Raw genomic sequence first — 104,578 nt, forward strand, 5'->3', positions numbered from 1 at the left:
TATACTGACTTCCGACTACCTCATGAGATTTGTTCTCTATGCCGAATATTAACCAAGCGCAATCCTTTTCTTTCAGGTTGGCTTCATTGCTTAAGGCCGAAAAGTATTGTCCGAGGTCTCGATCATCGAAATTCCGTTCTGCTCTTTTGAATTCAACGACCTCGGTCTCTGCCGGAAGACTTAATAAAGAGTCGAGTATGGATGTCAGTTTTTCGGCTGTCATAGACTTAAGTTTTTGTAAAATTACAAATAATTCTCGATAATCAGCAGTTGCGGTCGTTTGTGTGAAAATTCATGTGGGCTTTTGTTACCGTCGTAAATTTTACGGCGGTAACATTTCGTTTTATTTCCCGCTGAAATAGGGGTGGCTCATCAACTCCAGGGCGGTCTGCTCCTCGGTGATCTTGATGTACTTCATGAACTCCCGTTCGGTCTTGTGGCCCGTGATCTTCATGATGGCGATGGTCGGGATCCCCGCCAGGTACATGTTCGTTGCGCCGCTGCGGCGTGCCGTGTGGGTCTTCACCAGGTCGCACTTCTCGACCAGCCGGCTCTTCTTTTCGCCATTCTCGATGTAGGAGACCTCGACCTTCTCCGTGATGCCCGCCTCGCGCGCAATCTCCTTGATGAGGTGGTTCACCTTCTGCTCGTAGGTTCTCGGCAGCCGGTTGTCGTACTTCTCCAGGATGGCCTGCAGCTCGGGTCGGACCGGAATGACGACGTGGTTGCCGGTCTTCTGCTGCTTGAGGTCGATGACCTGCTGTCCGTTCTCCAGCGTGCGGATGTTACCTTCGTTGATGGTCGAGTAGTCGCTGAAGCGCTGCGCCGTGTAGCACCCCACCAGGAAGATGTCGCGGGCAACATCCTTGTGTCGGTTTTTCGAGAGGTCGAGCGTGGCGATGGCCCGGATCTCCGACTCCGTCAGATAGATGTTCTCTACATCGGCCGTCAGCACGCGGAACTTGCGGCTCTCGATCGCCCCGTTGTCGTGCAGACCCTCTTCGCGGGCCGCACGCATGATGATCTTCAGCTCCTTGACGTGGCGGCCGATCGTATTGACGGAGTAGTTCTTGGCGGTGAACCAGGCGACGAAGTCGTCGTAAAACTTCAGGTCGATGTCGGCAAAGTCGAACTGCTTGCGCCGGGCTTTGCAGTACTCGTCGAACTGTACGACGAATCCCTTGTAGTTCTTGATGGTCGAGGGGCCGTATCGGAGTTTGTGGATGTTCAGCCGGGTGCCCTCCTCCATTTCGCGCGTGAAGCGGGCAATGTAGTCGCTGAGCGATTCGCGGCTGCGGGCATGGCGGCCGGTGGTGAGGCTGCGCGGGTGGTGGAAGCTGTAGATGATCTTCTCCAGCCGTGTCTTCGTCATTGCGTGCTCGGGATCCTTGGCAATCTCTCCGAGGATGTGGCTGCGCAGTTCGGAAAGGTTTTTGGTCAGCTCGCGCCCCTGCTGCTCGGTGAAGTCGTCGGTAAAGGTGAAGCGGCTCTTGACCGTCTGCCGCTTGTTGTCCCAGGCGTCCGTCAGCACCATATATTGGCTGTCGACGTAGAACTGGTTGCCGCGGCCAACCGTGAAGAGAATTTGGATTTTGACCAGTTTGTTTTTCTGGGTCGAGCGGATGCGATAGCAGAATGAAGCCATAGGTCAGGAGGTTTTGTCTGCTGCAAATGTAATCATTTTTGTCATACATTTGTCATACGTCGGCCGAATTTTCGAAAACTTCCAGACCTCGCAGTTGATGAAAAACAGCTGTAAAATATTGATATATAGATAAAATAAAATTCAAATCGGTAAAATTTGATTCAAATTTATGGCGTCCGCTTCAGACCTCAACTGAAGCAGCGAATGCTGCCGGAAAGTCGCCGGACGGCGTGCGCGGAAATGGCGCGAGAGCAATGCCGGACGGCAATTTTCCACCAAGAAAGTCCTTGGAAGCTAATAACTTCCGAGGACTTTTTCTTTGTCAGGACCCTTATCAGCCTCGGTTGTTTCGTTATCGCTTGTAATTCAGCAATAACAAGGCGTCAGCCTGCTCGTCAGTATCTTCGAGCATGTCCCGCGCCAGCTCGTTGCCGCCAATTGAAAACCTCCGCATTCGATTCCGGAATACGGAGGTCTTTTGATCGGAGCCGGACGGCGGTTCCGGCATCCTTCGACGCAGTTTCGCCCTTACCTGTTCCCGGCGTACAGGCCGCTCATTATGTCGGTGATCTGTTTCCAGGAATTGCCGCCGTCGTTGGCCGCTTTGGCTCCGGGCGTCGATCGGCCGTCCTCGATGTACTTCTTCACCCGGGCGGCCATCTCCCTGATCCGGCCCGCGTATTCCGGATTGTTTATCTGGTTGACCTTCTCTTCGGGATCGTTGACCATGTCGTAGAATTGCAGCGGGGGCTGTCCGTCGATCCTGTACTCTTCGCCGGAACCGTTTCCCGCGTTGAATATCAGCTTGTACTGCGGCGTTCGGTAGGTGAAATAGCCGGCTCCCGACGTGGCGATCAGGTCGGTCCGGGCGGCGTTGCCCGAGCCGTCGAGTATCGGCCAGAAGCTGAAACTGTCTTCGGCCTCGTCGTCGGCTATCCGGTAGCCGAGCATGTCGGCGAACGTGGCGTACAGATCGGTCAGCGAGACGAGCGAATTATCGGTCACGTGTCCGTACCGGTCGCCCCACGACAGGATGAAGGGAATGCGGTGGCCGCCTTCCCAGCCGTGCGACTTGTAGCCCCGGTAAATATAGGACGGATAGTGCCCTTTCCGGTTTATCCTGTCCATGTTGATGTAACCGGCGCAGCCGTTGTCGGCGGCGAACATGACGATCGTGTTGTCGTATTTGCCGATCTCCTTCAGCTTTCGATTGACCCTGCCGACGATGTCGTCTATCATCATCACCAGGTCGCCGTAGTCGCCGATCTTGGATTTGCCCTTGAACTCCTTGCTCGGGAAAAGCGGGATGTGGGGAGCCGTCAGCGCCATGTAGAGGAAGAACGGCTTGTCGGAATCCTTGTTTTCGTCGAGGTATTCGAGCATCTTGTCCGCCAGGTGGGGCTGCATGCCGTCGGCGCTCCAGTCGCTGTGGCCGATGCCGCCCTTGATTTTATACAGTCCGCCGCCTGATTCTTCGAATCTCGTGTTCGGCTGTTTCTCCGCCATGTCGTTGACCATGTAGAGGTGCGGAGGTCCGGACGGCGAGGTCAGCCCGTAGAAATAGTCGAATCCCCGATCGGTGGGACCGTTGGCCACGCGCTTCGTGAAGTCGATGTTGTCGACGGTTTTCGCCTTGCCTTCCTTGTATGTCAAATCCCACCCCAGATGCCATTTGCCGATGGTCGCGGGTTCTTTCCGAAGGCCCCGTAGCACGAGGCCAGTGCCCCCAGCAGGCACGACGAGGTAATGAGCAGGTTGTTTTTTCTCATCGGACAAATGGGTTAATGGTTTGAATACCCAAAGGTAGCGATGTTTTACGGACCGGGCGGACAATATTCGACCTTAAAAGGCCATTTTTCGACCAGGATGGCCGTTGCAGGGCCTCGCTTGATCCGGTCTTTTATGCTTCGCGGCGCATCGAGAGCGCAATGCGGCCGCGAACGGTGTCCACGCCCGTCACCCGCACTTCGACGTGCTGTCCCAGATGCACCACGTCGGCCGGCGAAGCCACGTAGCGGTCGGCCAGCTGCGAGATGTGCACCAGCCCGTCCTGTTTGACGCCGATGTCGACGAAAGCCCCGAAGGCCGTGATGTTGGTGACGATGCCCGGCAGAAGCATTCCCTCGCGCAGGTCGCCGATCGTGTGCACGTTGGGGTCGAATGCGAAGACCTGCAACTGCTCGCGTGGGTCGAGCCCCCGTTTGTCGAGCGCCTCGAGGATGTCCGTCACGGTCGGCAGCCCCGCTTCTTCGCTCACGTATCGTTCGGCCTTGAGACCGCTGCGCAGCTGTTTGTCGGTTAGCAGGCGTTCGACCGTCACGCCCGCGTCGGCGGCCATCCGCTCGACGACGGCGTACGATTCCGGGTGCACGGCGCTGTTGTCCAGCGGATTCGCGCCTCCGACGACCCGCAGGAACCCGGCCGCCTGCTCGAAAGCCTTGGCTCCCAGCCGCGGCACTTTGAGCAGCGCCCTGCGGCTTTTGAACTCCCCGTTCGCCGCACGGTAGGCCACGATGTTCTGCGCCAGCACGGGTCCCAGCCCCGATATGTAGGTCAGGATGTGTTTCGAGGCGGTGTTGATATTGACGCCGACGCGGTTGACGCAGCTTTCGACGACCGTCCGGAGCCGCGCCTTGAGCTTCGCCGGGTCGACGCTGTGCTGGTACTGCCCCACGCCGATCGACTTGGGGTCGATCTTGACCAGCTCCGAGAGCGGGTCGATCAGGCGGCGTCCGATGCTCACGGCCCCGCGCACCGTCACGTCGTAGTCCGGGAACTCCTCGCGCGCCGCGGCCGACGCTGAGTAGACCGACGCGCCGTCCTCGCTCACCATGAATACCTCCACGCCTTCCAGCCCCAGTCCGCGGACCAGCTGTTCGGTCTCGCGGCCCGCCGTGCCGTCCCCGATGGCGAACGCCTCGGCCTTGTACCTGGCGGCCAGCGATTTCAGCGTCTCGGCCGCTTCGGCCGCCCGGCCCTGCGGCGGATGGGGGTAGACGGTCGTGTTGTGCAGCAGGTTGCCCTGCGCGTCGAGCGCCACGACCTTGCATCCCGTGCGGAATCCCGGGTCGATGGCCACGACGCGCTTCTGCCCCAGCGGCGAGGAGAGCAGCAGTTGGCGCAGGTTCTCGGCGAAAACCCGGATCGCCTCGTCGTCGGCCTTCTCCTTGGCCGCCGCGAGCTGTTCGGTCTCGATCGAGGGGCGTATCAGGCGTTTGAACGAGTCGGCCACGGCCGCTTCCATCCATTCGCGCGTCGCCGAGCCGGGCCGTACGAACAGCCGGCGGAGACTTTCGATGCAATGTTCGGCATCCACGTCGACCGCGATTTTCAGAATGCCCTCCTCCTCGCCGCGGCGCATGGCCAGGAAGCGGTGTGACGAGATGCTGCGCAGGGGCGTCGCGGCGTCGAAATAGTCGGCGTATTTCGCCCCTTCCGTCTCTTTGCCTTTGACGAGTTTCGAATGGACGATGCCTTCGCGGGCGAACGTGCGGCGCAGCGTGTTGCGGGCGCGCTCATCTTCCGAGATACGTTCGGCGACGATGTCGCACGCCCCGGCGAGGGCCTCCTCCGGGGTCGGCACTTCGGCCGAAACGAACCGCCGGGCCTGCTGCACGACGTTGCGGGACTGCTGCGCCAGGATGATTTCGGCCAGCGGCTCCAGGCCCCGTTCGCGCGCCACGGTGGCCCGCGTGCGGCGTTTGGGTTTGTAGGGCAGGTAAATGTCCTCCAGCTCCACCGCATCCCAGCACTCCGCGATGCGCCGGCGGAGTTCCGGGGTCAGCCTGCCCTGCCCCTCGATGGTCGTGAGCACCGTCTGCTTGCGGGTTTCGAGTTCGGTGAGCCGGTCGAGCCACTCCTTGACGGAGGCGACCTGCACCTCGTCGAGCGAGCCGGTCGCTTCCTTGCGGTAGCGGCTGATAAAGGGTATCGTCGCCCCTTCGCGGAGCAGACGCACGGTCCCCTGCACCTGGTGCAGCGGAATTTGCAGTCGTCGGGATATGATTTGTTCGATCATGTTCGGAAAAATGTTCTTCGGCAAAGATAGGAAAAAGCCACCCCGGCGGCAAATCCCGGGGTGGCTTTCGCGACGGAGCAGCTTCTATTCCGCCGTGAGCAGGAATACGCCGCTGTCGTAAATCTTCGGCATCGAGGGGTTGATGCCGGCGTTCGAGAGCATCTCGCCGCTGAAGGTTTTGCCGTCGAACCAGTTGCGCGATTTGTCGACGTTCAGTTCGCGGATGGTGTAGCCCGTCTTCGGGTCAAGGCCCTGCAGGCGGAATTTCGGGATCAGCGAGCGGCCCTGGTACCGGAGGCTGTACGTGAACAGCACGGCCTGCTTCCGGTCCTTCGAAACGTACATCAGGCCGTAGCAGCCGCTCTTGTCATAGGGCGTGCCGATGCGGTAGAGGTCGCCCTGCATCACGATGTCGCGGTACTCCTTGTAGCTGGCGATGGCCCGGCGGGCGAACTGCCGCTCCTCGTCGGTCATCTGCCTGGGCTGAAGCTCCATGCCGAGGCGTCCGGCGCAGGCCATGTCGAAGCGGAACTTGATGGGCGTGATGTTGCCCGTCTGGTGGTTGGGCGTGGCCGAGACGTGCGAACCCATCACGACGGCGGGGTAGAAAAGGCTCGTGCCGTACTGGATGCGGGCGCGCGAAAGCGCCTCGGTGTTGTCGCTCGTCCACACTTCGTCGAAATACTTCAGGGCGCCGTACTCCACGCGGCCGCCGCCCGAGGCGCAGGCCTGGATCAGCACGTCGGGGTATTTGGCGCGGATGCGTTCCATCACCTTGTAGAAGCCCTGCGCGTAGTCGATCCAGAAGCGCGACTGCTCGTCGGCCGGGAGGTAGGCCGAACCCACGTTGTTGGCGTTGCGGTTGGCGTCCCACTTGATGTAGTCGATCTTGTCCGAGAGTTTCATCGTGTTGTCGAAGACTCCGAACACGAAGTCCTGCACCTTGGGGTTCGTGAGGTCGAGCAGCCACTGGTTGCGGGTCGTGGGCGCTTCGCGCTTCGGCGGACGGACGATCCAGTCGGGGTGCTTCTCGGCCAGCTCGCTCTTGGGGTTGACCATCTCCGGTTCGATCCAGATGCCGAACTTCAGTCCCTTCGAGTGGGCGTAGGAGGCGATGTGGTCGATGCCTTCGGGGAGTTTCGCGGCGTTCACCTGCCAGTCGCCCAGTCCGGCGTTGGAGTTGTTGCGCGGGTATTTGTTGCCGAACCAGCCGTCGTCGAGGACGAACATTTCCAATCCCATCGAGGCCGCGTCGTCGATCATCTGTTTCAGGACCTTGGCGTCGAACTTGAAGTAGGCGCCTTCCCAGCTGTTGAGCAGCGTGGGGACGACCTCGTGGCCGTGGTAGATGCCGTAGTTGCGCGCCCAGTCGTGGAGGTTGCGCGAGGCGCCGCCCGCGCCGCAGAACGAGTGGGTGTAGATCATTTCGGGCGTGGTGAACGTCTCGCCCGGGCGGAGCCTGTACTCCGAGGCGTTGGGGTTGGCGCCGGCCAGGACGGTCAGCACGTCGAATTCGTCGACCTCGAAGTTGAGGCGGAAGTTGCCGCTCCAGGCCAGCGCTCCGGCGATGACTTCGCCGCAGGTCTCGCTGAACGAATCGCTGTTCAGCGTGAGCAGGAACGCCGGGTTTTCGGTGTGGGTCGTGCGCACCTCGCGCGTCGACTCGATGCTTTTCGATCCGTGGGTCAGCAGCGTGTGGTCGACCTGCGCTTCACGCGCCCAGGCCCCGTAGAGGTGCGTCAGGAGGTATTTGTCGGCCTTCAGCGGGAGCGACGAGGAGTAGAAGCTGTGCAGCGTGACGGGACCCTTCTCGCGGTTGCGGATCACGGCGTGCGTGGTGATGACGTTCTCGCGGGCGTAGGCCGTGAAGACCAGTTCCACGTCGAGCGCCTGGCAGCAGTCGGTCATCTTCACGACGGTCTCCGTCACGTTCTTGTCGGAGAGCTGTTTCGAGGCGTGCGACACGTAGCGCAGTTCGGTGTTCATGTCGCCGTCGGCATGGGTGACGCGCAGGGCGGGTTCGCGGAAGTTGCGGCCTCCCGTCGCGGGATAGGCCAGGTCCTCGGTTCCGTGGTCACTGCGGCGGTTGCTCTTGTAGTCGGCCAGCGGCGCCGGGTCGTCGATGCGTCCGCCGAAGTGGCGGAAATAAACTTCGCCTCCGGGGGCGGCGGTGAGCACCATCGAGACCTTGTCGGTGCTGATGTCGATGACCTGCTGCGGCGCGGCGGCCGATACGGTGTTCGCGGCAAAGGCGGCAATCAGGGGGATCAGTAGTTTTTTCATACGCTTTAAACGGTTTCTGCGTCCAAAGATACGAAAATATGCGAAACTATACGAAATAAACCGAAATAACACCGTAATTCCGGCGGCTTCCGATCAGAACGTATAGGCGACGCGCAGGTAGCCGTAACGGCCCAGGTAGGAGGTTGAGGAGGTGACGATGTAATCCGTGTCGAAACTCGTGGTGGTGTAGTCGGGGCGGTTGAGGATGTCGATGACGCCCGCCGAAAGCCCCAGCCGGTTCTCCTTGCCGAACTTGCGCCCCGCCGAGGCGTTGAGGATCACGTTGTGGCGCGTGAGCGCGTGCGAGCGGCTGTTGCAGTAGAATTCGTAGAGCGTGCCGACCGACCCGAAATACTTGCCGAAGCGCAGGTCGACGCGCGCCGTGAGTTGTTCGCGCAGCTCCTGCGCGGTCTCTTTCTGCGTGGTGTAGGAACTCATCGAGGTGTTGGAGCGGATGTTGAGCTTGACCTTGCTCGAAAAGCCCGAGTCGAAGCCGAAGCCGAAGCCGAGCGAATGGCGGACCGAGGGGAAGAGGTCTTCGCCGGTGAAATAGGGCGTCTGGCTGAAGCCGTAGTTCACCGAGACGTTCAGGGTCGAGCGCAGCGGGTTGATCTGCTGTGAGTAGGAGACCCTGCCCCCGAGGTTGTAATTGCCCCCGACGTTGGCCTGCGTGGTGAGCTGCGCACCCTTCCGTGCCGTGTAGTCGTACTGGGGCAGGTAGGTGTCTTCGAGGAAGAGCGTGCGTCGCTGGGTGATGTAGTTGAAGGTGTAGCTGCCGTTGAGCCGCACGCTGAAGGAGAGGGCCTTTTTGACGTCGGTGAACTGGAATCCCGCCGATCCCGAGAGGTCGTTCTGCAACTTGAGACCGGGGTTTCCGGCCTGCAACGAAAGGGGGTTGGTGGCGTTGAGCGTCGAGCGCAGCGCGTCGAGCGGGATCATCTGCGGGAAGGAGGCCAGGTTGAACGAAAAACGCTTCCGCGACTTGCCGACCGAGAGGTAGACCGTCGGGTTGAGCTGGAAGAACAGCCGCGGGAAGCGCTCCTCCTTGGGGAAGCGCTCGCTGCGGGCGATGTCGTAGAGCACTCCGCCCAGTCCGGCCATTATCCAGACGTCGCCGCTCCGGTATTGCAGGCTGGTTTGCAGGCTGTGCGTGTAGGTGTCGGTCGTGTAATGGTAGGAGTTGACCGTGTCGACGACGCCCTGCGGGTCGGAGAGGAAATCGACCGCCAGCTGTTTCGAGCGGGCGTAATCGCGGCTGAAGTTGTATGAGGCGTTGACCGAACCCTTTTTTCCCAGTTTGTAGCGGTAGCCCAGATTGGCGCCGAACGAATAGTTGCGGCTGTCGCCGTCGTTGCGCAGTTTGACCTGCAGGCCGGGTGTCGAGGCCGTCGTGTCGACCCGCCAGCCGTCCCGGTCGCCGGGTGCGTATTTGCCCGAGACGTTGAACGACAGGGTCGACCGTTCGGAAATTTTCGAGTGGAAGAAAATGCTGACATTCAATCGGATGTTGCGTCTGTCGGAGTTGCTGTTGAGGTTCGTCCGGGTCTTTTCGTCGTCGATTCGCTGCTGCGTGCGGCTGTGCCCGAGTGTGGAGCCGTCGTCGATCGAAAAGGTGGTCATGGCCCCGAAAACCTTCTTCTTCCGCTGGATGTTGACGTAGTTCGAGATCTCCGCCGAAAGCGATTTCGAGAGCGATTCGTTCCGGCTCTCCTCGTTGCGCAGGGCATAGGCTTCGGTCGGGAAATATTCGGTCTGCGAGGACCCCGTGCTGCTCTGGCGGCTGCGACCGAACCGGACGGCGGTCGATACGTTGGTCGAGTCGCCCCGGCGCAGGGTATAGTCCGCCTGGGCGTCGGTCTGTTTCGTGGGGGTCGTCTTCGAGTCGAACGAGACGCCTTCTCCCTGCCGGATGTTGTCCTTCGAGTTGGAGGCTTCGAGACGCCAGTTGCCCCTTTCGGTGTTGCGGTAAAAGCTTCCGGCCTCGGAATGGCGGATTTCATGCCGACCCGAGTAGTCCCTTTCGAGGCTCGCGCCGAGCGTGCCCTCCAGATTCCCGCCCAGGATGTAACCGCGCTTCGACTTGGTTTCGACGTCCATCACCTTCTCCTTTTCGGCCGTGTTGTCCCCCAGGCGCTTTGCCTCGGGGCTGAAATCCTCGTAGACCCGCACGCTCCGGACGTCCGAGGCTTCGAGGTCGGTGAGTGCGTAGGAGGTTTTCGAGCCGAAGAGGTTTTTCCCGTCGATCAGCACCCGTTTGACCTCCTGCCCTTCGGCGTAAATCTTGTTGTCCTTGATCTCGACACCCGGCAGCTGTTTCAGCAGCTCCGCGAAACGGTCGTCGGCCATGGTTTTGAACGCCCCCGCGTTGTAGACCGTCGTGTCGCCCCGGAAGACCATGGCGACCTGCTGCCCGACGACCACGACCTGCGCGATCGACTGTTCGTCGACCTCCATTTTGACCTCGATCCGTCCCCGGAATCCGGTGTTTCCGTAGCGTTTTTTGAACGGCTTGTAACCCACGTAGGTGACCTCCAGGTCGACCGAGTCGCGGAAAATCCGGTCGCAGCGGTAGACGGCCATGATACGGTAGAAATCCTCCTTGACGGTCGTGTCCCGCAGCGTGTCGGCCCGGCTGACGATCGAGACCGTGGCGCCCAGCAGCGGGTCGTGCGTCTCCTTGTCCTCGACCGTGACGACCGTGCGCGCCGGCCGGCCGAAGTTCATGGGTTGGTAAGAGAGGGCGAAGGATTGGAGCGCATGATTCCCCGCCGGATGTGCGGAGGGCATGCCGACAAACCCGAGAAGGGCGAGAATCAGTAGTATGTAACGCGTCAAACCGGGGGGGGAAGGTTTATTGGCCGCAAGATAGTAATTTCCGTCCATAGTACAGCCGGTCCGCAAAAAAAGAAATTTCGGCCCGAATGGGGTGTTTCGGATCGAAACCGCAGGCGGAAATCCGGTTAAACATTGTCGCGATATGCCGCAGGATGCGTTCGGATTGTAAGTTCGGTTAAATTCATGGTTCGAAAAGATATTCGGAATGGTGTTTTTTTCTTATCTTGCGAAACAAGATTTGTCTTGAATCAAATGAAACTGGCATGAGGAAGAGTGGATTGAACCGCCGCCCGGCGACCGCCCGGATCAGCGTTCCGGACCATGCCGACGAATTCCCGGCCCGGGTTCCCCCCCCCGCGGGAATTGCCCTACCATCTGTTGACAGTCGCGTGTTTCCCGATGCCCGACAGTTGCGCCATGCAGCTGCCGGAAGCCGTTATTGTGTCCCCTGACCGGTAAAATCCCCATTTCTCGGGGTTGCCGCCTGTTGTGCGGCACTCTATCTTTGTCCCCCGAAAACGAATGACATTCTTACTATTCACATAACCCTGTTTGCCGTGAAGAAATTTTTACTAATGCTTTTATTGGCGGGCGTCTGCATTCCGCTGGGAGTGCAGGCCCAGGCTCCGAAGAAGGTCTCCATCGAAGGGACCGTGACGGAGTACAACACGAAGGAGCCGATTGCGGGCTGCGTGGTTTCCATTCCGACGCTTGAGCTGTGGGTGGTGACCGATGCCAAAGGCCGGTTCCGGATGCCGTCGGTGACCACCGGCAGCTACACCATCGAGGCAACCTGCCTGGGTTACGAGCCGCTTTCGTACAAGGTGACGGTCAGCGCTTCGATCGGGGCGCTCTCGCTGCGCCTCAAGGAGTCGAGCCTGCAACTCAACACCGTGACCGTAACGGCCCAGCGGGGCCGCAGCATCAACTCCTCGTCGACGATCGACCGTCAGGCGATGGACCACCTGCAAGCCACCTCCGTCAAGGACGTGATGCAGCTGCTGCCGGGCGTGCTGACCGCGAATCCGGAATTGACGAACTCCACTTCGAATTTCGTCGGCATCCGTGATCTGCCTAATTCGATGACGGACGGTAAGGATGCGAACAGCATCAACTCCAGTTCGGTGGGCGTCTATGTCGATGGAGCCGTTGTGAATAATAGCGCGATGCTGATGGGTGGAAAAGCGGCCGCTTTCGGGCAGCAAACCAGCCGGGGTATCGACATGCGCACCATTTCGACCGACAATATCGAGTCGATCGAGGTCATCCGCGGCGTTGCGTCGGCCGAATACGGCAATATGAGCGCCGGAGCGGTCGTCGTCAAGACCAAGCAGGGCCGCACTCCCTATGAAATCCGGGTGAAGACCGTGCCGGACACCAAGGCCGTGTCGCTGACTAAAGGTTATGCGTTGGGGTCCGACAAGGGTTTCCTCAATGCGTCGATCGACTACGCCAATGCGATGAAGGACATCCGTACGGTGGAGGAATCTTATGACCGCGGAACGTTTTCGGTGGGTTATACCAATACCTTCAACCGTGACCGCACGCCGTTTCAGTTCAATGCGAAGGTGAGCGGTTACCTTTCGCGCGGCACTACAAAGGCTGATCCGGACAATATCTCGCAGGCTGAACGCAAGGAGTTGGACGACCGGAACCTGTCGATCAACCTTAATGGTTCGTGGCTGCTCAACAAGTCGTGGATTACGTCGTTGAAATACGTTTTCAACACATCAATGACCCGTCAGTACGCCCGTCAGCAGATGGCGCCCAGCGCCCTCGGTGTCGCCAATCCCGGAGCTTTGGAAAACGGGGAGTATCTGACTGAATTCACCCCTGACAATTACTTGAGCGATATTCGGAATTTGAGTATGGCCTATTACACCACGGCTAAAATGGTGGCTGAACTTTCGGGGCGTTACGGCAAGGTCTACAACAAGGCGATGCTCGGTGTCGAGTGGAACAATTCTGGCAACACCGGCAAAGGACAGTATTACGAAGGCGTGCGTCCCATGTCGTTCCGTCCGGAGCCGTTCAGCGATATTCCTTTCCTGAATCAGGTGGCTGTCTTCGCCGAAGAAAAAGCGACGCTGCCGATCGGAAAAACATCGCTCACGTTGCAGGCCGGCGGACGTTTTACCTATATGGCGACGGATCGGCTGAACGATAAGTGGGCCGTCGATCCGCGTTTTAACGCCAAATATACGATCATCAGCAATCGCGCGCCGAAAAAGGTCCGCGAACTGTCGCTGCGCGCCGGCTGGGGCATCCAGACCACGTTGCCGGCCCTGCGGCTGCTTTATCCTTTTCCGGTGTATATTGACCGGGTTTCGTTCAGCTGGGGCGGAACTGCCGAGACGGGGCCTGTGGCGGCATGGACTACGTTCGTGACCCCGCAGTCCGATATGATTAACCGCGATCTGAAGATGCAGTACAGCAAGAACTTCGAAGTGGGTCTCGATTTCGATATGTTCGGTGTCAAGGGAGGCATTACCTATTATAATGAAAAGATGCGTAACGGTTATACCCTTCGTATGGTTCCGCAGGTATTGTCATTCCGGGAATACGAAACCTATAAAGGGACGGAAGTTCCGGTTTATATGGATGATCCGAACAATCCGGGACAACCGGTTCTGGGCGTGGGAGGCGAGCCGCTCGACTATCGGGATGAGAAAATATTCCATACGGCATCCGTCAAGAAACCGGCCAATGACGGTAAATACGACAAGTGGGGTGTCGAGTATACGTTCGATTTCGGGCAGATTCGTCCGGTCCGGACTTCGGTCGTTGTCAACGGAGCATACATGACCATGACCCGGAAGGATAGCGAGGGCGTGTTGTTGTACGATACTTATTCCTCGGTGAAAGTGCCTATTGACGGTAAGAATATCTACAACCCGTTTCTGGGAGCCTATTATGGAGGCAAATCCGTCTCTTCCGGTTCGGTGTACACCCGGTTCAATTCCAATATTAACCTGATCACGCACATTCCGAAGTTGCGTCTGATTACAACACTGACGGTCCAGTGTGTATGGCTCAACCGGACCCGGAATCTCCAGGCAGACGGTGTTTACATCCTCGATGACGACAATCATCCCGTTTATGGCGATTTTTCGAATGGGACGAATGGCAAGATGATCTACCGGGATCCCGATTTCTATATGAACATGGATGGTCAGCTATTGCCGTTCAATCGGGACTTGTACAACGATCCTACCTATGGAGCGGCTTACCGGGAATACCTTCAGACGGGCAGTGCGACTACGACCTTTGTCGAAAATTCGTTCAAGCCTTATTTCATGGCCAACCTCCGTGTTACGAAAGAGATCGGCAGGATTGCCCAGATTTCATTCTACGCCAACAACTTTACGAACTCGCATCCTAAAATGTTGCTGAAGAGTACGGGAACTTATAAGCGCGTAAATACGGATATTTATTTCGGCGCGGAACTAAAACTTAAATTCTAAAGAGTTGCAGATGATGAAAAAGATTTTATATTATCTGGTGCCTTTGGCGACGGCCTTTCTGCTGTGCGGCTGCCTCAAGGATATGAAAGACGGCGAATTGCTCCATGGCAACAGGGAGGTGCTGATCTCCATTGATTTGCCCGGAGAGTTGGCATCGCTCGACAAGTCGGGGTTCAAGGTGACTATGCGCAATACGAAGATCGGAAATACGTATACTTCCGAAACGGATGCGAAGGGTGAAACCCGGATCGACGCCGAATACGGAAATTACAGCGTGATTATCAGCAAAGTGGCCGATGTGGGCGGAATCAGCAAGTTCCTGCATGCCACCAGGGATTTCGTGCTGAATAAAGACGGTCAGTCGGCCGGGACGAACAATCTCGAGATTAAGGCTACGGCGCGTGGCACGATCATTCTGAAAGAGGTTTATTTTCACAAAACGAAGACTGCCGACGGGAAAGCGAATTATAACTATGACCAGTATTTCACGCTCTGCAACAATTCCGACGATGTGCAGTATCTCGACGGGGTGGGAGTCGGATTCCACACGTCGTTCAATTCGGGAAAATCGGCCGTGTACAATAAATTCTGGTTGGGAAGCACCAGCACCGAACTCCGCGATTCCATTCCGGTCAACGCTTTCGGTTTTGTTTTCCCGGGCGAAGGCCGGGAGCACCCGATACAGCCGGGCGAAGAGGTCGTGATTGCCTTGAGCGCCGTCGAACATACGGCAGACCAGACCAGCAGACCGATGAACCTTGCCGCGGATAATGTATGGGCGATGTATATCGACCGTTTTGCTGGCTCCGCGGTAAAAGCTCCGGCCGCGGGCGTTGAACGGCTGGAATGCTTCTGTGAGCTGGCATCCGGAAATTCGATCGTTCTCTCCATCAGCTCGCCGGCGATCGTTGTATATCGGCTGCCTGAAGATCCTTATGAGTACGTTAAGGACGGAGCCATCAAAGGCCGGCCCTACGGCAAGGTGATGTATCAGCCGACGAAGTATCAGAGTATGCCCTCGATAATGGTTCCCAAGGAGTGTATTCTCGATGGTGTGGAGTTCCGCAGTAACGATACGCACGTCCCGCGTCTTTGCTCCGACATCAGTCTCCAGCCTTTGTTTATCACGACGGCCTCGTACAGCGGTCAGTCCTATATCCGCAAGGTGGACGAAAGCGCTTCGGAGATCGTAGGTCGTACGGTTTATCAGGATACGAACAATTCGGCCGACGACTGGATTCCGCTCGATGAACCGACCCTTTGCACGGAGTACAAAAACCGATAAAACGAAACAGCCATGAAGAAAAAGATCTATGCGGTGCTCCTGTTGACTGCGGTATGTGCGGGGTCGGGCGTTTTCGCCCAGTCCTCCGCTCCGAAGGAGAACCTTGAAAAATATTATACCCTGGAACGGATTCGTTCGAAAAGCGGATGGCTCGTTTCGGACAATGCGGCGGGCCTGATGCTCAATCAGGCATCGCTCTCCATTGCGGAAGTGAATTATGATTTCGAGCAAGGCGGACTGCGCAACGTTACCGATGGAGCGGAAGTGAATGCGTTCGGGGTCCGGTCCGAGTCGTACCGCCGTTGGAATCGTCTTTCGTTCTACGGTAAGTTGAGTTATGATTATGCGGCTTCGAAGGACCGCAGTTGGGCGGGAAATGCCAACATCGGAGATTCTCCGATGCTGCTCGGCGATTCGATTCCCGGAAATACGCGTGATGAAACCTATGCCATCGAGGCCGGGGTTGCCTACCGTATGGGGCGCTGGGTGGTTGGAGCGATGGGGAAATACGAGGATCGCAGCCTGGCAAAGCGTCGGGATTCGCGCAATAAAACCACCTCGATGTATTTGAGCGTTCAGCCGGGTGTGATGTTTACCTCGAAGGTGGTGGACGCAGGTCTTAATTTTACGTATGAACGCACGACGGAGCAGGTCGGCTATGCGGCTTTCGGTACGAATACGACCAGCGGAATGATCTACTTCTTCGAAGGCATGTGGTTTTATACCAGCCAGCAGCTCGGGGGAAGCGAAAAATTCTATGACGTCTATTACAAAGGCTCCGAATACGGAGGCGCCGCCCAGTTGGAATTGAAATTGGGAAAGAGGGTGAAGTTCTTCAATCAGTTCTCGGCCGAATACGACAAAATGGAGCGTTTCCGCTTCGATTTGGACCAGCATCTGGGCGACAACGATCAGTTGACCTACCGCTATCTGGGGGTGCTCAACGTTGCGGGCCGCAGGGTCGATCAGCGGCTTTCGGTCGACGCCTCGTGGGGCGACCTGCTGAAATACAACAATATTCAGGAGCTGGAACTTGATCCGGAGACCAATCAGAAACTGTACAAACAGTACGGCCGCTTCCTGAAATTCTCGCAGAAGCAGCGCAGCGTCGATGCCGATTACAAACTCTACGTCAAGCGCAACGAGTGGAGCAGTTCGTGGATCGTCGATGCGGCTTATACCTATTACAAGGCCGAATCGGAATATACGATCTCCCCGGCATGCTACGATCAGGACCTGCACTATTCGAAACTGATGCTGGGCGTGACGAAGAACTTCCGGTTCAGCGGCCGCAGCTGGCTCGACGCGACGGTGCGCGGCGGCTATACGTTCGGCGGCGGAACCGAACTGGAGAAGAGCTGCCCCGAGGGGGTGCAGATCGACAACGAGAACTATCGCGCCGACCTGCTGGCCCAGGAGTATGCCTTCCTGACCAACGACCGTCTGAACGGCGAGGCCGGCCTGCGCTATACGCACTGTTTCCCGGCGAAGAAAATGAGCCTGTACGTCGATCTGAAAGGGCGTGCGGCATGGGGGTGCAGCGGCCTGATGGACGGCAGCCGGCGCGGCGGCCTGTTCGCGGCCGTGGGTCTGAACTTCTGAACCGCGGTTCGTCATTAAAAACCCCGCAGGACGCGAAAGTCCTGCGGGGTTTTTGTCGTCGGGGATTCATAAAAAAGGAACGGACCCTTTTCGAAAGGGTCCGTTCCTTGGCGAGCGCAGGGCGGGTTATTTCACCAGCCGCATTTCATCGATCAGCTTTCCGGCGCCGGCGTATTTGTCCATGATCCACAGCACGAAGCGGATGTCGACGCAGACTGTCTTGAAGTTGGTCGGGTGGAAATAGATGTCGCCCGACATCGACTCGCGGTTGCCGTCGAACGCCAGTCCGATCACGTCGCCCCGGGCGTTGAGCACCGGGCTTCCCGAATTGCCGCCCGTGATGTCGTTGTTGGTGAGGAAATTGACGTACAGCCGGCCGTTTTCGCCCCAGCGGCCCCAGTCCTTGCTGCGGATGAGCGAAGACATCCGGTCGTCGACACGGAATTCGTAGTCGTCGGGATTGTATTTTTCGAGGTAGCCGTCGATCGTCGAACGGGAGTCGTAGTGCACGGCGTCCTTGGGCGAGACCGGGCCTACGGTTCCGTAGGTGAGGCGCATTGTCGAGTTGGCGTCGGGATATTGGGGCGTGCCTTCCGATTCGCGCATCTCGTAGATGGCGTGGGTGTAGCGGAGTTCCTCCTTGTCGGCGTCGATGCCCGACGTCTCCTCGGCCTGTTTGAGTTTCTCGGCGAAACGCCGCGAGCTGACCGAATTGGCCATCGCCGCCATCGGGTCGGAGAGGATCTCCTCGGCCGTGCGGGGCTGTGCGAACCAGGCGCAGAGCTTTTCGTAGCTGGTGCAGCAGGTGTTTTCGAACGCGTAGTCGACCAGCGCCGGAACGTTGCCCTTGAAACGGTCGTAAAGCTGCGGCAGCTGCTCGCCCCACATTTCGCGGGGCACGTTGTCGATGAAACTCTCCATCATCCGTGTCAGCACCTCCTTGTCGGTGGCCAGGTCGAAGTCCTTCATCATCCGGCGGGTGTTGGACTTCACGCCCGCGAAGTTCTTGTCGCCGTCCTGCACCGAGGCGATGCCGTCGCGCTGCATGCGGTCGACGAGCGTGCCGAGACGGTTGGCCGTCATCATCACGTCGCTCGGGCGAATCCACGTCTCCTGGTAGTAGCACTTTTCGCGCACGGCTTCGGCGCGGGCCTCGTAGCCTTTTTTGAGGTTGGCGAGCAGGTCGCCGTATTCGGCCCTGCGGGCCGGATCGGCGTCGATCCAGGCGGCGAGGCGCGCCTCCTCGGCGGCGCGGATGCCGATAACGTCGTAACGGCGCAGGCAGATGTTCTCCCACTTGGCGTAGTCGGCGTAGTTGCTGATGTTGAAATACTTGTCGCTGTACATCAGCCGCACGTCCGGGTCGGCCTCCATGTGGCGCAGCATGATGTCGAGGCGGTCGCGGCGCGCCTTGATCACCACGGGGTTGGTCACGTGCTCCTTTTCGCGCACGGCCTGCGACGACATGTAGCGGTTGGTGCGGCCCGGAAAGCCGATCACCATGGCGTAGTCCCCGTCGTGGATGCCACTCGTCGAGACATTCAGCACCTTGCGGGGCGTGATGGGCACGTTGTTCTCCGAGTAGGCCGCCGGGCGGCCCTTCGCGTCGCCGTAGACGCGGTAGAGGGCGAAATCGCCCTTGTGCTGGGGCCAGCCCCAGTTGTCCTGCTCGCCGCCGAAGGCCCCGATTTTCACGGGAGGCGCACCCACGAGGCGCACATCCTTATAGGTCTCGTAGTAGAAAAGCAGGTATTTCTTGCCCTTCCACATCGAGGCGCACTCCACTTCGAAGGGGGTGTCCCTGCCGTACTTCCGTTCGAGGATGCCGTAGACCTTGCGCGTCCCGAAGATGCCCAGGCTGTTGGCCTTTTCGAGCGAGTCGCGGATGGCCTGGGCCTCGTCCGTCACGTCGCGGACCTGCCGCAGGAAGGTCACGGTCTTGCCCTTGAGCGGCAGTTCGTCCTTTTGTTCGAGCGCCCAGAAGCCCTCTTCGAGGTAGTTCTTCGCGGGGGTGCTCAACGAGTGGATGTCGCCGTAGGCCACATGGTGGTTGGTGATGACGAGTCCCTTGTCCGAAATCACGCTGCCCGTGCCCATGCCGCCGTCGACGGCCACGATGGCGTTGCACAGCGCCGGGGACTCCTCGTTGTAAATCTCTCCGGGTTTGAGTTTCAGCCCCTCCTTCTTCATCTGGGGGTAGATCACGTCCCGGAACGTGCTGACCAGCCACATGCCTTCGTCGGCCGACGCCGCAACCGGGAGCAGGACGCAGGCCAGCAGGTAAAAAATCGCTTTTTTCATCGTCTTCTTGGTTTATCTCGAAAAAAGGGGCTTGCGTATCACAAGCCCCGGTGGTGTCAGAGGGTGTGTCCCTCGGTTTTGAAGGTGAACTTCGGCTCCTCGTCCTTGAGCGTGCCGTCCTTGTATTTCACGGGCCACACCTTGGCGTTGAGCAGTTCGTTCCAGATCTTCGCGTCGTCCCACATCGACTTGACGTAGACGATCCGCAGTACGGGAACCTCCTCGTCGTTCAATGCCACGTCGAGCCGCGTGATGCCCTCCTTGAGCGAGAGGAACCCGCGGAAGTAGGGGAAGCTGCGCTTGATGAGCGGCTTCTCGATGCCGCGGCACTCGACTTCGTAGACGCCTTTGGGGTACTTCGCGTCATCGCCGTAAGTCTCGGTGTTATGCTTGAACGGCGCCGAGAGGTCGCGGGTCTGCTCGAACATCAGGTCGAGGAACTCGCGGCGGCCGATCCTGCCGGCGGCGGGGTCGTAGCTTTTGAGCTCGTAGTGGACCGGAATCGCGCGGACCTTGCCGCCGTGGGCCAGCATGTGGGCCTCCTTGACCTCGATCGAGTCGCGGAGCATCTTTTCGGGGATCGCGGCCGACGGGTCGACGTAGAGCGTAACGGCTACCGGGCAGTCGTACTGTGCGTCGAAGCCGCAGATGCCGTCGATGTTGCGCAGGATGGCCCCGAAGTAGACCATGTCCATCTTATCGTGGAGTCCCTCGACGCCGATGCGGACCACCGACAGCGAGTCGACGCCGGCTTTCGGCGTTGCGAACTTCATGGTCGTCGGCGAGAAGATCGCCTTGTCGATGCTCGTCTCGTCGATCGCCTTGGGATCGTAGCTGATCACCACGGCGTGGCGTTTCACGAACGTTTTCACGCCGTAGACGCCCGGCACTTTCTGCATCTTCGCGGAGAAGGCCTTCGAGCTGCCGAAGCACTTTACCGAGGTGAGTCCCTCGATTTCGTAGGTCTGCATGCCTTCGACCTGCTCGTATTCGCCCCACTTCTCGTCGATGGTCGGAAGTTCCCAGTGGCTGCCGAACCACAGCGCCGCGCCGAAGAGCGCGACGGCCAGGATGCCGGGCAGCCAGCGCAGCGAGCGTTTGCCGCCGACCTGCAACGAATCTTCGGGGCAGGCCGAGACGCACGTTCCGCAGAGCGTGCAGTCGATATGCTTCACCTTGTCGAGGTTCTTGATGTCGATCGAATAGGGGCATTTGCGTCGGCAGACGTCGCACTTGGTGCACGTGGCTTCGTCGCGGACGATGCGCAGCAGCGGGAAGACCTTGCTCTTGAGATAGATCATCTCCCAGAGGTAGCCGATGACGCAGGCGGCGCCCAGTGCCCATACCCAGGCCGAAGCCACGCCCAGCAGCCCGAGCGCCCACAGCAGGATGACGATGCCCGCGAAGGTGAGGGTGAATTTGAAGATGTTGCTCAGCGCACCCAGCGGGCAGATGTATTTGCACCAGAACATTTTGACGAAAAAGCTGCCGAGGAAGAGCAGCGCAACCGAAATGACGGTCATCCAGACGGTGATCTCACCCTTGAAGCCCGTGGCGACGGCGTAATAGGGGTCGAAATTCTTGCAGAAAAGTTCGCTGCTCGACGCCGACATGTAGAACACGTAGAACAGCAGCGCGTATTTGACGGCGCGGAGCAGGCGGTCGGCGATGCTTCCCGGGCGGATTTCGACGCTGACCTTCAGTTTTTTGCCGCCCCGGCCCATCCATTCGCTGACGGTTCCCAGCGGGCATAGGTAGCCGCAGAAGAGTTTGCTGAAAAGGATCACTCCCACGGCGAGCATGACGCCCACCATGATCTGCGTCATGGACATCGTGCATGCCAGCGAGTTGTTGACCAGGTAGCTTCCCAGTGCCTGCAGTCCGCCGAACGGGCAGTAGGCCTCCACGTCCGCGGGTTTCTCCCCGAGCGTAAGCCCGTAGACCACGAATCCCACGATTGCCGCAAGCGTGCCCCATTGCAGCAAATTCTTTAACCAATTGCTTTTTCTTTTCATTGTTCGGGTTGTAAATGATGTGTATAACGCAAAGATAGTTATTTTGAAGTTTGATTGATCCGCGACGTCCGTTTTTTAGCGTCTCCTGTGCGACTTTTTTGTATATTTGCGAAACTGCACTGCATAATTAAGCGAATCCACGATGAAAAAATCTGTTCTGATCCGTGCGGCCCTGCTCTGTCTGCTGGCCGTTCCGGCGGCGGGGCAAGTCCCCGCAGGCCCGCAAGAGAAGATGCCGCTCGACGGCGAGGTCCGGGTCGGCCGGCTCGACAACGGGATGACCTACTACATCCGGCATTACGACAATCCCCGGCAGCGGGCGGATTTCTTCATCGCCCACGACGTAGGCGCCCTGCAGGAGGAGGACGATCAGAACGGCCTGGCCCATTTCCTCGAACACATGGCCTTCAACGGAACGAAGCACTTTCCCGGAAAGGGCATTCTCAACTACCTTGCGGCCAATGGAGTGCGCTTCGGATACAACGTCAATGCCTACACCTCGCGCGACCGCACGGTCTACAATGTTTCCAACGTGCCGCTGGTGCGCGAGGGACTGGTGGACTCGCTGCTGCTGATCCTGCACGACTGGTCCTATTACATCGCCTGCGAACCCGGGGAGATCGAGTCGGAGCGGGGCGTGATCCGCGAGGAGTGGCGGCGCGGCAACGACGCCCGCTCGCGCATGGCCCGCAAGTCGGCCGAGGTCGAGTACGACGGGTCGAAATACGCCCGGCGCGATGTGATCGGCGACATGGAGATCGTCAACAGCTTCGGGCGGCAGACGCTCATCGACTTCTACCATAAATGGTATCGTCCCGATTTGCAGGCGGTGATCGTCGTCGGCGACGTGGATGTGGACGCGATGGAGCGGAAGATCCGCGACGTGATGTCGTCGATCCCGAAGGCCGAAAATCCCGCCCGGAAGGAGGTCTACGACATTCCGCAGCGCGACAAGCCCCGCTACGGACTGGTGACCGATCCCGAAACCAAGGCTGTGGCCGTGAAGCTGATCTTCTACCAGCCCTATCCGTCGGAGGAGGAGCGTGCGACGGTGGGCGCCGTGCGCGACGAACTGGCGCGCAAGGTCTTTCTCGAAATGGCGCGCGCCCGGCTGGCCGAGGCGGAGAAACGCCCCGACGCCCGTTACAAACGCGTGGTGGCCGTTCTCGGGAGCCTCGCCACATGCCGGAACACCTTCATGCTGACGGCCCTGCCCAAGGAGCACGATATGCGCGAGGCGTTGGCCGGGGTGCTGACCGACGTGGAGCAGATCCGACGCTACGGTTTCAGCCGCGAGGAGTTCGAGGCCGCACGTGCCAAGGTGGCGCGGAGCGAGAAAGCCGCGCTCGAAAAGTACCGGCTCGCCACGAACACCGACCTGGCCGGGCGGTATGTGGAGCATTTCACGCGCAATGTGCCCTACGTGACGCCCGACGACCGGACGCGGATCGTCGGCGAGCAGCTCGATGCCCTGACCTGCGAGGAGGTGAACGGCCTGCGTGCCGGCATGACCTCGCCGGAGGGGATGCTCGTGCTCGTGTCGTCGTCCGAGGAGCATCTGGACAAGGTCCCTTCGGAGGCGGAGGCCTTCGACCTGATCGACTCGGTGAAGCGTGCGAAGATCGCCCGTCCCGAGCGCCGCGGGAAGTCCGCCGGACCGCTCTTTACGGAGAAGGTGACGCCCGGAAAGGTCGTCAGGACCCGCAAGGCGCCTCTCGGGGCCGAGGAGTGGACGCTCTCGAACGGTGTGAAGGTCTTCTGGCGCACCGTTCCCGAGGTGATCGGCGTCCGCAAGGTCGGGGTGACGGCGGTCAGCGAGGGCGGCTTCGCCCGCGACAGCGATGTGGAGGGCATGCACCTGCTTCAGAACTACATTCGCACGATGGGCGTGAAGGACCTCGACCGCGCCGGGATGCGCGACCTGCTTTTCGCCCACGACGCCAGTCTGATGGTGACGCTGGGGCGGACTGAAAGCGTCTTCTCGGGAGCGTCCGGCGTGGCCGACTTCGAACTGCTGCTGCAACTGCTGCATCTCTATATCACCCGTCCCAACTTCTCGGAGCAGGCCTACGGCGACTATCTCGACCTGGCCCGCGCGTCGCTCGGAAAGGAGAAGTCGCCCAAGGCGCTTTTCGCCGAGCGCGCCGACAGCGTAAAATACGGCGGCCATCCGTGGCTGCGGCGGGCGACGCCCGCGACGCTCGACCGTTTCGACCGCGAGGCGGCCCGCAGGCTCTATGACAAGCTCTTCGGCAACGTCGCCGACTTTGTCTTTTTCTTTGCGGGCGAGATGCCGGCCGCCGAGGCGCGGCCGCTCGTCGAGAAATACATCGGCTCGCTGCCCGCGGCCCCGAAGCGGAAATTCGCGAAGACGGATTTCAGGATCGTTCCCGGAGCGGCGGAATACGACGCGGTCGTCCCGGGCGCCGTGACGCCCAAATCGTCGATCGAACGCATCTACCACGGCCGGTTCGACTATACTCCGGAGAACTACGCCGCGCTGCGTTACGTCACCTACATCCTTGGCGCACGCTATTTGACGACGGTGCGCGAGGAGAAGGGCGGAACCTATTATGTCGGCGTGCATGACGAGGTCAGCGCCCGTCCCCGCGGCTACTGCCAGCTGGTGGTGAGCTTCGACACCGACCCCAAACTGTGTGAAATGCTGTTGGGCGAGGTGCAGAAGGGCATCGAACGTCTGGCCGCCGAGGCTCCCTCGGAGCAGGAGGTGAACGAGGCGATGCTCTATTTCCGGAAAGTCAACGCCGAAAGCCGGTCGAAGAACCTGAAATCCACCTCCTACTGGCTCAACAAGATGCGTGCGGAGTATTTCGACGGCGTGGATCTGGACAAGGACAACGAGGCGTTGTTCACGGCCGTGACGCCCGCCGAGGTGCGCCGCCTGGCGCGTGAAATCCTCGCCCAGGGCAACCGCTATACGGCGGTCTTCACGCAGGAGTGACGCGGGGCAACCCGCTTTCCGAAACGAAACCCGGGCGGCCCATCGAGGCCGCCCGGGTTCTTCGTGTGTGTCGCCGCGCGCTATTTGCGCGTGATCTTCAGGGCGAAGCCTCCTCCGGGAGCCATCTTCACCGTCAGCTTCCGGTCGGCGGGAATTTCGACCGACTCGCGTTTGTAGTCGCGGGCCGCCTTGTCGGCGTTGACGCCGTCGCGGAACAGTTCGGCGGTGTAGGCGCCCTCGCCCAGGAAGCCGAGGTCTATGGTCAGGGTACGGGCGTTCCAGTCGGTCATGCCGCCGACGTACCAGGTGTCGCCCTTGCGGCGTGCGATGGAGACGTACTCCCCGACGCGGCCGTCGAGACCCACGGTCTCATCCCAAGTCGTCGGGACGGAGGCGATGAACTCCGTGCATTCCGGCTCGCGCATGTAGTTCGACGGCGAGTCGCACAGCATGTTGAACGGCGATTCGAAGATCACGTATTCGGCCAGCTGGCGGCAGCGCGTGCCCTGGCTCATGGCCTCGGAGCCTACGGCGCGGAAGTTCCGGCGCGTGGCGTTGCGCATGGCGCCCTGCGTGTAGTCCATCGGTCCGGCGAGCATGCGGATGAAGGGGATCGTCACGTCGTAGGTCACCATGTCGGTCTTCTCGCTGGTCCACTTCATCTGCTCCAGCCCGAAGACGCCCTCGAAGTTGAGCACGTTGGGATAGGTGCGCTGGATTCCCGCGGGCTTGTGGTAGCCGTGCATGTCGAGGAACAGGCGGTATTTGGCGGCCGTTTCCGCGAGGCGGTAGGTGAAATCGGCGATCTTTTGGTCGTCGCGGTCGAGGAAATCGACCTTGAAGCCCTTAATCCCCATCTCCGAGTAATGCTTGCAGACGCGTTCGAGGTCGCGTTCCGTGGCATAGAAACCGGCCCAGAGGACGATGCCCACGCCGCGCTCCTTGCCGTAGGCGACCAGTTCGGGCAGGTCGATTTCGGGGACGACCTGGAAAAGGTCGGCCTTTTTGTTCACGGCCCAGCCTTCGTCGAGGATGACGTATTCGATGCCGTGGTCGGCGGCGAAGTCGATGTAGTATTTATAGGTTTCGTTGTTGATTCCCGACTTGAAGTCCACGCCGTAGAGGTTCCAGGTGTTCCACCAGTCCCAGGCCACCTTGCCGGGTTTGATCCACGAGACGTCCTCCACGCGCGAGGGTGCGGCGAGACGGTAGACCATGTCGTTGTCGGCCAGCTGGATGTCGCGTCCGGCGATGGCGAAGACGCGCCACGGGAAGGTGCGGGTCCCCGAGGTGCGGGCGATGAAGTCTTCGCGCTCGGTCACCAGCAGTTGCAGTTCGTTGTGGCCTCCCTGCACCTCCTTGGCCGGATAGGGCGCGAAGTTGCCCCGGAGGGCCTTGCCGCTCGTGGGGTTGTAGAGGTACATGCCCGGATAGTCCTCCAGATCGGCCTCGGTGATGACGATTTTCGCCGTTCCGGCGTCTGCCAGGATCGGCAGGAAAGCCAGACGGTTGTCGGCGACCTTCGAGACGGGCTGGGTTGAGTAGGTGCTCTCGAAACTGTTGAAGTAGTAGCGGGCCAGCCCCGGTTCCTTCTTGCCGTCGCGGGCGTAGGGAACCAGCGTCGTGAAGTCCTCCGGGAAACGGATGTCCACCAGCTCGTCCGTAACGGTGATTTCGTCCTTCATCGAGGTGCGGAACCGGTAGGCCGCGCCGTCGTCATAGGCCCGGAAGTCGATGCCGTAATCCCCTTTGAACGTAAGCGTCAGCGAGTTGTATCGGTTCTCGACGGCGCTGCGCTTGTAAAAGGGCGCTTCGATGATTTCGTCGACGCTTTTTGCCGACGCCTTGCGCACCGAGGCTTTGCGGCCGAGCACGCGCCCGTCGGCGAGCGTGAGCGAAAGGGGCGAGGGGGCGATCAACTCTTTGCCGTCGCGCGAAATGGAGTAGGTGACGGCGTCGGCGCCGACATCCACGCGTACGGCGATTTTCCCGTCGGGGGATTTCAGATCGTAGGTCTTGGCTGCGGAAATTCCGGTCCCGGCACTGAATAGCAGAAGTGTCAGAAGTAGTTTTTTCATAATGGATTATTGGGTTTAAGCTACGAAAATAGTGAAAAAAACGCGAAAACCGGCGTTTCGGGCGGAAAATCGGTTACTTTCCCTGCAATGCGTCCATCACGGCGTTGCTCTGGCGGCGGAAAAGACGCAGGTTGTAGGTGAACTGGAACGACACGTAGCGGCCGACGGCCAAGTTCGTCACGTTGCGCAGCGTCGTTCCCGACACCGTGCGGCGGAAGGTCGTGCCGTTCTGGTCGAGAATGTCGTTCACTCCGACGCTGGCTTCGCCCAGGCAGTTGCGGAAGAGCTTGACACCGAGCATCGCGTTGCAGATCAGCCGCTCTTCGAGGAACGTGTCCGTGATCCCCCGGTAGTAGTTGTAGTCGGCGTTGGCGCGCAGGACGAGGCGTTTCCAGAGGACGAACGTCGTCTCGGCTTTCGCCGTCTGACTGAAATAGGTGTTGTCGAGCGTGCGCACCTCGGAGGAACTCCGGCTCACGTTGTAGCGGCCCGTGTAGCTCAGGCGGAAGTCCACCGCTTCCGAGATGTTGCTGCCGAGCGTCAGTCCGGCATTGTAGGCGTTGTTGTTCAGAAAGTTGCGTTCGCCGTTGATGATGCTCGGGATGCGGCCCGTCGAGATGCCCGCCCGGAAATTGAGGTTCGAGCGCAGCCACCGGACCGGCATGCCGTAGTTGACGCTGGCGCGCAGGCTCCAAAGTCCCGCGAGGTTGACCGGCTTGGTGTACTGGTTGCCTTCGCCCAGTTTGGTCCCTTCGTCGTCGATCACGAAATCCGGCGAGTCGATCACCAGCGAGTCGGTGATGGTGTTGGGGCTGGCCGTCGCTTCCGCCGAGACGGTGAAGGTGCGCCCTTTGGCGGGATTCGCCCGGATGTACTGGCCCGAAAGGCGGTGGGTGTAGACCGGGTCGAGACCGGGGTTTCCGGCGAAGACGTTTTGGCGGTTGGTGGTGTTGACGATGTCCTGCAAGTCGGTGGCGCGGGGATTCGACGTGCGTCCCGAAGCGTTGAACTTCAGGGTGTTGTTGCGGTTTACGTTGATGTTGGCCACCACGCTGTATGTCAGGTTGTCGAACGACGTCTCGGTCTTCCGCGCATAGGGAAAGGCGTAGTCGCTGCTGAAGGCGGCGTGCTGGTAGTGGAGCGTTCCGGCGATCTTCGTCTTTTTGAAATAATACTGGTACGTACTGCCGATGCGGTGGGTCAGGTAGGCGTAGTCGTATTCGGTGGACTGCCTGGGGTTGCGCTCGTCCGGAAAGACGTTCTCTTTGGTGAGCACGAACGTATTGCGTTCGACGCTGTTGTCGGTGTAGTTGATGCGGTATTCGAAGCTCAGGCGCGAGCGTTTCGAGAGCGAACGGGTGTAGCTCACGTTGCCGTTCACGTCGTAGCCCGGCTGGTCGCGGTCGGTGCGCGTGATGTTGCGCGAAGAGTAGTCCGACGTGTCGCACTCGATGTTGTCCGGGTCGCGGAAGGTGTACTGCCGCGGGCGGCTCAGCTGTTCGTAGCTGCGGTAGGTTCCCCCGGCTCCGACGGTCAGGTTGTGCGACTTGGCGCCCGGCAGGCGGTAGCGGTAGAGCAGGTAGTTCGAGACGTTGTAACCGTCGCTGTTGTTGTGGCCGAAGTTGCGGCGGCGGTAGACGAAGCGGATGTCGTCGTCGGAGAACTTGTTGTCGGTGCGGCTCCGAAGTTCGTTGCGGGAGTTGTTGTCCTGCAGGCTGAACGAGGTGCGCATCATCACCGAATGGCGGTCCGAGAACTTGTAGTCGATGCGCGAGTTGAAGCGGTGGTTGAGGTTGAGCGTCTTCGAGCGGTTCTCGTCGTTGTAGAGCACCAGTTTGTCCGTCGAAGTGAAGGTCTGTCGGTCGCTTTGGCTGGTGTTGCGGTTGTCGGTGCGGTTGAAGAAGTAGCTGGCCGTGACCTTTCCCTTCGCGCCCCAGTCGTCGCTGTAATTGACGCCGATGGCCTGCACCGTCGAGATGCCGTCCAGCGGGCGGACCATGAAGCTGTTGTTCGGGCTTTTCCGGCCCGACCGGTCCGTCGTGCCGAGAATGTCCTCGAACGAGAAGTTCTGGCGGCTGATGTTGTTCGCCAGGCCGACCACCGAGATGCGGCGGTCGTTGTCGAAAATGTTGACATTGCCGCCCCCGATGTACTTGTCCGCAATGCCGTAGGCGCCGTAGAGGCGGCCGAAGGCGCCCCGCCGCTTGTCGGGAAGCGTCACGATGTTGAGCGACGTGTGCCCTTCGCCGGTGTCGACGCCCGTGAACTCCGACTGGTCGCTCTGCGAGTTGTAGATGTCGATGCTCTCGATCATGTCGGCCGGAATGTTGCGGATGGCCGACATCACGTCGTTGCCGAAGAACTCGCGTCCGTCGACGTAGACCCGCTGCACGGTGCGCCCCTGGGCTTCGATGCCGCCGTCGGCGACCTCCAGTCCGGGCATCTTCGAGATCAGCGATTCGGCGTCGGCGCCGAACGAGACCTTGTAGGCCGAGGCGCGGTAGGAGAGCGTGTCGCCGCGCACCGACGAACGGAGCGCCGGGGCTTCGACGGTCACCTGGTCGATGGCTTCGGCGCGGGGCGCGAGCCACAGCGAATCGAGCCGGACGGTTGCCGCGCCGACCCGCAGGTCGCGGCGCAGCGAGTCGTAACCGAGCGAGGTGACGGTGAGGCGGTAGTCCCCGTGCGGCACGCGGGGGAACGTTCCGCGTCCGTCGATGTCCGAAGTGGTATAGAGTGGCGCCGCCGCGGTGTCGGTGCGGCTGCGCAGCTCGGCCACGGCGCCCACGACGGCCTCGCGCGTCGCCCGGTCGGCGACGCGGAAACGCACCTCTGCGGACTGTGCCGCGGCGGTCGCGGCGCAGAGCAGAAATTGCAGGAGCAGCAGTGTTTTTCCCGGGTTCATCGGATTAGGGAAGGATTCAGTTGCTAAAGATAGCAATTTTGATCTTTCGGTCCCTCTTTTTTGGGGATGTTTGTGACATATTGGGACGCCGTTCGACAAGTTTTGACCATAAAATGGTCCCGATTGCCTTGCCGTTTGCGTATTTTTGTCAAAATAATTGCGGAGCCCGATCCGTTTCACTCGTAAATCTGGGAACCTTAACATGAAGAACAAGGATATTTTCACCTTCCGCGACGCGGAGAAACAGGCGGGTCCGGTCGCCTTTTCGACGATGCTCAAGCCGGCCGGTTCGGCGTGTAACCTCGACTGCCACTATTGCTACTACCTGGACAAGGCCGTGCAGTACGGCGGCCGGCAGGCCGTGATGAGCGACGAGCTGCTGGAACTTTACGTGAAACAATATATCGAGGCCAACGAGGTTCCGACGGTGCAGTTCTGCTGGCACGGCGGCGAACCGCTGCTGCTGGGGGTGGATTTCTACCGGAAGGCGATGGACTTCCAGCAAAAATACGCCGATGGCAAGAAGATCGAGAACATCCTCCAGACCAACGGCACGCTGGTTGACGAGGCGTGGTGCGACCTCTTTGCCGGGAACAATTTTCTGGTGGGGATTTCGCTCGACGGGCCGCAGGACATTCACGACGCGTTCCGCCTGACGAAGGGCGGCCGGCCCACTTTCGAGCGGGTGATGCGGACGATCGAAATGTTCCAGCGCAGCGGCGTGGAGTACAATACGTTGAGCGTGGTGAACCGTCTGTGCGAGGGGCGCGGCGGGGAGATCTACCGCTTCTTCCGCGACACGGTGCACAGTCGGTACATGCAGTTCCTGCCTGCCGTGGAGCATGTCGTCGACAAGCCCGGGTTCCACCGCCCGCTGATCGTCTCGCCCGACCGCGAGGGGGCGCGGCTGGCCGAATGGTCGGTGACGGCCAAGGGTTACGGGGGGTTCCTGTGCGACGTGTTCGACGTGTGGGTGGTGAGCGACGTGGGGCGTACGTTCGTGCAGATGTTCGACGCGACGCTGGCCCAGTGGTGCGGCGTGCCCCCGGGCGTCTGCTCGATGGGCGAGACGTGCGGCGACGCGCTGGTCGTCGAGCACAACGGCGACGTCTATTCGTGCGACCACTTCGTCTATCCCGAATACAAGTTGGGCAACATCCGCGAAACGCCGTTGTCGGAGATCTACCGTTCGCGCAAACGGGTGGATTTCGGCCTTGCCAAGCGCAATGCGCTGCCCGCCGAATGCCTGCGGTGCAAATACTATTTCGCCTGCCGGGGCGAATGTCCGAAACACCGCTTCGAGACCGGTTCCGACGGCTGCCGCAAGAACTCGCTCTGCGAGGGATTGCAGCATTGGTTCCGCCATTCGGAACCCTACATGGAGTACATGCGCGACATGCTGGCGCGCGAGCAGTCCCCGGCGTGGGTCATGCCCTTCGCCCGCAAGCGCATGGGGCTGATGTAGCGCCTTACCCGGTTTTTTCCGTTTTTTCCGTTTTTTGCGTTTCAGGAGCGCCCGCACGAGCGGCACGGCCGATGCGGGGGTGAGCCATCCCGCGACCGAACGCGCGTCGGCGATCCTTTCGGCGTAGGTTTGGGCCGCCGGGAGCGTTTCGTGCGCCGTGCGGGCCGCGGGGCCGGCCGGGACTTCTGCGGCGGAATGGGCCTGAAAACAGAGGAGGCGCCGCATTGCTGCGACACCTCCGTACGTGCAGGTCCTGTAAGCCGGGTTCTGTTCCCGGGGCGAACCCCGGGCCCCTGTCATTTATCTAGGACGGCAGTCTCCTGCCGCCTCAAGCAACCTACCCCCCGGCATCGGGCGAGCAACCCTTGATTGCCGGTATACACGGTCTTGCAACCCACGGGACGTACTGCCGGGCGACATTGCTGCCCCCGCGGTGGGCTCTTACCCCGCCTTTTCACCCTTACCCGCCGGAATTCCGAAAATCCCCTGCGGGCGGTCGTTTTCTGTTACGCTGCCACAACCTCACGGCTGTCAGGTCATTAGCCTGCGTGGCGCTCTGCGTTGCCCGGACTTTCCTCTCCCGGCCTGCGGCCGGCAGCGACAGAGCGGACCTGCGGGACAAAGGTAGGGAATTAAAAATTAAGAATTAAAAATTAAGAATTAAAAATGCAGTAACCGCTGATCTTTCTCTAATTTTTAATTCTTAATTCTTCATTTTTAATTCCTTATAGTATCTTCTTCACCCACCGGAACCCCTTGTAGGGCGGGTAGCGCAGCGGCAGGTCGGGCCGCGCCGGAGACTCGACCACGCCGCGGCGGAGGGAGAAGGCGTCGAAGCTGTCGTGGCCGTGGTAGCGGCCCATGCCCGAGTTGCCCACGCCGCCGAACGGCAGGCGGTCGTTGGCGATCTGCATGATCGTGTCGTTGATGCACGCGCCGCCCGAGGAGGTATGCAGCAGGACTTCGCGGCCCGTCTTTTCGGGTCCGAAGTAGTAAAGCGCCAGCGGTTTTTCGCGGTCGTTGATCAGCGCCACGGCTTCGCCGATGTCGTCGAAGGGGAGCATCGGCAGGACCGGACCGAAGATCTCCTCCTGCATCACGGGCGCGCCGGGGTCGACCTCCGCGAGCAGCGTCGGCTCGATATAGCGGTCGGAGGGGTCGGTGCGGCCCCCGACAAGGATTTTCCCCTGCGCGAGATAACTCGTTACGCGCTCGAAAGCCCGGTCGTTGACCAGCCGACCGTAGTGGAGGCTTTGCTGCGCGTCGTCGCCGTGAAGCCGATGCAGGGCGCGGGCGAAGGCTCGGGAGAACTCGTCTTGCAGCGATCGGTGGATCAGCAGGTAGTCGGGCGCGATGCAGGTCTGCCCGGCGTTGAGGGTCTTGCCCCAGGCGATGCGGCGCGCCGCGACCTCGATGTCGGCGCCTCGGTCCACGATCGAGGGGCTTTTGCCGCCCAGTTCCAGCACGACGGGCGTGAGGTTGCGGGCCGCGGCGGTCATCACGATCCGTCCCAGCGCGGGGCTTCCCGTGAAGAAGATCACGTCCCAGCGCATGCCGAACAGCAGGGTGTTGACCTCGCGGCCGCCCTGCGCGACGGCGACGTACTCCTCGTCGAAGATCTCGGCGATCATCCCCTCGAGCGCCTCGGCGACGTTCGGGGTATAGGGAGAGGGTTTCAGCAGGGCGGTGCAGCCCGCCGAGATGGCTCCGACCAGCGGGTTGAGCAGCAGCTGCACGGGATAGTTCCACGGTGCGACGATAAGCGCCTGCCCGAGCGGCTGGGAGACGATCCGGCTTTTCGCGGGCAGGAGTTTGAGCGGCGTGGGGCGCGGCGCGGGGCGCATCCATCTGCCGAGGTGGCGCAGGTGGCTGCGGATTTCGCCCCGGACGATGCTGATTTCGGTGAGGTAAGCCTCCTCGGGGGATTTGTGCAGGTCCGTCCACAGGGCGTCGCAGAGGCGTTTCTCCCAGTTCGCGAGCGCCGCGTCCAGACGCCGGAGCATCGTGCGGCGGAACGCCTCGGAGAGCGTCGCTCCCGAGCGGAAGTAGGTTTTCTGGGCCGCCGCGAGGGCCGAAATGCGTGCGGCAGGGGTGTTTTCGAGGGACATGGGCCGTTATTCTGGGGTTGTGACGGAACCTTGCAAAGCCGCTGCCACACTCCGCGGCGCGGCTATTTCTCGCGGAAGATGTTCAGGTGCGCCAGCAGCGGGTTGCGGCGGTCGAGTACGACGAATTCCAACAGCAGCAGGACCAGCGCCGCGATGAGCAGGTATTGGTACTGCTCGTTGAACTCCTCGAAGCGGACCGTCGAAAGTTCGGTCTGCTCCATCTCGTTGATCGCCTTGACGATCTCGTCGAGACCGATCGACTGCTTCGACGAGCGGACGTAGGCGCCGCCCGTGATGTCGGCGATTCGGGCCAGCATCTCCTCGTTGAGCTTTGAGACGACCATTTCGCCCGCCTCGTCCTTGATGAATTCGCCGCCGATCTGAATCGGGGCGCCTTCGGGCGTGCCGATGCCGATGGTGAAGATCTTCACGCCCATCTGTGCGGCGCGCTCGGCGACGGCGATGGCGTCGTCGTCGTGGTTCTCGCCGTCGGTGATGAGGATGATGACGCGGCCGTGGCTCTGCTCCGTGTCGCCCGAGAAGGCCAGCAGGGCCTGTTCCAGCGCCTTGCCGATGGCCGTGCCCTGCACCGATACCAGCGACGGATCGATCCGCCGTGCGAAGGCCCGGGCCATGCGGTAGTCCGAGGTGATCGGCAGCTGGACCTTGGGTTCGCCCGCGAAGACGACCAGTCCCACGCGGTCCTGCTGCAACCCCTCGAAGAGTTTGCCGATGGCGTATTTGGTCCGTTCGAGACGGTTGGGTTCGAAATCTTCGGCCAGCATCGAGTTCGAAACGTCGACCGTGAGCATCATTTCGATGCCCTGGGCTTTCTCCTCGCGGAGCTTCGAACCGAACTGCGGGCGTGCCGCAGCCAGTATGACCAGCGCGACGGCGGCGCAGAAAAGGATGAACCGGAAAGCCGTGCGCCCGGTCGATACTTCGGGCATCAGCTCCTCCAGAATGCCGGGGCGGCCGAAGCGTGCGAGCCGTCTGCGGCGGTTGCGGGCCGCCAGCCAGTAGAGCGCGACGAGCGCCGGGACGGCCAGCAGCAGCCAGAGATATTGCGGATTTGCGAAACGGAACATAATTAATGCGGACCCTGCGGATTGTATCCTGTTTTTTGCCCATATTCAACCCGCCGGGTCTGCATTAGGGCACTTGCAGTGCCCGTTGAATATCGACATTTCCTCCTGAATCCTCCCCTTGGCAAAGGGAGGACTTTGCCCGGGGACCGGAATCGCCGTTCCGTCAGGGTATTCGCTTCAGTACGAGGTTCGAAAGCAGGAACTCGGCGAACAGCAGTCCCAGCGCGGCCAGCGCCCATGTGAGGAACAGTTCGTGGTAGGAGATGTGCTCCATCACCTCGATCTTGCTCTTTTCGAGCTGGTTGATCTCGTCGTAGACGGCCTTCAGCTTCTCCTTGTCCGTGGCCCGGAAGTAGCGGCCGCCGGTCATGTCGGAGATTGCCTTCAGTACCTTTTCGTCGATCTCGACCTTCTGGTTGACGAACGTCAGGTTGCCGAACATGTCGATGGCCGGATAGGGGGCCATGCCCTCCGTGCCCACGCCGATCGTGTAGACGCGGATGCCCTGCGCCTTGGCGATCTCGGCGGCGGTCATCGGCGCGATCTGGCCCTGGTTGTTCACGCCGTCGGTCAGCAGGATGATGACTTTCGACTTGGCATCGCTCTCGCGCAGGCGGTTGATCGCCGTGGCCAATCCGTTGCCGATGGCCGTGCCGTCCTCGATCAGTCCGCTGCGGATGCGGGCCAGAAGGGTTTGCAGCGTGCTCTGGTCGGTGGTCAGCGGGCTTTGCGTGAAGGCTTCGCCGGCGAAGGCCACCAGTCCGATGCGGTCGCCGTAGCGGTCGGCGATGAACGATCCGGCCACCTCCTTGGCGGCCGTGATGCGGTCGGGCTTGAAGTCGCGTGCCAGCATCGAACCGGAGACGTCGATGGCCAGCATGATGTCGATGCCCTCGGTGTTGGTGCGGACGTTCTGTTCGACGTCCTGCGGGCGCGCCAGCGCCACGACGAGCAGCGCGAAGGCCGCCGCACGCAGCGCGAAAGGCAGGTGGCGCAGGTAGTAGCGCACGGTCCGGGGTGCGCGCACGACGCCGGCGACGCTCGAAATCTGGATCGAGGCTCCGCCCTGCAACGTCCGCCAGACGTAATAGCCGATCATCGGCACGAGCAGCGTCAGCAGCCAGAGATAATATGGTGAAGCAAAATGCATAGCTTACACAATTAAAAATTAAGAATGAAAAATTAAAAATTATTTTGTCTCTTTCATTGTTTTCAGGATACTTGCAAGAATATTCGTCAATTCCCGGCAATCGGTAAAAATACTTTTAAATTCGTTCTCCGCCAGGTAGTCCGTGCTGTGTAACAATTCCAACCAATATTCGGTTTCATACGCTTCCTTTAATGCAATGTGCATTTTTGCGATGAAATCCTCTTTCGATTGTCCTCCGATTGCTTCCCGGACGTTTGCTCCGATACTCGTTCCGCTTTTAAGCAGCTGTTTCGAAAGTATGTACTCGTTATTCGTTTCGGAAATATGCTTATACAGCCGGACAATCCGGATTGCAAAATCGAGGCTTTTGTCCTTTATGGTGTTATCGGCCTTCAATTTTTAATTCTTAATTTTTCATTTTTAATTAAAAAACTACCAGTTTTTCTTTCCGCGGACGACCACGCCCTGTTTCTCCTTGAGTTTCTCCTGGGTCTTGTCCTCCTGGGCCTGGATGGCGTCGAGCATCTGCTGCTGTTCCTGCGGCGAGATGCCCGAAGGCGTCGGCTGCCCCTGCTGGTCGCCCTGGTCCTCCTTGTCGCCCTTGCCCTCCTGCGGGTTCTGTTTCTGATCGCCCTGCTGGTCCTTGGGGTCGCCCTTTTGGTCCTTCTGATCGCCTTTCTGATCGGGGTTCTGCTGACTCTGATCGTTCTGGTTCTGATCCTTGTTCTGGTCTTGGTTCTGGTCCTTGTTCTGATCTCCGCCGCCACCGCCGCCGTCCTTGTTCTCGTCGAGCAGCCGCTTGGTGTAGGCGTAGTTGTACTTGGCCTCCATGTCCGAGGGGTTCAGGCGCAGCGACTGCTTGTAGCTTTCGAGCGCCTCCTGATACTTCTGTTGCTTGAACTGCGCGTTGCCGAGGTTGTAGAACGCTTCGGCGCGCTCCGTGTCCGCGCGTAGCGAGTCCGCCGCGGCTTGCTGCATGGTCTGCTCGGCACGGTCGAACCGTTCGGCCTTGTAGAGGGCGTTTCCGAGGTTGTAGATCGCTTCGAACTGTCCCGGAGCCGCTTGCAGGGCCTGCTCGTAACGGCCGGCCGACTGCTCGTAGTTGCCCTTGTTGTACTGCCGGTTGCCTTTGCGCACCAGCGAGCGTTCGGGCAGCTGTTGGGCCTGCGCCCCGGAGGCGGTAAAGAGAAACAGAATGATATAGAGTGACTTGTACATCGTTGTCGCGTTTAGTTTTGCTTCGGGGACTCTTCCTCGGCGGGAGCCTCCTCCTCGACGGGTTTCGTCTCCTCGACGAAGTAGTACGCCTTGAGGTAGTCGGCCTCGTTCTGCTCGGCCTCGGGCGTCGCCTTGGCGAACTTCACCAGGTCGGCGTCGCGCAGGATCGCCGTCAGGTCCATCCGCGCCTTGTCGGGCAGCTCCTCCGGGCGCATCGTCTCGATGATCTCGTCGGAGGTCATCTCCATGGCGCCGAAGCCCCAGCGGGCGGCGATATAGGTGCGCAGGATGTCCGTAAGGCCCGAATAGTACTGCTTATGCCTGTTGTTCTGCCACAGTTTCTGGTTGTGGAGCGCTTCGAGGGCCTGGATGGCCGCCACGTGCGGCGGGAGCGGCGGAGCGGGTTTGAACAGGTCGCCGAAACCCTTGCCGCGGCTGGCGAGGTAACGCTTGAGCGCATAGCCCGCCGCGAGCAGCATCAGGAGGAAGAAAACGCCCCACTTGACGTAGCCGCTCACCTCGCGGAAGCGGAACGGCAGGTTTTTCTGGGCTTTCAGGTCGTAGATCGACTGCGACGTGGAGTCGATCTGGAACGTCGCAACCTCCAGATAGACCGAATCGGTGCTCCGGAGCGTGTCGAGGATGTTCTTGTCGGCGTAGAGCACCTGCGCCGCGCCGAGGTTGTATTTGCCCTCGTCGAATGCGGCCAGCCGGTAGCGCTTGCGCAGTTTGAGCCGCCGGCCGTCGCGTTCGAGCGTGTCGACCGGGCAGTTCTCGACCAGCTCGATCTTGCCGTCGCGGGGGTCGAATACGGGGAATTCCACGACCTGCACCAGATCCTTCTCCACGTCGATGACGTAATCGAAGCGGTCGCCGATCATAATGCTGTCGGGTTCTACGCGTGCCGTGACCGTGGGCGTCTCCTGCGCCCGGGCCGCGAGTCCCGCGAAAAGAAGCGCTATTGCAAAGAGTCGTTTCATCGCTGTTTGAACAGTTTTATCAATTCGGCCACATAGTCGCCGTCGGTCGAGATCATCGCCGTGTCGATGCGGTTGTGCTTGAGCGTCGCCTCTATTTCGCCGCTGCGCCGCTGCCACGAGGCGGCATAGTGGTCGCGCACGGCCCGCGACGAGGTGTCGACCCAGACCTTGCGGCCGCTCTCGGCGTCCTTCAGCTCGACGATGCCCACGTCGGGAAGCTCCGTCTCGCGGGGATCGTAGACGCGGATGCCCACCAGGTCGTGCTTGCTCCCGGCGATCTTCAGCGCGTCGTCCAGCGCCGACTTGTCGCCGGTCGAGTCCATGAAGTCCGAGAGGATGAAGGTCGTGCAGCGCTTCTTGTTGACATTCGTCAGGAAACGCACCGGCTCCGAGAGTTTCGTGCCCGCGGATTCGGGGCGGAAGCCGATCAGTTCGCGGATGATCATCAGAATATGGCTGCGGCCCTTCTTCGGGGGGATGAACTTTTCGACCCGGTCCGAAAAGAAGATGCAGCCCACCTTGTCGTTGTTCTGCGCGGCGGAGAAGGCCAGCACGGCGGCGATTTCGGTGATGATGTTCTTTTTCAGCCGGTCGGTCGAACCGAACATGCGCGAGGCCGACACGTCGACCAGCAGCATCATCGTCAGTTCGCGTTCCTCCTCGTAGACCTTGATGTGGGGTTTGCGCGAGCGGGCCGTGACGTTCCAGTCGATGTCCCGCACGTCGTCGCCCGCACGGTACTCCCGCACTTCGGAAAACGACATGCCCCGCCCGCGGAAAGCCGTATGGTACTTTCCGGCGAAGATCTCGTTGGAAAGACCGCGGGTCTTGATCTCGATCTTGCGGACGCGTTTGAGAATATCGTTCTCGGTTTCCTGCATCGTTAGGGTACGATTACGTTGTTGAGAATGTCGGTGATGATCTCCTCGGTGGTGATGTTCTCGGCCTCGGCCTCGTAGGTCAGGCCGATGCGGTGGCGCAGCACGTCGTGGCAGACGGCGCGCACGTCCTCGGGGATGACATAGCCGCGGCGGCGGATGAAGGCGTAAGCCCGGGCGGCCTTGGCCAGCGAGATCGACGCACGGGGCGAACCGCCGTAGGCGATCAGGTTCTGCAACTTCTGGAGGTTGTACTCCGCCGGCTCGCGCGTGGCGAAAATGATGTCGATGATGTATTTCTCGATCTTTTCGTCCATGTAGACGTCCTCGACCACCTTGCGGGCCTTGACGATGTCCTCGGGGGTGATGACCTTGCCCACCTCGGGCATGCCGGCGCCCGAGAGGTTCATGCGCACGATGTCGCGCTCCTCCTGCTTCTTGGGGTAGGAGATCTTGGCCTTGAGCATGAAACGGTCGACCTGCGCCTCGGGCAGCGGGTAGGTTCCCTCCTGCTCCAGGGGGTTCTGCGTGGCCAGCACGAGGAACGGCTGCGGCAGGGGATAGGTGTTGTCGCCGATGGTCACCTGACGCTCCTGCATGGCTTCCAGCAGCGCCGACTGCACTTTGGCCGGGGAGCGGTTGATCTCGTCCGCCAGTACGAAGTTGGCGAAGATCGGACCCCTGCGTACGACGAAATCCTCGTTCTTCTGCGAGTAGATCAGCGTGCCGATCAGGTCGGCGGGCAGCAGGTCGGGGGTGAACTGTATGCGCGAGAAACAGGCGTCGACAGCCTTGGCGAGCGTGGTGATGGCCAGCGTCTTGGCCAGTCCCGGGACGCCTTCCAGAAGGATGTGTCCGTTGGACAGCAGGCCGATCAGCAGGGTGTCCACCAGGTGGCTCTGGCCCACGATGACCTTTCCCATTTCGTTGCGGAGCGTATCGACGAAAACGGATTCGCGTTCGATGCGCTCGTTGAGTTCTTTGATGTTGATGACTTCGCTCATTGTATTTGTCGTGTTATTCTGTTTGTTTTTTCAATTTTGTTTTTCCAACGTTTTTTCATCGAAATTATTGCAAATTTAATAAAATAAAACCGGTAAAACAGTCCGGTTTCATCGGTTTTTTTCTATCTTGTTATCTGTTAACCCTTAATCCCGATTTTCTATGAGTAATCTCATAAGCAGGAGGGTCGATAAATCTCTCCTTTTGCATTGCAACTGGGGTTGGGATGGAAAGTACGACGGATACTTTGCCGGCAAAGCTTTCGATGCAGTGAAAGGGTGTTATTTGGCAGACGATAACGCTGCCGTTTCGCAGACGCGGGGTGCGAACACGAAGAATTACACTTGGTGGTTTCGGATCGTTACTTATAATAAACCGTAGCGATTATGAAAAAACTTGTTCTTCTACTGTGTGTTTTGTCGGCTGTCGGTTGCGTCAAATCGTATGAGGATTATTACACCCGTTCATTTGTACTTTCATATGGGAATATGAGGGGAATATCCGTTGCTATGACAGATTTCGGATTGGGGTATTCTGTCGATTTTGTTGGCGAGAGCGAATGGGATGTAGCTATGAGCGGTAAAAAGAAGGATTTCTATAATCAATTGTGCGAAAAACACAACGATGTATCTTATAATCGTCGGGTTCGGGTTTATTTTTATGATCAGGGACTCAACCCGCGGTGTTTCCGGGATTTCGTCAATCTGGAGGTGTGGAGTTCCGCCGACTGGGATGCCGAACATCCTGCGGGGACGTCGCTCAACGATCTGGCGCGCTTTTCCAGCAACACGCCCTGGCCCTATATTCAGAGCGGCTATACGCAAAAATACCATGAACAACTGAACGGTGAATATTATCCTGTCGATAAATTGATTTCGGAGCTTACGCCGGATGATATGACGCTTTTGCCCAGAGGGGGTTTTTATTTTCGGTTTGTCACCCGGCCGGCGCAGCCCGGAAAGCATACGCTTTTCGTGCGCCTGACAGCCGATGACGGAAAGGTGTTCGAGGCGAGTTGCGACGTGGAGTTTCAATAAGCGTGTCGTTGCTGTCGGGGACTGATTTCAGCGTGGGTTTTCATGTCCGCCATTTTGCGGCGCGGCGGTAAAATTTTCCGAAATCGGCGGAACTTTGTCCGAAGGGCGTGCAAAAAAGTATTAACTTTGCGGTCATGGAATCCAAAGAATCGCCGATATTACAAGGTCTGAACCCCGCCCAGCGGGATGCCGTGGTCAATTACGACTCGCCGTCGCTCATCATCGCGGGCGCGGGGTCGGGCAAGACCCGCGTGCTGACCTCGCGCATCGCATACATGATCGAGCAGGGCATTAAGCCCTGGAACATTCTGGCTCTGACCTTTACGAACAAGGCCGCCGAGTCGATGCGCGAACGCATCGCGCAGATGCTGCCCGACAACCGCAGCCGCTATATCCGCATGGGTACGTTCCACTCGGTCTTTTCGCGCATCCTGCGGGAGAACGCCGAAAAGATCGGGTTCACCGATTCGTTCACCATCTACGAACCCAGCGACTGCAAGAACCTGCTGAAGACCATCGTCCGGGAACTGAACCTTCCCGACGAGAAGTACAAGCCCAACGTGCTCTCTTCGCGTATCTCCTATGCCAAGAACTGCCTCGTCACGCCGGGCGCCTATCTGGCCAATTCGACCTGCGCGGCCGAGGACCGGCAGGCCCAGATCCCCGAATTCGGCAACATCTACAACATCTACTGCCAGCGTTGCAAGCGCAACGGCGCGATGGACTTCGATGATCTGCTTTTGCAGACCAACATCCTGTTGAGGGATTGTCCCGACGTGCTGGCCCGCTATCAGGAGCAGTTCCAATACATTCTGGTCGACGAGTATCAGGACACCAACTATGCGCAGTATACGATCATCCGCCGGCTGTCGCAGACCCATTCGAAGGTCTGCGTCGTGGGCGACGACGCGCAGTCGATCTATTCGTTCCGCGGGGCCAAGATCGAGAACATCCTCTCGTTCAAGAAGGATTATCCCTCGGCGATGGTCTTCAAGCTGGAGCAGAACTACCGTTCGACGCAGACGATCGTCGACGCGGCCAACTCGGTGATCGTCCGCAACTCGAAGCGCATGGAGAAGCATTGTTTCTCGGAGGGCGACGTGGGCGACAAAATCCGCATCCTGAAGGCATACACCGACCGCGAGGAGGCCGAAATGGTCGTTACCGATCTGCGCGACAAGGTCCGCGCGGCGGGCGACGAGTGGTCGGAGGCTGTGATTCTCTACCGCACCAACAACCAGTCGGCCGTGCTGGAGGACAACCTCCGCCGCCGGGGCATTCCCTACCGCATCTACAAGGGGTCGTCGTTCTACGACCACAAGGAGATCCGCGACATGATGGCCTATATCCGGCTGGTGATCAATCCCCGCGACGACGAGGCGTTCAAGCGCATCGTCAACTATCCGGCCCGCGGCATCGGCGACACGACCGTGCAGCGTATCGCGGCATTGGCCGCCGAGCGGGGCGTCTCGATGTGGGAGGCGGTCGACGCGCTGGTCGCCGAACCCGTCACGGACCCCGTGCAGCGCACCATCGCCCGCAAGGTGGCGGATTTCGTGGCGATGATCCGCGCGCTGTCGCTGGCGCGCAACGACAAGGGGCTGTACGATTTCGGACTGGAGATCGCCTCGCGGTCGGGCATCATCGCTGCCTACCGCACGGAGAACACCCCCGAGGCCGCTTCGGCGTTGGACAACATCGAGGAGCTGCTGAACTCGATGCAGGAGTTCAAGGAGCGGGTCGACGCCGAAATCCGGGGCGGCGAGCGTCCCGAAGAGGAGGAGGCCACCATCGAGGAGTGGCTGCAGAACATGATGCTGATGACCGACATGGATCAGGACGACCCCGACAGCAAGAACAAGGTGACGCTGATGACGGTCCATTCGGCCAAGGGGCTTGAATATAAGTATGTGTATATCGTGGGTCTGGAAGAAAACCTCTTCCCTTCGCAGCGGGCCGTCGAGTCGCCCGACGGCATCGAGGAGGAGCGCCGCCTGTTCTACGTGGCTCTGACCCGCGCCAAGGTTTCGGCGACGATCTCCTACGCCGAAATGCGTTTCAAGTGGGGCAATATGGAGTTTTCGCGTCCGAGCTGTTTCCTGCGCGAGATCGACCCCCGGTACATCGAGTCGGACGCCGATTTCGCGGAGACGCGTCCGCAGCGTCGGCCCGGCGACGACGGACCCGCGGCCATCGACGAACTGCGCCGCCGCTTCGACTACCGCTTCCAGCAGAAACAGCAGGGGGGCGGACGTTTCGGAGGCGGCGGAAACGGCGGTTCGGGCGGTTACGGAAGCCGCAGCGGTTCCGGCGGAGGTTTCGGCCGTGCGGCCGACGGCGAGTCGGGTCCCGCGCGTCGTTTCGCGCGGGCTGCGGAGTCCCGGCGTCCGGCGGCGGCTCCCGATCCGGCGCTGGTGCAGACGCCCCGGCCTTCGACCGACGGTATGCGCCGTGTCGGCGTGCGTCAGGCGATGGACGGCGGCCTTTCCTCCGGAAGTGCGGCGGCGGTGAGCGGCGAATACGTCGTGGGACAGCGCGTCGAGCACCCGAAATTCGGCGTGGGCATCGTGCAGCGCATCGAGACGCTGTCCACGGACCACAAACTCGTGGTGGCTTTCGACAATGCGGGCGAAAAGACCCTGCTGGCCAAATTTGCGAAACTGACCAAACTCTGATCGCGATGGAGACGCCGCTCGTATCGGTCTGCATGACCACCTACAACCACGAACCCTATATCGCCGAGGCCATCGAAAGCGTGCTGGCGCAGCAGACCTCGTTCGGAGTCGAACTGGTCGTGGGGGAGGATTGCAGCACGGACCGCACGGCGGCGATCTGCCGCGAATATGCGGCGAAATACCCGGACCGCATCCGGCTGGTGACCTCGCCGGAGAATGTCGGCTGGCGGGCCAACTACCGGCGGACGTTCGAGGCGTGCCGCGGGAAATACGTGGCCTACCTCGACGGCGACGACTGGTGGTGCGATCCCCGGAAATTGCAGATGCAGGCCGACCTGATGGAGTCGGACCCCGGGTGCGGCATGTGCTATACGCGCGCCTCGAACTACTGGCAGGCCTCGGACCGCACGGAACCCGACCACTCGGACCATTACACCGATTTCGGGCGTCTGCTGTGCAGCCTGACCATCGCCAACTGCGCGACGCTGGCCCGCCGGGAGTTGATCGCACGGTATTACGACGAGGTTCGTCCCGCGGAGCATCCCGAGTGGAAGACCGACGACGCCCCGATGTGGCTCTGGTTCTCGGTGCGCAGCCGCATCAGCTATCTGCCCGACATCACGGCCGTCCACCGGCGCCTGCCCGACAGCGTGAGCCACAGCACGGCCTACCGGAAACGGATCGCCTTCTGCGATTCGCTGATGGACATAAGCCTCTGGTTCGACGCCCGCTACGCTGCGGGCCGCAACCGCTTCCGCATTCTCCGGCGGCGCAGTTCGGTGGCTTTGTGGGTCCTTTCGTGGGAAGGTCCGGTCGGGGAATACGTGACGCGCTGGCGGCGCGACGTTGCGGCCTGCCCGCGCCTCGCGCTCTGTCCCGAAGGGCCGGGACTGCTGGTGAAAAAGATTCTTTTCCGACGTAAAAAACAGCATTTATGACGACCAAACAACGTTATGACGGCGTAATCGCCTGGTTTTCGGAGCATATGCCCGTGGCCGAAAGCGAACTGCACTACTCGGACCCTTATCAGCTGCTGGTGGCGGTGATCCTCTCGGCGCAGTGCACCGACAAACGGGTCAACATGACCACCCCGGCGCTGTTCGAAGCCTTTCCCACGCCGTACCACATGGCCCGCGCCACGGCCGAGGAGATTTATCCCTACATCCGGAGCATCTCCTACCCGAACAACAAGGCCAGAAACCTCGCGGGAATGGCCCGGATGCTCTGCGAGGAGTTCGGCGGCGAAGTCCCGAGCGACCTGGAGCAGATGCAGCGTCTGCCCGGCGTGGGCCGCAAGACGGCCAACGTGCTGGGGGCCGTGCTGTGGCAGAAGGAGGTGATGCCGGTCGACACGCACGTTTTCCGCGTCTCGGAGCGCATCGGGCTGACAACCCGTTCGAAAACCCCGTTGCAGACGGAGCTGACCCTCGAAAAGAACATTCCCGGCCATCTGCTGCCTCTGGCCCACCACTGGCTGATCCTCCACGGGCGTTACGTCTGCGTGGCCCGTGCCCCCAAATGCGACGAATGCGGCATTGCGACCTGGTGCCGCAAATACGCCTCCGATCACCGCCAACCTAAAACCTTGAAGATATGATGAAACTCGCTTTCCGCCTTTTGCTGATTCTGCTGCCTCTGGGCGGCATGGCCCAAACGCCGCAGGATTCCCTGCGGGTGCTGTGGGTCGGCAACAGTTTCTCCTATTGCAACGATTTGCCCGGCATGGTGCAGAAGATCGCCTCGACCCAAAAAGTAAAACTCTCCTGCACGCGCTTTCTCAAGGGCGGCGAACGCTTCTCGGGGCACCTGAAAAACAAGAAGCTGTTGCAGGCCATTGCCGACGGCGGCTGGGATTACGTCGTCCTGCAGGAGCAGAGCACGGCTCCCGCGATGCCGACCGGACAGGTGGCCCGCGAGGTCTATCCCGCGGCCCGGACGCTCGACAGTCTGGTGCATGCCGCGTCGCCCGACGCCCGGGTGATCTTCTACATGACCTGGGGGCACAAGTACGGCAACCGCAAGCCCGTGGCCGAATACCCGCTTTCGAACGGATACGAGGGGATGCAGGAGCGGCTGAAGACCAGCTACCTCGAAATGGCCTACGACAACGGCGCATGGTGCGCTCCGGTGGGCATGGCGTGGCGCGCGGTGCGCAGCGAGCGTCCCGACTGCATCCTCTACCGGCCCGACTGCTACCATCCCGCGGTTCCGGGCAGCTATCTGGCTGCCAACGTCATTTTCACGACGATCCTCCAGCGTCCCTACCAGACGGCCTTTACCGCGGAGCTTCCGGCCGAGCAGGCCGAATATCTCCAGCGTACGGCCCAGCGAACCGTGCTCGACAACCTCGTGCTGCTGAATATCCGGTAGGCCGGTTGGTTTATCGCCTGTTTTTTTCTATCTTTGTCGGGTCCACCAATGCGGACCAACCCGAATGAAGTTATCGAAAGAACATATCGAACGTCTGCGGGAGATGCTCGCCCGACCCGGGCAGCGCATCGTCGTCGTCTCCCACACCAACCCCGACGGCGACGCCGTCGGATCGTCGCTCGCATGGGCCGAGGTCCTGCGTACGATGGGACATGCGGTGACCTGCGTCGTGCCCAATAAATATCCCTATTTCCTCGACTGGATGCCCGGGATCGACGAGGTGGTGATCTTCAAGACCGACACCGAAGGGCGCGCACGGCGCGCCATCGCGGAGGCCGACATGATTTTCTGCCTCGATTTCAACGCCGTTTCGCGGCTCGAAATCCTCAGCGACACCATCGCGGCCAACACCACGGCCCGCCGCGTGCTGATCGACCATCACCTCTCGCCCGACGAGGGCTTCGACCTGATGTTCTCGCATCCCGATTCGTCGAGCACGTGTTTTCTGGTGTACAGCATCGTCGAGGCGATGTGCGGCGCCGGGGCTATCACACGCCGCATGGCCGAGTCGCTCTACGTGGGCATGATGACCGACACGGGCAATTTCGCCTTCTCGTTCCTCACCCCGGAGCTGTTCCGCGCCGTGGCCGTGCTGGTCGAGAAGGGCATCTCGATCCCCGACATTCACAACAGCGTCTACAACGCCTATACCGAGGGCCGCGCGCGGCTGTTCGGCTATGCCATCAACCGCAAGATGGAGGTGATCCAGGACGGGACGGTGGCCTACATGTCCTTGCTGGAGAACGAGATGCGCCGCTTTCAGTTCCAGCAGGGCGACAGCGAGGGATTCGTCAACTACGCCCTCACGATCAAAAAGGTCAAGATGTCGGCCATGTTTCTCGCCCACCGCAAATTCATCCGCGTGTCGCTGCGCTCGCGGGGCGACGTCGACGTCAACCTCTTCGCCCGGAAGTATTTCAGCGGCGGCGGCCACAAGAACGCCGCGGGGGGCAAGTCGTTCGTCTCGATGCAGGAGACCATCGACCACTACGTCCGTTCGGTCAGGGAGTTCGCCGACGAAGGGCATCTGGGCTGACGCCTTATGGACGATTTCCGCCTCAAGGTCTTTATCGCCGCGGCCCGGACGTTGAGTTTCACCCGGGCCGCCGAACAACTCTACATTTCGCAGCCCGCCGTCAGCAAGCATGTCGGCGAGCTGGAATCCCGTTATAAGGTGCAGCTTTTCACCCGCCGCGGCAGCCGTCTGGAGCTGACCGATGCGGGGCGTACGATGCTGGAGGCGGCCGGGCGGCTTCTCGACGACTACCGCCGCCTCGAATACGAGATGAGCCTCTGCGCCGACCAGACCGGGGGCGAACTCCGCCTCGGGGCCAGCACGACCATCGCGCAGTACCTCCTTCCGCCGATTTTGGCGCACTTCACGGCGCGCTTTCCCGGGGTGCGGGTCTCGATGTCGTCGGGCAACAGCGCCGAGGTTGAGCAGGCGTTGGGCGAACATGCCGTGGATCTGGGGCTGGTCGAGAGCCTCAGCCGCCGGCAGGGGCTGCACTACACGCTTTTCAGGCCCGACGAACTGGTGCTGGTGGCCCGTCCGGGCGGGAAATACGCCCGCCGGGAGACGGTGACGCCCGAGGAGCTGCCGCGCATCCCGCTGGTGTTGCGCGAAAGCGGCTCGGGGACGCTCGAAGTGATCGCCGCGGCCCTTGCGGCCAGAGGCATCCGTCTCTCGCAGTTCGATGTGACGATGCGCCTCGGGTCGACCGAGGGGATCAAGGCCTTCGTCCGCAACAGCGACGCCATGGCCATCGTATCGGTGATTTCGGTGGTGGATGAACTGCGCAGCGGCGCGCTGCGGATCGTCGACATCGAGGGGCTGACGCTCTCCCGCGATTTCGTTTTCGTGCATGCCGAAGCCGAACCTGCGCGTCTGGCGCGGCGGTTCATCGACTTCGCCCGGGCGGATTTCTGATTGCCGGCCCCCGGTTTCCTTATCCCTGCGTCATAACTTCAGGTTATCCCGGATAACCAAATCTTGTTTCGTATCCCGATAAAAGATGCGACCTTTGCCGTCGCAATGAAGCAAAAGTTATCGGTCGTCATTAAAATTGCAAGGATATGTTGGAAAAAGGTAACAGGGCGAACACCCTGCACGGAATTCTCCTGATCGCGCTGTTTTCGTTCGCGGCATTTTACATCGCCGAAATCCCCGTTGTCAGACGGCTCTCGTTCAGCCCCTTGATCGTCGGCATCGTGCTGGGCATGCTCTACGCCAACAGCCTGCGCAACCGGCTGCCCGAAACCTGGGTCCCGGGCATCCGGTTCTGCACGAAGCAGGTGCTGCGCTGGGGCATCGTCCTCTACGGGTTCCGCCTGACGCTGGCCCAGGTGGCGGCCGTGGGCGTGCCGGCCGTCGTCGTGGACCTGATCGTCGTGACGGTCACCATTCTGGGGGGCGTTCTGCTGGGCCGCCTGCTGAAGATCGATCGCGACACGGCGCTGATGACTTCGACGGGCAGCGCCATCTGCGGCGCGGCGGCTGTGCTGGGGGCCGAGCCGGTGGTGAAGTGCGAGGGGTACAAAACCGCCATCGCCGTCTCCACGGTCGTCATTTTCGGAACCCTCTCGATGTTTCTCTATCCGGTCATGTACCGCACGGGCATGCTCAACGGGATGACCGACACGGAAGTGGCCGTCTACACGGGCAGCACGCTGCACGAGGTGGCCCACGTGGCCGGGGCGGGCAACGCGATGGACCCCACCGATGCGCTGGGGATCGCCGGAACGGCCACCATCACCAAGATGATCCGCGTCATGCTGCTCGCGCCCGTGCTCGTGATCATGGGCTTCGTGCTGGCGGGCCGCCGGAAGGAATCCGGGGGCGAAACGGGAAAACGCAGGATCGCCGTGCCGTGGTTCGCCTTCGGGTTCATCGGGATCATCGGTCTCAATTCGCTGCTGCAAAGCCTTTGCGGGGTGGAGACGGTCCGGGAAATTCCGCTCAACGGGACCATCGAGTACGTTGATACCTTCATGCTGACGATGGCCATGACGGCGCTGGGGACCGAAACGAGCCTCGACAAATTCAGGCAGGCGGGGGCCAGGCCTTTCGTGCTGGCCGGCCTGCTCTACGTCTGGCTGGTGGCGGGCGGTTACTTCGTCACGAAATACGTGGTCGGCATGTTGTAGCGGCCGCTTTACAGTCTCGGCAGCTCCGGATTCTCGTGCTCGGAGTAGCGGAGCACCCGTTCCCGAATGAAGTCCGCGAAACCGCGGGCCTCTTCGTATGTAAGGGCCTCGGGATAGCTCATCAGCACCAGCCGGTGGGGATGGAACGGCCGCCGGAACGAGGGGTGGATATACGCGTAGGGATTGGCGACGAAACCCAGCCGCTGGTAGAAATGCTGGCGGCGGACCGAGATTTCATCCTCCGGCGGGTCGATCTCCAGAATGACGCGCCGCCCTTGGCAAAAGGCCGCGAGGGCTTTTGAACCCATGTTCTGTCCCCGCAGGCGGGGCGAGACGGCCAGATGCTCGACGTAGCGGTAATCCCCGGCGTTCCAGTGGAAGAGGATGCCGATGAACTCGTCGCCGCGCCAGATGCCGTCGGCCTCGAAATGCGGGTCGCCGAAAGCGCGGTCGTAACCCGTGCCGTCCCAGCGTTCGCAGTCGGGGAAGGAGGCTTCGTAAAGCGCCCATGCTTCGGCCCAGCCCTTGTCCGAGCGTGATTTGAACGGTATGAATCGCAGTTGCTGTGTCATGGTTTCCAATTTTCGGCAAGATACGGCAAATTTCGCATAAAACCCAATTTTCACGACTGCCCGAACGAGCCGCAGCCGCTTCTGCGGCGCCCTGCCCGTTTGCCGGGAGCGGAAAAATCCCCGGAGCTTCGGCCCGGGGATTTCCGGTTTCCGGGGGGGGCGGAAAGGGACGCTCCGAAAAAAAAAATCGCACGGCGGGGGTCGGTATCCGGAAAAGGCGTGTCTACCGGGTGAAGACAAAGAGAAAAAATCTGTTTTGTGTAAATGATATGCAGAAAGAGATAGACAGACTGATCAATTCGTACCGGAGCAACGCTTTGAGTAAGGAGGAGGCCGGTATGCTGGCGGGATGGCTGGAGGAGTCGGATGAAAACCGGGCTTATTTCAGGGAGTGTCTCGCCAGACGGGAGCTGCCCGCGTCGGCCAAGGCGGAGCGGGAATGGGCGCGTTTCGCAGCCCGCAACAAGATCCTGTTCGCTGTCCCCGAGGTCGCCGGACGGCGCCGGAGTCGGTTCCTGCGCTATGTGGCGGCGGCCGCCGTGGTTGCGGCGGGCGTTTGCGCCGTGTGGTTCTGGCAGCGCACCCCCGATGTCGCGTCCGAAGCCGGGGCCGGGGCGGAGATCAGCGCCGCACAGCCCTTGGAATACCGCACGGCGTGCGGCGAGAGGCTCGACATCGTGCTGCCCGACGGGTCGAAGGTCTGCATGAATTCCGAGGCGACGCTCACCGTGGACCCGGGATTCGGGAAGGCGACGCGCGAGATCGAGTTCGACGGCGAGGCGTTTTTCACCATTTCGCCCGACAAAAACTGTCCGTTCATCATCCACAGCGCCAACAACAACTATACGGTGCTGGGAACGTCGTTCAACCTGCAATCCTACGCCCGGGAGAATTTCGCCGTGGTGACGCTCCATACGGGGTGTTTGCAGGCGCAGGCCCGGAAGGACGTCATCATCCTCGACCCCCTCGACACGGCGATCGTCTTCTGGATCGCAGCCTCGGCCCTGTCGTTCATCCTCGCGCTGTTCGTCTCGAAGAAGTCGCACGCGTAAGAACCTTCAGACTGAAACGATGTGCGTGCGATTCGATCTCATGCGCCCTTGCGGCGTGAATCGCTATGCGCTGGCCCTTGTTGCCCGGGCGCCGGCCGGGGATGGGGCCTTGCTGTCAATGTGACGAGCGGTGCAAGTGGGGGGGCGAACAAAACGAAAATGAAAAACCGCAGCCGATTGACAATCAGCTGCGGTTTTGTTTTCGTGTGCCCAGGACAAGACTCGAACTTGCACGAACGTAATTGTTCACTACCCCCTCAAAGTAGCGTGTCTACCAATTTCACCACCTGGGCATTGCTCTCCCGAATCAACTTTCGGGAGTGCAAATATAGGCACTATTTTGCGATTCGCAAAATTTTTGCGGAAAAAACGACAAAATTTGCATGGGGACCGCCCGGGTCGTTCTGCGGCGGTCCCGGAATGCTTTATTTGAGCGTCATCTCCTTGAGCAGGTAGCCCGCTCCGCCGACACGGTCCACAACGAACAGCACGTAGCGGATGTCCACGGCGATGTTGCGGCAGATCGCAGGGTCGAAGGCGATGTCGCTCATCGTCGAACGCCACGTGCGGTCGAAATTGATGCCGATGAGTTCGCCCCCGGCGTTCAGCACCGGCGATCCCGAATTGCCGCCCGTGGTGTGGTTCGTCGCCAGGAAGCAGACCGGCACGGTCCTGCGGCCGTCGATCACCGTGCCCCAGCGGCCGTAGTTCTTCGATGCGTAGAGGTCGCGCAGCGACTGCGGAATGTCGTAGTCGTAAATTTCGGGATTGTCCTTGGCGATGATGCCGTCGAGCGTCGTCTGCGGTTTGTGGTATTCGCCGTCGGCGTACTCGTATCCGGCCACGGAGCCGTAGGCCACGCGGAGCGTCAGGTTGGCGTCGGGATAGAAGGCCCGCTCGCGGTCCCATTCGCGCAGCCCTTTTATATAAGTAGTATAAAGTTCGTTGAGGATTTTGCTGTTGAGGTTGCGCAGCGACTTGGTTCCCAGCATCCACGAGATGTGGTCGAGCATACGTTTGGTCTCTTCGCGCAGTCTGACTGCGGGTTGCATGGCCACGCTGTCGGAGCCTTCCCATACGGCCTCGAAAAGGGCGTCGGCGTAGGCTTCCGGCGATTTGTAACGGGCCATGCCTTCGGCGTAGGAGGGCGTGCGGTAAACCTTCGGGCAACGGCCGTATTCGCGGAACGCATGGCGCCAGAGCGCCTGCTCGGCGAACTTGCGCCGGGCGAAGCACTCTTCGGCCCGTTCTTCGGGGGTGTAGGCTGCCGGCAGCGTCGAGAGCGTTTCGCGCGTGATTTCGTAAGCGAAATAGGCGTCCATGATCCGGTCGTACTCGGCGCGCAGGCCCATCACTACGCCGGCGTATTCGGGACGTCCCACGGACCACAGTCCGAACTGCGTCTCGTAATCGAATTTCGCTGCGACGGTTCCGCGGCGGTCGATGCCCAGCGCTTCGCCCTGCCATTTTTTCCAGGCGTTGGCGATCGAGGCGTGCTTGGCGGCGTAGTGGATGCGCAGCGCGGGGTCGGACTCCTGCGCTTTGGTGATGATGTCGAGACGGCCCGTGCGGATGGCGATCTTGGCCGGGTCGGAACGCTCGGCGATGTAGGCCACGGCGTCGGAGAGGATGTACTCCTGCGTGTTGCCCGGGAAACCGTAGATCATCGTGAAATCGCCCTCTTTAACCCCTTTCGTGGATATGCTGAAGTGTTTTTTCGGACGGTAGGGGACGTTCTGGGGCGAGTAGGCCGCCGGACGGTTGTCCTTCGAAGCGTAGACGCGGAACATCGAGAAATCGCCCGTGTGGCGGGGCCAGATCCAGTTGTCGGTGTCGCCGCCGAACTTGCCGATCGACGAGGGCGGCGCGGCCACCAGGCGCACGTCGTCGAACTGCTCGTAGACGAACAGGAACTGCTGGTTGCCGTAGTACATCTGTTCGACCGAGGCTTTGTAGCCCGTGCCTTCGGCCTTGGCTTTTTCGACGATCTGCGCGGCCGTCTCGCCCGCGGCGATCCGGTCGGTCACCTCCTCCATGCGGACGAGGAAGCGGACCCAGAGTTTTTCGTTGGGCAGCTCCTCGGCCCGCGACATGGCCCAGAAACCGTTGGTCAGGTAGTCGTGCTCGACGGTCGAATGTTTCTGGATGGCGTCGTAGCCGCAGTGGTGGTTGGTGAGCAGCAGGCCTTCGGGCGAAATGAGTTCGCCCGTACAGCCGCCGTTGAAAAGTACGACGGCGTCTTTCATCGAGGCCTTGTTGATCGAGTAGATGTCTTCGGCCGTGAGGCGGAAGCCTTTTGCACGCATGTCGTCGATGCGTTCGGAGATCAGGCTCGGGAGCCACATGCCCTCGTCGGCCAGCGAAGGCAGGAGGGCAAGGGCGGCGAGCAGGGTCAGCAGGGTGCGTTTCATGGATTCAAAAATTTATCTAATTCGGTGTATACTTTCTGGACGGGAAGTCCCATGACGTTGTAGAACGAGCCTTCGATGCGCTCGATGGCGGCGTAGCCGATCCACTCCTGAATGCCGTATGCCCCGGCTTTGTCGAAGGGTTGGAAGGTGTCGACATAGTAGGCGATCTCCTCGTCGGTGAGCGTGCGGAACCAGACATAGGTCAGCGAAGTGAAGTGGGTCATCCGCGCGGCGGAGCGCAGGGTGACGCCGGTTGTGACCAGATGATGCGCGCCCGACAGGATTTTCAGCATGCGGCGGGCGTCGTCGCGGTCGCGGGGTTTGCCGAGAATCTTCCCTCCGTGCCATGTCGAGCCTTCGGCCGTCATCCGGAATTCGCCGCCGGCCAGCACAACGGTGTCGGCCGTGAGCAGGATGTCGTTTTCGAGCAACGGAACCGGATAGGCTTCGCTTTTGAGCGTCGAGAGGTACTCCGAAACGCCGATAAGCGGAAGGTCGTCGGGATAGGTCTCCTCGCAGTCGAATTTTTCGGCCAGCTCGTAGGGCAACCCGCAGCCGGTCATCAGCTCCCGCCGCCGCGGCGACTGCGACGCCAGCAGCAGGCGGTAGGGTTTGAGTTTGTCGTTGAGCAGCATGTATAAAGGTGAAAAATTAAAGGTGAAAGGTGAAAAGTTTTACGGAGCGGTTCTGCTTTTTTTCGATTTCGGAACAATCGTTTTTCAAGGTTCATCTGATGTCGAAATTTAACAGTTCGCGTCCTTCGAGCGCAGCGCGCAGTGTGTCGCCGGGGCGGACGGGGCCCACGCCGGCTGGCGTTCCGGTGTAGAGCAGGTCGCCCATGCGCAGGGTCATGTATCGCGACACCGTGGCGATGATCCGGTCGACCGTGAAGAGCATTTCCGCCGTGTCGCCTCTCTGGCGGCGCTCCCCGTTCACGTCGAGCGTGAAGTGCAGCCGCTGCACGTCGCCGCCCAGCTCCTGCAAGGAGACGAATTCCGGCGAGATTGCCGCCGAGCGGTCGAAAGCCTTGCAGCTCTCCCACGGAAGCCCCTCGGCGATGGCCCGCCGCTGGAGGTCGCGGGCCGTGAAGTCGATGCCCAGTCCCACCTCGTCGTAATAGCGGTGGGCGAAACGCTCGGCGATGGCCTTGCCCACGCGGTTGATCCGCACCACCAGTTCGCATTCGTAGTGCACCTCCTGCGAGAACGACGGGATGTAAAACGGGTCGTTGTTGCGCAGCAGCGCCGTGTCGGGCTTGAGGAAGAACATCGGTTCCTCGGGGAGTTTCCCGCTGTCGTTGAGCTGTTCGTGCAACTCGGCGGCATGTTCGGCGTAGTTGCGGCCTATGCAGATGATTTTCATGCTCTCTCCTTATTTATTGTGGTCGTAGCGCTGTGCCCGGACCACCATCCAGATCACGTAAACCGGCAGGTAGACAGCGAGGATTATGGAAAAAGCCTCCTGTTGGCCGGTCAGTTCGAGTATTGTTGTAAATAAAATCAATAAACCTCCGATTATCACCAGGTGTCGTCGCATGAACGACGAAAGACCGTCGATGTCGACGTTTTTGCGTTTCTCCTTCGGCAGGGTGTTGTAACCCGAGATCAGCATCGGGAACCGTTTGACCAGCAGGCCGCATACGATTACAAATGCTCCGGCGAGCAGAGGAGCGAGCGGGTCGTTCATCGGAAGCTATTTTATTTTCTGTGCGTGTAGTTCTGCGACCATCCGTGCCGCAAACCGTTCGCTGGCTCCCGGGCCTCCGATGATCGTTTTCAGTTCGCCGAAGTCGGCGAGCATCTTTCCGCGCTTGCTGCCGCCGCGCAGGATCGCCCGCAGCTCGCGTTCGGCGCGGTCGACCGAGAAATCCGACTGGATGATCTCGGCGACGGCCTCGCGCCCCAGGTTCAGGTTCACGAGCGACACCCAGGGGACCTTCAGCACGTAGGGCCGCAGCCAGACCTGCCACCACACCGTGCGGTAGACCACCACTTCGGGAATGCCCAGCAGGGCCGTTTCGAGCGTCGCCGTGCCCGACGTCACCACGGCCGCCTCGGCCGCCGCAAGCGTCTCGTAGGTCTGGTCGCAGACGTAGCGGATGTCGCTTCCGGCTGTGTATTGTTCGTAAAGCGCCCGGTCGAGCCATGCGACGCCCGCCACCACGAACTGGCGCTCGGGGAATTTTCGCGACAGCGCGGCCATCAGCGGCAGGTTGTCGCGGATCTCGTTCCGGCGGCTGCCGGCCAGCAGGGCGACGATCGGGCGTTGGTCGAGGGAGTTGCGGCGGCGGAACTCCTCGGGCGTCGGGAGCGTCGTCCGCCGGGCCTCGATGGCGTCGACGAGCGGGTTGCCCTCGAAAACGGGCGTGATGCCGTGTTTCGGGAAATAGGTGCGCTCGAAGGGGAAGATGATGAAGAGCCGGTCGACGTATCTGCGGATCGCCTTCACCCGCCATTCGCGCCACGCCCAGACCTTCGGGGCGATGTAATAGAAGGTGCGGATGCCGTGCTCTTTGGCCCAGCGGGCCATCTTCATGTTGAATCCCGGATAGTCCACCAGAATCAGCACGTCGGGGGCGAACTCCGCCACGTCGGCCTGACACTCCCGCATCTGCCGCCGGATGGTCCCGAGGTTCTTCAGCACCTGCACGATGCCGAAGAACGAGGTCTCCCGGTAGTGTTTGCGCTGGTTCTCCGCGCCGCCCGCCGCGGCCATGCAGTCCCCGCCCCAGAAGCGGAATTCCGCCCCGGGATCGGCTTTTTGCAGCCCTCGGATCAGGTTTGCGCCGTGCAGGTCGCCCGAAGGCTCCCCGGCGATGAGGTAGTATTTCATCTTTTCGATTTTATAGGGCGCCTTTTGCCCTGCCTCGTCCTTCGCAAAAGGGAAATACACTGGTATGTCCCTTCTGCGTCGGCCTTCGTTATGTCAAAATCCGCTCCTCTAAAATCAAAAAGTGCGGGAGCGTAAGGGGGCTGCTATTCGTTGAGCAGGTCGGGGCGCAGGCGCTTGGTGCGTTCGTAGGCCTCGTTGTCCTGCCATTTGGCGATCTCGGCGAAGTTGCCCGACAGCAGCACGTCGGGGACCCGCCAGCCGCGGAACTCCGCCGGCCGCGTGTAGACCGGGGGAGCCAGCAGGTTGTCCTGGAACGAGTCCGTGAGGGCCGACGCCTCGTCGCCGATGGCCCCGGGGATGATCCGCACGACCGAGTCGGCGATGATGCAGGCCGCCAGCTCGCCGCCCGTCAGCACGTAGTCGCCGATCGAGATCTCGCGCGTTACGAGGTGCTCGCGGATGCGGTGGTCGATACCCTTGTAATGGCCGCAGAGGATGATGATGTTTTCCAGTGTCGAGAGGCGGTTGGCCTCGTGCTGGTCGTAGCGGATGCCGTCGGGCGAGGTGTAGATGATTTCGTCGTACGGCCGTTCCGACTGGAGCTTCTCGACCAGTTCGAAGACCGGTTCGCACTTCATAACCATTCCCGCCTCGCCGCCGAACGGATAGTCGTCGGTGGTCTTGCGGCGGTCGTGGGCATAGTCGTGCAGGTTGTGGACGACGATTTCGACCAGCCCTTTGTCCTGCGCCCGCTTGAGAATCGACTCGTTGAGCGGCGAGGTCAGGAGTTCGGGAACCGAGGTGATGATGTCAATGCGCATGGCGATTCATAATTCATAAGTAATCAAGTTGTTATTCTGCTCTGATTCTGGTTCCCGACCGCCGTATTCGTCGTCTTCGACGCCGTTTGCAAGTCTGACCCCATCCCAAACCCTTCCCTCGGGGAAGGGCTTGGTGCCGCTGTGCGGCAAAATCGGAGCTTCCGACCCTCGGAGCAAAATATAATTACCATTCATAGTCAGTTTCCGGGGCGGAAGATGATGTCTTTCGACGAGTCGTCCGTCAGCGGGATCTCCCGTCCGCGGTCGAGCGTGTAACCCGTGTAGCCCAGTTCGGTGAAGAGCGCGACGATCTGCGGGCGGTTTTCGCCGCCCGTTTCGATCAGCACCGTGGGGCGGTGACGCTCCAGCAGGGGGCGCATTTCCCGCATCACGATGACCTCGTAACCCTCGATGTCGCATTTGATGAAGTCGAGGCGCTCCAGTTTGCCGAACAGTTCGCTGCCGCGGCGCATCTGGGCCGTGAACTCCACGTCGGCTCGGCCGCCGGCGTCGTTTACGAAGTTCTGCCCCGTGCCGAAGTAGCCCGTCTCGCGCGCCGAGTCGTTGGCCATCACGATGGGTTTCGACTCCGTGCCCAGGGCGTAGGGAAGTATTTCGGTGTTGGCGCAGCGGCGGAGGTTGCGGCTCAGCACCTTGCGGATCGGGGCCACCGGTTCCACGGCGTAGACCTTGCCCGCGGGGCCTGCGAGGCGGGAGATCGTGCGGGCGTAGTAGCCGAGGTTGGCGCCGATGTCGATGCATGTGTCGCCCGCGCGGACCAGCTTCGGCAGGTGGTAGACGTACTCCGTGGCAGGGGCCTCGCGTCCGATGCCCAGCCGCTGCCAGAGGAAGAACAGCCGGCTCACGGCGCGCAGGTAGCCTTCTAACGGCAGGGTGCGGTAGAGAATCTTATGGATGAATTTCCCCAATTTCAATTTTTAATTTTTAGTTCCGGTAGTTGATCTCCTCGTTCAGCACCTCGACGATGAAGGGGTTGTAGAGCGTTTCGTGGCCGATCGTCGACTCGGGACCGTGGCCGGGATAGATGTGCACCTCCTCGCCCAGCGGAATCAGCGAGTCGAGGATCGAGCGCATGATCCACGAATAGTCGCCGCCCGGCAGGTCGGTGCGGCCGATCGACTCGCGGAAAAGCGTGTCGCCCGTGAAGAGCGATTTCGAGTCCGGCTCGTACAGCGCCACATGGCCGGGGGTGTGGCCGGGGGTGCGGATCACGCGCAGGGCGGTGTTGCCGAAACGCACTTCGGACAGGGTGTCCAGGTCGAGGTCCGCCGCGGGCATCGCGCCGATCTTCACGCCGAAGACCGAACCGCTCGTCGCTGCGTTGTCCAGCAGGAACCGGTCCTTCGACGAGAGGGCGAAGGGGATGCCGTAGCGCTGTTTGAGGTGCTCGACGCCCAGCGTGTGGTCGAAATGGCCGTGGGTGTTGACCGCCATGACGGGTTTCAGCCCGTGCTCGGCGATGAAGTTGTCCAGCGCGGCGTCCTCGCGCGGGTTGCTGTTTCCGGCGTCGATGACGATGCACGCTTTGGTGTCGTCCCAGACGACGTAGGTGTTTTCCTGTATCGGATTGAATTGCAGGCAGGCGATTTTCATAATGATGGCTGTTTTAATGCAGTCGGTTTTGCAAAGATAGTGTTTTTTACGGGATTTTACCTATCTTTATGACCCAAAACGACCTGATTCCATGAAACGATTTTTTGCGCTTTTCGCGGCTCTGACCCTGCTCTGCACGGGGATTTCGGCCCAGACGGCCGCCTGCCGGACCGAAACCGGCATTGCCTACCGCGACGCGGCGGGCGACGGCTATGTCGATTCGCTTTGCCGGCTGGACATTTGCTGGCCGGCGGATAGGAAGGGATTTCCGACCGTCGTGTGGTTCCACGGCGGGGGACTGACCGGCGGGCGGCGCGAGATTCCGAAAGCGTTGTGCGGCAAAGGATTCGCCGTGGTGGGCGTGGATTACCGCCTCGCTCCGCGCGTGAAGGTCTCCGACTGCGTGGCGGATGCCGCCGCTGCGGCCGCTTGGGTGGTGAAAAACATTGCTTCCTACGGCGGCGACCCGCGGCTGATCTTCATCGCCGGACATTCGGCGGGCGGTTACCTGACTTCGATGATCGGGCTGGACAAACGCTGGATGGCGCCCTACGGCATCGACCCCGACACGGCGTTCGCGGCGCTGATCCCTTACAGCGGGCAGGTCGTGACCCATTTCGCGCGACGCCGCGAAATGGGGATTCCCGATACGCAGGTGGTCGTGGACGACATGGCGCCGCTGAACTACATACGTCCCGACTGCCCGCCGATCCTGATCCTCTCGGGCGACCGCGGGCGGGAGATGTTGGGCCGCTACGAGGAGAACGCCTATTTCTGGCGCATGATGCAGGTGGTGGGGCATCCCGACGTCGAGATCCGGGAATTCGACGGGTTCGACCACGGCAACATGCCCCAGGCGGGCCATTACGTCGCGGTGCGCTACATCCGCGACTTTGTGAAAAAACTGGAAAGGTAATTGCGGGCCGGACCCGTAAACGGAATGACGATGAACGGATGGATGAAACTGGCGGCCGCGCTTTTCGCCGCGGTGTCGTTTGCGGGGTGTTCGCTGCTGAAGGTGGCCGTGGCCACGGGCGACCCTCTGTCGAAGGAGCAGATGAACGTGCGGACCATGACGCGCGGCTTTTACTACGACATGGCCGGCGAGGTGGCCCGTGCGGCCGACTCGATCGTCGCTGCGTCGCCCGACGTGAATGTGCGCGTAGCGGCCGTGCGGTGGAAGATCCGCGCCACGCGCGCCGGGGTGACCGCCGCCATGCAGGGCATTCCCGACGTGGCGCTGGCCGACCTGTGGATTCTGTGCCGCCGCATGAACGAGGGTTTCGCCCAGGCGCCCGATTCGCTGCTGTTCGGTCTTCAGAGCGATATCGCCCGCGACGCCGCCCTGCGGCTCGACCGCCGGGCCGGAAGGCTCGCCCGGCAGGTGCTTCCGGACGACCGCTATGCGCTGATGGAGCGGTTCGTTACGGACTACGTGCGCGACAACCCCGCCTCCGAGGGCGACGAGACCGACAACACGACCCTCGCGTGGCTGGAATACCTCCGGGCGGCCGGCGTCGAACAGGATTACGCCACCGGCTCGATCGCCGAGGTGCTGGCCGACGTCAACGACCGGCTGAGCGGCCAGACCCAGCAGGTGACCAACAGTGTGAGCTGGTCGAAGGACATCTTCGAGATGCGGCTCCGGCAGGACAGCCTGCGCCTGCAGGTCGGGGCGCAGCTCGATTCGCTGGAACGCAGTTTCAACCGTATCGTGGTCGTCGCCGAGCACCTGCCCGAGATTTCGGACAAGGTGCTGGAGGAGCTGAACCGGCAGGCCACGCAGCTCATCTGGACGATGAACGCTTCGGTGGACAACGCTTTCGCCGACTTCGATCGCCAGCGCGGCGAGTTGCAGCAATACGTTACGCGTGAGCGCGAGGCGTTGGTCGAACAGTTGCGGGCGACGGGCGACGAACTGGTCCGGACGACGCTCGACGCCGTGCCGGGGCTTGTCGGCAAAATCCTGCTCTACGTCGTGCTGGCGCTTGCGGTGCTGATCGGCGGGCCTTTCGCGCTGGGCTTCTGGCTGGGCGGCGTGCGGGCCAAAGCCCGAATTAAAAATGAAAAATTGAAAATGAAAAATTAAGCGTTGACGGTTCCGTATGATGGTTCCGATACGTTTTGCGGGGAAATAATTTTGAATTATGAATTTTGAATTATGAATTGTTTTTAACTTTGCACGCAAAGTTAAAAACCGATGGCAAGAAAGAAAGCGAACTATCCCCTCGTCGAGGGGCTTGAAATAACGACCCTCGCGGCCGAGGGCAAGGCCATGGGCCGCTGGAACGACGTGGTGGTCTTCGTTCCGCTGACCGTTCCGGGCGACGTGGTCGACGTGCAGATCCGCTCCAAACGCCGCCGCTTCATGGAGGGCTTCGTGGTCCGCTATGTGAAGAAATCGCCCCTGCGGGCCGAGGCGTTCTGCGAGCATTTCGGCGTCTGCGGCGGCTGCAAGTGGCAGAACCTGCCCTACGGGGAGCAGCTGCGCTTCAAGACCGATCAGGTCCGCGACCAGCTGACGCGCATCGGCAAGATCGAGCTGCCGGAGATCGCGCCCTGCCTCGGCTCGGCCGAGACGCAGTTCTACCGCAACAAACTCGAATTCACCTTCGCCGACCGCCGCTGGCTGACGCGCGAGGAGATCGAGTCGGCGGGCGACATCGGCGACGCGCCGGCCGTGGGATTCCACATCCCGGGGATGTTCGACAAGGTGCTGGACATCCGCAAATGCTGGTTGCAGCCCGACCCGTCGAACGGCATCCGCATGGAGGCCAAGCGGTTCTGCGTGGAGAACGGCTACACGTTCCACAACGCCCGTTCGCACGAGGGGCTGATGCGCAACATGATCGTCCGCACGGCCTCGACGGGCGAGGTGATGGTGATCGTGGTCTTCAACAGCGACGACCGGCCCCGCATCACGGCCCTGATGGACCATCTGGCGGCCAAATTCCCGGAGATCACCTCCCTGTTCTATATCGTCAATACGAAGTTCAACGACTCGGTGGGCGACCTCGACCCGGTCTGCTACCGCGGCAAGGACCATATCATCGAGGAGATGGAGGAACTGCGCTTCAAGGTGGGACCCAAGTCGTTCTACCAGACCAATTCCGCGCAGGCCTACGAACTTTATAAGGTGGCCCGCGACTTTGCCGACCTCCGGCCGGGCGACGTGCTTTACGACCTCTACACCGGGACGGGAACCATCGCCAACTTCTGCGCCGCGCGTTGCGCCCGGGTGGTGGGCGTGGAGTACGTCCCCGAAGCCATCGCCGACGCCAAGGTCAATTCGGAATTGAACGGCATCGAAAATACGGTCTTTTACGCCGGGGACATGAAGGCGGTGCTCGACGACGGATTCGTCGCCGCGAACGGCCGTCCCGACGTGATCATCCTCGACCCGCCGCGCGCGGGCGTCGACGAACCGGTGATCGAAGTCATCCTGCGCGCCGCGCCCGAACGGATCGTCTATGTGAGCTGCAATCCCGCCACGCAGGCCCGCGACCTCCAGCTGATGGACGCCGCCTACCGCGTCGAGGCCGTGCAGCCCGTCGACATGTTTCCCCACACGCACCATGTGGAGAACGTCGTGAAGCTCGTGCGGCGGTAAACGGCGCGTCCGCGCGGGACGCAACCTGAACTGCAACCTGAACCACGGACCGATGATACGAATTTTTCTGACTGCATCGTTCGCCCTGATGTTCGTCGGGGCGGTCGCCCAGTCGCCGACCATCCGCACGCAGCGGAATGAGAATAACTCCGTGGATTTTATCCTGGAGAATAAGACGCGTCCGGGGACGTTGACTGTTTTTCTGACGCTCCGGGATTTGCAGAACTGTAACACCGCTTCGGGGACCTTCAGATACGAGACCCGCTATACCGGGACGCGGCTGCTGTCTCTCCGTCCCGCCGACGATACCCGGGGCGTGAGGTACGGTTATTCATACCGCTTTTTTTTAGGCCCTGTCGATAAGGAGCCCGATACCGCGTTTGTCTACCGCATGCCCACCACTGTTCGCTGGCCGGTGCGTGTGTCGCGCGGCGTGAGCGTTTACGACCGTTTCCGGAAAGAAAAGAAAGGGGCTTTGGGGTTGCATTTCGAAATGGAAAAGGGCGACACGGTCTATGCGATGCGGCGCGGCACGGTCGTGGAGGTCGGCATTCCCGAACGGGAACCCGATGCCCCGGCGGTGAGTTTTACCTCCGAAAGCCCCGATTTGCTGGTCGAGCAGCCCGATGGCACGCTGGCCTGGTATATCTGCCTCGACGGCGACAATGTGCTGGTCGAGGTCGGGGACGAAGTGCTGCCCGGAACGCCGCTGGCGCTGGCGGGAAGCTATGACGGCGAGCGATACAAAGTTTCCGTGCAGACCTTCTGGTGGGAGAGTAATCCGGACCCGAAGGAGCGGGAGCGAAAACCTTTCATCCGCAAGCATTTCTTTCCGCAGTTCGTTACGGAGGAGGGTGTCGTGTGCGTTGAAAAGGGTGTTTACCGACCCGTTGAAACCGAGGAATTGGTAATCCGCGAGATGAACAGGAAGGAGCTCAAGAAACACCGCGGAGGCAAAAAGCGATAGGGAGTTGTTCAAGGCCTGATTTCGCATCGGGGATGCAGTATTTTCGTTTTTCGGCGTTTTACTGGATACAAAGGGATGGAAACCGGCCCGGCTGAAAACAGTTCCGCGCGACGCCCGGCTTGCATAATCTTTGTAATAGGTTATTTAAAAACGAAAAGGCAATGAAACGACTGATTTTATTGGCGGCGGTGGCGTTTTTCGCCCTCCCCGCGGCAGCGCAGATGCAGGAGGCGTTCCCCAGCTACATTCAGGTCAACGGACGTGCCGAAAAGGAGATCGCGCCCGACGAATTCTACTTGCAGATCATCATCAACGAGCGCGACTCGAAGGGCAAGATTTCGGTCGAAAGCCAGCAGCGCGACATGATCGCCGCGCTCAAACGTGCCGGGGTCGATGTCGAGAAACAGCTCAAGATGGCCAACCTGTCGAGCGAGTTCTTCAAGAAAAACACCTCGGTGGCCACGGCCAAATACCAGTTGCAGCTGGGTTCCTCGGCGATGGTTGCCAAAGTGTGGCAGGCGTTGGACGGACTGGGTATCTCGAACGTCTCGATCCTGAAGGTCTCGCACTCGAAAATCGAACAGTATAAGGCCGAAGTGCGCGTCGAGGCGATGCAGAACGCCCGCCAGAGCGCCGCGACGCTGGCCGAAGCCATCGGGCAGAAGATCGGCAAATGCTTCTACATCTACGATTCGAACAACAACGTGATGCCTGTTTTTTACGACAACATGGCCGTGATGCGCAGCGCCAAGGCGATGGGCGTCGCCGAGGACGCCGCTGCGGACGAACCGCTCGATTTCAAGACCATCAAGTTGCAGTACAACGTGCAGGCGAAGTTCGTGCTCGAATAGGACGGTTTCCGATTCTCTCGGGTGTCTTTCACCTCGCCTTGTCCGGGCTGAACGGGAAATGCACTTGTGTGTCCCGTCCGGCCCGGACTTCGTTAAGGCGAAATTCCCTCCGCGATAGTCGCAGACGGCTCGCGGCGTCCGTCCGCCTCGTTCTTTGCGAGGTGCGGAACCCTCCGGCCTGCGGACCCGGCCGGCCGGTCCCGGCGCCAAATCCCCGTTCGTCGGCCGGAAGGTCCTGAAAATAAAACAATTCATCCGGGTTGAAAGCAAAGAGACTGAAAAAGTACGATTCAGTAAGCGATTTCTGAAAATTTTAGTATCTTTGTAGTTCACCCCTGTAAAAAAGGAGGAGTTATGGAAAAGCAGTTTTGTTTCGATTATGAACATTACGCGGCGCTGTCGGAGCTTTCCGAAGCCGACCGCAGGCTGGTCGCCGAGGCCGAACGGGCCACGGCCAATGCGCATGCGCCCTACTCGAATTTCCACGTAGGCGCCGCCGCGCGTCTGCGCAGCGGGAAAATACTCTACGGCAGCAACTTCGAAAGCGAGGTCTATCCCGCGGGACTCTGCGCCGAGCGGTCGCTGATGTTCTACGCCCAGGCCAATTATGCCGACGATCCGATCGAGACGATGGCCATTGCCTCGAACCCCTCGGAGCGCGAATGCTATCCCTGCGGCCAGTGCCGGCAGGTGATGGTCGACGTCGAGCGTCGTCAGGGTTCCCCGATGCGGGTGCTGATGAGCGGCCACGGTACGGTGACGGCGGTCGATTCGGCCTCCAAACTGCTGCCTTTCACCTTTATTCTGTAATTTCCGACGATGTTCAACCCGGACGACATTCTCTACGAAGACAACCACCTGCTGATCGTCAACAAACGCTGCGGCGATCTGGTGCAGCCCGACCCGTCGGGCGAGAGCGCCCTCGAGGACCAGATCAAGGCCTTCATCAAACGGCGCGACGCCAAACCCGGCGAGGTGTTCCTCGGCGTGGTGCACCGCATCGACCGCCCGGTGAGCGGAGCCGTCGTTTTCGCCAAGACGTCGAAGGCGCTCGTCCGTCTGAACGAGATGATCCGCGAAGGCCGCATCCATAAGGTCTACTGGGCGCTGACCGAAGCCACACCCGATCCCGAGAGCGGCGAACTGCGCCATTATATCCTGCGCGACGGCAGGACCAACCGTTCGCGGGCCTGCGACGCCCCGAAGGGCGACGCCAAGGAGGCGCGCCTGCGTTACGCGACGCTCGGGGCGGGGACGAACTACACGCTGGTCGAGGTCGAACTGCTCACGGGGCGTCACCACCAGATCCGCGCCCAGCTCTCGAAGGTCGGGTGTCCGATCCGCGGCGACCTGAAATACGGCGCCCGGCGCTCCCTGCCCGGGGGCGGCATCTCGCTCCACTCGCGCCGTGTCGAATTCGAGCATCCGGTGCGTCGCGAGCCGCTCTCGGTCACGGCTCCCGTGCCTGCGGGCGACAACCTGTGGACCTATTTCGAAAACCTCTGAATATCCCTGCCATGCGATTGCTCATTCAGCGTGTAAAACACGCTTCCGTCGCTATCGGCGGCGATGTCTGCTCCCGGATCGGGGCGGGACTGCTGGTGCTGCTCGGCGTCGGGTGCGACGACACCGACGAGGACATCGAGTACCTCGCCGGAAAACTCGTGCGCCTGCGTATCTTCGACGATGAAGCCGGGGTGATGAACCTCGACGTGGTGCAGACAGACGGCGAAATTCTGGTCGTGAGCCAGTTCACGTTGCAGGCCTCGACCCGCAAGGGCAACCGGCCGAGTTATATCAAGGCGGCCCCCGAAGCCGTTTCTCGCCCGCTTTACGAACGGTTTACGGCCCGGGTCGCCGAGCTGCTCGGCCGCGGGGTCGCCACGGGCGAATTCGGCGCCGACATGCAGGTCGAGCTGGTCAACGACGGGCCGGTGACGATTTGGATGGATTCAAAAAACAAGGAATAACATATTTATATCAAAATGAAGAAAATTTTTGCATTTCTGCTTCTGGGCCTTACCGTGGCCTTCGCCTCCTGCGGGGATGAAAAGACGGAGACCGGAACGGACTGGTTCCTGACGCCTGTGGCCGAGGTCAACGGCACGACGGTCGGGTTGAGCTGCCAGACTCGTTTCGGCGAGGGCGTGCTCGAAAACACGAGCGTGGGTTTTTCCTATGCTGCCGTTGTCGACAATAAAATCGGCGCGTTTGCCGATGTGGCGGGTTCCGCGGTTGACGGCACCGGCGTTGCCGCCACGCTGACTGGGCTTCAGCCCGAAACGAGCTACGTGGTTTTCGCCTATGCCGGCCTGTCGACCGGACGGGTTCAGAGCGCAGGGGCGGTCTTCAAAACCGGGCAGGACGACATGCCCGACCCCGATCCCGAACGGCCCGCTTTCGGAACTCCTGCGGCGTCGGGCGTGACCAAGACCGAGGCGACGCTGAGCTGTACGTTCAATTTCGAAGATACGGCCGACTACGACGTCTATTTCCGGTATAAGCCGGCTTCGTCGGGCAGCTATGACCGGGTAAACGTTCCGACGGGAACGGGAACCAAGACGGCGGCCCTGACCGGCCTGACACCCGGCACGACCTATGAATTCGCGCTCTGCGCCGACTGGGACGGGCAGACCTACACCAGCGCCGCGGCGACCTTCACCACCTCGTCGGACGGCGGTGGCGGAAATACGGGTTCGGCCAAGTATTCGGGCTGGCCCGAACTGGTTCCGGAGGACAAGTCGAACAGCGACTATTATTATGCTTATCACCTTTGCCCGGACTATCCGGCGACCGGTACGAAGGCGCGTAATTTCTCGACCTGTTACAGCAAATCGTACCGCTGCCCGGTCTGGGTGGCTGCCCCACTACATGACTGCTATACAGGCGATGTGAAGCGGACAGACGCTTACCGGAATGACCCGGACATCAATTGTACGCAAGCGGGTCATTGGAGCGGCTACACGCGTGGTCACATGCTTGGCTCAAACGAGCGGCGCGTGACGAAGAACGTTAACCGTGACGTTTTCTATTATTCGAATATCGGTCCGCAGCTTCAGACTTATTTCAATACCAGCGGCGGTCAGTGGAATACGGCTGAAGACTGGGTCGACAAGCAATGGCGTGGCTTGGCGGATACTTGCTATCAGGTGGTGGGAACCTATTGGGAGAATACCTCCAAGGTTGTGGATGGTACGACCATTCCGACGCATTACTACATCGTGCTGCTCAAAGCCAAGAAAAGCGCTGGTAATAAGTGGGTGGTAAATTGTTCGCAGGGGGAACTTCAATCCATTGCCATCATGGTTCGGCATAAGACCTACGCTAAAAACGAGGTGGTTAAGGCTGTTGATTTTCAGTCGAAGGGGGTGTTTAAGACTGTTGCGGAGATCGAACGCCTCACGGGGCATACGTTCTTCCCTAATGTGCCCAACGTTCCGAAGGATACCTACAATCCGGGCGACTGGAATTTTTAGGCGGAGATGACTTACCCGTGGGGCGATACGAGGCGGTTCAACTCCTATGCGGGGTACTTCCGCCGTCTGTTCGGCTGCCGGGTGCAGAAACTTTCCGTCGATGCGGGCTTCACCTGCCCCAACCGCGACGGGACGATCGGAGAGGGAGGGTGTACGTTCTGTAACAACGGAGCGTTCACCCCTTCTTATTGCATGCCCTCGAAGAGCGTCGGGCAGCAGATCGCCGAGGGGATCGAATTCCACCGCAACCGCTACCGTTCGGCGCAGCGCTACCTGGTCTATTTCCAGGCTTTTTCCAACACCTACGCCCCGCTGGAGCGGCTGAAGAGGCTTTACGATGAGGCCCTCGCGCATCCCGGCGTGGCGGGAATCGTCGTCGGCACGCGCCCCGACTGCGTCGACGAGCGCAAGCTCGATTACTTCGCCGGGCTGGCCCGGGATCGGTATGTCGCCCTCGAATACGGCATCGAATCGACCTTCGACGCCACGCTCCGGGCCGTCAACCGGGGCCACGACTTCGCGTGCGCCCGCCGCGCCGTCGAGATGACCGCCGCTAGGGGCCTGCACGTCGGCGCGCACTTCATCCTCGGGCTTCCCGGCGAGACCGACGCGATGCTGCTCGATCAGGTGGAGCGGATCAACGCCCTGCCGCTCACGACCGTGAAGTTCCACCAGCTGCAGGTTTTCCGCGCGACGCCGATGGCCGCCGAGTACGACGCCGCACCGGAGCGTTTCCGCTTCTGGGAGCCGGAGGAGTACATCGACCTGTTCGTCGAAATCCTCCGCCGGCTGCGTCCCGGCGTGGTCGTCGAACGTTTCGCCTCGGAGGCTCCGCCGCGCTACCATTACGGCCGCAACTGGGGCCTCGTGCGCAACGAGCAGCTGCTCGCGATGCTCGAAAGAAGATTGGAGGAACGCAATGTATACCAAGGCGAAATTTTTACTACCTTTGCCGCAGACAAACTTCGGCAGAGGTAGGCTGCGCCTCGGCAGAACGCGGGTGGACCCGGCTCTGCGTCCGGCCTGCGCCGCCTTTGCGGAGGCAAACCCCGAATAAACCCCTTCGTTATGAAATCCATCAATCCCGACATCGTGCTCAAACCCGTCAAGGAGTATGTTCTGATGGCTGTCGGCATGCTGATGTACTCTTTCGGCTGGATCGGCTGCATACTCCCGGCCGGCGGCGTCGGCGGCGGCGCCGCAGGTCTGTCGCTCGTGCTGTGCAATGCGCTCTCGACGGCGGGAATCGACCTGCAGATCGGTACGATGGTCTTCATCATCAATGCCGTCCTGCTGCTGGTCGCCGGATTTATCGTGGGGTGGAATTTCGGTCTCAAGACCATCTTCTGCGTGGTGATCATCTCCTTGGGCATGAACTTCTGGCAGGAGGTGCTTCCCGATGGCAACTTCCTCGGGGTCGACAACCTGCTGGCCATCGTCATGGGCGGTATTCTGGCCGGCGCCGGCATCGCGCTCTGCTTCTCGCAGGGCGGCTCGACGGGCGGCACGGACATCGTGGCCATGATCATCAACAAGTACCGCACGGTCAGCTACGGCAAAATCCTCATCTACTCCGATTTCGTCATCATCGGTTCGGCCCTGCTGGTGGGCATGGGCATCAGCGCCGTGATTTACGGCTACGTGATGACGGCCGTCGTGGGTTATACGGTCGATATGATCATGGCCGGAAACCAGCAGTCGAGCCAGGTCTTCATCGTCACGCACGACTACGAGAAAATGGCCCAGGCGATCGTCGACAACGTCCACCGCGGGGTGACGCTCATCGACTCGCAGGGGTGGTATTCGAAAAAGGAGTCCAAAATCGTCATGGTGGTCTGCCGCAAGCGGGAGACCTCGATGATCCTCAAATTCGTCAAGACCATCGACCCCGAGGCCTTTATGACCGTCGGATCGGTCATGGGCGTCTACGGGAAGGGATTTCAGACAATCGGGAAGGGCTGATGCAGCTCTACGCCGACATAGTTCTTCCGCTGGCGCAGCCCGTCTACACGTTCGCCGTGCCCGGAGGCACGGACGTCGCGGCCGGGCAGGCCGTGGCGGTGCAGTTCGGCGCACGCAAATTCTATACGGGCATCGTGTGGCGGGTCCACGACCGCCGGCCCGATTTCAAAACCGTCAAACCGATCCAGCGCGTGCTCTACGATGCGCCTCTGCTCTCGGCGCAGCAGATGTCGCTGTGGGAGTGGATCGCCTCGTACTACATGTGTTCCCTGGGGGAGGTGATGCGCGTGGCGCTGCCTGCGCTGATGAAACCTTCGGGCGACACGGAGGAGGAGTTCTCCGGCGACGAGTTCCGTCCCCGCACCGAGTGTTATGTGTCGCTGGCCGCGGAACTCCGCGACGAGGGGCGTTTTCACGAAGTCTGCGAGAAGATCGAACGGCGCGCCCCGAAGCAGTACGAGGCGCTGCTCGAGCTGGCTGCGGCCGGCGACGAAACGCGCATCGCGACGGGCGAGGTGGCCCGCCGCCTGCTCCGGGCCGATTATGCCGTGCTGCACGCCCTCGAGCGCAAGAAATACATCGTCTGCACCCAGCGCGAACGTTCGGTCGAGCGCGGCGGGTCGGCCTTCCGCCTTCCGGAGCTGACGGCGCACCAGCTGACGGCGTTGAACGCCCTGCGCGAACAGTTCGCCGCCGGGAAAACCACCGCTCTTTTGCAGGGCGTCACCGGTTCGGGCAAGACCGAGATTTACATCCACCTGATCGCCGAGGTGCTCTCCCGGGGCGGCGATGTTTTGCTGCTGGTGCCCGAAATCGCCCTTACGGCGCAGCTGATCGAGCGCATGGAGCGCATCTTCGGCAGCCGCGTCACTCCGTACCATTCCAAACTCACCAACCGCCGCCGCACGGAGACCTACCTGCGGCTGAACCGCTCCGACGGGGGCGAGTTCGTGGTCGGCGTGCGGTCGTCGGTCTTCCTGCCGCTGAAGCATTTGCAGCTGATCGTCGTCGACGAGGAGCACGACGCCAGCTACAAGCAGACGGAGCCTGCGCCGCGCTACAACGCCCGCGACTGCGCCGTGGTGATGGCGCGCCTGACGGGGGGCCGGACGCTGCTGGGCAGCGCCACGCCGTCGCTCGAAACGTGGCTCAACGCCGCGTCGGGCAAATACGGGCGCGCGGAGCTGACCCAACGTTACGGCGACGCCCGCCCGCCCGAAATCCTCGTTTCCGACACCCTGCGCGCCGCCAGGCGCGGCGAGCGCAAGGGCCATTTCAACAAACTCCTGCTGGACCGGATCGGCGAGACCCTCGACCGGGGCGGGCAGGTGATGCTGTTTCAGAACCGCCGCGGGTTTTCGCCCTACGTCGCGTGTTCCGAGTGCGGCTGGACGGCCCGCTGCCCCCACTGCAACGTGACGCTGACCTACCACAAGGGCGGGCGGAAACTCGTCTGCCACTACTGCGGCCATACGGAGGACGTGCCGGCGAAGTGCCCTTCGTGCAAGGTCACCGATGTGCTCCCGATGGGCTTCGGGACCGAGAAGGTCGAGGAGGAGATTTCCCGGATTTTCCCCGAAGCGCGGGTTGCCCGTTTGGACCGGGACAGCGTGACCTCCGAAAAGGCGTTCAGCGCCATCATCGCCGATTTCGAGGCCCGCCGGACCGATATTCTGGTCGGCACGCAGATGATCACCAAGGGTTTCGACTTCGCGGGGGTGTCGCTCGTCGGCATCCTCAATGCCGACAACCTGCTGAACAACCCCGATTTCCGGGCCGCCGAACGGGCTTTCCAGCTGATGATGCAGGTGGCGGGCCGCGCCGGACGGCGCGACGACGGGGGCGAGGTGGTGATCCAGACCTCCGAACCGGGGCATCCCGTGATCCGGCAGGTCGCGGCGGGCGATTTCGAGGGGATGGCCCGCGCACAGCTCGCCGAGCGCAAAGCCTTTTTCTATCCGCCCTATGCGCGGCTCACGTCGCTCACGCTGCGCCACCGCGACCCTTCGGTGCTCCGAAACGGGGTCATGGACCTCGCCGCACGCCTGCGCACCCGTTTCGGCCGCCGTCTGCTGGGGCCGATGACCCCGCCCGTCGACCGCATCCGCGGCGAATACCTCGTGGGCCTTCTGCTGAAAATCGAGAGCGGCGCCTCTTCGGCCCGCGCCCGCGAACTGCTCGCGGCCGAGCTGAAAACCTTTGCCGGAAACCCGGCGTTCAAGTCGATCACCGTCGTCGTCAATGTCGATCCTCAATGACCTCGTCCGCGATGTCGCGTCGCTGCTGTTCCCGCCCCGCTGCGCCGTCTGCGGGGAGCCGCTTACGCGCGGCGAACGCACGGTCTGCACCTTGTGCCGCGCCACGGCGCCGCTGACGGGCTACTGGCGCGAGGCCGACAACCCCGTGGTGCGCCGATGCTGGGGCATGGTCCCCGTCTGTCAGGCTTCGGGCTTTCTGTTCTTCGTCCGCGCGAGCGGCTGGCGGTGGCTGATCCACGGCTTCAAGTACCGCGGGGCGTGGCGCACGGCCCGGGAGATGGGCGCGTGGTACGGGCGGTATCTGCGTGAAAGCGGACTCTACGACGACGTGGAGGTGGTCGTTCCGCTGCCGCTGCACCCCTTTAAGCGTTGCCGGAGGGGGTATAACCAGTCGGAATACATCGCCGAGGGGATCGCCGCGCAGTTGGGCGTGGAGGTCGACCGCCGCAGCGTCAGCCGGGTGCGCAACACCGCCAGCCAGGCCCTCAAGCCCCGCCGCGAGCGGGCCGGCAACGTCGAAGACGCCTTTGCGGTGTGCCGTCCCGAACGGCTCGCCGGGCGGCACGTCCTGCTGGTCGACGACGTGATGACCACCGGCTCGACGCTGCTTTCGTGCGCCTCGGCGATCCTGCGCGATGCGCCCGGCTGCCGCATCAGCATCGCCGCCCTCGCCGTCTCGCAGCGCGAACTGGGCGTGAAGGAGTAGGCGGCGATTCGAAAACTTATCAACAGGACGTTATTCCGGCCGCAGGCCGTGAACCCCTTCCGCGAAAGGGGTTTGGGGCAGGACAGGCCCCGAAACGCGGCGGCCCGCCGGGGACCGGCATCCGGTCCGTTCCGGCATTCGGTGGCGGAAGCTGTGTTATAAACATAGTTTTCGACAAACCGGGGTTCCGCCCGGTTTTGATTTCTCCCCGCTTATGCTTACTTTTGACCTTTGAAAGAATCCGATTATCCATGGCGAAAGATTTTACACCCTCCTCCCGCAACCGGGAGGCGTTCGAGGCGATGACCGATACCGTCGGCAACGTACCCCCGCAGGCGGTCGAGCTGGAGGAGGCCGTGCTCGGTGCGCTGATGCTCGAAAAGGACTGCATCATCACCGTGCAGGAGTTCGTCTCCCCCGAGGCGTTCTACACCGAGGAACACCGCCTGATCTACAAGGCGATCAACGAACTGTCGATGGAGCTGAAACCCATCGACCTCTATACCGTGACCGAGCGGCTCAAGGCCAAGAAGGAGCTGAAGAAGGTGGGCGGCGCTTCGTACCTCGCGCAGCTGACCCAGAAGGTCGGTTCGGCGGCCAACGTCGAGTTTCACGCCAAGATCATCGCCCAGAAATACGTGCAGCGCGAGCTGATCCGCTCGGCGACCGAGATTCAGAAACGCTCCTACGACGAGTCGACCGACGTCACGGAGCTGATCGGTTACGCCGAAGGCGAGATCTTCAAGGTCGCCGAGGGGCACGTCAAACGTTCGGTGCAGTCGTCCAAGGACATCCTGGCCCGGGCGCTGATGCAGATCGAGGAGGCGTCGAAGAACACCAGCGCCTTCAGCGGCGTGCCGTCGGGCTTCATGGCTCTGGACCGCGTGACGCTGGGCTGGCAGCTGTCCGACCTGATCATCGTCGCCGCGCGTCCCTCGATGGGTAAGACAGCCTTCGTGCTCTCGATGGCCCGCAACATGGCCGTCGACCACGAGCAGGGCGTGGCGTTCTTTTCGCTCGAAATGTCCTCCGTGCAGCTGATGATGCGTCTGATCATCGCCGAGACGGGACTTTCGGGCAACGACGTCAAGTCGGGGCGTCTGACGCCCGAGCAGTGGCGGCACCTCGAATCGGCCACCAAGCCGTTGGGCACGGCGCCGTTGTTCATCGACGACACTCCGGCCCTTTCGGTCTTCGAGTTCCGCTCGAAGGCCCGGCGTCTGAAAATTCATAACGACATCAAGATCATCATCATCGACTACCTCCAGCTGATGACCGGCAATCAGGACACGAAGGGCAACCGCGAGCAGGAGGTGGCCTTCATCTCGCGTACGCTGAAGGCCATCGCCAAGGAGCTGAACGTGCCGATGATCGCCCTTTCGCAGTTGAGCCGCGCCACCGAAATGCGCGGCGGCTCGAAGCGTCCCCAGCTGTCGGACCTCCGCGAGTCGGGCGCCATCGAGCAGGACGCCGACATCGTGGCCTTCATCCACCGTCCGGAGTATTACGGCATCAACCAGGACGAGAACGGCATGCCCACGGCGGGCATGGCCGAGATCATCCTTGCCAAGCACCGTAACGGCGCGGTGTGCGACGTGAACCTGCGCTTCCTGAAGGAGCAGGCCCGCTTCGCCGACGTGGAGGACTCGATGCTGCCGCCCGCGCAGGCGGCGGAGAGCCAGCAGGCCTACGACGACTACGCCAGCGGTTCGAACAGCCAGCCGGGGACGTCGGGCCTCGGTGCGGCGATGGGCGGGGAGTTCGACGTCAACCGCTCGACGAAGATCGACGACGAAGCGCCTTTTTAGCCATGTTCGTTCGTACATTTGCAGGAGCGGTCGCCGGGATCGACGCCGTGGCGGTGACCGTCGAGGTCAACATCGCCGGCGGCGGTCTGGGCATGTACCTCGTGGGACTGCCCGACAATGCCGTGAAGGAGAGCGAACAGCGCATCCGGGCGGCGTTCGAGAACTCGGGCGAGCGGATGTCGGGCAAGAAGGTGGTCGTGAGCCTCGCTCCGGCCGACCTGCGCAAGGAGGGGGCGGGTTTCGACCTGCCGATCGCCGTGGGAATCCTCGCGGCGATGGGCCGCATCGACGCCGGGGCGGTCGCCGGGACGATGTTCGTCGGCGAACTGTCGCTCGACGGCTCGCTCAAACCCGTGCGGGGCGTGCTTCCCGTTGCGGTCCGGGCGCGTTCGGAGGGGCTGCGGCGGGTGGTGCTGCCGGTGGAAAACGCGGCGGAGGCCGCGGTTGTCGACGGCATCGAGGTGATCGGCGCCACGACCTTGCGCCAGGTCGTCGGATACCTGAACGGCGAGGCGGAGATTGCGCCTGCCGTGCCGGCCGACGACGAACCGTTCGATGCGGCGGCGACGCACTATGCGGAGGATTTCGCCGACGTGCGGGGCCAGATGCATGTGAAACGCGCGCTGGAGATCGCGGCGGCGGGAGGGCACAACGTCATCATGGTCGGTGCGCCGGGTTCGGGCAAGACGATGCTCGCACGGCGTCTGCCGACGATCCTGCCGCCGCTTTCGCGCGAAGAGGCGCTCGAAACGACCAAGATACACTCCGTGGCGGGCAAGGCGGGCGTGACGGGCGGGCTGATGACCCGGCGGCCGTTTCGCGCTCCGCATCATACGGCTTCGCAGGTCGCCGTGATCGGCGGCGGGCAGTCGCCCCGGCCGGGCGAGGTGTCGCTGGCCCACAACGGCGTGCTGTTCCTCGATGAGCTGCCCGAATTCGGGCGCAGCGTGCTCGAAGTGCTGCGGCAGCCGCTGGAGGAGAAGAAGATCGTGGTTTCGCGGGCCAGATACAACGTCGAATACCCGGCGAATTTTACGCTCGTGGCGGCGATGAATCCCTGCCCGTGCGGCTATTACAACCACCCGACGAAGGAGTGCACCTGTTCTCCGGGGTCGGTGCACCGTTATATGGGGCGCATTTCGGGTCCGCTGATGGACCGCATCGACCTGCATGTGGAGGTGACGCCCGTGACTCCGCGGGAGTTGTCGGCGGCTGCGCCGGGCGAGGCGAGCGCTGCGGTTCGCGAACGGGTCGTCCGGGCGCGGGCGGTGCAGGAGGCGCGCTTCGGCGGTGTCGAGGGGGTTCATACCAACTCGATGATGAACAGCGCGATGCTGCGCGAATACTGCCGCCTCGATGCGGCTTCGGCCGCGCTGCTGGAGCGGGCCATGGAGCGGCTGTCGCTCTCGGCGCGGGCCTACGACCGTATCCTGAAGGCGGCGCGCACGATCGCCGACCTGGCGGGACGCGCCGACATCGTTCAGGCGGACATCGCCGAGGCGATCAACTACCGGTCGCTGGACCGGGGGAACTGGGGACGATGATTCTGCCGCCCCGGCGGCAGAATCAATTAAAAATTAAGAATTAAAAATTAGATACGATGAAACGCATCATTCTTTCCGGAGGTGGAACCGGAGGCCATATCTACCCGGCCGTGGCTGTTGCCGAGGCCTTGAAACGGCGTTTCGGCGACGGGGTGGAGATTCTCTTCGTCGGGGCCGAGGGCAAGATGGAGATGGAGAAGGTCCCGGCGCTGGGCTACCGCATCGTGGGTCTGCCGATCGCGGGCCTTCAGCGGCGGCTGGACTGGCGCAACCTCGCGGTGCCGTTCAAGGCGGTGAAGAGCATCCGGATGGCGAAGAGGATCATCCGCGACTTCGGGGCCGACGCCGTGGTGGGCTTCGGCGGCTATGCCAGCGCTCCGGTGCTGTGGGCCGCGCAGCGGATGGGCGTGCCGACCGTGATTCAGGAGCAGAACTCCTATGCGGGCGTGACGAATAAAATCCTCGCGAAGGGCGCGCGGCGCATCTGCACGGCCTACGAAGGCATGGAACGCTTCTTCCCGGCGGCGAAGATCGTCCTGACGGGCAATCCCCTGCGGGGCCGCTTTTCGAAGGAGGGCGCCGACCGCGCCGAGGCGCTGGAATATTACGGGCTGACGCCCGATCTTCCGGTGATCCTGGTGGTCGGCGGGTCGCTCGGCACGCGGTCGCTGAACGAGATGATGAAGGCGTGGATCGTCGGAACGGACGGCAAGGCCCCCGTGCAGGTGATCTGGCAGACGGGCAAGTACTACGAACGCGAAATGCAGGCCTTTCTGGCCGCGCACCCCGCCGCACACGTCTGGCAGGGGGCTTTCATCGACCGCATGGACTACGCCTATGCCGCGGCCGATCTGGTCGTCTCGCGCAGCGGGGCCGGGACGGTCTCCGAGTTGTGCCTCGTTGCCAAGCCGGTGCTGTTCGTTCCGTCGCCCAACGTGGCCGAGGATCATCAGACCAAAAACGCCCGGGCGCTGGAGACGAAGGGCGCGGCGGTGGTCGTTCCGGACGCCGAGTGCCGGACGAAGGCGATGCCGCGGGCCGTGGAGCTGCTGGCGGATCGGGAGACGCTGGCGGCGATGAGCCGCAATCTGGAGGCGCTGGCCAGGCCCGACGCCGCGGAAGATATTGTCAATGAGATTGTAAAGGTAATGAAGTGATGGAATACAAGAACGTCTATTTTCTGGGTATCGGCGGCATCGGCATGAGTGCCCTGGCGCGCTATTTTCTGCACGGGGGGTATGCCGTCGCGGGCTATGACCGCACGCCTTCGCACCTGACCGGCGAACTCGAAGCGGAGGGCGCGGCGGTCCACTATGAGGACGACGTGCGGCTGATCCCCGAAGGATTTCTCGACCCGAAGAAGACGATGGTCGTCTACACCCCGGCCGTGCCGCAGGATCACGGCGAATACCGCTATTTTCGCGAACACGGTTTCTGCGTCGAGAAGCGTTCGCAGATGCTGGGGCATCTTGCGGAGGGCAAATACGTGATGGCCGTGGCGGGCACGCACGGCAAGACCACCACTTCGACGATGGTGGCATGGCTCAACCGCGCGCTGACGGGCGGCGGCTCGGCTTTTCTGGGGGGCATTTCGAAGAATTTCGGCGGCAATCTGGTGCTGGGCGACGGCGGGAGACTGGCTGTCGAGGCCGACGAGTTCGACCGGTCGTTCCTGCGGCTGTATCCCGACGTGGCGGTGGTCACCTCGGCCGACGCCGACCACCTCGACATCTACGGGACGCACGAGGCGGTGAAGGAGGCCTTCTCGCAGTTCGTGCGGCAGATCCGGCCGGGCGGCTCGCTCATCATCAAGCGGGGCGTCGACATCGTGATCGACAACCCCGGGATCGCCGTATACCGTTATTCCTACGACGAGCCGTGCGATTTCTACGCCCGCAACGTGCAGCTGCTCGAAGGGGGGCATTACCGTTACGACCTGGTGACACCCTCGGGCGCGTTCGAGGGGTGCACGCTGGGCGTTCCGGGGTGGGTCAACATCGAAAACGCGGTCGCGGCCGTCGCTTCGGTGTGGTGCGCCGCGAAGGCCGGAGGAACTCCGCTGGATGCCGATAAGCTGCGCGGCGCGCTGGCCTCGTTCTCGGGGGTGAAACGGCGTTTCGAGTTCTATGTCAACACCCCGAAGCAGGTCTATATGGACGACTACGCCCATCATCCGCGCGAGCTGGCCGCAACGCTCACCTCCGTGCGGAAGATGTTCCCCGGGCGGCGGATCACGGCGCTGTTCCAGCCCCACCTCTACACCCGTACGCGCGACCTCCATGCGGAGTTCGCCGAGGCGTTGTCGCATGCCGACGAAGTGGTGCTGCTGCCCATCTACCCGGCGCGCGAGGAGCCGATTCCGGGCATCACCTCGGAGATCATCGCCCGACGGGTCGCCGCGCCGTGCCGTATCGTCGACCGCGACCATTTGGCCGACGAGGTGGCCGCGATGGACACCGACGTTGTGATCAGCTTCGGCGCCGGCAATATCGACGCCTGCTGCCCCGCATTGGCGGAGCGATTAAAAATGAAAAGCTAAATATTAAAAATACAGGCATCTGTTTTTGGCATTTTCGTTTCCGGCTGGAGTTGATGAGGTCTCTTTTGCTTGACAAAAACGACTTCTTGCGTGGCTTGGAATCTGCCTGAATGATTTTTCATAATTTTTAATAGTGATGTCCCGCTACCTCCGATACACGCTTCTGACCCTGCTGTGGGTCGCCGTGGCCGCATACATCGTCTTTGCGGCCTCGGCGGTGCGGCGCGTGCGCAGGACGGGTACGGTCGGAAAGCTGGAGATCGAGGTGGTGGACAGCTCTTCGCAGGGACATCTGGTCTCGGCAGCGATGGTCCGCCAGTGGATTTCACATGCCGGAATCAAGACACTCGGCACGGCAGTTGATGCGGTGGACCTGACGGGTATCGAACGACTGATCGCCCGCAACGGATTCGTGGATAAAACGGTTGCCTATGTCTCCTACGGGGGAACGCTGCACATCGAGATCAGCCAGCGCAAGCCGCTGGTGCGCCTGCTTACCGACGGCATGAACGCCTACGTGACCGCCGACGGCTATGTCTTCGCCGCGCCCCGCGCCTCGTCGCTCTACGTGCCGGTGGTCACCGGCAGTTACCGTCCTCCCTTCCCTGCGTCGTACGTCGGGAGCGTGCGGGAGCATATCGACCTGCGTCTCGGCGAGATTGACGAACGCATCGCCGAACTCGAACGCGAGAAATACCCTCTCTACCGGCGTGAGATGGAGAACGACCGCAACATTTCGGCCCTGCGCCGCATGCGCATCAAGCGGCAGTGGTGGCGGCTGGAAGGTTCGCGGGAGTTCGATGCGCGGGTCGACGCGCTGCGCGAGAAAAAAGCCGGCCTGCGCCGCACCTACCGCTACCGGGCGGGCGTGATCCGCGAGGAGATCGAGCGTATCGCCGGGTTGCAGGAGGCCGAGCGGCGGAAACAAAAAAAGTTGGAGAAAAGCTACGAAGATTTCATGAAACTCCTTACCTTTGTAGAAACTGTCGAAGACGATGATTTCTGGAGGTCGGAAGTGGTGCAGATCACCGCGAAAACGACCCCCAGCGGAGCATTGGAGGTGGAACTTACGCCCCGCAGCGGCCGCTTCGCCGTGCTTTTCGGCCGGCTGGAGGACGTGGAGCGCAAGTTCGACAAACTGTTGCGGTTTTACCGCAGCGGCCTCTCGTCGATCGGCTGGAGCGAATACCGCACTATTGACATCAGATATAACGACCAGGTGGTTTGCAAGAAGTAAAAGGATTATACCGTGGAAAAAAAGAATTATACCGTTGCCGTCGATTTGGGCTGCTCGTCGGTCGTGGTGGCCGTCGGGGAGAAGACGCCCGAAGGCCTGCTTGACGTGGCGTGTGTCGTCACGAAGCCCGTCGAGGGAGTCAATGCGGGCCGGATCGAGAATATCGAACTGGTGAGCCGCGCCATCCGCGAGGCCGTGTCGGAGGCCGAGCAGCAGCTCGGAATCCGCATCACGGAGGCGTATGCCGGTATCTCGGGCGACTTCGTGCGCTGTGCGCGCCATACCGACCATGTCTTCGTCTACGATCCCCAGAACGGCGTCAACCAGAAGGACGTCGATGCGCTGTTCGACCGCATGCGCAACGTGCAGGCCCCCGACGACGAGACCATTATGGAGCGCGTGCCCCAGAACTACATGGTCGACGACAACCAGGAGGTGCGCAATCCCGTGGGTTCGTTCGGCAAGAAACTTTCGTCGACGTTCAACTTCATCCTTTGCCTCAAAACCCCGATGCAGCGTCTCGATATGGCCCTGAAACGCCTCGGCATCAAGATGCTGGGCGTCATGTCCGACGCGCTGGCGACGCCCGAAGCGGTGTTGCTGCCCGATGAGAAGGAGGAGGGCGTGGCCGTGGTCGACGTCGGCGGCGGCGTCACCGACGTGACGGTCTATTACCGCAACGTGGTGCGTTACGTCGCTTCGATCCCGATGGGCGCATCGGCCATCAACCGCGACATCCGCACGATGAGCGTTCCCGAGAAACACGTCGAGAGCCTCAAGCAGAAATACGGTTCGGCGGTCGCCGAACTGGCTCCCGAGGACAAGCTGATCCGCGTCAACGGCCGTACGGCCCGCGAGGCGAAGGACATTCTGCTGCGCAACCTGGCCACGGTGATCGAGGCCCGCGCCACGGACATCGCGGAGTTCGTGCAGCAGGAGATCAAGGATTCGGGATACGCCGGGAAACTGGCCTACGGCATCGTGCTGACGGGCGGTTCGGCCAAATTGAAGGACCTCGACGAACTGTTCCGCCGCGTGACGGGCATGGACGTGCGTGTCGCTGTGCCCGAGACGGGAATCACCGGGGAGTCGAAGGAGAAGGTTGCGGACGCCGCTTTCTCGACCGCCGTGGGCATCCTGCTCAAGGGGGCCGAACTGGGCGGCTGCGCCGTCATCGAGCACCCCGCGGCTCCTCGTTCCGAGCCGCACCGGCCTTTCACGCCGCCGCAGCCCGCAGCGGGCGGGTTCAAGGCTCCGCAGCCGCGTGCTGCCCAGCCCTATACGCCTCCCGTGCCGGTTCCGGAACCCGATTCCGGGGTGCAGGCCGGAGCCGAAGCGGCCGGACGGCCGGACGAAGAGCGTGCCGACGAGCCGCCGGTGATCGAACCGAAGCGCAGCCGCAACTGGGGTGCGATCTTCCAGAAGACCTTCGACAAGATCAACAAGAGTTTCACGGCCGCCGAGGACGAGGAGATTTAGGGTAGATCAGCTCGTCCGCATTCCGGTTGACATCCCGGCTGAACCCCCGGTTGCGCCGCGACAAGTCCCCTCCGGGGAGGGATTCAGGGAAGGGTCGGATTTGTAAACGCAGGGGAACGCCGCGAAAGCACCGCTCATCTGCGGGAAAGGTAATTTAAGTTGTTTGGATAATTAGGAAATAACGATATGACAGACGAATTGATGTCGGAAATCAAGGTCCCGCGCACGGACGGCTCGATCATTACGGTGGTCGGCGTCGGCGGCGCAGGGGGCAATGCCGTAAACCATATGTGGAACCTCGGGATCAGGGGCGTTACGTTCATGGTCTGCAACACCGACCAGCAGGCGCTCGACAAAAGCCCCGTTGAGCGGAAGATCCGCCTCGGCTCCGAAGGTCTCGGAGCCGGGAACGATCCGGAGAACGGCCGCCGCGCGGCCGTCGAGTCGCTGCCCGAAATCCGTCAGGTGCTCGAAGAGGCCGGTACGAAGATGCTCTTCATTACCGCCGGCATGGGCGGCGGAACGGGCACGGGAGCATCGCCCGTCATCGCCAAGCTGGCCAAGGAGATGGGGCTGCTGACCGTGGCCATCGTCACCTCGCCGCTGGCCGTCGAGGGCAAGATCCGTTACGAACAGGCGTTCCGCGGTATCGAGGAGCTGCGCCAGAACACCGATTCGCTGCTGATCATCAACAACGAAAACATTCTGGAAATCTACGGCCGCCTCTCGCTGAAGCAGGCTTTCGGCAAGGCCGACGACATTCTGGCCTCTGCGGCCAAGGGTATCGCGGAGATCATCACCGTCGAGAGCGATCTGGTGAACGTCGACTTCGCCGATGTCTCGAAGGTGATGCGCAACAGCGGCCGGGCGCATATGGCCGTGGCTACGGCCGACGGCGACAAGCGCGCCGAGGCGGTGGCCGAAGCGTCGCTGCGCTCCCCGCTGCTGGATCACAACCTGATTTCGGGCGCCAAGAACATCCTGCTGAATATTTCGGTGTCGGACGCCGACGCCCTGATGTACGAGGAGGTGGTGCAGATTCTGGAGTATATTCAGGCCCACGCCAGCGTGCAGGACGACAACGGGGTGATCCACAACGCCAACATCATCTGGGGTACGAGCGAGAAGCCGCAGCTGGGCAATTTCATCGAGTTGGTGGTCGTGGCCACGGGATTCGAAGGCGACGCGCAGCCCGGCGTGATGAAGCAGATCATTCCCCCGGTCCGCACCGTCGAACCGGCCGTCAAGGAGACGTCCGCCGCGGCACCCGTGCTGGAGCCGATCAAACCCCTGCCCCCCAAACCCGCCCAGCGTCAGCCCGAACTGGTGATGCTCGGCGCCAAGCCGACCCGTTACAGCAACATCGACACCCTGCTGGCCAAACCCGCCTACCAGTCGCGCAACTCGAAGTTCATCGTGCGCGTCCCCGGCAGCCGCAAGGAGGTGCTGAAGGACGATACGACCGATGCCCAGGCGCAGAAAGAGGAGTCGCAGGGCGGCTCGCTATTCGATTAACTAACCGATTTTCAATTTGGAAGACGCGCATTCCTGGATTACGTTCAACGGGTTCTCACCCCATATCGCCGTGCTTTGCGCGGTGACGCTCTGCCTGTTGTGTGTTTCGGCGCTCGTTTCGGGGGCCGAGACTTCTTTTTTCTCCCTCTCGCACAATGATATACGTCATTTGCAGAGCCGCAGAAGCGCATCGGCCGCCGCCATGCTGCGGCTGCTGGCGAACGTCGACCTGCTGCTGGCCACGATCCTGGTGGTCAACAATCTGGTGAATATCTGCATCGTCATCCTCACGGCCGGGATCATCGACTCGGTCTTCACTTTCCTGCGGTTCGAGTTCCTGTTCAAGACCGTGCTGGTGACTTTCCTGCTGCTGCTTTTCGGCGAGATACTGCCCAAAGTGCTGGCGCAGACGATTCCCCTGCGCTTCGCCTCGATGGTGGCCCGTCCGCTGCTGGTGCTGCGGTGGGTTTTCTATCCGCTCTCCTATGCGCTGGTCCGCACGAGCAGCCGCATCAGTGAAAAGGCCGCGCACAAGAGCGAGATTTCGCTCGACGAACTGGCCGACGCCGTCGACATGACGCAGAGTTCCAGCCCCGAGGAGCACGTGATGCTTTCGGGCATCGTCAACTTCGTCAATACCGAAGTGCAGGAGATTATGAAACCCCGTGTGGACATCACGGCGCTCTCCATGACGGCCGATTACGAGACGGTCAAGAGGACGATCATCGAATCGGGCTTCTCGCGCATCCCGGTCTACGAGGAGGATGTGGACAATATCCGCGGGACGCTCTACGTCAAGGACCTGCTGCCCTACATCAACAACGGCGGCGATTTCGCGTGGCAGCAGCTGATCCGCAAACCCTATTTCGTCCCCGAGCACAAAAAGATCAACGACCTGCTGGCCGACTTCCAGTCGAACAAGGTCCACATGGCCATCGTCGTCGACGAGTACGGTTCGACGCTGGGGCTGGTGTCGCTCGAAGACATCATCGAAGAGATCGTCGGCGAGATTTCCGATGAGAGCGACAACGACGAGTGCTTCTACACGCGGCTCGACGCCAAGAGCTATATTTTCGAGGGAAAGACCCACCTCGGGGATTTCGAGCGTATCCTCGACATCGGCGAGGACGTTTTCGCCGACGTCCGGGGCGAGGCCGAAACCCTTGCCGGGCTGATGCTCGAACTCAAACGCGACTTTCCGCGCAAAGGCGACGTCTTCACTTCGCACGACCTGCGTTTCACGGTGCAGGAGATGGACGGCCACCGGGTCGATAAAATCCGCGTCGACCTTCAATGATTCCGGCCCTGTGGACATCGCCGCCGCTGACGGCCGAAGAGTCCGCCCGGTGGACGACTTCCGAAGAACGTGCCGCGGCAGCCGGGTTCGTGTCGGAACGCCGCCGGGCCGAGTTCCTTACGTGGCGGGCTGTGGTGCGCCGCGAACTGGGGGACGACGTCGGGATCGCCTACGATGCGCTGGGCGCCCCGGTGCTGACGAACCGGGCCGTCCATATCTCCGTCGCCCATTGCGCCGGCCGCATCGCGGTCTGCGCCTCCCCGGAGCGTTGCGCCGTGGACATCGAACCCGCAACGCGCGATTTCAGACGCGCCGCGAGCCGCTACCTGACGCCTGAAGAGGAGGCCCTTTCCGACGACCCGCTTCTGCCGGGGATCGTCTGGTGTGCAAAAGAGACGCTCTACAAGTATGCCGGACGCCGGGAGCTGGATTTCCGGAGGGATCTGCACGTCGTGCGGCTCGACCTTGCTGCCGGGACGCTGGCGGGACGGATCGGAAACGGAGAGCCGGTCAGGCTCTCCGTCTCTCTGGACGAAGGTTTTATCCTCGTATATATTCTTTAGAATGCTTCCGAAGCGGTGAACAGGAACGCCGAGGATCGCTTGCGGTCCCACGGCAGATTCTGGTTGCCGAAATTGCCCCAGCCGTAATCGAGGCGGATGTTCATGCGGTTCTTGAATTCGAAGCGGTAGCCGCAGCCGAAACTGCAAAGCGTGTTTCCCCAGCGGAATTTCTCCGTGCCCCAGACCTGCCCGCCGCCGATCCATCCCACGATGCCGTGGCGGCGGTAGATTTTCTGCCGCAGTTCGATCTGCGTTTCCACCAGTTTTTTGTCGCGGTAGCGTCCCTCGTAGTAACCGCGCATGCGTTCCATGCCGCCCATTTTGGCGTACATGTGCCACGAGGGGGTTCCGGTCGTGGCGTCGGCGTAGAGGTCGCAGGCCAGCACGGCCCCTTTCCAGAGTTTCTGGTAGAAGTCGAAGGTCAGCGTGAAGCGTCCGAACGTGCGGCGCGTGTTTCCCAGCCATTCGGGATACCATTTGGCCTCGGCCTTGATGAAGATGCCCTTCGAGGCGTTGAACGTCACGTCGCGCGTGTCGTACTGGGCGAAAAGCCCGACATTGGCGTTGAAGGCGTTGGGCTTGTCGCCCGTCGTGGCGATGTAATTCGAGAACGGGTCCTGTTTCGCAGGGTCGTAGCGTCCCTCCTGCCAGAGGTTGTAAAGCTCGCCCATCTTGCCGCCCGGAACCGGTTTTCCGGACTCTACGTCGGCCTGGATGCCGTTCATGCGGTCGGCCATGCCCGAATTTTTGTACTTGGCTCCGGAGTAGTCGATGCCGCCGCTGACGCCGATGTAGAAGCGGCCCACGAGCGAGGTGCAGTAGGAGATGCGGAAGGCGCCCATCGTCGTGGTGAGGTCCTGGGCGTAACCCTCCTTGCCGGCGTTGTAACCCACGCCGTAGAAGGCGCCGGGGAAGTAGACGAATGCGCCCGAGTAGCTCAGCCGCTGTTTGTTGTGGTTGTAGATGTTGTCGCCCGAAAAGCGCAGCAGCACGAATTTTTCGGTCGTGAAGTTGCCGTAAATCGAAATGTTCGACGGTGCGGTGACCGAGTCGGTGCGGTCGAGCCGGTAGAGTCCCGCCAGCAGGAATCCGATGCCGAAGCCTACGTCCGAGGAGTAGTTGGGTCCCGGGGCGATGCTCCAGTCGATCTTCTTTTCGAAGGTGCGGTCCACGTTCGAACGGCTGTAATAGTCGATGATGCGGCGGATCAGCCCCGGACGTTTCACCGGAGCGGCGAGGGCTGAAGTGTCGGCCATCCGGACGTGCCTGGCGTTCGGGTGCGCCTCGGCCTGTCCGATCTGTGAAAGCGTAGTTTCGGTCGATGGGAAATTCTCCTTCGAGGTGTCCTTGTTCTGGGCCGACGCGCGCAGCGCGGCTGTCGTCAGCAAAACGGTGAGGAGAAGGAAACAGGTCTTTTTCATGAATTTGGAGCTCGGAGTCGACAGCAAAGATAACCAATATTTCCGGTTGCGCAAAATGAACAATCCCAACCTCCGGAAGTAGTAACGAAACGGGTAAAAATTCCTACCTTTGCGGCAATTCAAACAATTGCCGCCCATGGAAATCGCCGCACCGCAACTGCTCCGGGAGTCAGCAGCGTCCGCTGATCCCGTTCGGATGACCCGTGACGAGGAGATCGCCGACGCTTCGTTCCGCGCTGCGGACTTCGCATCGCTCGACCGCGAGCACCTTTCGGTGCAGGGATGCCTCTTCACGGGCTGTCTCTTCGCGGGGAGCGTGCTTGCCCGTTCGCAGTTTTCGGACGTGGTTTTCCGCAACTGCGATTTCTCGAACGCCGACTTGCTGGGGTGCAGTCTCCACCGCGTACGGTTCGCCGACTGCAAACTTTCGGGAACGAATTTCGCCGAAACCGCGCTCAACCACCTGCTGTTCGAACGTTGCAAGGGCGAGTTCGCCAATTTCGCCTTTTCGCGGCTGCGCACGGTGCGTTTTGCGGGCTGTCCGATGCATGGCGCCGCTTTCGGGGACTGCCGTTTCGAACGTGTCGAGTTTGCGCAGTGCGACCTGACACAGGCCGAATTCTTCGGCACCCGCCTGCGCGGACTTTCTTTCGCCGATTCGGACATCCGCGGCATTCGCGTTCGCGAGATCGGGTCGTTTGAATTGAAAGGATTGAAAATTAGTCCATTGCAGGCTGTTGAGCTGGCCCGTCTGCTGGGCGTCGAGATCGAAGAATAGAGATTTATTCAAAAAAATTACAAATTTTATAAAAAATCTTAATAAAATATTTGGAAGTTTGGTTTCCGCGCACTACTTTTGTCCTGTCTTAAATGATAAAATATTTTAAGAATTAATTAAAATTATTTAGTATGAAAGCAAGGATTAACGAGTGGTTCCGTACCGCCCTGATCATGTTGGGAGAGAGCATCAAACTGCGCGAGATGTAAAATCTCCCTTTCAGTAGACTTAAAAACTTAAACTTCGATAAACGAACAGCCCGGCTTTTGCAAGCCGGGCTGTTTTGTCGTTGCGGGGATCGTCGGTCTATTTGACGCCGATTTTCTTGAGAATCGCCTTCGGAACGGCGTTTTTGTTGACCAGCACGGTCATCGTCTTGTAGGCGACGAACGGGCGCGAGAAATACCAGTAGCCGTCGTAGGGACCTGTCGTGTTCCACGAGTTCTTGACCTTGTAGTAGGGCGTTCCGTTCTGGTCGGTGGCCGTGCCCACGATCTGCATGCCGTGGTCGTCGGTGGTCTCGTAGTTGTCGTAGCCTTTCTGGCGAAGCTCCTGCGTGACGGTGCGCTCCCTGCCGGGTTTGTCGAACTTGTAGAGCGCCTCGTCCTTCTCCTTCTGGGTGAGTTTGCCCCACTTCTCGGCTTCGGTTCCCTGCATGCCTTCGAGGTCGGCTTCAGGGACGATGCCCAGACCTTTGGTGCGGCTGAACCCCTTCTCGCTCACGTCGGTTCCCCAGGAGATCGTGTAACCCTTCTCCAGCGAGTTGTCGATGATCTGCATGAACTCGTCCAGGGGCACGTTCCATACCTTGTCCCAGTTCCAGTTGTCGGGGACCTCCATGGCGAACTCCGTGTAGAAGGGGTGGTGGGTGAACGAGGTGAATTCGATGTAGTCGCCGAGGTCGATCGGCAGCGACGCGGCGAACGACGCCGGGGTGTACTCCCTGCCCCGGTAGGTGAACTTCCCGGGCATCGGGCCGAAATAAGCGTCGAGGATGCCGTTCAGCCCGGCCTGCCAGGCCGTCGTGAGGCGGCTGTCGCTGCGCTTCCCGCCGGCCTTGATCACCGCGTCGGCGTAGGCCTTGATCACGGCGTCGATCTCATCGAAATTGGGTTTGTCGTAGCCGTAGTTCAGTCCCGGATAGACCTCCTCGGGGACGATGCCGTACGCCTCGATGCCGTGCAGCACGTCGTGGGCCTGTCCGCCGACGGCGAGGTTCAGCGAGCCGTGCAGGCGGACGTATTTCACGGCCTTTTCGAAGTAGATGTTGCGCACGATCCACATCTCCGAAAGGTCCAGTTCGGGACCTCCGGCGCGGAGGATTTCGCTTTCGAGGAACGAGAGGGTCGAGTAACACCAGCAGGTTCCGCTGCGGCTCTGGTCCTTGACCGGGGTGACGGGCAGGATTTTGACGTCGGTGAAACGGTAGCCTTCCGGGGCGGCCGTGTCGGGCGTTTGTGCCGCGGCTCCGAGCGCGTAGCAGAGCGCAAGTGCGGCGAGAATCGGTTTTTTCATCAATCGTTCGGTTTTCGGTGTTTGCTTTCTTGCGGGTCGTTTCGCAGTCCCGGTACGGTTTCTCCGTTTTGCGGCCAGACCCTTTTATCTCGGTACGGTTTTTCTGTTTTGCGGCCAGGCCCTTTTGTTCCGGGGAGGGTTTTCCGTTTTGCGGCCAGACCCTTCCCCTCTTGTCCGGGGCGGTTACTTTTTCGATCCTGCGACGATCTTCAGACAGTCGTCGAGGGTGAGTTCCTCGGGCTTCGCTCCCTTCGGCAGGCGGTAGTTCTTGCTCTTGTAGGCGATGTAGGGTCCGTAGCGGCCGTTCTTGACGAGCATGTCGGCATCTTCGGGGAAACTCTTCAGCGGCGTGTTGGCCGCGGCCGCGGCCGCCTGGTGTGCGCGGACGATCTCAACGGCGCGGTCGTAGCCGATCGTGTAGGGGTCGTCGGTCTTGGCCAGCGACGCGAACGACTTTCCGTAGCGCACGTAGGGACCGTACTTGCCGATGCCGACCATCAGCTCCTCGCCGTCCAGCTGTCCCAGGTCGCGGGGCAGGGCGAAAAGCTCCAGCGCCTCTTCGAGCGTGATCGACTCGATCAACTGGCCCTTCTTGAGCGACGCGAAGCGTCCCTTCTCGCCTTCGTTCCCTTCGATCTCGACCATCGGGCCGTAACGGCCGATGCGCGCCTTCACGATGTGCCCCGTCTTGGGATCGTTGCCCAGAATGCGCACTTCGCGCGTCTTGGCGGTCTGCGTCGTGATGGCCGAATCGACCATCTTGTGGAAGGGACCGTAGAACTCGTCGATCATCTTGTCCCAGGTGATGTCGCCCTCGGCGATGCGGTCGAACTCCTTCTCTACGCTGGCCGTGAAGTTGTAGTCGATGATCGGGCCGAACTGCTCCTCCAGGTAATCGTTGACCACCATGCCGATGTCGGTCGGCGAAAGTCGGTTTTTCTCTTTGCCGTAGTTTTCCGAGAGGGTCTTCGAGGCGATCTTTTCGCCCGTGAGCGTCAGCTGTGCGTAGTTGCGCTTCTGCCCGTCCCTGTTCTGTTTGACGACGTAGCCGCGGTTGATGATCGTGGTGATCGTCGGGGCGTAGGTCGAAGGACGGCCGATGCCCAGCTCTTCGAGGCGTTTGACGAGCGAGGCCTCGTTATAGCGCGCCGGAGCCGAGGTGAAGCGCTCTGTGGCGGTGATCTGCGACGGGAGGACCCGGTCGCCGGCCGTGAGTTTCGGCAGCAGCCCCTCGCCGCTCTCGGCAGCCTGGTCGTCGTCCGTGGATTCGGAGTAGAGGCGCAGGAAGCCGTCGAAACGGACCACCTCGCCCTGTGCGACGAACTGGTTCGAACTGCCCGACATGTCGATGGTGATGGTCGTGCGGTCCAATTCGGCGCAGACCATTTGCGAGGCGACCGTGCGCTTCCAGATCAGGTCGTAGAGCTTCTTCTCGGCGGGCGTGCCCTCGATCTCCTGACGCTCGATGTACGACGGGCGGATGGCCTCGTGGGCCTCCTGCGCACCTTTGGTCTTGGTCTTGTAGTTGAACCAGCGCGAATATTTCTCGCCGTAGAGTTTCGTGATCTCCTCCTTGCACTGGGCCAGCGCCTGCTGCGAGAGGTTCACCGAGTCGGTACGCATGTAGGTGATCAGACCCTGCTCGTAGAGGTGCTGCGCGACGGACATCGTCTGCGATACGGACATGCCCAGCTTGCGGCCCGCCTCCTGCTGGAGCGTCGAGGTGGTGAACGGCGGCGCGGGGTAGCGCTGTGCGGGTTTCTCCTCGGCCTTGGCCACCGTGAATGTGGCGCCGATGCAGCTTTGCAGGAAGGTTTCGGCCTGCGCCTCGGTTTCGAAACGCGACGAAAGTTCGGCCTTGAAGAGCGTCTTCTCCGGGTCTCCGGCGGCGTAGAACTGGGCCACGACACGGAAATAGGCTGCCGAGCGGAAGGCGATGATCTCGCGTTCGCGCTCCACGATCAGGCGCACGGCGACCGACTGCACGCGGCCTGCCGACAGCGCCGGACGTACCTTCTTCCACAGCACCGGCGACAGCTCGAAGCCGACCAGCCGGTCGAGGATGCGGCGTGCCTGCTGGGCGTTGACCAGGTCCATATTGACCGTGCGCGGCTTCTCGATGGCTTCCAGAATCGCCCGCTTGGTGATTTCGTGGAAGACGATGCGCTTGGTCCGGTCGACGGGGAGACCCAACACTTCGGTCAGGTGCCATGCGATGGCTTCTCCTTCGCGGTCCTCATCGGAGGCGAGCCAGACGGTCTTCGACTTGGCCAGTTTCGTGAGTTCGTCGACCACTTTCTTCTTGTCGCCGGGGATTTCGTATACGGGCTTGTAGCCTTCTCCGATATTGATGCCGAGATCCTTCTTCGCAAGGTCGCGGATGTGTCCGAAGCTCGATTTTACGATAAAGTCCTTGCCGAGAAACTTCTCGATGGTCTTGGCCTTGGCGGGGGACTCTACGATTACTAAATTTTCCTGCATTGCTGTTTTGATGGCTTTTTCAGAAAAGCGAAAACCTAAGCATTACACTTAGGTTCCGCAAAAGGGGTTATCTGTTGTTTACTTGATCAGGTTGTACGCCATACTGAAACGGATCGGGGCGTTGTTCGGTTCGGCAGTCCCGGCCTGTGTCGGCATGCCCTGCAACACGCCGAACGAGGTCGTGTAGAGGCCGTACGCTTCGGGTCCGATGTATACCGAGCGGTTCTTGACTTTGTCCCAGTCGATGTTCGCAACCTCGCCGCCCGCATCTGCCTTGGCTTCCATGTAACTGTTCCAGAGCTGCTGCATGTAGCCCGTGATGTCCATTACGTAGCAGCCGCGGCTGCGGTTGATCTTGCCGTTGTAGGCGAGCGTTACCGAAGAACCGTAGTTCTGCTCGTAGATGTAGGCGTAGTCCGAAATCGGCGTCAGCGTCTTGTAATTGGTGTACATGCCCAGCCGCGCCGGGTATGCGTTCATCTGGTCGGTCATGCGCAGGATGTCGCCGGCCGTTCCGTCCGCGATCTTCTCCCACTCGTAGTCGCTGTCGTTGAAGTAGATCGACATGCGTACCTGGCTGAACGCGAGTGTTTTGAAATTCTTGCCGTCGGCATTTCCCTTGGCGATCTCCGCCTCCAGCTCCGCGAAGAACTCCGGGCTGAAGGTCATCTCGGTCACCACGCCGCCCATGCCTTCGACATAGACGAGGGGATTTTCGGGCCGGTTCTCGGCCGTCTCGCGGGCTTCCTCTATGTTTATCCTTCGGGCGATCGTGGCCTCCTCGTAGCCGTGCTTGACGTTGTTTACCGAGACGTTGCCGAATTCCGCGCCGTCTTCGTAGAAGTAGTAGACCATGCCGATCGTGTCCTTGATCAGCGAGGGGTCGTCCTTCACGCGGTTACGTCCGTAGACCGACAGGCCCGAATAGGTCAGTTCCGTGGCGAAGATCGTTCCCTTGCCGTACTCGGTGAGCGGCTTCTCGGGGTTCGGGGCGATGTAAAGTCCCTTGAACGCCTCGACCCAGTATTTCAGGCTGTCGGCGCTGTAAATCGAGTAGTCGCCGGCATACTCGCCCTCCTGAAGCATCAGGCGGCGGATGTATTTTTTACCCGCTTCGGTCGGCTCCAACGTCACGGCCGACGTGGTCGAGGGGTATTTGCCCTCGCCGCCGAGCGTGAAGGTGAAGAGCGGCTCGTCGGGGTTGTAGACGCCTTCCGCCACGGGGTCGAAATTGAGGTAGAAGGTCGAGTCGCGCTGCGATTTGTTGGGCGCTATGGGTTTCTCGGTGAGGTATTTGTTGCTGACGACCTCGTAGACCGCGAAGGACTGCTCGGTCACCGAGTCGCGGCCGAAGCTGGTCACCTTGAGCAAGATCTGCGCCGAGTCGAAGATCGGCATGTAGCCGAAGTAGCCTGAATCGACCTTGTAATAGTTGACCATCTGCGAAAGGAATCCCGCGGAACGGTGGCCCAGCGTGTCGTTGAGCATCGAACCCATGTAGCCGTAGGTGATGTTCGAACTGACGATCGAATCGGTCTGGAACAGGCGTGTTTCGACGTATTTCTTCGGGTTCAGTTCGTCGGCCCGGGGGAGCTGAACGTATCCCGCCCTCATCTGCTGGTTGTCGGGGATGAGGTTTCCGCCCAGCGTATCGTCCACCTTGGTACAGCCCCCGAGGGTCAGTCCTATCGTGGCAGCCAGCGCTGCAACGGGGAGCAGCATGCGGCGGAAGTTATTGAATCGCTTCATAGAATCGGTTGTAATTATCGAAAAAGTCCTCTGCCTCGGGCGATTGGTATTCGAGCATCGGCTTTCCGCTCGCGCGGGCCATGTCCAATACTTTCGGGTCGACATCCGGGGATGCCGCAACCACTCCGTCGGCATATTCCATAACGAAGCGACAGAGGTTTTCGTATGACGGAGTGTCGAGAATCGCAAGATTTTTGTCCTTGACGCCTTCGCCGGCGATCTTGGCGCCGAATCCGGGATCGAGTTCCCCGGAGAAGCCGTCGCCGTAGAGCGACACCACGACCTTGACGTCGCGGAAGATCGGGTCGTCGGCGAAGATCCGTTTCAGGTAAACGGGAACCACGGCCGTGAACCAGCCGTGGCAGTGCACCACCGTCGGGGTCCAGCGCAGTTTCTTGACCGTTTCCAGTACGCCGCGGGCGAAAAAGATGGCCCGTTCGTCGTTGTCCTGAAAGTAGTTGTCCGCGCCGTCGGTCAGCACCGCCTTGCGCGAGAAGTAGTCGTCGTTGTCGATGAAATAAATCTGTACGCGCGCCGCGGGTATCGACGCCACCTTGATAATCAGCTGGTGGTCGTTGTCGTCGATGATGAGGTTCATGCCCGACAGCCGGATAACCTCATGCAGCTGGTGCCTGCGCTCGTTGATGCAGCCGTAGCGGGGCATGAAGGTGCGGATCTCGTTCCCGCGTTCCTGCATTGCCTGCGTCAGCGCACGGCAAAGCCGGGAACCCTCCGTTTCTGGAAGATAGGGGGTGATCTCCTGACACACGTACAGAATTTTGCTTGCCATGGTTTTGAGGGTTTATATCTGCAAAGGTAGTGAAAAAAAATTAAAGAATGAGCATCGCGTCTCCGTAAGTGCCGAAACGATACCCCTCTTCCTTGGCTACCTTGTAGGCGTTCATCACGGTTTCGTAACCGCCGAAAGCCGCCACCATCATCAGCTGGGTCGAGTAGGGCAGATGGAGGTTGGTCACCATGGCGTCGGCCACGGTGAATTCGTAGGGGGCGAAAATGAACTTGTTGGTCCAGCCTTCCATGGGTTTGATCATGCCGTTGGTCGATACGGCGGTTTCGATCGTGCGCATCACCGTCGTGCCGATCGCCACGACCTTGCGCTCCTGCCGTTTGGCCGCGTTGACCGCTTCGGCGGCGGCCTCCTCGACGAAGAACTGCTCGGAGTCCATCTTGTGCTTCGAGAGGTCCTCGACGTCCACCGTGCGGAAGTTTCCCAGCCCGACGTGCAGCGTCACGAACGTCTTGTCGATGCCCTTGATCTCCATGCGCTTCATCAGGTGTTTCGAGAAGTGCATGCCGGCCGTCGGGGCAGCCACGGCGCCCTCCTTCTCGGCGAAGATGGTCTGGTAACGCTCGGCGTCCTCGGGTTCGACCTTCTCGCGTACCCACTTCGGCAGAGGCGTTTCGCCCAGCGCGAAGAGCGCATGCTTGAACTCCTCGTAGGAGCCGTCGAACAGGAAGCGCAGCGTGCGGCCGCGCGAGGTGGTGTTGTCGATCACCTCGGCCACCAGCAGGTCGTCGTCGCCGAAGTAGAGTTTGTTGCCGATACGGATTTTGCGCGCGGGGTCCACCAGCACGTCCCACAGCCGCAGTTCGCGGTTGAGTTCCCGCAGCAGGAAGATTTCGATTTCGGCGCCGGTCTTCTCCTTGTTGCCGTAGAGGCGTGCCGGGAAAACCTTCGTGTCGTTGAAGACGAACAGGTCCTTTTCGTCGAAATACTCGATGATGTCCTTGAAGATACGGTGCTCGATAGTGCCTTTGGCGCGGTTGATGACCATCAGACGCGACTCGTCGCGATTGTCGGCCGGGTATTTGGCCAGCATTTCGGGTGAAAAGTCATACCCGTACTGCGATAATTTCATAGATGAACGCTCTTTTTTACGTAATGTGGTTCGACATTTTCTGCGTTCGGCGGGGCCTGAAACGCGGTTTTGCCTCTGCCCCGCCTGCCGGAAAGGTTCCGGAAAACAAAGACAGATTATTTTTTATACGCAAAAAAGTCTATTTTGTTTCAAGTTTTTGCAGATTTTCAAGAAATTCGTCCAGCTCATAGGATTTTTCGAGCGTGAAGCCGCCGCTGCGCGTGCGGCGCAGCGAGGTGAGGTGCGCCCCGCTGCGGAGCGCCTGTCCGATCTCGTGGGCCAGCGAGCGGATGTAGGTTCCCTTGCTGCAACGCACGCGGATACGCACCCGCGGCAGGTCGTATTCCACGATCTCCATTTCGTAAATGTTGATCAGCGCCTGGCGTACGGCGACCTCCTCGCCGGCGCGGGCCAGTTCGTAGGCCCGTGTGCCGTCGATCTTCTTGGCCGAGTAGACGGGCGGGGTTTGGAGCCGCTCGCCGGTGAGCGAGGCGAGGGCTTCGGCGACCGCTTCCCGCGTGATGTGCTCCCACGGGTAGGTCCGGTCTATCTCGTGTTCCAGATCGTGGCTCGGGGTCGTGGCGCCCAGCATCACGTCGGCCACATACTCCTTCTCCTCGGCTTGCAGGGCGTCGACGAGTTTGGTGGCGCGGCCGATGCAGACCAGCAGGATGCCCGTGGCCAGCGGGTCGAGCGTCCCGGCGTGTCCGACCTTGATTTTGCGGTAACCCAGCCTGCGGAGCGCGAATTTGATTTTGCGCACCACGTCGGTCGAGGTCCAGCGCAGGGGCTTGTCCACGACGGCGATGTATCCGTCCTCGAAATTGATGCCGCGGAGGTCCAGTGCTTCTTTCATCAGCAGAAATAGCTTGTGATCGACACCAGTCCCGCAACGGTGCAGTAGACGGCGAACCAGATGAGTTTGCCCCGCTTCACGACCTCGATCATGAATTTGCAGGCCAGACATCCCGTGATGAACGATGCGAGGAATCCGGCGATGAGCGGCCCTGCGGCGATACCGGCGGTCAGATCGCCGCTTGTCGCCTGGAGCAGGGTTTCGCCCAGGATCGGAGCCAGCACCATCAGGAACGAGAACTGCGCCACGGCGGCTTTCTTGTTGCCCAGCAGCAGGCCTGTGGCGATGGTCGAACCCGACCGCGAAAGTCCCGGCATGGCGGCGCATGCCTGCGCCAGTCCGATGATCAGGGCGTCGCGGTAGGAGATCGTCTCCTTCTGCCGCGGCTTGGCGTAGTAGGCGAAGGCCAGCAGCGCGGCCGTCACGAGGAGCATCGCGCCCACGACGGCGAGGATGTAGGGTGCGTTGAGCAGGTCGTTGATCCGGTCCTTGAGCAGGAACCCGACGATGCCGATGGGGATCATCGAGAGGACGAGTTTCAGTACGTAGGCCTGCTCTTCGTTGAACCGGCGCGAGAACAGTCCTTTCAGGAGGCGCCAGACTTCGCTCCACAGCACGACGATCGTGCTCAACACCGTGGCAGCGTGGAGCGCCACGTCGAACGTGAGGTTTTCTTCGAGTTGTACGCCCAGCACCTCCTTGGCGATCTGGAGATGACCGCTGCTTGAAACGGGCAGGAATTCGGTGATGCCCTGCACGATGCCGAGCAGGATAGCTTGCAGTGTGTCCATTTATTTTTTAGAAAGGGTCTTGAGTTGTCGGCTGTTCCGGTCCGCCGGCCGTTGCCGGGCGGGTCTCCCCGCCGGGACGGCGTTCCGCAACGGGCCGGGAATTACTTGTAACGTCGCATGATCGCATAGATCTCGATGACGAAACCGCCGATCACGAGGATCGGGGCCAGCGTGATGCGCCTCCACGAGAACATCGCGTAGTTGAATTCGTCGGGCGAGTCGCTGCCTCCGCCGGCCATCAGGACGAAGCCCAGGAGGACGACCGCGAAACCGATCGCCAGCAGGACGTAGTTGCGCCGCGTAAGGGGCATGCGGGGATTTTCCGGTACGGGGTCCTGCGCGTTCTTCTGTTCGTTTTTCATTTAATAAAGGTATATCTTGTTCGACTTCATGTTGATGAATTTGTTGAGGGCCGCAAAGGTGAAAAGCCCCGAGATGATGATGCCGCCCGCAATCATCGAGCCGAGGATGATGGCGATTTTGCCGGCTTCGGCAATGGTCATCAGTTCGGGGACCGCCTCGTTCAGCCCGTAGACGGCCAGACCGAACAAGGCCGAGGCGGCCGTGCCGGCCAGGATTCCCTGCGTGAGGCTGCTTCCGAGAAAGGGCCGCATGATGAACCACTTGGTGGCCCCGACCAGCTTCATCGTGTTGATCAGGTAGCGTTTCGAAAAGATCGCCAGCCGGATGGTGTTGCTCAGCAGGATCAGCGAAATGACCAGCAGCGCGCCGCCGAAGAGCAGCAGTACGAGGCGTATCTTGTTCACCGTGGCGTGCAGCCGCTCGGCCATCAGCGCCGGGTACGACACGCGGTCGACGCCTTCGATGCGTCCGGCGGCGGCGATGAACGAGTCGAGCAGCTCCTTGTCGGAGGATGCCGACGTGAGCGTGAGTTCGAACGAATCCAGCAGCGGGTTCTCCGGCAGGATCTCCTCGAACGAACTGCCGAACATCTTGCGGAACTCCTCCTCCTCGGCTTTCTCCTCCTTGGCGGAGTAGGCGATCGTCGCGACCATCTCCTCGGCGGTCAGGCGTTTGCTGATGGTCTCTTTCTGCGCCTCCGAAAGCCCGTTCTTCAACTCCACGGTGACGGCGATGCTCTCCTGGAGCGTGTCGGCGACCTTCAGCGCCGCGACCATCAGGTAACCCACCGATCCCAGCAGGAACAGCACGAGCGTGATGCTCACCGTCGACACGATGTAGGAGTTGCGGACCTTTCGCTTCAGTCTTTTATCGTCTTTCATGGCGTTTGTCGTGATAATGGCAAATTTCGGGCTTCCCTTGTTGCCGCGAATCGGAAATAGGCCGGCTGTGTCCGATCCGCAACCCCTGCGCGAAACCCGAAATTTTACGCACGCTGACGATAAACGGGTTTGCGCGGGTCGCCCTTTTTATTTCTCTTTTTCCGTTCTTTTTCTAAAACAATAGACCAGCGCCGCGACGGCTCCCAGCAGGATCGCGAGCGACGCCGCGAGCGTCACGCCTTCGACGGCCGTCCAGCCCGGTGCGCGGAACCGCCATTCGACGGTGTGCGTGCCGGCGGGCAGCGTCATCGCCCGCAGGACGTAGTCGGCCCGGAAGTAGGGGCTTTCCTCGCCGTCGACATAGGCCTTCCAGCCCTGGTCGTAAAAAATCTCCGAGAACACCGCCACCGCCTCTTCGGGGAGCGTGTATTCGTATTTGAGGTAGTTCGGGCGGTACTCCGTGAGCTCGATCCGGGCGGAGGCGTAGATGCCGAGGGGCATGGGCCGCGATGCGCTCTTCGCCGGATTCTGCCCCGACACCACCGCTGTCGTGCGGAGGTCCGTCTTGCCCAGCAGGTCGATTTCCGCCTGCGCCGAGGGGGCGTAGATGACGCTGTCGACGAACCACGCCGCTCCGAAGGCCGTCGTGCGGCGCTGCGCTTCGGGCTGCCCCTCCTTGCCCGGAACGATCAGGTAGCGCGTGTTGAGCATGTCGAGCACTCCGTCGTCGGCGTTGGAAAGGTAACGGTCGATCAGATCCTGGTAGCGGGCCAGCTTCGCCCCGTGGTAACCGCCCACCGAGCGGTGGAAATAGGAGGTCGTGGCGTCGTTGAAGGGGCTGACCGTGAGGTTCAGCACCCGGTAGCCCGGGTCCTTGTCCTGCATGATCGCCTTGTCGGCCGCCGAGGCCGTCACCTGGTTGCGGCGCGGCGAGACGAAATTCTCCGACGAGAGGAACCGCAGGTCGACCGGCACGAGGTCCAGCAGCATCACGCCCGCGAGCAGGCCCGTCAGTACGTATCGGTTGATCCGGCGCAGGGCGAACAGCGCCACGCCGCCCGCCGCCAGCAGGATCATCACGAGCGAACGCCATGCGTCGGCCCGCATCATCGCCGCGCGGTCGGCGGCCATCGCGTCGGCCGTCGCTTCGGCCCATTCGATGTCCATTCCGCGGTCGATGTACGACCGCATGTTGTTGCTTTCGAAGATGTGACGGAACGTATCGGTCATATAGTCCGCGCTTTCGGCGCGTCCGAAGTCGAAGAGCGATCCTCCGGCGACGGCCAGCAGCAGGCACGCTCCCCCGGTGATTCCCGCAGCCCATGCCAGCGCGCGCAGCAGCCGTTCGCGGGGAATCTCCCCCTTCCAGAGCCGCATCAGGGCCAGCGCTCCCAGCAGCGGCACGGCCCATTGCACGACGACGAGCGTCATCGAGACGGTGCGGAATTTATTGTATCCGGGCAGGTATTTGAACGCGAATTCGGTGAACCCCATCAGGTTGCGGCCCCAGGCCAGCAGAATCATCACGACGCATGCGGCGATGATCCACCATTTGTTGCGCCCCCGGGCCAGCGCGATGCCCAGCGCGGCGAGGAACACCGCCGCGGCGCCCAGATAGGTCGGGCCGCCCGTGTAGGGCTGCGTGCCCCAGTAGGCCGAGAGCTGCTGCGCCGCGCCGCGCAGACCGTAGTCGTTCAGCACGGCCGCCGTCTGTCCGTCGGCCGGGAAGGTCGTGCCCGATTCGCGGCCCATGAAGTCGGGTACGAGCAGGTTGAGGGTCTCGGCCTTGCCGTAGCTCCACGCCGTCGCATAGTCGAGCGCGAGGCCGTTTTTCGAGGTTTCGGCCGTCGCGGCAAGCTCCGATCCGCCGCGGATGGTCTCCTTCGAGTGGCGGGCCGTGTACCACAGGGGCGAGAAATTCGATCCTACGGCCAGGATGCCCGCCGCGACGAGCGCCGCGGTGCGCAGGGAAAAATCGCGCAGGCGTCCCTCCCTGAAAGAAAGGATTCCTTCGCTGATCCAGAATGCGGCCATCGCCACGAGGAAATAATAGGTGATCTGCGGGTGGTTGGCGCCGATTTCGAGCGACGCCGCAAGCCCCGTGAGCGCCGCGCCGCACCAGACGTTACCCCGCAGGGTCATCCACGCGCCGCTCATCATCAGCGGAGCGTAGACCAGCGCCCACATTTTCGTGACGTGCCCCGCGCCGATGATCAGCAGGAAGTAGGTCGAAAGCCCGTAGGCCAGCGCCGCGACGATGCCCACCCACGGGTTGATCCCGACGATCAGCAGCATGAGCCACATCGAGACCATGGCGAAAAACAGGAATCCGGCGGGCGTGTCGATGATCTTCACCACCTGTCCGACGGTCCGCTTCACCAGCTGGGCCGGATAGGCCACGTTGATCAGGTAGGCCGGCATGCCGCCGAACATGCCGCCCGTCCACTGCGGGTCTTCGCCCGTCGCGGCGCGCATGTCGCTGATATCCTTGGCCATGCCTTCGTATTGGATGACGTCGTGCTGGGGCAGCGCTTCGCCCCGGAACTGCGGGGCGAAATAGGCGGCGCTCACCACGAAAAAGAGTGCGAAGGCCGCCAGGGCCGGCAGCAGTTTTGATCTTATAGTGTTCGAAAAATCCATTCCAGCGTGTCTTAACCGATTGCCAAAGGTACGAAAAAACATTGACAGTCCGTGTCTTCATTGCGAAAAATGACTATCTTTGCGGATATGATTACACTCGATGACATCCGCAAACCCGTGACTGCGGAACTGGAGGCCCTCGACGAATTCGTAGACCGCCAGTTCACGGCCGAGGGGGAGCTGCTCTCCGATATGCTGCGTTACGCCCTTTCGGCGCGCGGCAAAGGCATCCGTCCCATGCTCGTCATGCTTTCGGCGGCGATGAACGCCCCGGTAAAAGGGGCTGCCGCGGGCCGCAGGGCCTGTCTGGCCGCCATGCTGGTCGAAATGATCCACGTCGCGTCGCTGATCCACGACGACGTGATCGACGAGGCCGACATGCGCCGCGGCAAGCCTTCGGCCAACGCCCGCTGGCAGTCGCACAAAGCCGTGATCCTGGGTGATTACATCCTTGCCAAAAACATGAACATAGGCTTGCAGAGCGGGCAGTTCGACCTCGTTACGCACGTCTGCGGGTCGATGGCCGCGCTGTGCGAGGGCGAGGTCCTGCAGGACGAGTGCGCCGCCAACAGCACGATGACCCGCCAGGCCTATCTTGACATCATCTATAAGAAAACCGCGAGCCTTCTGGGCGTCAGCGCGTCGGCCGGGGCGCTGGCCGTGGGCGCCACGCGCGACCGGGTGGCCACGATGCGGCGTTTCGGCGAAGCCGTGGGCATGGCCTTCCAGATTCAGGACGACATTCTCGACTATACCCCGACGGCCCACACGGGCAAACCCGCCAACAACGACCTGCGCGAAGGGAAAATCACCCTGCCGCTGCTGTCTGTGCTCGACCGCGCTTCGGATTCCCGCCGCAGGGAGCTGCTCGAACGGCTCTCCCGCTGTCACGAGAGCGACGAGGAGGTCGAGTACCTGCGCTCCACGGTCGAGAACGAGGGCGGCCTCTCTTTCGCCGCCGAGGTGATGCAGGGCTACATCGCCCGCGCCGTGGAGATGCTCTCCGACTATCCCGATTCCGAATACCGTTCGGCGCTGGTCAACCTCTGCGCCTACATCGCCGAACGGGACCGATGACCCCCCCCCGAAACTTATTAACCTAAACATTGATAGATTTTATGGAACAAAAGAAAAATTACACCTTGCCCATCGTCATGATGTTCTTGCTCTTTGCAATGATCTCCTTCGTGACGGGACTTTCGAATCCGCTGGGCGTCATCGTGAAGAATCAGTTCGCCGTGGCGAACTGGATGTCCCAGCTGGGCAACTTCGCCAACTTCATCGCCTATGCCGTGATGGGCATTCCGGCGGGCATGATGCTCAAGCGCATCGGCTATAAGAAGACGGCGCTTGCCGCCGTGGCCGTCGGTTTCGTCGGCGTGGGCATCCAGTACCTTTCGGGCGTTGCGGGCAGCTTCCCGGTCTATCTGATCGGCGCTTTCGTTTCGGGCTTCTCGATGTGTATGCTGAACACGGTCGTGAACCCGATGCTCAACACGCTGGGCGGCGGCGGCAAGAAGGGTAACCAGCTGATCCAGTTCGGCGGCTCGCTCAATTCGATTTCGGCGACCATCGTTCCGATCCTCGTGGGTTACCTGATGGGTAACGCGGCCAATGCGACGATCAGCGACGCGGCTCCCGCGCTGTGGATCGCCATGGGCATCTTCGCCGTGGTGTTCTTCGTGCTGGCGGCGGTCCGCATTCCCGAACCCTTCGCGATCCAGGACGCCAAGAGCGAGAAGAAGGACAAGCACAGCGCCATGTCGTTCCGTCACTTCGTGCTGGGTACGGTGGCCATCTTTATCTATGTAGGTGTCGAGGTGGGCATTCCCAACTTTATGAACCTGTTCCTGACCTCCACGCCCGACGCGGCGACCCCCGGTATCGGAATGGCTGCTGCTGCGGCCGGTTCGCTCGTGGGCACTTACTGGTTCCTGATGATGTGCGGCCGTCTGATCGGCGGCGTCATCGGCGGCAAGGTCTCGAGTAAGGCGCAGCTGACGGCGGTTTCCGTCGTGGCGCTGGTCTTCGTGCTGCTGGGCATCTTCGCTCCGATCGACACGATGGGCCGCATGCCGGTGTTCACGGGTACGGGCTTCGCCATGATCGAGGTTCCCATCGGCGTCATGTTCCTCACGCTGTGCGGTCTCTGCACGTCGGTGATGTGGGGCGGCATCTTCAACCTCGCCGTCGAGGGACTCGGCAAATACACCTCCATGGGCTCGGGTATCTTCATGGTGATGGTTTGCGGCGGCGGTATCCTTCCGCTGATCCAGGGCTATGTGGCCGACATCTCCAACTACCTGTCGAGCTACTGGGTGATCATCGCCGGTCTGGCCTACATGCTCTTCTATGCGCTCGTAGGTTCGAAGAATGTCAACAAGGATATTCCCGTAGAGGATTAATTCCCGATTTTAGAGGGCGTTTTTGCTCTTGCTCTCGTGCGGCGCGAATGGGACGTACTCCGGTACTGCCCGTCCGCGCCGCACTCGTTCGAGCGCCAGCCGGCATCTTTGCGGTCAAAAGCGCCGGAACGCTTTCCGCTCCGTTCATCACGGTGGGGCGGAACTATATCGGGCATTTCGAAAATTCCAGTCCAAAAACAGGAAATTTCAAAGTTCAGCCTTGAAATATCGACAAAAAAGTGGCAAAAATAAAAGACCCTTTAAACTCGGTTTAAAGGGTCTTTGTTTGGAATGTCATTGCAAGTTCGTTATACTTGCAATAAATTGGGGTTAGTCACACCATTTTACAACGGGAATATGGTAAGGAACAATTTTAATAGCACGGTCATCGCCATTTGTCATTGTTTCTATCGCTTCGTGCAACCACCGCAGAGTAACCATAGCTTCCGCGACATCCGAACGGCCCATATTTTCAGTGTCGCTCAAAATATACTCTGTAAGTGTGAAATAAATCAGTTTTAAATGTTTAGCGGCCGCTTTCGGATCGAGGTAGTCGGTTAGACATGCGACCAGTTCGTCGAAATTGTACTGATTAGCAAACTGCGCAACTTGTGCGGCATCTCGTTGATAGGTAAACATAGCTTATAAGATTTAGGAAATGAAAAAAAGCCACTCTAAGGTGTCCTACGCTCTTATAAGAAAGCGCTGGGGCGTTTCCACTACCCACACCATAAGTGGCTATAATTCTGTGATTTGTTTTTGCAAAAGGCATGACTTATAAGATTTAGGATATGCAAATATAGTAAAAGAGACGGAATAAAATACAAAGTTTATCAAAAAATCGGATTGCCAAGGGTTGAAAATAATTTGTATATAGGTTATAAACAATTTTTTGCCATGGCGCATATATGAAGGATATTTGTGCTATCCAAATACTTTTACATGACATACACATTTATCATCTCCGACGAAAGCGTCAATGCGGACGGCTTTGTTATTCAGACAAAGGGCATCCGCACGGAACGTTTTAAAAAGAATCCCGTGATGCTCTACATGCACGCACGGGAAAAAGGCGTTATAGGCCGCTGGGACAACATCCGGACCGAGGGTTCGCAATTGATTGCCGACGCCGTATTCGACGAAAATAACCCGCTCGGAAAAGAGGTTAAAGAGCGTGTAGACGGCGGCTTTCTGCGCTCGGCGTCTATCGGCCTGTCTGTTCTCAATTACGAGAGGATCGACGGCGTAGACACCGTAACGGACTGCGAACTGACCGAGGTGTCGATCGTCGATATCCCGTCCAATCGGAACGCCGTCAAACTGTTCGACAAAAGGGGGCTTATCGTATTGAGCCTTAAAGAATCGGCAGACGGGGACAAAGACCTGCGTACGCAACTGATCGAGGTGCTGAAACTGCCTGCAACAGCGACGGATGGGGAGATCATAGAAACCGTAACAGCCCTATCCGGTAATGCAGGCCCGGCGGAACCCGACACGGAAAAGGCCCTGCGGCTGGGGTATGTCGAATCGTCGCAGCTCATGCTCCTGAAACACATGGCACGGACCGACAAATCGGCATTCCGCAAGTTCATGCAGGACAAGGAGCAGGCCGCGGCGGTGGATATAGACAAAGAGTTGAAACAAGCCGTCAACCTCGGTAAATTCGGTATGCCTGACCGTGTGTATTCGAGCATATCGGCAAACAGTTGGGTGTCAAGGCTCTGAAGGAGGTCCTCGAAGTCATGCCCGAAAAGGTGTCGTTTGCGGCTTTCTTCGGCCCGAACCGCAACGACATGACCAACCGGGCCAACTGGGGACTGAAAGAATACCGCAAATACGATCCGCAGGCATTGAGCGATGATCCGGAGTTATACGCCCGCCTGCGGGAGAAAGAATACGGGGAAGAACAGGAACCGTATCATAACCTGGCCTATTACCGCAAACATAACCCCGAGTATCTGGCACAACATCCCGACCAATACGAGCGGTTGCTTGCCCGCGAACGTAAAAACAAGTAACGAACAATCAATTACAAATACAATATTTATGGCATTAAACAGAGAGGTCTGGATAGACCAGGTAAAAGAGGGTTTCTACCCCGACGACCGTTTCCTGCAAAAGGCGACGGACTATTCGCAGTTCGTGGATCACAACCGCCTGCACATCGCGTCGGCGGGTATCGACCCGAAGGTTTTGGTCAATAATACGACCTATCCTATCTCGGTGATCGGGCGTGATGACGAGGACAACGAAATCCGGCTCGACAAGTTCGAGACCGAAAACACCATCGTCCGCCGCCCCGAAGCGCTGGAGTACAGCTACGACAAACTCGAAAGCGTTATCGGCCAGCACCGTTCGACGCTCCGGGCAAGTGTGGCGACGAAAGCCGCGCACGCTTATGCCCCGGCGGAAGATACCGAAAACACTCCCGTAATTATCACGACGGGCGAAAGCATCACGGGCCGCAAGCGGTTGCGGTTTGCGGACATCCTCGCGCTGAAAGAGCGTTTCGACGATGTGGACGTACCGCTCGATGAACGTTATCTCGTGTTGCATCCGAAGCACGTTTCCGACCTGCTGCTCGAAGACCTCAAACTCTTCAAGGATCTGACGAGCATCAAAGACGGCGAGCCGCTGAAATTCGCCGGGTTCGGCTGTTACGCTTTCTCGCGCATGCCGACGTACCGCATGATGGACGGCGTGCTGAAAAAGGTCGCATTCGGAGCGGCAGCGGCCGAGGGAGACAGGTTCGCCTCGTTCGCGTTCTACGCAAAGGAGGTGATGAAAGCCGACGGAGATATTCACATGTACGCCACGGAGAACGACCCCAAAGAGCGTGTGACGATCGTAGGTTTCGACAAACGGTTCGTAGCATTACCGATCCGCGGCAAGGGCATCGGCGCGATTGTCAGCGCATCCGTTTAAAGGGCCTTTAAACCCGCTAAATTTCGTGTATTATGGCATACAACAATAAGAACTACCTCGAAAAGATAAAACAGGCCGTAGAGGTGACAAAAGCGCACTATGAACCGGGGCGGCAGGATCGGAATCATCGGTGGGTATGGAACAATTATATTTATGATACCCGTTGGTTGAATTAAAAAGTTAGTAAAATGACAAATGAAAGGTTGTG

The 104,578-nt window shown here is 60.7% G+C and carries 82 protein-coding genes, 1 tRNA gene and 1 other RNA gene (1 of these 84 cut by a window edge); 42 read left to right on the forward strand and 42 right to left on the reverse strand.

Going from position 1 to position 104,578, the window contains the following annotated elements:
- The 6 genes from DWW03_RS04665 to DWW03_RS04690 all read right to left on the reverse strand — a co-directional run.
- Nucleotides 1-223 carry the 5' portion of an ATP-binding protein gene (locus DWW03_RS04665; RefSeq protein ID WP_118406395.1) on the reverse strand. Its footprint begins 1,445 nt before the window's first position, so 223 of the gene's 1,668 nt are visible here — the first part of the coding sequence; its start codon is at nt 221-223; its stop codon lies beyond the left edge, outside the window.
- A gap of 120 nt (nt 224-343) precedes the next feature.
- Nucleotides 344-1,645, reverse strand: a complete 1,302-nt coding sequence (locus tag DWW03_RS04670; protein ID WP_118406396.1) for a site-specific integrase — start codon at nt 1,643-1,645, stop codon at nt 344-346.
- Between the two features lie 528 nt (nt 1,646-2,173).
- A complete protein-coding gene (locus DWW03_RS04675; protein WP_181989604.1) occupies nt 2,174-3,298 on the reverse strand; it encodes a sulfatase-like hydrolase/transferase in 1,125 nt (374 codons plus the stop codon).
- Nucleotides 3,299-3,545: 247 nt separating this feature from the next.
- Nucleotides 3,546-5,663 (reverse strand): Tex family protein, encoded by a 2,118-nt coding sequence (locus DWW03_RS04680; RefSeq protein WP_118406398.1) that lies wholly within the window; start codon nt 5,661-5,663, stop codon nt 3,546-3,548.
- 84 nt (nt 5,664-5,747) lie between these two features.
- Complete coding sequence (locus DWW03_RS04685; protein ID WP_118406399.1) at nt 5,748-7,946, reverse strand: alpha-galactosidase; 2,199 nt, start codon at nt 7,944-7,946, stop codon at nt 5,748-5,750.
- A 93-nt stretch (nt 7,947-8,039) separates the two neighbouring features.
- Nucleotides 8,040-10,670, reverse strand: a complete 2,631-nt coding sequence (locus DWW03_RS04690) for an outer membrane beta-barrel family protein (protein ID WP_259301976.1) — start codon at nt 10,668-10,670, stop codon at nt 8,040-8,042.
- A gap of 668 nt (nt 10,671-11,338) precedes the next feature.
- Between DWW03_RS04690 and DWW03_RS04695 the strand changes: the two genes are divergently transcribed.
- From DWW03_RS04695 to DWW03_RS04705, 3 genes are read left to right on the forward strand one after another with little or no spacing between them, the layout of a single operon-like run.
- Nucleotides 11,339-14,245, forward strand: coding sequence for a TonB-dependent receptor (locus DWW03_RS04695; protein WP_147344289.1), 2,907 nt, complete (start codon nt 11,339-11,341; stop codon nt 14,243-14,245).
- Between the two features lie 13 nt (nt 14,246-14,258).
- Entirely contained in the window at nt 14,259-15,530 is a 1,272-nt protein-coding gene (locus DWW03_RS04700; RefSeq protein ID WP_022061952.1) for a DUF4876 domain-containing protein, read from the forward strand.
- 12 nt (nt 15,531-15,542) lie between these two features.
- Nucleotides 15,543-17,132 carry a DUF6850 family outer membrane beta-barrel protein gene (locus tag DWW03_RS04705; RefSeq protein WP_022061953.1) on the forward strand — a complete coding sequence of 530 codons (1,590 nt, stop codon included), beginning with the start codon at nt 15,543-15,545 and terminating at the stop codon, nt 17,130-17,132.
- A gap of 126 nt (nt 17,133-17,258) precedes the next feature.
- Here DWW03_RS04705 and DWW03_RS04710 read toward each other — a convergent pair whose 3' ends face one another.
- Both DWW03_RS04710 and DWW03_RS04715 read right to left on the reverse strand, forming a co-directional pair.
- The gene (locus tag DWW03_RS04710; protein WP_022061954.1) at nt 17,259-19,433 is read right to left on the reverse strand and encodes a S46 family peptidase; all 2,175 of its coding nucleotides are present in this window, start codon (nt 19,431-19,433) and stop codon (nt 17,259-17,261) included.
- A gap of 56 nt (nt 19,434-19,489) precedes the next feature.
- Nucleotides 19,490-21,448 carry a 4Fe-4S binding protein gene (locus tag DWW03_RS04715; RefSeq protein ID WP_044054274.1) on the reverse strand — a complete coding sequence of 653 codons (1,959 nt, stop codon included), beginning with the start codon at nt 21,446-21,448 and terminating at the stop codon, nt 19,490-19,492.
- Nucleotides 21,449-21,590: 142 nt separating this feature from the next.
- Between DWW03_RS04715 and DWW03_RS04720 the strand changes: the two genes are divergently transcribed.
- Nucleotides 21,591-24,410, forward strand: coding sequence for a M16 family metallopeptidase (locus DWW03_RS04720; RefSeq protein WP_118406402.1), 2,820 nt, complete (start codon nt 21,591-21,593; stop codon nt 24,408-24,410).
- A gap of 80 nt (nt 24,411-24,490) precedes the next feature.
- On the opposite strand, the gene DWW03_RS04725 is transcribed toward DWW03_RS04720, so the two are convergent.
- Together DWW03_RS04725 and DWW03_RS04730 are read right to left on the reverse strand one after the other, a co-directional pair.
- Entirely contained in the window at nt 24,491-26,488 is a 1,998-nt protein-coding gene (locus tag DWW03_RS04725) for a glycoside hydrolase family 97 protein (RefSeq protein ID WP_118406403.1), read from the reverse strand.
- A gap of 73 nt (nt 26,489-26,561) precedes the next feature.
- Nucleotides 26,562-29,393 (reverse strand): outer membrane beta-barrel protein, encoded by a 2,832-nt coding sequence (locus tag DWW03_RS04730; protein WP_118406404.1) that lies wholly within the window; start codon nt 29,391-29,393, stop codon nt 26,562-26,564.
- Nucleotides 29,394-29,595: 202 nt separating this feature from the next.
- Between DWW03_RS04730 and DWW03_RS04735 the strand changes: the two genes are divergently transcribed.
- On the forward strand, nt 29,596-30,858 hold the full coding sequence (locus DWW03_RS04735) for an anaerobic sulfatase maturase (protein WP_022061565.1): 1,263 nt from the start codon (nt 29,596-29,598) through the stop codon (nt 30,856-30,858).
- 240 nt (nt 30,859-31,098) lie between these two features.
- On the opposite strand, the gene rnpB is transcribed toward DWW03_RS04735, so the two are convergent.
- The 9 genes from rnpB to DWW03_RS04780 all read right to left on the reverse strand — a co-directional run bounded on the left by rnpB (nt 31,099) and on the right by DWW03_RS04780 (nt 39,284).
- An RNA gene (rnpB, locus tag DWW03_RS04740) (RNase P RNA component class A) lies at nt 31,099-31,475 on the reverse strand.
- Nucleotides 31,476-31,583: 108 nt separating this feature from the next.
- The gene (locus tag DWW03_RS04745) at nt 31,584-32,966 is read right to left on the reverse strand and encodes an aldehyde dehydrogenase family protein (protein WP_022061564.1); all 1,383 of its coding nucleotides are present in this window, start codon (nt 32,964-32,966) and stop codon (nt 31,584-31,586) included.
- Nucleotides 32,967-33,028: 62 nt separating this feature from the next.
- Entirely contained in the window at nt 33,029-34,054 is a 1,026-nt protein-coding gene (locus DWW03_RS04750) for a VWA domain-containing protein (protein ID WP_118406405.1), read from the reverse strand.
- A 163-nt stretch (nt 34,055-34,217) separates the two neighbouring features.
- Nucleotides 34,218-35,204, reverse strand: coding sequence for a vWA domain-containing protein (locus tag DWW03_RS04755; protein ID WP_022061562.1), 987 nt, complete (start codon nt 35,202-35,204; stop codon nt 34,218-34,220).
- A 39-nt stretch (nt 35,205-35,243) separates the two neighbouring features.
- A complete protein-coding gene (locus tag DWW03_RS04760) occupies nt 35,244-35,600 on the reverse strand; it encodes a four helix bundle protein (protein WP_022061561.1) in 357 nt (118 codons plus the stop codon).
- Nucleotides 35,601-35,636: 36 nt separating this feature from the next.
- Complete coding sequence (locus tag DWW03_RS04765; protein WP_022061560.1) at nt 35,637-36,422, reverse strand: tetratricopeptide repeat protein; 786 nt, start codon at nt 36,420-36,422, stop codon at nt 35,637-35,639.
- A gap of 11 nt (nt 36,423-36,433) precedes the next feature.
- A complete protein-coding gene (locus DWW03_RS04770) occupies nt 36,434-37,402 on the reverse strand; it encodes a hypothetical protein (protein WP_015546959.1) in 969 nt (322 codons plus the stop codon).
- Complete coding sequence (locus tag DWW03_RS04775; RefSeq protein WP_022061559.1) at nt 37,399-38,283, reverse strand: DUF58 domain-containing protein; 885 nt, start codon at nt 38,281-38,283, stop codon at nt 37,399-37,401. Before DWW03_RS04775 ends, DWW03_RS04770 begins: the two co-directional genes overlap by 4 nt.
- 2 nt (nt 38,284-38,285) lie before the next feature.
- Complete coding sequence (locus tag DWW03_RS04780; protein ID WP_118406406.1) at nt 38,286-39,284, reverse strand: AAA family ATPase; 999 nt, start codon at nt 39,282-39,284, stop codon at nt 38,286-38,288.
- A gap of 384 nt (nt 39,285-39,668) precedes the next feature.
- Between DWW03_RS04780 and DWW03_RS04790 the strand changes: the two genes are divergently transcribed.
- From DWW03_RS04790 to DWW03_RS04825, 8 genes are all read left to right on the forward strand, one after another.
- A complete protein-coding gene (locus tag DWW03_RS04790; RefSeq protein ID WP_022061531.1) occupies nt 39,669-40,319 on the forward strand; it encodes a hypothetical protein in 651 nt (216 codons plus the stop codon).
- 134 nt (nt 40,320-40,453) lie between these two features.
- Nucleotides 40,454-42,994 (forward strand): ATP-dependent helicase, encoded by a 2,541-nt coding sequence (locus tag DWW03_RS04795; protein ID WP_118406409.1) that lies wholly within the window; start codon nt 40,454-40,456, stop codon nt 42,992-42,994.
- Nucleotides 42,995-42,999: 5 nt separating this feature from the next.
- A complete protein-coding gene (locus tag DWW03_RS04800; protein ID WP_022061708.1) occupies nt 43,000-43,932 on the forward strand; it encodes a glycosyltransferase in 933 nt (310 codons plus the stop codon).
- A complete protein-coding gene (gene nth / locus DWW03_RS04805) occupies nt 43,929-44,591 on the forward strand; it encodes an endonuclease III (RefSeq protein ID WP_015546965.1) in 663 nt (220 codons plus the stop codon). Before DWW03_RS04800 ends, nth begins: the two co-directional genes overlap by 4 nt.
- Nucleotides 44,588-45,364: a DUF4886 domain-containing protein gene (locus DWW03_RS04810; protein ID WP_015546966.1), complete on the forward strand. Its 777-nt coding sequence runs from the start codon at nt 44,588-44,590 to the stop codon at nt 45,362-45,364. The genes nth and DWW03_RS04810 overlap by 4 nt, the downstream gene beginning before the upstream one ends.
- Before the next feature lie 64 nt (nt 45,365-45,428).
- The gene (locus DWW03_RS04815; protein WP_022061707.1) at nt 45,429-46,460 is read left to right on the forward strand and encodes a DHH family phosphoesterase; all 1,032 of its coding nucleotides are present in this window, start codon (nt 45,429-45,431) and stop codon (nt 46,458-46,460) included.
- A gap of 6 nt (nt 46,461-46,466) precedes the next feature.
- A complete protein-coding gene (locus tag DWW03_RS04820) occupies nt 46,467-47,354 on the forward strand; it encodes a LysR family transcriptional regulator (RefSeq protein WP_022061706.1) in 888 nt (295 codons plus the stop codon).
- Between the two features lie 146 nt (nt 47,355-47,500).
- Nucleotides 47,501-48,571, forward strand: coding sequence for a YeiH family protein (locus DWW03_RS04825; protein WP_015546969.1), 1,071 nt, complete (start codon nt 47,501-47,503; stop codon nt 48,569-48,571).
- A gap of 8 nt (nt 48,572-48,579) precedes the next feature.
- Here DWW03_RS04825 and DWW03_RS04830 read toward each other — a convergent pair whose 3' ends face one another.
- A complete protein-coding gene (locus tag DWW03_RS04830; protein ID WP_015546970.1) occupies nt 48,580-49,143 on the reverse strand; it encodes a GNAT family N-acetyltransferase in 564 nt (187 codons plus the stop codon).
- A 269-nt stretch (nt 49,144-49,412) separates the two neighbouring features.
- Here DWW03_RS04830 and DWW03_RS04835 point away from each other — a divergent pair, with 269 nt between their 5' ends.
- Nucleotides 49,413-50,195: a FecR family protein gene (locus tag DWW03_RS04835; protein WP_015546971.1), complete on the forward strand. Its 783-nt coding sequence runs from the start codon at nt 49,413-49,415 to the stop codon at nt 50,193-50,195.
- Between the two features lie 207 nt (nt 50,196-50,402).
- Here the strand turns inward: DWW03_RS04835 and DWW03_RS04840 are convergent.
- The 9 genes from DWW03_RS04840 to DWW03_RS04885 all read right to left on the reverse strand — a co-directional run bounded on the left by DWW03_RS04840 (nt 50,403) and on the right by DWW03_RS04885 (nt 57,873).
- Nucleotides 50,403-50,488 (reverse strand) — tRNA-Leu (locus tag DWW03_RS04840).
- Nucleotides 50,489-50,620: 132 nt separating this feature from the next.
- The gene (locus tag DWW03_RS04845) at nt 50,621-52,606 is read right to left on the reverse strand and encodes a S46 family peptidase (RefSeq protein ID WP_118406410.1); all 1,986 of its coding nucleotides are present in this window, start codon (nt 52,604-52,606) and stop codon (nt 50,621-50,623) included.
- Nucleotides 52,603-53,241, reverse strand: a complete 639-nt coding sequence (locus tag DWW03_RS04850) for a Maf family protein (RefSeq protein ID WP_022061704.1) — start codon at nt 53,239-53,241, stop codon at nt 52,603-52,605. The genes DWW03_RS04845 and DWW03_RS04850 overlap by 4 nt, the downstream gene beginning before the upstream one ends.
- Nucleotides 53,242-53,332: 91 nt before the next feature.
- On the reverse strand, nt 53,333-53,968 hold the full coding sequence (locus DWW03_RS04855; RefSeq protein WP_015546974.1) for a fumarylacetoacetate hydrolase family protein: 636 nt from the start codon (nt 53,966-53,968) through the stop codon (nt 53,333-53,335).
- 9 nt (nt 53,969-53,977) lie between these two features.
- Complete coding sequence (locus tag DWW03_RS04860; RefSeq protein WP_015546975.1) at nt 53,978-54,292, reverse strand: DUF3784 domain-containing protein; 315 nt, start codon at nt 54,290-54,292, stop codon at nt 53,978-53,980.
- A 6-nt stretch (nt 54,293-54,298) separates the two neighbouring features.
- Nucleotides 54,299-55,438, reverse strand: a complete 1,140-nt coding sequence (gene lpxB, locus DWW03_RS04865) for a lipid-A-disaccharide synthase (RefSeq protein ID WP_022061703.1) — start codon at nt 55,436-55,438, stop codon at nt 54,299-54,301.
- 143 nt (nt 55,439-55,581) lie between these two features.
- The gene (gene trmD, locus DWW03_RS04870; RefSeq protein WP_022061702.1) at nt 55,582-56,259 is read right to left on the reverse strand and encodes a tRNA (guanosine(37)-N1)-methyltransferase TrmD; all 678 of its coding nucleotides are present in this window, start codon (nt 56,257-56,259) and stop codon (nt 55,582-55,584) included.
- A gap of 197 nt (nt 56,260-56,456) precedes the next feature.
- A complete protein-coding gene (locus tag DWW03_RS04880) occupies nt 56,457-57,188 on the reverse strand; it encodes an FkbM family methyltransferase (protein WP_022061701.1) in 732 nt (243 codons plus the stop codon).
- 16 nt (nt 57,189-57,204) lie between these two features.
- Nucleotides 57,205-57,873 (reverse strand): MBL fold metallo-hydrolase, encoded by a 669-nt coding sequence (locus tag DWW03_RS04885; RefSeq protein ID WP_022061700.1) that lies wholly within the window; start codon nt 57,871-57,873, stop codon nt 57,205-57,207.
- 91 nt (nt 57,874-57,964) lie between these two features.
- On the opposite strand from DWW03_RS04885, the gene DWW03_RS04890 reads away from it, so the two are divergent.
- The 17 genes from DWW03_RS04890 to murC all read left to right on the forward strand — a co-directional run bounded on the left by DWW03_RS04890 (nt 57,965) and on the right by murC (nt 77,594).
- A complete protein-coding gene (locus tag DWW03_RS04890; RefSeq protein WP_022061699.1) occupies nt 57,965-58,789 on the forward strand; it encodes an alpha/beta hydrolase in 825 nt (274 codons plus the stop codon).
- 30 nt (nt 58,790-58,819) lie between these two features.
- Nucleotides 58,820-59,962 (forward strand): hypothetical protein, encoded by a 1,143-nt coding sequence (locus DWW03_RS04895; RefSeq protein WP_118406430.1) that lies wholly within the window; start codon nt 58,820-58,822, stop codon nt 59,960-59,962.
- 111 nt (nt 59,963-60,073) lie between these two features.
- Nucleotides 60,074-61,483: a 23S rRNA (uracil(1939)-C(5))-methyltransferase RlmD gene (rlmD, locus tag DWW03_RS04900; protein ID WP_015546979.1), complete on the forward strand. Its 1,410-nt coding sequence runs from the start codon at nt 60,074-60,076 to the stop codon at nt 61,481-61,483.
- Nucleotides 61,484-61,535: 52 nt separating this feature from the next.
- Nucleotides 61,536-62,450: a M23 family metallopeptidase gene (locus DWW03_RS04905; protein WP_118406412.1), complete on the forward strand. Its 915-nt coding sequence runs from the start codon at nt 61,536-61,538 to the stop codon at nt 62,448-62,450.
- 161 nt (nt 62,451-62,611) lie between these two features.
- A complete protein-coding gene (locus DWW03_RS04910) occupies nt 62,612-63,301 on the forward strand; it encodes an SIMPL domain-containing protein (RefSeq protein ID WP_022061696.1) in 690 nt (229 codons plus the stop codon).
- A 354-nt stretch (nt 63,302-63,655) separates the two neighbouring features.
- Nucleotides 63,656-64,111 (forward strand): cytidine deaminase, encoded by a 456-nt coding sequence (locus tag DWW03_RS04915; protein WP_015546982.1) that lies wholly within the window; start codon nt 63,656-63,658, stop codon nt 64,109-64,111.
- 9 nt (nt 64,112-64,120) lie between these two features.
- Entirely contained in the window at nt 64,121-64,807 is a 687-nt protein-coding gene (locus DWW03_RS04920; RefSeq protein ID WP_022061695.1) for an RluA family pseudouridine synthase, read from the forward strand.
- Between the two features lie 11 nt (nt 64,808-64,818).
- Nucleotides 64,819-65,271, forward strand: a complete 453-nt coding sequence (gene dtd / locus DWW03_RS04925) for a D-aminoacyl-tRNA deacylase (protein WP_022061694.1) — start codon at nt 64,819-64,821, stop codon at nt 65,269-65,271.
- A gap of 15 nt (nt 65,272-65,286) precedes the next feature.
- Nucleotides 65,287-66,777: a DNA/RNA non-specific endonuclease gene (locus tag DWW03_RS04930; protein ID WP_118406413.1), complete on the forward strand. Its 1,491-nt coding sequence runs from the start codon at nt 65,287-65,289 to the stop codon at nt 66,775-66,777.
- A 6-nt stretch (nt 66,778-66,783) separates the two neighbouring features.
- On the forward strand, nt 66,784-67,755 hold the full coding sequence (locus tag DWW03_RS04935; RefSeq protein WP_118406414.1) for a TIGR01212 family radical SAM protein: 972 nt from the start codon (nt 66,784-66,786) through the stop codon (nt 67,753-67,755).
- A 90-nt stretch (nt 67,756-67,845) separates the two neighbouring features.
- Nucleotides 67,846-68,739 (forward strand): YitT family protein, encoded by an 894-nt coding sequence (locus tag DWW03_RS04940; RefSeq protein WP_118406415.1) that lies wholly within the window; start codon nt 67,846-67,848, stop codon nt 68,737-68,739.
- The gene (priA, locus tag DWW03_RS04945; RefSeq protein WP_118406416.1) at nt 68,739-70,997 is read left to right on the forward strand and encodes a primosomal protein N'; all 2,259 of its coding nucleotides are present in this window, start codon (nt 68,739-68,741) and stop codon (nt 70,995-70,997) included. The genes DWW03_RS04940 and priA overlap by 1 nt, the downstream gene beginning before the upstream one ends.
- Nucleotides 70,981-71,703, forward strand: coding sequence for a ComF family protein (locus tag DWW03_RS04950; RefSeq protein WP_022061689.1), 723 nt, complete (start codon nt 70,981-70,983; stop codon nt 71,701-71,703). The genes priA and DWW03_RS04950 overlap by 17 nt, the downstream gene beginning before the upstream one ends.
- Before the next feature lie 251 nt (nt 71,704-71,954).
- Complete coding sequence (gene dnaB / locus DWW03_RS04955) at nt 71,955-73,511, forward strand: replicative DNA helicase (protein ID WP_015546989.1); 1,557 nt, start codon at nt 71,955-71,957, stop codon at nt 73,509-73,511.
- A gap of 2 nt (nt 73,512-73,513) precedes the next feature.
- On the forward strand, nt 73,514-75,055 hold the full coding sequence (locus DWW03_RS04960; protein ID WP_118406417.1) for a YifB family Mg chelatase-like AAA ATPase: 1,542 nt from the start codon (nt 73,514-73,516) through the stop codon (nt 75,053-75,055).
- A gap of 56 nt (nt 75,056-75,111) precedes the next feature.
- Entirely contained in the window at nt 75,112-76,212 is a 1,101-nt protein-coding gene (murG, locus tag DWW03_RS04965) for an undecaprenyldiphospho-muramoylpentapeptide beta-N-acetylglucosaminyltransferase (protein ID WP_022061687.1), read from the forward strand.
- Nucleotides 76,212-77,594, forward strand: a complete 1,383-nt coding sequence (gene murC, locus DWW03_RS04970; protein WP_015546992.1) for a UDP-N-acetylmuramate--L-alanine ligase — start codon at nt 76,212-76,214, stop codon at nt 77,592-77,594. Before murG ends, murC begins: the two co-directional genes overlap by 1 nt.
- Here the strand turns inward: murC and DWW03_RS16810 are convergent.
- On the reverse strand, nt 77,591-77,716 hold the full coding sequence (locus tag DWW03_RS16810) for a hypothetical protein (protein ID WP_256168820.1): 126 nt from the start codon (nt 77,714-77,716) through the stop codon (nt 77,591-77,593). The genes murC and DWW03_RS16810 overlap by 4 nt on opposite strands.
- Nucleotides 77,717-77,730: 14 nt before the next feature.
- On the opposite strand from DWW03_RS16810, the gene DWW03_RS04975 reads away from it, so the two are divergent.
- From DWW03_RS04975 to DWW03_RS04995, 5 genes are all read left to right on the forward strand, one after another.
- Nucleotides 77,731-78,831, forward strand: a complete 1,101-nt coding sequence (locus DWW03_RS04975) for a cell division protein FtsQ/DivIB (protein ID WP_015546993.1) — start codon at nt 77,731-77,733, stop codon at nt 78,829-78,831.
- Nucleotides 78,832-78,843: 12 nt separating this feature from the next.
- On the forward strand, nt 78,844-80,310 hold the full coding sequence (ftsA, locus tag DWW03_RS04980; RefSeq protein WP_022061686.1) for a cell division protein FtsA: 1,467 nt from the start codon (nt 78,844-78,846) through the stop codon (nt 80,308-80,310).
- 186 nt (nt 80,311-80,496) lie between these two features.
- Complete coding sequence (gene ftsZ / locus DWW03_RS04985; RefSeq protein ID WP_022061685.1) at nt 80,497-81,825, forward strand: cell division protein FtsZ; 1,329 nt, start codon at nt 80,497-80,499, stop codon at nt 81,823-81,825.
- 16 nt (nt 81,826-81,841) lie between these two features.
- Complete coding sequence (gene gldE, locus DWW03_RS04990) at nt 81,842-83,122, forward strand: gliding motility-associated protein GldE (RefSeq protein WP_022061684.1); 1,281 nt, start codon at nt 81,842-81,844, stop codon at nt 83,120-83,122.
- Nucleotides 83,119-83,685 (forward strand): 4'-phosphopantetheinyl transferase family protein, encoded by a 567-nt coding sequence (locus tag DWW03_RS04995; RefSeq protein WP_015546997.1) that lies wholly within the window; start codon nt 83,119-83,121, stop codon nt 83,683-83,685. Before gldE ends, DWW03_RS04995 begins: the two co-directional genes overlap by 4 nt.
- Here the strand turns inward: DWW03_RS04995 and DWW03_RS05000 are convergent.
- The gene (locus DWW03_RS05000; protein WP_015546998.1) at nt 83,682-85,106 is read right to left on the reverse strand and encodes a BamA/TamA family outer membrane protein; all 1,425 of its coding nucleotides are present in this window, start codon (nt 85,104-85,106) and stop codon (nt 83,682-83,684) included. The two genes, DWW03_RS04995 and DWW03_RS05000, sit on opposite strands and share 4 nt — an antisense overlap.
- 136 nt (nt 85,107-85,242) lie before the next feature.
- On the opposite strand from DWW03_RS05000, the gene DWW03_RS05005 reads away from it, so the two are divergent.
- A complete protein-coding gene (locus tag DWW03_RS05005; protein WP_022061683.1) occupies nt 85,243-85,884 on the forward strand; it encodes a pentapeptide repeat-containing protein in 642 nt (213 codons plus the stop codon).
- Between the two features lie 306 nt (nt 85,885-86,190).
- On the opposite strand, the gene DWW03_RS05010 is transcribed toward DWW03_RS05005, so the two are convergent.
- From DWW03_RS05010 to DWW03_RS05055, 10 genes are all read right to left on the reverse strand, one after another.
- Nucleotides 86,191-87,399, reverse strand: a complete 1,209-nt coding sequence (locus DWW03_RS05010; protein ID WP_022061682.1) for an aminopeptidase C — start codon at nt 87,397-87,399, stop codon at nt 86,191-86,193.
- Nucleotides 87,400-87,582: 183 nt separating this feature from the next.
- Nucleotides 87,583-89,880: a type I DNA topoisomerase gene (topA, locus tag DWW03_RS05015; protein ID WP_118406418.1), complete on the reverse strand. Its 2,298-nt coding sequence runs from the start codon at nt 89,878-89,880 to the stop codon at nt 87,583-87,585.
- Nucleotides 89,881-89,958: 78 nt separating this feature from the next.
- A complete protein-coding gene (locus DWW03_RS05020) occupies nt 89,959-91,629 on the reverse strand; it encodes a DUF4270 family protein (RefSeq protein ID WP_118406419.1) in 1,671 nt (556 codons plus the stop codon).
- Entirely contained in the window at nt 91,613-92,419 is an 807-nt protein-coding gene (locus DWW03_RS05025) for a glycogen/starch synthase (protein WP_015547005.1), read from the reverse strand. The genes DWW03_RS05020 and DWW03_RS05025 overlap by 17 nt, the downstream gene beginning before the upstream one ends.
- A gap of 40 nt (nt 92,420-92,459) precedes the next feature.
- Nucleotides 92,460-93,509 carry a tRNA preQ1(34) S-adenosylmethionine ribosyltransferase-isomerase QueA gene (gene queA / locus DWW03_RS05030; RefSeq protein WP_022062659.1) on the reverse strand — a complete coding sequence of 350 codons (1,050 nt, stop codon included), beginning with the start codon at nt 93,507-93,509 and terminating at the stop codon, nt 92,460-92,462.
- A gap of 139 nt (nt 93,510-93,648) precedes the next feature.
- Nucleotides 93,649-94,365 carry a tRNA pseudouridine(55) synthase TruB gene (truB, locus tag DWW03_RS05035; protein ID WP_015547007.1) on the reverse strand — a complete coding sequence of 239 codons (717 nt, stop codon included), beginning with the start codon at nt 94,363-94,365 and terminating at the stop codon, nt 93,649-93,651.
- Nucleotides 94,365-95,156 carry an undecaprenyl-diphosphate phosphatase gene (locus DWW03_RS05040; protein WP_015547008.1) on the reverse strand — a complete coding sequence of 264 codons (792 nt, stop codon included), beginning with the start codon at nt 95,154-95,156 and terminating at the stop codon, nt 94,365-94,367. The genes truB and DWW03_RS05040 overlap by 1 nt, the downstream gene beginning before the upstream one ends.
- Nucleotides 95,157-95,257: 101 nt before the next feature.
- Nucleotides 95,258-95,518, reverse strand: a complete 261-nt coding sequence (locus DWW03_RS05045; RefSeq protein ID WP_022062660.1) for a DUF3098 domain-containing protein — start codon at nt 95,516-95,518, stop codon at nt 95,258-95,260.
- A complete protein-coding gene (locus DWW03_RS05050; protein ID WP_015547010.1) occupies nt 95,519-96,400 on the reverse strand; it encodes a cell division protein FtsX in 882 nt (293 codons plus the stop codon). It lies immediately after the preceding gene.
- A 147-nt stretch (nt 96,401-96,547) separates the two neighbouring features.
- Nucleotides 96,548-99,040: a YfhO family protein gene (locus DWW03_RS05055; protein ID WP_022062661.1), complete on the reverse strand. Its 2,493-nt coding sequence runs from the start codon at nt 99,038-99,040 to the stop codon at nt 96,548-96,550.
- A gap of 87 nt (nt 99,041-99,127) precedes the next feature.
- Here DWW03_RS05055 and DWW03_RS05060 point away from each other — a divergent pair, with 87 nt between their 5' ends.
- Both DWW03_RS05060 and DWW03_RS05065 read left to right on the forward strand, forming a co-directional pair.
- Nucleotides 99,128-100,117: a polyprenyl synthetase family protein gene (locus DWW03_RS05060; RefSeq protein WP_015547012.1), complete on the forward strand. Its 990-nt coding sequence runs from the start codon at nt 99,128-99,130 to the stop codon at nt 100,115-100,117.
- Nucleotides 100,118-100,158: 41 nt separating this feature from the next.
- Nucleotides 100,159-101,445 carry an MFS transporter gene (locus DWW03_RS05065; RefSeq protein ID WP_022062662.1) on the forward strand — a complete coding sequence of 429 codons (1,287 nt, stop codon included), beginning with the start codon at nt 100,159-100,161 and terminating at the stop codon, nt 101,443-101,445.
- Between the two features lie 330 nt (nt 101,446-101,775).
- Here the strand turns inward: DWW03_RS05065 and DWW03_RS05070 are convergent, their stop codons facing one another.
- The gene (locus DWW03_RS05070) at nt 101,776-102,084 is read right to left on the reverse strand and encodes a hypothetical protein (RefSeq protein WP_022062663.1); all 309 of its coding nucleotides are present in this window, start codon (nt 102,082-102,084) and stop codon (nt 101,776-101,778) included.
- A gap of 303 nt (nt 102,085-102,387) precedes the next feature.
- On the opposite strand from DWW03_RS05070, the gene DWW03_RS05075 reads away from it, so the two are divergent.
- Genes DWW03_RS05075 through DWW03_RS05085 form a run of 3 tightly spaced genes read left to right on the forward strand, consistent with a single transcriptional unit; the run spans nt 102,388 to nt 104,370 of the window.
- Nucleotides 102,388-103,170 carry an HK97 family phage prohead protease gene (locus tag DWW03_RS05075; RefSeq protein ID WP_022062664.1) on the forward strand — a complete coding sequence of 261 codons (783 nt, stop codon included), beginning with the start codon at nt 102,388-102,390 and terminating at the stop codon, nt 103,168-103,170.
- A complete protein-coding gene (locus DWW03_RS05080) occupies nt 103,152-103,463 on the forward strand; it encodes a hypothetical protein (protein WP_022062665.1) in 312 nt (103 codons plus the stop codon). The genes DWW03_RS05075 and DWW03_RS05080 overlap by 19 nt, the downstream gene beginning before the upstream one ends.
- A 28-nt stretch (nt 103,464-103,491) precedes the next feature.
- On the forward strand, nt 103,492-104,370 hold the full coding sequence (locus DWW03_RS05085; RefSeq protein ID WP_022062666.1) for a hypothetical protein: 879 nt from the start codon (nt 103,492-103,494) through the stop codon (nt 104,368-104,370).
- Nucleotides 104,371-104,578: the final 208 nt, after the last annotated feature.

Origin of the sequence: Alistipes sp. AF14-19 (genome assembly GCF_003461645.1) — a bacterium.
GTDB classification, from domain to species: Bacteria; Bacteroidota; Bacteroidia; order Bacteroidales; family Rikenellaceae; genus Alistipes; species Alistipes shahii.

Excerpts from the sequence above, each read along its gene's own strand:
- DWW03_RS04670 (WP_118406396.1), bottom strand. The coding sequence starts at position 1,645 with ATGGCTTCATTCTGCTATCGCATCCGCTCGACCCAGAAAAACAAACTG.
- DWW03_RS04680 (WP_118406398.1), bottom strand. The coding sequence starts at position 5,663 with ATGATCGAACAAATCATATCCCGACGACTGCAAATTCCGCTGCACCAG.
- DWW03_RS04685 (WP_118406399.1), bottom strand. The coding sequence starts at position 7,946 with ATGAAAAAACTACTGATCCCCCTGATTGCCGCCTTTGCCGCGAACACC.
- DWW03_RS04690 (WP_259301976.1), bottom strand. The coding sequence starts at position 10,670 with ATGAACTTCGGCCGGCCGGCGCGCACGGTCGTCACGGTCGAGGACAAG.
- DWW03_RS04700 (WP_022061952.1), top strand. The coding sequence starts at position 14,259 with ATGAAAAAGATTTTATATTATCTGGTGCCTTTGGCGACGGCCTTTCTG.
- DWW03_RS04705 (WP_022061953.1), top strand. The coding sequence starts at position 15,543 with ATGAAGAAAAAGATCTATGCGGTGCTCCTGTTGACTGCGGTATGTGCG.
- DWW03_RS04710 (WP_022061954.1), bottom strand. The coding sequence starts at position 19,433 with ATGAAAAAAGCGATTTTTTACCTGCTGGCCTGCGTCCTGCTCCCGGTT.
- DWW03_RS04715 (WP_044054274.1), bottom strand. The coding sequence starts at position 21,448 with ATGAAAAGAAAAAGCAATTGGTTAAAGAATTTGCTGCAATGGGGCACG.
- DWW03_RS04720 (WP_118406402.1), top strand. The coding sequence starts at position 21,591 with ATGAAAAAATCTGTTCTGATCCGTGCGGCCCTGCTCTGTCTGCTGGCC.
- DWW03_RS04725 (WP_118406403.1), bottom strand. The coding sequence starts at position 26,488 with ATGAAAAAACTACTTCTGACACTTCTGCTATTCAGTGCCGGGACCGGA.
- DWW03_RS04730 (WP_118406404.1), bottom strand. The coding sequence starts at position 29,393 with ATGAACCCGGGAAAAACACTGCTGCTCCTGCAATTTCTGCTCTGCGCC.
- DWW03_RS04735 (WP_022061565.1), top strand. The coding sequence starts at position 29,596 with ATGAAGAACAAGGATATTTTCACCTTCCGCGACGCGGAGAAACAGGCG.
- DWW03_RS04745 (WP_022061564.1), bottom strand. The coding sequence starts at position 32,966 with ATGTCCCTCGAAAACACCCCTGCCGCACGCATTTCGGCCCTCGCGGCG.
- DWW03_RS04750 (WP_118406405.1), bottom strand. The coding sequence starts at position 34,054 with ATGTTCCGTTTCGCAAATCCGCAATATCTCTGGCTGCTGCTGGCCGTC.
- DWW03_RS04755 (WP_022061562.1), bottom strand. The coding sequence starts at position 35,204 with ATGCATTTTGCTTCACCATATTATCTCTGGCTGCTGACGCTGCTCGTG.
- DWW03_RS04765 (WP_022061560.1), bottom strand. The coding sequence starts at position 36,422 with ATGTACAAGTCACTCTATATCATTCTGTTTCTCTTTACCGCCTCCGGG.
- DWW03_RS04770 (WP_015546959.1), bottom strand. The coding sequence starts at position 37,402 with ATGAAACGACTCTTTGCAATAGCGCTTCTTTTCGCGGGACTCGCGGCC.
- DWW03_RS04775 (WP_022061559.1), bottom strand. The coding sequence starts at position 38,283 with ATGCAGGAAACCGAGAACGATATTCTCAAACGCGTCCGCAAGATCGAG.
- DWW03_RS04780 (WP_118406406.1), bottom strand. The coding sequence starts at position 39,284 with ATGAGCGAAGTCATCAACATCAAAGAACTCAACGAGCGCATCGAACGC.
- DWW03_RS04790 (WP_022061531.1), top strand. The coding sequence starts at position 39,669 with ATGAAAAAACTTGTTCTTCTACTGTGTGTTTTGTCGGCTGTCGGTTGC.
- DWW03_RS04795 (WP_118406409.1), top strand. The coding sequence starts at position 40,454 with ATGGAATCCAAAGAATCGCCGATATTACAAGGTCTGAACCCCGCCCAG.
- DWW03_RS04800 (WP_022061708.1), top strand. The coding sequence starts at position 43,000 with ATGGAGACGCCGCTCGTATCGGTCTGCATGACCACCTACAACCACGAA.
- nth (WP_015546965.1), top strand. The coding sequence starts at position 43,929 with ATGACGACCAAACAACGTTATGACGGCGTAATCGCCTGGTTTTCGGAG.
- DWW03_RS04810 (WP_015546966.1), top strand. The coding sequence starts at position 44,588 with ATGATGAAACTCGCTTTCCGCCTTTTGCTGATTCTGCTGCCTCTGGGC.
- DWW03_RS04815 (WP_022061707.1), top strand. The coding sequence starts at position 45,429 with ATGAAGTTATCGAAAGAACATATCGAACGTCTGCGGGAGATGCTCGCC.
- DWW03_RS04820 (WP_022061706.1), top strand. The coding sequence starts at position 46,467 with ATGGACGATTTCCGCCTCAAGGTCTTTATCGCCGCGGCCCGGACGTTG.
- DWW03_RS04825 (WP_015546969.1), top strand. The coding sequence starts at position 47,501 with ATGTTGGAAAAAGGTAACAGGGCGAACACCCTGCACGGAATTCTCCTG.
- DWW03_RS04830 (WP_015546970.1), bottom strand. The coding sequence starts at position 49,143 with ATGACACAGCAACTGCGATTCATACCGTTCAAATCACGCTCGGACAAG.
- DWW03_RS04835 (WP_015546971.1), top strand. The coding sequence starts at position 49,413 with ATGCAGAAAGAGATAGACAGACTGATCAATTCGTACCGGAGCAACGCT.
- DWW03_RS04845 (WP_118406410.1), bottom strand. The coding sequence starts at position 52,606 with ATGAAACGCACCCTGCTGACCCTGCTCGCCGCCCTTGCCCTCCTGCCT.
- DWW03_RS04850 (WP_022061704.1), bottom strand. The coding sequence starts at position 53,241 with ATGCTGCTCAACGACAAACTCAAACCCTACCGCCTGCTGCTGGCGTCG.
- DWW03_RS04855 (WP_015546974.1), bottom strand. The coding sequence starts at position 53,968 with ATGAAAATCATCTGCATAGGCCGCAACTACGCCGAACATGCCGCCGAG.
- DWW03_RS04860 (WP_015546975.1), bottom strand. The coding sequence starts at position 54,292 with ATGAACGACCCGCTCGCTCCTCTGCTCGCCGGAGCATTTGTAATCGTA.
- lpxB (WP_022061703.1), bottom strand. The coding sequence starts at position 55,438 with ATGAAATACTACCTCATCGCCGGGGAGCCTTCGGGCGACCTGCACGGC.
- trmD (WP_022061702.1), bottom strand. The coding sequence starts at position 56,259 with ATGCGCATTGACATCATCACCTCGGTTCCCGAACTCCTGACCTCGCCG.
- DWW03_RS04885 (WP_022061700.1), bottom strand. The coding sequence starts at position 57,873 with ATGAAAATCGCCTGCCTGCAATTCAATCCGATACAGGAAAACACCTAC.
- DWW03_RS04890 (WP_022061699.1), top strand. The coding sequence starts at position 57,965 with ATGAAACGATTTTTTGCGCTTTTCGCGGCTCTGACCCTGCTCTGCACG.
- DWW03_RS04895 (WP_118406430.1), top strand. The coding sequence starts at position 58,820 with ATGAACGGATGGATGAAACTGGCGGCCGCGCTTTTCGCCGCGGTGTCG.
- rlmD (WP_015546979.1), top strand. The coding sequence starts at position 60,074 with ATGGCAAGAAAGAAAGCGAACTATCCCCTCGTCGAGGGGCTTGAAATA.
- DWW03_RS04905 (WP_118406412.1), top strand. The coding sequence starts at position 61,536 with ATGATACGAATTTTTCTGACTGCATCGTTCGCCCTGATGTTCGTCGGG.
- DWW03_RS04910 (WP_022061696.1), top strand. The coding sequence starts at position 62,612 with ATGAAACGACTGATTTTATTGGCGGCGGTGGCGTTTTTCGCCCTCCCC.
- DWW03_RS04915 (WP_015546982.1), top strand. The coding sequence starts at position 63,656 with ATGGAAAAGCAGTTTTGTTTCGATTATGAACATTACGCGGCGCTGTCG.
- DWW03_RS04920 (WP_022061695.1), top strand. The coding sequence starts at position 64,121 with ATGTTCAACCCGGACGACATTCTCTACGAAGACAACCACCTGCTGATC.
- dtd (WP_022061694.1), top strand. The coding sequence starts at position 64,819 with ATGCGATTGCTCATTCAGCGTGTAAAACACGCTTCCGTCGCTATCGGC.
- DWW03_RS04930 (WP_118406413.1), top strand. The coding sequence starts at position 65,287 with ATGAAGAAAATTTTTGCATTTCTGCTTCTGGGCCTTACCGTGGCCTTC.
- DWW03_RS04935 (WP_118406414.1), top strand. The coding sequence starts at position 66,784 with ATGACTTACCCGTGGGGCGATACGAGGCGGTTCAACTCCTATGCGGGG.
- DWW03_RS04940 (WP_118406415.1), top strand. The coding sequence starts at position 67,846 with ATGAAATCCATCAATCCCGACATCGTGCTCAAACCCGTCAAGGAGTAT.
- priA (WP_118406416.1), top strand. The coding sequence starts at position 68,739 with ATGCAGCTCTACGCCGACATAGTTCTTCCGCTGGCGCAGCCCGTCTAC.
- DWW03_RS04950 (WP_022061689.1), top strand. The coding sequence starts at position 70,981 with ATGTCGATCCTCAATGACCTCGTCCGCGATGTCGCGTCGCTGCTGTTC.
- dnaB (WP_015546989.1), top strand. The coding sequence starts at position 71,955 with ATGGCGAAAGATTTTACACCCTCCTCCCGCAACCGGGAGGCGTTCGAG.
- DWW03_RS04960 (WP_118406417.1), top strand. The coding sequence starts at position 73,514 with ATGTTCGTTCGTACATTTGCAGGAGCGGTCGCCGGGATCGACGCCGTG.
- murG (WP_022061687.1), top strand. The coding sequence starts at position 75,112 with ATGAAACGCATCATTCTTTCCGGAGGTGGAACCGGAGGCCATATCTAC.
- murC (WP_015546992.1), top strand. The coding sequence starts at position 76,212 with ATGGAATACAAGAACGTCTATTTTCTGGGTATCGGCGGCATCGGCATG.
- DWW03_RS16810 (WP_256168820.1), bottom strand. The coding sequence starts at position 77,716 with ATGAAAAATCATTCAGGCAGATTCCAAGCCACGCAAGAAGTCGTTTTT.
- DWW03_RS04975 (WP_015546993.1), top strand. The coding sequence starts at position 77,731 with ATGTCCCGCTACCTCCGATACACGCTTCTGACCCTGCTGTGGGTCGCC.
- ftsZ (WP_022061685.1), top strand. The coding sequence starts at position 80,497 with ATGACAGACGAATTGATGTCGGAAATCAAGGTCCCGCGCACGGACGGC.
- DWW03_RS04995 (WP_015546997.1), top strand. The coding sequence starts at position 83,119 with ATGATTCCGGCCCTGTGGACATCGCCGCCGCTGACGGCCGAAGAGTCC.
- DWW03_RS05000 (WP_015546998.1), bottom strand. The coding sequence starts at position 85,106 with ATGAAAAAGACCTGTTTCCTTCTCCTCACCGTTTTGCTGACGACAGCC.
- DWW03_RS05005 (WP_022061683.1), top strand. The coding sequence starts at position 85,243 with ATGGAAATCGCCGCACCGCAACTGCTCCGGGAGTCAGCAGCGTCCGCT.
- DWW03_RS05010 (WP_022061682.1), bottom strand. The coding sequence starts at position 87,399 with ATGAAAAAACCGATTCTCGCCGCACTTGCGCTCTGCTACGCGCTCGGA.
- topA (WP_118406418.1), bottom strand. The coding sequence starts at position 89,880 with ATGCAGGAAAATTTAGTAATCGTAGAGTCCCCCGCCAAGGCCAAGACC.
- DWW03_RS05020 (WP_118406419.1), bottom strand. The coding sequence starts at position 91,629 with ATGAAGCGATTCAATAACTTCCGCCGCATGCTGCTCCCCGTTGCAGCG.
- DWW03_RS05025 (WP_015547005.1), bottom strand. The coding sequence starts at position 92,419 with ATGGCAAGCAAAATTCTGTACGTGTGTCAGGAGATCACCCCCTATCTT.
- queA (WP_022062659.1), bottom strand. The coding sequence starts at position 93,509 with ATGAAATTATCGCAGTACGGGTATGACTTTTCACCCGAAATGCTGGCC.
- truB (WP_015547007.1), bottom strand. The coding sequence starts at position 94,365 with ATGAAAGAAGCACTGGACCTCCGCGGCATCAATTTCGAGGACGGATAC.
- DWW03_RS05040 (WP_015547008.1), bottom strand. The coding sequence starts at position 95,156 with ATGGACACACTGCAAGCTATCCTGCTCGGCATCGTGCAGGGCATCACC.
- DWW03_RS05045 (WP_022062660.1), bottom strand. The coding sequence starts at position 95,518 with ATGAAAAACGAACAGAAGAACGCGCAGGACCCCGTACCGGAAAATCCC.
- DWW03_RS05050 (WP_015547010.1), bottom strand. The coding sequence starts at position 96,400 with ATGAAAGACGATAAAAGACTGAAGCGAAAGGTCCGCAACTCCTACATC.
- DWW03_RS05055 (WP_022062661.1), bottom strand. The coding sequence starts at position 99,040 with ATGGATTTTTCGAACACTATAAGATCAAAACTGCTGCCGGCCCTGGCG.
- DWW03_RS05060 (WP_015547012.1), top strand. The coding sequence starts at position 99,128 with ATGATTACACTCGATGACATCCGCAAACCCGTGACTGCGGAACTGGAG.
- DWW03_RS05065 (WP_022062662.1), top strand. The coding sequence starts at position 100,159 with ATGGAACAAAAGAAAAATTACACCTTGCCCATCGTCATGATGTTCTTG.
- DWW03_RS05070 (WP_022062663.1), bottom strand. The coding sequence starts at position 102,084 with ATGTTTACCTATCAACGAGATGCCGCACAAGTTGCGCAGTTTGCTAAT.
- DWW03_RS05075 (WP_022062664.1), top strand. The coding sequence starts at position 102,388 with ATGACATACACATTTATCATCTCCGACGAAAGCGTCAATGCGGACGGC.
- DWW03_RS05085 (WP_022062666.1), top strand. The coding sequence starts at position 103,492 with ATGGCATTAAACAGAGAGGTCTGGATAGACCAGGTAAAAGAGGGTTTC.